This is a genomic window from Variovorax sp. V35 (genome assembly GCF_041154465.1).
Taxonomy (GTDB): domain Bacteria; phylum Pseudomonadota; class Gammaproteobacteria; order Burkholderiales; family Burkholderiaceae_C; genus Variovorax; species Variovorax boronicumulans.
The window spans coordinates 2,828,544-2,943,019 of the sequence record NZ_AP028666.1; the positions used below are offsets into that span (position 1 = coordinate 2,828,544).

General features: G+C 69.2%; 97 protein-coding genes and 1 pseudogene (2 of these 98 cut by a window edge). 67 read left to right on the forward strand and 31 right to left on the reverse strand.

Features of this window, described 5'->3' with window-relative positions; translation table 11 throughout:
• The 4 genes from ACAM42_RS13140 to ACAM42_RS13155 form a co-directional block, all read left to right on the forward strand.
• On the forward strand, positions 1–603 hold the 3' portion of the coding sequence (locus ACAM42_RS13140; protein WP_369632262.1) for an aspartate/glutamate racemase family protein. The gene continues 57 nt to the left of window position 1, outside the view; 603 of the gene's 660 nt are visible here — the last part of the coding sequence; the start codon falls outside the window, past its left edge; its stop codon occupies positions 601–603.
• A gap of 269 nt (positions 604–872) precedes the next feature.
• The gene (locus tag ACAM42_RS13145; protein ID WP_070059483.1) at positions 873–1,625 is read left to right on the forward strand and encodes a hypothetical protein; all 753 of its coding nucleotides are present in this window, start codon (positions 873–875) and stop codon (positions 1,623–1,625) included.
• Positions 1,622–2,626: a hypothetical protein gene (locus tag ACAM42_RS13150; RefSeq protein ID WP_369632263.1), complete on the forward strand. Its 1,005-nt coding sequence runs from the start codon at positions 1,622–1,624 to the stop codon at positions 2,624–2,626. The genes ACAM42_RS13145 and ACAM42_RS13150 overlap by 4 nt, the downstream gene beginning before the upstream one ends.
• A gap of 165 nt (positions 2,627–2,791) precedes the next feature.
• Positions 2,792–4,546 carry a carboxylesterase/lipase family protein gene (locus ACAM42_RS13155; RefSeq protein ID WP_369632264.1) on the forward strand — a complete coding sequence of 585 codons (1,755 nt, stop codon included), beginning with the start codon at positions 2,792–2,794 and terminating at the stop codon, positions 4,544–4,546.
• Positions 4,547–4,564: 18 nt separating this feature from the next.
• Here ACAM42_RS13155 and ACAM42_RS13160 read toward each other — a convergent pair whose 3' ends face one another.
• Positions 4,565–5,197 carry a response regulator transcription factor gene (locus ACAM42_RS13160; protein WP_062476788.1) on the reverse strand — a complete coding sequence of 211 codons (633 nt, stop codon included), beginning with the start codon at positions 5,195–5,197 and terminating at the stop codon, positions 4,565–4,567.
• Complete coding sequence (locus tag ACAM42_RS13165; RefSeq protein ID WP_095947341.1) at positions 5,194–6,258, reverse strand: PAS domain S-box protein; 1,065 nt, start codon at positions 6,256–6,258, stop codon at positions 5,194–5,196. The genes ACAM42_RS13160 and ACAM42_RS13165 overlap by 4 nt, the downstream gene beginning before the upstream one ends.
• A 122-nt stretch (positions 6,259–6,380) precedes the next feature.
• Here ACAM42_RS13165 and ACAM42_RS13170 point away from each other — a divergent pair, with 122 nt between their 5' ends.
• The gene (locus ACAM42_RS13170) at positions 6,381–7,577 is read left to right on the forward strand and encodes an ABC transporter substrate-binding protein (RefSeq protein WP_369632265.1); all 1,197 of its coding nucleotides are present in this window, start codon (positions 6,381–6,383) and stop codon (positions 7,575–7,577) included.
• Positions 7,578–7,599: 22 nt separating this feature from the next.
• Here the strand turns inward: ACAM42_RS13170 and ACAM42_RS13175 are convergent, their stop codons facing one another.
• The 4 genes from ACAM42_RS13175 to ACAM42_RS13190 are packed head-to-tail and all read right to left on the reverse strand — an operon-like array spanning position 7,600 to position 12,671.
• Positions 7,600–8,058 carry a RidA family protein gene (locus tag ACAM42_RS13175; RefSeq protein ID WP_062476784.1) on the reverse strand — a complete coding sequence of 153 codons (459 nt, stop codon included), beginning with the start codon at positions 8,056–8,058 and terminating at the stop codon, positions 7,600–7,602.
• Positions 8,055–9,047, reverse strand: coding sequence for a transglutaminase N-terminal domain-containing protein (locus ACAM42_RS13180; RefSeq protein ID WP_369632266.1), 993 nt, complete (start codon positions 9,045–9,047; stop codon positions 8,055–8,057). The genes ACAM42_RS13175 and ACAM42_RS13180 overlap by 4 nt, the downstream gene beginning before the upstream one ends.
• A 15-nt stretch (positions 9,048–9,062) precedes the next feature.
• Complete coding sequence (locus ACAM42_RS13185) at positions 9,063–9,884, reverse strand: basic amino acid ABC transporter substrate-binding protein (RefSeq protein WP_369632267.1); 822 nt, start codon at positions 9,882–9,884, stop codon at positions 9,063–9,065.
• A 42-nt stretch (positions 9,885–9,926) separates the two neighbouring features.
• On the reverse strand, positions 9,927–12,671 hold the full coding sequence (locus ACAM42_RS13190) for a circularly permuted type 2 ATP-grasp protein (RefSeq protein ID WP_369632268.1): 2,745 nt from the start codon (positions 12,669–12,671) through the stop codon (positions 9,927–9,929).
• 130 nt (positions 12,672–12,801) lie between these two features.
• On the opposite strand from ACAM42_RS13190, the gene ACAM42_RS13195 reads away from it, so the two are divergent.
• Complete coding sequence (locus ACAM42_RS13195; protein ID WP_095947346.1) at positions 12,802–13,401, forward strand: ORF6N domain-containing protein; 600 nt, start codon at positions 12,802–12,804, stop codon at positions 13,399–13,401.
• A gap of 32 nt (positions 13,402–13,433) precedes the next feature.
• Here ACAM42_RS13195 and ACAM42_RS13200 read toward each other — a convergent pair whose 3' ends face one another.
• A complete protein-coding gene (locus ACAM42_RS13200) occupies positions 13,434–16,937 on the reverse strand; it encodes a DUF2126 domain-containing protein (RefSeq protein WP_369632269.1) in 3,504 nt (1,167 codons plus the stop codon).
• Between the two features lie 121 nt (positions 16,938–17,058).
• Between ACAM42_RS13200 and ACAM42_RS13205 the strand changes: the two genes are divergently transcribed.
• The 4 genes from ACAM42_RS13205 (at position 17,059) to ACAM42_RS13220 (ending at position 22,659) form a co-directional block, all read left to right on the forward strand.
• Positions 17,059–19,524, forward strand: coding sequence for a DNA internalization-related competence protein ComEC/Rec2 (locus tag ACAM42_RS13205; protein WP_369632270.1), 2,466 nt, complete (start codon positions 17,059–17,061; stop codon positions 19,522–19,524).
• Between the two features lie 98 nt (positions 19,525–19,622).
• Positions 19,623–21,119, forward strand: coding sequence for a circularly permuted type 2 ATP-grasp protein (locus ACAM42_RS13210; RefSeq protein WP_062476766.1), 1,497 nt, complete (start codon positions 19,623–19,625; stop codon positions 21,117–21,119).
• An 11-nt stretch (positions 21,120–21,130) separates the two neighbouring features.
• Positions 21,131–22,087, forward strand: coding sequence for an alpha-E domain-containing protein (locus ACAM42_RS13215; protein ID WP_369632271.1), 957 nt, complete (start codon positions 21,131–21,133; stop codon positions 22,085–22,087).
• Positions 22,088–22,113: 26 nt separating this feature from the next.
• The gene (locus ACAM42_RS13220; RefSeq protein WP_369632272.1) at positions 22,114–22,659 is read left to right on the forward strand and encodes a prolyl hydroxylase family protein; all 546 of its coding nucleotides are present in this window, start codon (positions 22,114–22,116) and stop codon (positions 22,657–22,659) included.
• A gap of 37 nt (positions 22,660–22,696) precedes the next feature.
• On the opposite strand, the gene ACAM42_RS13225 is transcribed toward ACAM42_RS13220, so the two are convergent.
• On the reverse strand, positions 22,697–24,343 hold the full coding sequence (locus ACAM42_RS13225; RefSeq protein ID WP_369632762.1) for a phosphoethanolamine transferase: 1,647 nt from the start codon (positions 24,341–24,343) through the stop codon (positions 22,697–22,699).
• A 214-nt stretch (positions 24,344–24,557) separates the two neighbouring features.
• Here ACAM42_RS13225 and ACAM42_RS13230 point away from each other — a divergent pair, with 214 nt between their 5' ends.
• Complete coding sequence (locus ACAM42_RS13230; RefSeq protein WP_095744792.1) at positions 24,558–25,022, forward strand: SH3 domain-containing protein; 465 nt, start codon at positions 24,558–24,560, stop codon at positions 25,020–25,022.
• 12 nt (positions 25,023–25,034) lie between these two features.
• Here the strand turns inward: ACAM42_RS13230 and glpK are convergent, their stop codons facing one another.
• Together glpK and ACAM42_RS13240 are read right to left on the reverse strand one after the other, a co-directional pair.
• Positions 25,035–26,531 carry a glycerol kinase GlpK gene (gene glpK, locus ACAM42_RS13235; protein ID WP_369632273.1) on the reverse strand — a complete coding sequence of 499 codons (1,497 nt, stop codon included), beginning with the start codon at positions 26,529–26,531 and terminating at the stop codon, positions 25,035–25,037.
• A gap of 19 nt (positions 26,532–26,550) precedes the next feature.
• A complete protein-coding gene (locus ACAM42_RS13240; RefSeq protein WP_062476748.1) occupies positions 26,551–27,321 on the reverse strand; it encodes a DeoR/GlpR family DNA-binding transcription regulator in 771 nt (256 codons plus the stop codon).
• A gap of 122 nt (positions 27,322–27,443) precedes the next feature.
• Between ACAM42_RS13240 and glpD the strand changes: the two genes are divergently transcribed.
• From glpD to ACAM42_RS13320, 16 genes are all read left to right on the forward strand, one after another.
• On the forward strand, positions 27,444–29,120 hold the full coding sequence (gene glpD, locus ACAM42_RS13245; protein ID WP_369632274.1) for a glycerol-3-phosphate dehydrogenase: 1,677 nt from the start codon (positions 27,444–27,446) through the stop codon (positions 29,118–29,120).
• The gene (locus tag ACAM42_RS13250) at positions 29,120–30,193 is read left to right on the forward strand and encodes an ABC transporter ATP-binding protein (protein WP_369632275.1); all 1,074 of its coding nucleotides are present in this window, start codon (positions 29,120–29,122) and stop codon (positions 30,191–30,193) included. Before glpD ends, ACAM42_RS13250 begins: the two co-directional genes overlap by 1 nt.
• 2 nt (positions 30,194–30,195) lie before the next feature.
• Positions 30,196–31,266 carry an ABC transporter ATP-binding protein gene (locus ACAM42_RS13255; protein ID WP_062476739.1) on the forward strand — a complete coding sequence of 357 codons (1,071 nt, stop codon included), beginning with the start codon at positions 30,196–30,198 and terminating at the stop codon, positions 31,264–31,266.
• Positions 31,263–32,153: a carbohydrate ABC transporter permease gene (locus ACAM42_RS13260; protein ID WP_062476737.1), complete on the forward strand. Its 891-nt coding sequence runs from the start codon at positions 31,263–31,265 to the stop codon at positions 32,151–32,153. The genes ACAM42_RS13255 and ACAM42_RS13260 overlap by 4 nt, the downstream gene beginning before the upstream one ends.
• Positions 32,150–32,962, forward strand: a complete 813-nt coding sequence (locus ACAM42_RS13265) for a carbohydrate ABC transporter permease (protein WP_062476734.1) — start codon at positions 32,150–32,152, stop codon at positions 32,960–32,962. The genes ACAM42_RS13260 and ACAM42_RS13265 overlap by 4 nt, the downstream gene beginning before the upstream one ends.
• 12 nt (positions 32,963–32,974) lie before the next feature.
• The gene (locus tag ACAM42_RS13270; RefSeq protein WP_062476731.1) at positions 32,975–33,283 is read left to right on the forward strand and encodes a DUF2160 domain-containing protein; all 309 of its coding nucleotides are present in this window, start codon (positions 32,975–32,977) and stop codon (positions 33,281–33,283) included.
• 88 nt (positions 33,284–33,371) lie between these two features.
• Positions 33,372–35,102 (forward strand): ABC transporter substrate-binding protein, encoded by a 1,731-nt coding sequence (locus tag ACAM42_RS13275; RefSeq protein ID WP_070059465.1) that lies wholly within the window; start codon positions 33,372–33,374, stop codon positions 35,100–35,102.
• 168 nt (positions 35,103–35,270) lie between these two features.
• Positions 35,271–36,275 carry a dialkylrecorsinol condensing enzyme gene (locus ACAM42_RS13280; protein ID WP_369632276.1) on the forward strand — a complete coding sequence of 335 codons (1,005 nt, stop codon included), beginning with the start codon at positions 35,271–35,273 and terminating at the stop codon, positions 36,273–36,275.
• Positions 36,265–37,401, forward strand: coding sequence for a beta-ketoacyl-ACP synthase III (locus ACAM42_RS13285; protein ID WP_369632277.1), 1,137 nt, complete (start codon positions 36,265–36,267; stop codon positions 37,399–37,401). The genes ACAM42_RS13280 and ACAM42_RS13285 overlap by 11 nt, the downstream gene beginning before the upstream one ends.
• A gap of 2 nt (positions 37,402–37,403) precedes the next feature.
• Positions 37,404–37,799: a hypothetical protein gene (locus tag ACAM42_RS13290; RefSeq protein WP_062476723.1), complete on the forward strand. Its 396-nt coding sequence runs from the start codon at positions 37,404–37,406 to the stop codon at positions 37,797–37,799.
• The gene (locus ACAM42_RS13295; protein WP_369632278.1) at positions 37,796–38,776 is read left to right on the forward strand and encodes a BtrH N-terminal domain-containing protein; all 981 of its coding nucleotides are present in this window, start codon (positions 37,796–37,798) and stop codon (positions 38,774–38,776) included. The genes ACAM42_RS13290 and ACAM42_RS13295 overlap by 4 nt, the downstream gene beginning before the upstream one ends.
• A 91-nt stretch (positions 38,777–38,867) precedes the next feature.
• A complete protein-coding gene (locus ACAM42_RS13300) occupies positions 38,868–39,776 on the forward strand; it encodes an ABC transporter ATP-binding protein (RefSeq protein WP_369632279.1) in 909 nt (302 codons plus the stop codon).
• 9 nt (positions 39,777–39,785) lie between these two features.
• The gene (locus tag ACAM42_RS13305) at positions 39,786–40,943 is read left to right on the forward strand and encodes an ABC transporter permease (RefSeq protein WP_369632280.1); all 1,158 of its coding nucleotides are present in this window, start codon (positions 39,786–39,788) and stop codon (positions 40,941–40,943) included.
• The gene (locus ACAM42_RS13310) at positions 40,940–41,218 is read left to right on the forward strand and encodes an acyl carrier protein (protein WP_139706326.1); all 279 of its coding nucleotides are present in this window, start codon (positions 40,940–40,942) and stop codon (positions 41,216–41,218) included. Before ACAM42_RS13305 ends, ACAM42_RS13310 begins: the two co-directional genes overlap by 4 nt.
• Entirely contained in the window at positions 41,215–42,288 is a 1,074-nt protein-coding gene (locus tag ACAM42_RS13315) for a beta-ketoacyl synthase N-terminal-like domain-containing protein (RefSeq protein ID WP_369632281.1), read from the forward strand. Before ACAM42_RS13310 ends, ACAM42_RS13315 begins: the two co-directional genes overlap by 4 nt.
• Positions 42,285–42,800 (forward strand): hypothetical protein, encoded by a 516-nt coding sequence (locus tag ACAM42_RS13320; protein ID WP_369632282.1) that lies wholly within the window; start codon positions 42,285–42,287, stop codon positions 42,798–42,800. Before ACAM42_RS13315 ends, ACAM42_RS13320 begins: the two co-directional genes overlap by 4 nt.
• Here the strand turns inward: ACAM42_RS13320 and ACAM42_RS13325 are convergent.
• From ACAM42_RS13325 to ACAM42_RS13345, 5 genes are all read right to left on the reverse strand, one after another.
• Positions 42,779–43,399, reverse strand: coding sequence for an N-methyl-D-aspartate receptor NMDAR2C subunit (locus ACAM42_RS13325; protein ID WP_369632283.1), 621 nt, complete (start codon positions 43,397–43,399; stop codon positions 42,779–42,781). The genes ACAM42_RS13320 and ACAM42_RS13325 overlap by 22 nt on opposite strands.
• A gap of 4 nt (positions 43,400–43,403) precedes the next feature.
• The gene (gene mltB / locus ACAM42_RS13330; protein WP_070059562.1) at positions 43,404–44,507 is read right to left on the reverse strand and encodes a lytic murein transglycosylase B; all 1,104 of its coding nucleotides are present in this window, start codon (positions 44,505–44,507) and stop codon (positions 43,404–43,406) included.
• 65 nt (positions 44,508–44,572) lie between these two features.
• Positions 44,573–46,603, reverse strand: coding sequence for a transglutaminaseTgpA domain-containing protein (locus ACAM42_RS13335; protein ID WP_369632284.1), 2,031 nt, complete (start codon positions 46,601–46,603; stop codon positions 44,573–44,575).
• A 13-nt stretch (positions 46,604–46,616) separates the two neighbouring features.
• Positions 46,617–47,597, reverse strand: a complete 981-nt coding sequence (locus tag ACAM42_RS13340) for a DUF58 domain-containing protein (protein WP_369632285.1) — start codon at positions 47,595–47,597, stop codon at positions 46,617–46,619.
• A complete protein-coding gene (locus ACAM42_RS13345; protein WP_159277454.1) occupies positions 47,594–48,514 on the reverse strand; it encodes a MoxR family ATPase in 921 nt (306 codons plus the stop codon). Before ACAM42_RS13345 ends, ACAM42_RS13340 begins: the two co-directional genes overlap by 4 nt.
• An 89-nt stretch (positions 48,515–48,603) precedes the next feature.
• Here ACAM42_RS13345 and ACAM42_RS13350 point away from each other — a divergent pair, with 89 nt between their 5' ends.
• The 12 genes from ACAM42_RS13350 to cydX all read left to right on the forward strand — a co-directional run bounded on the left by ACAM42_RS13350 (position 48,604) and on the right by cydX (position 63,358).
• Positions 48,604–49,557, forward strand: coding sequence for a histone deacetylase family protein (locus tag ACAM42_RS13350; protein WP_062482261.1), 954 nt, complete (start codon positions 48,604–48,606; stop codon positions 49,555–49,557).
• Between the two features lie 39 nt (positions 49,558–49,596).
• A complete protein-coding gene (locus ACAM42_RS13355; RefSeq protein WP_159272338.1) occupies positions 49,597–50,886 on the forward strand; it encodes a mechanosensitive ion channel family protein in 1,290 nt (429 codons plus the stop codon).
• Between the two features lie 137 nt (positions 50,887–51,023).
• The gene (locus ACAM42_RS13360; RefSeq protein ID WP_369631195.1) at positions 51,024–51,773 is read left to right on the forward strand and encodes an electron transfer flavoprotein subunit beta/FixA family protein; all 750 of its coding nucleotides are present in this window, start codon (positions 51,024–51,026) and stop codon (positions 51,771–51,773) included.
• 13 nt (positions 51,774–51,786) lie between these two features.
• Positions 51,787–52,719 (forward strand): electron transfer flavoprotein subunit alpha/FixB family protein, encoded by a 933-nt coding sequence (locus ACAM42_RS13365; RefSeq protein WP_095744806.1) that lies wholly within the window; start codon positions 51,787–51,789, stop codon positions 52,717–52,719.
• Positions 52,720–52,806: 87 nt separating this feature from the next.
• The gene (locus ACAM42_RS13370; RefSeq protein ID WP_062482680.1) at positions 52,807–54,597 is read left to right on the forward strand and encodes an acyl-CoA dehydrogenase; all 1,791 of its coding nucleotides are present in this window, start codon (positions 52,807–52,809) and stop codon (positions 54,595–54,597) included.
• 80 nt (positions 54,598–54,677) lie between these two features.
• Positions 54,678–55,640: a nitronate monooxygenase family protein gene (locus tag ACAM42_RS13375; protein WP_062482679.1), complete on the forward strand. Its 963-nt coding sequence runs from the start codon at positions 54,678–54,680 to the stop codon at positions 55,638–55,640.
• Positions 55,637–56,803 carry an acyltransferase family protein gene (locus ACAM42_RS13380; RefSeq protein ID WP_369632286.1) on the forward strand — a complete coding sequence of 389 codons (1,167 nt, stop codon included), beginning with the start codon at positions 55,637–55,639 and terminating at the stop codon, positions 56,801–56,803. Before ACAM42_RS13375 ends, ACAM42_RS13380 begins: the two co-directional genes overlap by 4 nt.
• A gap of 156 nt (positions 56,804–56,959) precedes the next feature.
• Positions 56,960–58,657, forward strand: a complete 1,698-nt coding sequence (gene cydD / locus ACAM42_RS13385; RefSeq protein ID WP_369632287.1) for a thiol reductant ABC exporter subunit CydD — start codon at positions 56,960–56,962, stop codon at positions 58,655–58,657.
• Positions 58,654–60,366, forward strand: coding sequence for a thiol reductant ABC exporter subunit CydC (cydC, locus tag ACAM42_RS13390; protein ID WP_369632288.1), 1,713 nt, complete (start codon positions 58,654–58,656; stop codon positions 60,364–60,366). The genes cydD and cydC overlap by 4 nt, the downstream gene beginning before the upstream one ends.
• 53 nt (positions 60,367–60,419) lie before the next feature.
• Positions 60,420–62,039 (forward strand): cytochrome ubiquinol oxidase subunit I, encoded by a 1,620-nt coding sequence (locus tag ACAM42_RS13395; protein WP_095744809.1) that lies wholly within the window; start codon positions 60,420–60,422, stop codon positions 62,037–62,039.
• A complete protein-coding gene (cydB, locus tag ACAM42_RS13400) occupies positions 62,036–63,190 on the forward strand; it encodes a cytochrome d ubiquinol oxidase subunit II (RefSeq protein WP_159277448.1) in 1,155 nt (384 codons plus the stop codon). The genes ACAM42_RS13395 and cydB overlap by 4 nt, the downstream gene beginning before the upstream one ends.
• 18 nt (positions 63,191–63,208) lie before the next feature.
• A complete protein-coding gene (gene cydX, locus ACAM42_RS13405; RefSeq protein ID WP_062475789.1) occupies positions 63,209–63,358 on the forward strand; it encodes a cytochrome bd-I oxidase subunit CydX in 150 nt (49 codons plus the stop codon).
• Positions 63,359–63,400: 42 nt separating this feature from the next.
• Here cydX and ACAM42_RS13410 read toward each other — a convergent pair whose 3' ends face one another.
• Positions 63,401–63,991 (reverse strand): GbsR/MarR family transcriptional regulator, encoded by a 591-nt coding sequence (locus ACAM42_RS13410; RefSeq protein WP_139703802.1) that lies wholly within the window; start codon positions 63,989–63,991, stop codon positions 63,401–63,403.
• Positions 63,992–64,177: 186 nt separating this feature from the next.
• On the opposite strand from ACAM42_RS13410, the gene ACAM42_RS13415 reads away from it, so the two are divergent.
• Complete coding sequence (locus ACAM42_RS13415; protein ID WP_369632289.1) at positions 64,178–70,933, forward strand: autotransporter-associated beta strand repeat-containing protein; 6,756 nt, start codon at positions 64,178–64,180, stop codon at positions 70,931–70,933.
• Between the two features lie 10 nt (positions 70,934–70,943).
• Here ACAM42_RS13415 and ACAM42_RS13420 read toward each other — a convergent pair whose 3' ends face one another.
• A complete protein-coding gene (locus tag ACAM42_RS13420; protein WP_369632290.1) occupies positions 70,944–71,978 on the reverse strand; it encodes an AraC family transcriptional regulator in 1,035 nt (344 codons plus the stop codon).
• Between the two features lie 139 nt (positions 71,979–72,117).
• Between ACAM42_RS13420 and ACAM42_RS13425 the strand changes: the two genes are divergently transcribed.
• Genes ACAM42_RS13425 through ACAM42_RS13450 form a run of 6 tightly spaced genes read left to right on the forward strand, consistent with a single transcriptional unit; the run spans position 72,118 to position 77,468 of the window.
• Positions 72,118–73,677, forward strand: a complete 1,560-nt coding sequence (locus ACAM42_RS13425) for a long-chain-fatty-acid--CoA ligase (protein ID WP_369632291.1) — start codon at positions 72,118–72,120, stop codon at positions 73,675–73,677.
• Between the two features lie 50 nt (positions 73,678–73,727).
• The gene (locus tag ACAM42_RS13430) at positions 73,728–74,912 is read left to right on the forward strand and encodes a lipid-transfer protein (RefSeq protein WP_159272320.1); all 1,185 of its coding nucleotides are present in this window, start codon (positions 73,728–73,730) and stop codon (positions 74,910–74,912) included.
• 14 nt (positions 74,913–74,926) lie between these two features.
• Positions 74,927–75,367, forward strand: a complete 441-nt coding sequence (locus ACAM42_RS13435; RefSeq protein ID WP_070059441.1) for a MaoC family dehydratase N-terminal domain-containing protein — start codon at positions 74,927–74,929, stop codon at positions 75,365–75,367.
• Positions 75,368–75,381: 14 nt separating this feature from the next.
• Complete coding sequence (locus ACAM42_RS13440) at positions 75,382–75,798, forward strand: MaoC family dehydratase (protein ID WP_369632292.1); 417 nt, start codon at positions 75,382–75,384, stop codon at positions 75,796–75,798.
• Between the two features lie 37 nt (positions 75,799–75,835).
• Entirely contained in the window at positions 75,836–76,666 is an 831-nt protein-coding gene (locus ACAM42_RS13445; protein ID WP_070059439.1) for an SDR family NAD(P)-dependent oxidoreductase, read from the forward strand.
• Position 76,667: 1 nt separating this feature from the next.
• The gene (locus ACAM42_RS13450; RefSeq protein WP_369632293.1) at positions 76,668–77,468 is read left to right on the forward strand and encodes an enoyl-CoA hydratase/isomerase family protein; all 801 of its coding nucleotides are present in this window, start codon (positions 76,668–76,670) and stop codon (positions 77,466–77,468) included.
• Between the two features lie 24 nt (positions 77,469–77,492).
• Here ACAM42_RS13450 and ACAM42_RS13455 read toward each other — a convergent pair whose 3' ends face one another.
• Positions 77,493–78,410 (reverse strand): DUF2167 domain-containing protein, encoded by a 918-nt coding sequence (locus tag ACAM42_RS13455; RefSeq protein WP_369632294.1) that lies wholly within the window; start codon positions 78,408–78,410, stop codon positions 77,493–77,495.
• Positions 78,411–78,490: 80 nt separating this feature from the next.
• Positions 78,491–78,913, reverse strand: a complete 423-nt coding sequence (locus ACAM42_RS13460; protein ID WP_062475795.1) for a cupin domain-containing protein — start codon at positions 78,911–78,913, stop codon at positions 78,491–78,493.
• 106 nt (positions 78,914–79,019) lie between these two features.
• On the opposite strand from ACAM42_RS13460, the pseudogene ACAM42_RS13465 reads away from it, so the two are divergent.
• From ACAM42_RS13465 to ACAM42_RS13510, 10 genes and pseudogenes are all read left to right on the forward strand, one after another.
• Positions 79,020–79,199, forward strand: a pseudogene (locus ACAM42_RS13465) (ArsR/SmtB family transcription factor); the annotation flags it as partial.
• Positions 79,200–79,348: 149 nt separating this feature from the next.
• Positions 79,349–79,831 carry an SRPBCC domain-containing protein gene (locus ACAM42_RS13470; RefSeq protein WP_369632295.1) on the forward strand — a complete coding sequence of 161 codons (483 nt, stop codon included), beginning with the start codon at positions 79,349–79,351 and terminating at the stop codon, positions 79,829–79,831.
• Positions 79,828–81,102, forward strand: coding sequence for an RNA polymerase sigma factor (locus ACAM42_RS13475; protein WP_369632296.1), 1,275 nt, complete (start codon positions 79,828–79,830; stop codon positions 81,100–81,102). The genes ACAM42_RS13470 and ACAM42_RS13475 overlap by 4 nt, the downstream gene beginning before the upstream one ends.
• 72 nt (positions 81,103–81,174) lie before the next feature.
• Positions 81,175–81,555, forward strand: coding sequence for a YciI family protein (locus ACAM42_RS13480; RefSeq protein ID WP_139703818.1), 381 nt, complete (start codon positions 81,175–81,177; stop codon positions 81,553–81,555).
• Positions 81,552–81,920, forward strand: coding sequence for a YciI family protein (locus tag ACAM42_RS13485; protein ID WP_369632297.1), 369 nt, complete (start codon positions 81,552–81,554; stop codon positions 81,918–81,920). The genes ACAM42_RS13480 and ACAM42_RS13485 overlap by 4 nt, the downstream gene beginning before the upstream one ends.
• Positions 81,917–83,512: an MFS transporter gene (locus tag ACAM42_RS13490; protein WP_369632298.1), complete on the forward strand. Its 1,596-nt coding sequence runs from the start codon at positions 81,917–81,919 to the stop codon at positions 83,510–83,512. The genes ACAM42_RS13485 and ACAM42_RS13490 overlap by 4 nt, the downstream gene beginning before the upstream one ends.
• A gap of 54 nt (positions 83,513–83,566) precedes the next feature.
• The gene (locus ACAM42_RS13495; protein ID WP_369632299.1) at positions 83,567–83,752 is read left to right on the forward strand and encodes a hypothetical protein; all 186 of its coding nucleotides are present in this window, start codon (positions 83,567–83,569) and stop codon (positions 83,750–83,752) included.
• A 33-nt stretch (positions 83,753–83,785) separates the two neighbouring features.
• Entirely contained in the window at positions 83,786–84,898 is a 1,113-nt protein-coding gene (gene aroC / locus ACAM42_RS13500; RefSeq protein ID WP_369632300.1) for a chorismate synthase, read from the forward strand.
• A complete protein-coding gene (locus ACAM42_RS13505) occupies positions 84,898–86,091 on the forward strand; it encodes an MFS transporter (RefSeq protein WP_369632301.1) in 1,194 nt (397 codons plus the stop codon). Before aroC ends, ACAM42_RS13505 begins: the two co-directional genes overlap by 1 nt.
• Positions 86,092–86,196: 105 nt before the next feature.
• Positions 86,197–88,359, forward strand: coding sequence for a LamG-like jellyroll fold domain-containing protein (locus ACAM42_RS13510; RefSeq protein WP_369632302.1), 2,163 nt, complete (start codon positions 86,197–86,199; stop codon positions 88,357–88,359).
• Positions 88,360–88,392: 33 nt separating this feature from the next.
• On the opposite strand, the gene ACAM42_RS13515 is transcribed toward ACAM42_RS13510, so the two are convergent.
• From ACAM42_RS13515 to aspT (ACAM42_RS13525), 3 genes are all read right to left on the reverse strand, one after another.
• Positions 88,393–90,051 (reverse strand): bifunctional aspartate transaminase/aspartate 4-decarboxylase, encoded by a 1,659-nt coding sequence (locus tag ACAM42_RS13515; RefSeq protein WP_369632303.1) that lies wholly within the window; start codon positions 90,049–90,051, stop codon positions 88,393–88,395.
• A 55-nt stretch (positions 90,052–90,106) separates the two neighbouring features.
• Positions 90,107–91,795, reverse strand: coding sequence for an aspartate-alanine antiporter (gene aspT, locus ACAM42_RS13520; protein ID WP_062475727.1), 1,689 nt, complete (start codon positions 91,793–91,795; stop codon positions 90,107–90,109).
• 65 nt (positions 91,796–91,860) lie between these two features.
• Complete coding sequence (gene aspT / locus ACAM42_RS13525) at positions 91,861–93,492, reverse strand: aspartate-alanine antiporter (protein WP_369632763.1); 1,632 nt, start codon at positions 93,490–93,492, stop codon at positions 91,861–91,863.
• Positions 93,493–94,016: 524 nt separating this feature from the next.
• Between aspT (ACAM42_RS13525) and ACAM42_RS13530 the strand changes: the two genes are divergently transcribed.
• Genes ACAM42_RS13530 through ACAM42_RS13545 form a run of 4 tightly spaced genes read left to right on the forward strand, consistent with a single transcriptional unit; the run spans position 94,017 to position 98,032 of the window.
• Positions 94,017–95,030, forward strand: a complete 1,014-nt coding sequence (locus ACAM42_RS13530) for a sugar ABC transporter substrate-binding protein (RefSeq protein ID WP_369632304.1) — start codon at positions 94,017–94,019, stop codon at positions 95,028–95,030.
• A 29-nt stretch (positions 95,031–95,059) separates the two neighbouring features.
• Positions 95,060–96,019 (forward strand): ABC transporter permease, encoded by a 960-nt coding sequence (locus tag ACAM42_RS13535; RefSeq protein WP_369632305.1) that lies wholly within the window; start codon positions 95,060–95,062, stop codon positions 96,017–96,019.
• Positions 96,019–96,816, forward strand: coding sequence for an ATP-binding cassette domain-containing protein (locus tag ACAM42_RS13540; RefSeq protein ID WP_070059425.1), 798 nt, complete (start codon positions 96,019–96,021; stop codon positions 96,814–96,816). Before ACAM42_RS13535 ends, ACAM42_RS13540 begins: the two co-directional genes overlap by 1 nt.
• Positions 96,809–98,032 carry an ROK family protein gene (locus ACAM42_RS13545; protein WP_369632306.1) on the forward strand — a complete coding sequence of 408 codons (1,224 nt, stop codon included), beginning with the start codon at positions 96,809–96,811 and terminating at the stop codon, positions 98,030–98,032. The genes ACAM42_RS13540 and ACAM42_RS13545 overlap by 8 nt, the downstream gene beginning before the upstream one ends.
• A gap of 13 nt (positions 98,033–98,045) precedes the next feature.
• Here the strand turns inward: ACAM42_RS13545 and ACAM42_RS13550 are convergent, their stop codons facing one another.
• Together ACAM42_RS13550 and ACAM42_RS13555 are read right to left on the reverse strand one after the other, a co-directional pair.
• Complete coding sequence (locus tag ACAM42_RS13550; RefSeq protein ID WP_369632307.1) at positions 98,046–98,489, reverse strand: hypothetical protein; 444 nt, start codon at positions 98,487–98,489, stop codon at positions 98,046–98,048.
• Positions 98,474–98,731 (reverse strand): hypothetical protein, encoded by a 258-nt coding sequence (locus ACAM42_RS13555; RefSeq protein ID WP_369632308.1) that lies wholly within the window; start codon positions 98,729–98,731, stop codon positions 98,474–98,476. The genes ACAM42_RS13550 and ACAM42_RS13555 overlap by 16 nt, the downstream gene beginning before the upstream one ends.
• 199 nt (positions 98,732–98,930) lie before the next feature.
• Here ACAM42_RS13555 and ACAM42_RS13560 point away from each other — a divergent pair, with 199 nt between their 5' ends.
• From ACAM42_RS13560 to ACAM42_RS13585, 6 genes are all read left to right on the forward strand, one after another.
• Positions 98,931–99,572 (forward strand): hypothetical protein, encoded by a 642-nt coding sequence (locus ACAM42_RS13560; RefSeq protein WP_369632309.1) that lies wholly within the window; start codon positions 98,931–98,933, stop codon positions 99,570–99,572.
• Between the two features lie 146 nt (positions 99,573–99,718).
• Positions 99,719–100,843 (forward strand): 3-deoxy-7-phosphoheptulonate synthase, encoded by a 1,125-nt coding sequence (locus tag ACAM42_RS13565; protein ID WP_369632310.1) that lies wholly within the window; start codon positions 99,719–99,721, stop codon positions 100,841–100,843.
• Between the two features lie 401 nt (positions 100,844–101,244).
• Entirely contained in the window at positions 101,245–101,769 is a 525-nt protein-coding gene (locus ACAM42_RS13570) for a spore coat U domain-containing protein (RefSeq protein ID WP_369632311.1), read from the forward strand.
• A gap of 20 nt (positions 101,770–101,789) precedes the next feature.
• Complete coding sequence (locus ACAM42_RS13575) at positions 101,790–102,539, forward strand: molecular chaperone (RefSeq protein ID WP_369632312.1); 750 nt, start codon at positions 101,790–101,792, stop codon at positions 102,537–102,539.
• Positions 102,540–102,564: 25 nt separating this feature from the next.
• Positions 102,565–104,898, forward strand: coding sequence for a fimbria/pilus outer membrane usher protein (locus ACAM42_RS13580; protein ID WP_369632313.1), 2,334 nt, complete (start codon positions 102,565–102,567; stop codon positions 104,896–104,898).
• Positions 104,886–105,860, forward strand: a complete 975-nt coding sequence (locus ACAM42_RS13585; protein WP_369632314.1) for a spore coat protein U domain-containing protein — start codon at positions 104,886–104,888, stop codon at positions 105,858–105,860. Before ACAM42_RS13580 ends, ACAM42_RS13585 begins: the two co-directional genes overlap by 13 nt.
• Before the next feature lie 33 nt (positions 105,861–105,893).
• Here the strand turns inward: ACAM42_RS13585 and map are convergent, their stop codons facing one another.
• The 7 genes from map to ACAM42_RS13620 form a co-directional block, all read right to left on the reverse strand.
• Complete coding sequence (gene map, locus ACAM42_RS13590; protein ID WP_369632315.1) at positions 105,894–106,685, reverse strand: type I methionyl aminopeptidase; 792 nt, start codon at positions 106,683–106,685, stop codon at positions 105,894–105,896.
• Complete coding sequence (locus ACAM42_RS13595) at positions 106,685–106,945, reverse strand: ParD-like family protein (RefSeq protein WP_062482851.1); 261 nt, start codon at positions 106,943–106,945, stop codon at positions 106,685–106,687. The genes map and ACAM42_RS13595 overlap by 1 nt, the downstream gene beginning before the upstream one ends.
• 67 nt (positions 106,946–107,012) lie before the next feature.
• Positions 107,013–107,417 carry a DUF6194 family protein gene (locus tag ACAM42_RS13600; protein WP_369632316.1) on the reverse strand — a complete coding sequence of 135 codons (405 nt, stop codon included), beginning with the start codon at positions 107,415–107,417 and terminating at the stop codon, positions 107,013–107,015.
• 15 nt (positions 107,418–107,432) lie between these two features.
• On the reverse strand, positions 107,433–108,452 hold the full coding sequence (locus ACAM42_RS13605) for a Bug family tripartite tricarboxylate transporter substrate binding protein (RefSeq protein ID WP_369632317.1): 1,020 nt from the start codon (positions 108,450–108,452) through the stop codon (positions 107,433–107,435).
• A 22-nt stretch (positions 108,453–108,474) separates the two neighbouring features.
• A complete protein-coding gene (locus ACAM42_RS13610; protein ID WP_369632764.1) occupies positions 108,475–109,860 on the reverse strand; it encodes a sensor histidine kinase N-terminal domain-containing protein in 1,386 nt (461 codons plus the stop codon).
• A 30-nt stretch (positions 109,861–109,890) separates the two neighbouring features.
• On the reverse strand, positions 109,891–110,556 hold the full coding sequence (locus ACAM42_RS13615) for a response regulator (protein ID WP_095947407.1): 666 nt from the start codon (positions 110,554–110,556) through the stop codon (positions 109,891–109,893).
• Between the two features lie 26 nt (positions 110,557–110,582).
• The gene (locus tag ACAM42_RS13620) at positions 110,583–111,590 is read right to left on the reverse strand and encodes a Bug family tripartite tricarboxylate transporter substrate binding protein (protein ID WP_369632318.1); all 1,008 of its coding nucleotides are present in this window, start codon (positions 111,588–111,590) and stop codon (positions 110,583–110,585) included.
• 276 nt (positions 111,591–111,866) lie between these two features.
• Here ACAM42_RS13620 and ACAM42_RS13625 point away from each other — a divergent pair, with 276 nt between their 5' ends.
• Positions 111,867–114,476, forward strand: partial view of an autotransporter outer membrane beta-barrel domain-containing protein gene (locus ACAM42_RS13625; protein ID WP_369632319.1) — the beginning only. 4,371 nt of this gene lie beyond the right edge of the window; the window shows 2,610 of its 6,981 coding nt (coding positions 1–2,610); it begins with the start codon at positions 111,867–111,869; its stop codon lies beyond the right edge, outside the window.

Genomic DNA, 114,476 nt, shown 5'->3' on the forward strand with positions numbered 1-114,476 from the left:
GTCGGCATCGCGTCCGCCGAAGCGCCCGTCGGTTGCCGCGTGACCGGCCGCACGGCGGTGCAGGGCCCGCCGATGATCGTCAACGAAGACGAGCTGAACGCGGCAGCCCTCGAGGTGCTGAAGGTGTGGCGCGCGGCGGCGGGCGAGGGCTGGGACGGCGTGATCGTCAGCGCCTTCGGCGACCCCGGCGTGGCGTTGCTGCGGCGCGAGGCCGGCGTGCCCGTGGTCGGCATCGCCGAAGCCTCGATGCTCGCGGCGGGCGAGGGCGGCCGCCGCTTCGGCATCGCCACCGTCACGCCCGATCTCGTGGCGCCCATCGAGGCGCGCGCCACCGCGCTCGGGCTGCGCGCGCAATTCAGCGGCATCCGCCTCACGCAGGGCGATCCGCGTGCGCTCGCGGCCGATGCGAAGGCGCTCGAAGAGGCATTGGCGCAGGCCGTGCAACGCTGCATCGACGACGATGGCGCGCAGGCCGTGATCATCGGCGGCGGTCCGCTCGGACAAGCCGCGCTCGCGCTCGCGCCGCGCTTCGAGGTGCCGGTGATCGCACCGATCGGCGCTGCGATGCGGCTGCTGTGTTCGAAGCTCGCGGTCACACCGTGAGCCGATCGCCGCGGCGATGAGAGGCAAGGCGTTTTGGCAATGAACGCCTTCTAGAATGAAACGACACACTTGTCCGCAAACATCGGGCAAGCCGCATCGTTCGCTTTCTTTTTTGCATGCCTCACCTTCGACCGCGTTCCGCTTTCCTCGCTTTTCTTCTTCTCTCTTCCCTCGGCGCCGTCGCACAAACCGCGACACCCCAGCTGGTCCTCGTGCCGCATCACGAGCGCGCCCCGGAAACATCCCAGGCCCCCGCACTCGACCTTGCCGTGACGCGCTTCGCGGGCATGGCGTCGGGCTCGTACTACTGGCCCGAAGGCCTGCTGGCCGAGCAGCTGATCTCGGGCCTGGCCTCGCGCCCCGACCGCAAGCAGCAGGCGCTGCCTGACGGCCAACGACTGCTTTCGTCGTATCGCCGGCCCTACGACGGCGGCGAGCGCGCGGCCGTGCTGGTCGACGACCGCAGCGGTGACGTGCTGGCCGCCGCACTGGTGCATCGCAGCTGCGGCAAGGACTCGTCGTCGAGCGGTTGCCTCGACGACCAGCATGCCGTGCTCTCGATCTTCTTGCGTCCCGGCCTCGACCGCACCAAGGCGCAACCGCTGGTCGCATGGAGCCAGCAGGTGCCCGACCGCATGCAGGGCGGTGAGGGCGTGGGCGAGAAGATCGCCACGACCGAGTACGTCACGATGGACGCCGCGCGCACCACGGCGCGTCCCATCGTGCGGCCCAACAAGGCCTTCTCCGCGCAGGTGCCGCTGTACCCCAAGGCGCTGATCTACGGCACCGCGCAGGACGCGCTGAGCGACGCCAAGGCCAAGCGCGTGCTGCGCCTGCAGACCGTCGACACGCCGCAGCAGGTGCTGGCGTTCTACAAGCAGCTGTCGCCGCCGCTGAAGGACATCGAGTCCAGCGACGGCTTCATCGCCGGCAGCCGCAACGGCCTGAGCTTCTCCGTCAGCACGACGGTCCCGCGCGACATGCCCGCGATCACGAACATCGAAGTGGAAATTTCCGAATGAAGAAGAAGTTGATTCCGGCGGCGCTCGCGTCGCTGGTGCTCGCCTGCGCGTTCGCAGCCCATGCACAAGACACGGCCGGCCCCGTCACGACCGAACTGCCGCCGCCCACGCTGCGCCTCAGCGAGCAGACGCGCATCCGCAGCGCCGTGATCGGCCTGGTCGGCTACGCGCGCGGCAGCTACACCGAACCCGACACGCTGATCGCGCAGCAGCTGCTCGAAGGCATGCGCTCGAAGTTCGACGTCACGCGCACCGTGTGGCCCGACGGCCGCCAGGTGATCGCGTCGGTCAGCGGCGGCGGCCATGGTGAAGAGCGCGCGGCGATGCTGATCGACGCCGACGGCCGCGTGCAGGCGGTGGGGCTGGTCAACGGCCACTGCCGCGCGGCTGCCAAGCGCGACGACCCCAAGGTGTGCAACCCCTTGCCGCAGACCGTGCTGTCGGTCTTCCAGCGTGCCGGTGCCAGCCAGGCCGACGCCGTGCCGCTGGTGGCCTGGAGCAAGCAGCTGCCGTCGTTCCTCGCGGCCATGGCCGACAGCGACGATCCGGCGGACGTGGCCGCCGCGCAGAAGATCGCCAGCGTCGAGTACATCACCGGCCAGCCGGGCGTGCCGGGCTGGCGCGCCGAGCAGCTGCCGCCGGGCTTCCCGGCGTCGCTGCATCCGCTGCTGGTGCAGACGGCCGAGGTGAACAGCACCGCGAGCGCCGGCAAGATCGTGCTGCCCAAGGGGCTGGCCGGCCTGCCGATGCGCACGGCCTACCAGAGCGCCCAGCGCCCCGAGGCGCGGCTGCCCGACGCCGAGGTCACGCTGCGCAGCTACGAGCCGATCGCCAAGCTGGTCGACGCCTACCGCGAACTCGCCAAGGGCGCGACACTGGACGAGGAGGGCCGCGAGGTCGTCTTCAACGGCGCCGACGGCGCGGGCCGCTACAGCGTGCGCCTGCGCGACGCGAAGGAAACCGGCGTGTACATCACCGTGGCGAGCTGGAAGCGCAAGTAGCCGCGCCCCGCGTTGCATGGCCCTTTGCGGGCCGGATGTCAATCGGAGGATTCTTGCCGCCCCCCTGCGATGACACCGAGGCGGGCGGGGCAGGGTGCTAACGAGAATCGATGCATGACCGAGGCCGTCAGAGCCCGCCGCATCCACCTCGAGGAGACAACCACCATGCACCGCTCCCGTTCTCTCGCAGGCCTCGTTCGCCTGCTGCTTCGCACCACGGCCCTGTGGGCGCTCGCGATGCTCGCGGCGCCCGCGCTGGCCGCCTACAACCAGAGCCTCACGCGCACGCTGGACGCCGGCCAGATCTACGGCAAGGTCGCGGCCAACAACACGCACGCCTTCCTGGGCATTCCCTTCGCGCAGCCGCCCGTCGGCAACCTGCGCTGGCGCGCCCCGCAGCCGCCGCAGCCGTGGAGCGGCGCGCGCGCCGCGACCACGCTGGCCGGCATGTGCGCGCAGGTCGGCAACCCCTTCGGCGAGCCCGACCCGGCCACCTTCGGCCAGCCCGTGGGCACCGAAGACTGCCTGTACCTGAACGTGTGGCGGCCGAACTCCAGCGCCGAGAACCTGCCGGTGTTCTTCTGGATCCACGGCGGCAGCAACACCAAGGGTTCGGCACGCGAGCCGGCCTACGACGGCGCCTACCTGGCGCAGAAGGCCAACATGGTGGTGGTCACCGTGCAGTACCGCATGGGCATGCTGGGCTGGTTGAACCACCCGGCCATGAAGACCGGCAACGCGCTGGACGACTCGGGCAACTTCACCACGCTGGACCTCGTGCGCGCGCTCGATTGGGTGAAGGCCAACGCGCGCGCCTTCGGCGGCAACCCGGGGCAGGTGACGGTGGCGGGCCAGTCGGCCGGCTGCATCAACACCTGGGGCCTGCTGCAGTCGCCGCTGGCCGACGGCAAGTTCCACCGCGCACTGTGCATGTCGGGCGTGCCCAATGCGTACCCGCCGGTGGTGGGCACGCTGGCGGCCGACTCGCTCATCGACAACCTGCTGGTCGACACCGGCCGCGCCTCGACCACGCTGCAGGCCGCGGCGCAGCGCCTGACGATGAGCCAGTCCGACATCGCCGCGCTGCTGCGCGGTGCGAGCGCGGCGCAGATCATGAAGTTCACGCCCAGCCCCGTGGTGCCGGGCCACTTCACCGACGGCACCGTGATCCGCGCGAGCGGGCTGCCCGGCCTGCTGGCGGGCAACTACAACAAGATGCCGCTGATGATCGGCTCCACGCACGACGAGGGCTCGTACTTCGCCTTCCTGTTCGGCATGGGCCAGCCCTCGCAGCAGGAGCTGTGGAACCTGAGCAACTACGCGGCGCCCGGCAGCGTCACCTTCAACCAGTTGATCAAGCCCGAGTTCCGGCCGATCTACACGCAGACGCATGAAGTGATCAGCTACGCGCTGGACAACGTGATCGACAACGTGATCCGCGTGCTGCGCCTGCAGAACGGCGACATCTACCGCTACAACTACAACTGGGACGACACGCCGCAGCCCTGGAAGGACACCTTCGGTGCGTTCCACGGCATCGACGTGGCGGCGCTGTTCGGCAACTTCGTGACCGACGAGCCGAACTTCATGCGCTTTGCCTGGAGCTCCGCGAACGCAGGCAGCCGCAAGGCGCTGTCGGACAAGTTCATCGGCCACGCGGCGAGCTTTGCCCGCTACGGCGCACCGAGCCGCATGTTCGACGGCCAGACGACCTGGAACAACTGGACCAACTTCGTGTGCCTGCTGTGCAGCAAGCGCATGGTCTTCGACAACCAGCCGCGCATGTCGGCCGACGACTACCTGTTCTTCTGGCCGCGCTATTCGCTGCTGTCGCCGCAGCAGCGCGAGTTCCTGTTCCAGCAGATCGACTTCAACGCGCTGCCCGAGTCCGTCGACCCGCTGCGCGGCGGCACACGCTGAGTTTCCGAAGCGATCGATCTACTGGATGATCCCGTGGCGCACGGCATAGAGCACCAGCTCCGCCGTGCTGGCCACGCCCAGCTTGTCCAGGATGTTGCTGCGGTGCGTGCTCACGGTCTTCACGCTGATGAGCATCTCGTCGCCGATGGCGGTGAGCGACAGGCCCTTGAGCATCATCAGCATGATCTGGTGCTCGCGCACCGTGAGCCGCTGGTGCGCGGGGCGGTCGTCGCGGCCTTCGAGCTGGCCGCTGACCTGCGAGGCGGCGCGCGCGCTCAGGTACTGGCCGCCGGCCGCCACGCAGCGGATCGCGCGCACCAGCTCGGCGGGCTCCGCGTCTTTCGCGATGTAGCCGCGCGCGCCGGCCTGGATGGCGACCAGCGCGTACTGTTCCTCGGCGTACATCGACAGCATGAGCACCGGCAGCGCGGGCTGCAGCGCGCGGATCGAGGCCAGCACCTCCAGGCCGTTGCGGCCTTCCATGTTGATGTCCAGCAGCACCACGTCGAAGCGGCGCTGGCGCACCAGCTCGAGCGCCTCGGCGCCGTTGCCGGCCTCGGCGGTGGTGCGCAGGTCGGTCTCGTCGAGCAGCAGCCGCTGCAGGCCCGAGCGGAAGATCGTGTGGTCGTCGACCATCAGGATGTCGATCATGCCGGGCCGCTCTCCGGCTGCAGCAGCGGCACGCTCAGCGCCAGCCGCGTGCCCGCGCCGGGCGCCGCGTGGATGTGCAGCTCGCCGCCGATCTCGCGCGCGCGTTCGCGCATGCTCAGAAGGCCCAGCGCGCTGCCCTCGGGCGCGTCGGGGTCGAAGCCGCAGCCGTCGTCGTGCAGCGCGAGCCGCAGGCGCTCGCCGTCCACGCGCAGCCGCACGTCCACGCGCTGCGCCTTCGCGTGGCGCAGGACGTTCGTCAGGCCTTCCTGGAAGATGCGGTAGACCGCGGTGGCCTGCTTGGGCGCGAGCCGCAGCGCGGGCGCGTCGGTGTCCAGCGAATGCAGCACGCCCGAGCGGCGCGTGAAGGCCTGCAGCTCATGGGCCAGCGCCACCGACAGATCGAGGTGGTCGAGCGCGCTGGGGCGCAGTGCCTCCGAGATCTGCTTGACCGTGTCGATGGTCTGCTGCGTGAGCGCGATCAGCCCCTGCGTGAGCGCCTGCACCTCGGGGTTGTCGGCGCGGCGCTGGATGCGCGTGGCGTCCATCTTGATCGAGGTCAGCATGCCGCCGAGCACGTCGTGCACGTCGCGCGACAGCGCCAGCCGCTGTTCCTCGAGCTTGTTGGCGGTGTAGGCGGCCAGGGCCTGCAGCTGCTCGCGCGAGCGCTGGCGTTCTTCTTCGTTGCGCACGCGGTCGGTCACGTCCACGCCCACGCCCATCACGGCCGGGCGGCCCCGGTGCTCGATGCGTGAGCCATGGACCTCGACGAAGCGCACGCGCCCGTCGCGGTGCAGGCCGCGCGTGATGAAGTGCATGCTCGGCGGATTGCCCGCCAGCCGGATGCGGATGCGCGAGCGCACGACTTCCACGAAGTCGGGCGGCACGATCTCGGCCAGCGACATGCCGGTCATTTCTTCTGCGGTGTAGCCCACGATGGCGGCCCAGGTCGCGTTGCAGTAGACGAAGCGGTCGTCCTGGATCACGTAGATGCCCGCCACCGCCTGTTCGACGATGGTGTCGAAGGGCATGTCCTGCAGGCTCTCGCGGGCGGGTGCTGTCATGGGGGCGGGCGGTGGCGCGCTGCATGATAGGTCGCGGGCCGCGCCGCACGGCCGCGCCCGAGGGTTTGCGAGCAGCAGGGTTCCCCGTAGCGCCGGCCGGAAATGTCCGATGGCCGCCGCGCATGGTGCGCCGCCAAGATCGGGGCCCGCCTGCTTCAGGCTGCCCCACGGCCGGCGACGCCGGCAAGGACGACACCACGATGGTCTACCGCTGGCTTGCGCTTCTGGGTCTTCTCTTTCTCGGCCTGCCGGGCCGCGCCGACGAGATCGTGGTGGGGCAGTCGCTGCCGCTGAGCGGGCCGCTCGGCGAGGCCGGGCGCAACGTGAAGGACGGCATCGACGCCTACCTGGCGCGCGTGCAGCGCGAGGGCCTGCTCGGGCGCCACAAGCTGGTGTGGCGCGCGCTGGACGACGGCTACTCGGTGGAGCGCCACACGCAGAACATCCGCCAGCTGGTGGTGCAGGACAAGGTCGACGCGCTGGGCCTGTCGGCCGGCACCTCGCACATCGACGCGGCCTACCCGACGATGCGCGAGGCGGGCACGCCGCTGATCGGCGCGATGACCGGTGCCTCGGCGCTGCACGGCGCGCAGCGCGCGCTCATCTACCACCTGCGCGCAAGCTACGCCGACGAGGTGCGCCAGTTGGTCGCGCAGGCCGTGTCGGTGCGGCAGCGGCGCGTGTTCGCGGTCTGGCAGGACGACGGGCTGGGGCGCGACGCCTTTGCCGCGCTCGAGGTCGCGCTGCGCGGCGCGGGCATCGAACTCGTGGGGCAGCAGGGCGTGGCGCTGGCGCAAATGGACGGCGCCGCGCTGGCCGCGAGCGTGCGCGCGGCCAAGCCCGATGCGCTGTTCGCGCTGTGCGTGACGCCGTGTGGGGTGAAGCTGCTGTCGGGGCTGGCGGCAGAGAGTGGTGTTGCGAGGCCGACGCCGTACATGCTCTCGATCGTCAACGGCGAGGTGCTCGCCAAGAGCGTGGGGCCGGCGGCGCGCGGCACGGTGATCTCGCAGGTCATGCCCAACCCGCGGCTGGCAACGTCGCCGCTGGTGCAGCGCTACCAGCAGGATATGCGCAGCCACATGGGCCGCGACGAGTTCAGCTACTTTTCGCTGGAAGGGTACGTGGTGGCGATGGTGACGGTGGAGGCAGCGCGCACGGCGCTGGCCGCTTCACCACGTCGCTCGATGCAGGACGCCATGAAGCTGATGCTGCGGCGTGAGATCGAGGGGATTCCGGTGTCGAGTGGCGACGATCCCGGGGTGCGTCCGCATCCGGTGACGCTTTCAATGATCGGAAACGGAGGGCGGCTCATTCATTGAGGCTGAGCCGCCCCGAAGAAGATCAGCCGATCTCGGCGATCAGCTCGATCTCGACACAGGCGCCCATCGGGATCTGCGCCACGCCGAAGGCGCTGCGTGCATGCGCGCCCTTTTCGGGGCCGAACACTTCGGCGAAGAACTCGCTGGCGCCGTTGGTCACCAGGTGCTGTTCGGTGAAGGTGCCGACCGAGTTCACGAGGCTCATCACCTTGACGATGCGCTTGACCTTGTTCAGGTCGCCCACGGCCGCGTGCAGCGTGCCGAGCAGGTCGATGGCGATGGCGCGTGCGGCCTGCTTGCCTTCGTCGGTGCCGATGTTGGCGCCGAGCTGGCCGACCCAGACCTTGCCGTCCTTCTTGGCGATGTGGCCCGACAGGAACACGAGGTTGCCGGTCTGCACGAAGGGCACGTAGGCGGCGGCAGGTGCGGACACCGGGGGCAGGGAAATGCCGAGGCTGGAAAGCTTGTCGTAAACGCTCATGGAGACTCCTGATCTGAGGATGGTGATGACGATGACGGGGGTGATTGTGTCTGTGTTTGCGCCGCCGACGCCGGCAGCTGCACCACTTCCCCCACGGGTTGCACGGTCACGCCGACATGCAGCGTGTGGCGCGCGCCGCCATGCAGCACGCCGCGCATCGGCGAGACGTCGGAATAGTCGCGCCCGATGGCGAGCGTGACGTAGTCCTCGCCGGGCTGGCGGCCATTGGTGGGGTCGAAGTCGGCCCAGCCACCTGCGCTCTCGGGGCCTTCGCCCTCGCCGGGCAAATACACCGACACCCACGCATGCGAGGCGTCGGCGCCCACCAGGCGCGGCTGGCCCGGCGGTGGCTGCGTGAGCAGGTAGCCGCTCACGTAGCGCGCCGGCAGGCCCATGGCGCGAAAGCACGCGATGAGGATGTGGGCGAAGTCCTGGCACACGCCCTTGCGCTGCGCCAGGGCCTCGACGGCGGGGGTGTTGATCTCGGTGCTGTCGGCGTCGTAGGCGAAGTCGCGGTACATGCGCTCGGTGAGGTCCATCGCCACGTCGAAGGTGGGACGCTCGGGCACGAAGCTGGCGCGCGCGTAGGCGACGAAGTCGTCGTGACGCGGCACGTACGGCGAGGGAAACACGAACTCCGAGGCGGGGTCGAACGGCGCGTCCTTGCGAAAGCGGAAGCGCTCGCGCACGGCCTCCCAGGGCAGCTCGCGCGCCACGGCGGGCGAGAGCACGGGCGCCGACGTTTTCACCACGCTCTCGGCCGTGACGATGAGGTGGTCGTGCGTGGTCTCGAGCGCGAAGAAGGCGCGCGTGTTGCCGTACAGGTCGGGCACCTCGTTGCGCTGCGCGGGCGCCGGGTCGATCGTGAGCTGGTGGCTCACGAGTTCCTGCGAGGCGGTGGCCAGCGGGCGCAGGTGCGCCAGGTGCTGCGCCGTCTCGACCGCCGGCGCGTACGCGTAGCGCGTTTCGTGGGTGACGTGCAGCAGCATCGCGCGGCTCGCTGTTTACTTGGACTCGGCGCCGAAGTGCGAGGCGTAGATCTTGGCGTAGGTGCCGTCGGCCTTGATGTCGGCCAGGCCCTTGTCGATCCTCGCCAGCAGCTCGGCGTTGCCCTTCTTCACGGCGATGCCGTACTGCTCGGTCGAGAAGCCGGCGTCGCTCACGGTCTTGAAGCCGCCGCCCGGGTTGTTGGCCAGGTAATGGGCCACCACGCCGTTGTCGGCCACCACGGCCTGCACGCCGCCGGCCTCGAGTTCCTTGAGCGCCAGCGGCGTCGACTCGAAGCGCTTGATGTCGGTGCTCGACTTGCCCAGCAGCTTGCCCACGACCTCGTCGCCGGTGGTGCCGTTCTGCACGCCGACCTTGAGCTTCTTGATGTCGTCGAACTTCGCAACCGTCGAGTCGCTCTTCACCGCGATGAGCTGGCGGGCCTCGAAGTAGGGCTGCGAGAAGTCCATCGTCTGGCGGCGCTCGGGCGTGATGGTGATGGCCGACACCAGCAGGTCGCGGTCGCCCAGCTCGAGCGTGTTGAAGATGCCTTCCCACGGCGTGTTGACGAACTTCACCTCGATGCCGACCTTCTGCGCGACGGCCTTCACCACATCGATGTCGAAGCCCACGACCTCGCCCTTTTCGTTCTGCGATTCGAAGGGCGTGTAGGCCGCGTCGGTGCCCACGACCAGCACGCGCGGCGCGGCAGCGGGCGGCGGCGCCGAGGCGGCTGCGGGCGTGGCGGGTTCCTGCTTGCCGCAACCGGCGAGCGCGAGGCCGACCAGGAGGCTGGCGGCGGTCAGAGTGAGACGGCGGTTGAGAGCGATGCCGGACATGGAAATGCCTCCTTCGAAATATCGTTGTGTGTATCTGTGGAATCAGGCGCCGACGGAGCGCAGCGATTCCGAGGTGAGCGTGAAGTAGCGCGTGCCGATGGCGTCCGACACGTGGTACGCCGCCGTCTCGCAGGTGGCGAGCAGTTCGACCAGCGCGGGGTAGTCGGCGCCGGGGCCGGCCGCGCACAGGTGTTCGAGCGTCCAGGTGGCCGGGTCGGGCAGCTCGTACGACAGGGCCGTGAGCTTGCCCGGCGCGCTGCCCGCGAGCCGCGCGATGCGCCCGCGCAAGGTCTGCGTGACCCAGGCCAGCGAGCGCGGGTTCTCGGCGTCGAGCACCAGCAGGTCGACCAGCGTGGCGACGTCGCGGCGCTGCTGGTAGCGCGCATGGAAGGTGATGGTGCTGTCGAACAGCGCCACCATCGCCTCGAAGCCGCTCACCTCGTGCACGGCGCCGTTGGCAAAGCCGGCCTCGAGCGCGCTCGACAGGAAACCCAGCCGTTCGATGTGGCGGCCGATCGACAGCAGCCGCCAGGCGTCGTCGCGCGTCATGCGGTCGGTCTGCGCGCCGGTCATGGCGGCCAGCGCGGTGCTGGCGGATTCGAGCGCGCGCAGGGCGGCGCTGGCGGCAAAGCTGCCTTCGCCGGCCTGTTCGGCCGCGCGACGCAGGAAGTCGCTTTCGGCGCGCACGATCTGGTTCCAGTTGTCCTGCGACAGCCGTTCGCGCACGGCCGCCGCGGCCTGCCGGATGCTGCGCAGGCTGTAGCCGACGCTGCCGCCGTGGTCGACGTCGCCCAGCTCGGCGATCAACGCGCGTTCGAACACGCGGCGTGACTGCGGCGCGCTCGGCGCCTCGGCGGGCACGAGTGCATTGCGCACCGCCATGCGGTGCAGCCATTCGAGCAGCGGGCGCGACGACTGGTCTTCGCTGCCCAGCAGGTTGAGTGTGAGCCGCGCCAGGCGCACCGCGTTCTCGGCGCGCTCGGTGTAGCGGCCGAGCCAGAACATGTTCTCGGCCGCGCGGCTGGTGACCGGCGCGCGGTGCCGCGCGAGCGAGGCCGGCGTGGCGTGCGGCTGCAGCAGCGTGGTGCGGTCGACCTCGCCGTGCGTCTGCACCCAGACGTCGGCGCTGCTGCCGCCGCGCTGCATCGAGGCGATCTGCGCATCGGGGCCCGCCAGGCGCGCCAGCCCGCCGGGCAGCACGCGCCACGACTGCGGGCCGTCGCTCACCGCGAACACGCGCAGCATCAGCGCGCGTGGCGCGATGTGGCCGGGGCCGAGGTCGCTGGCCCAGGTCGGCATCTGCGACAGCGGCAGGTAGCCCTGCACCGTGTGGACGTCGCCCTCGCGCACGATGCGGCCGGCCCATTCGTCGATTTCACGGCGGCCGAGTTGGCTGCCGAACACGGCGTCGAAACTGGAGCGCCCCTGGAAGCCGGGGTAGGTCGGCTTGATGGCACTCTCGCCCAGCTGCGGCAGCACGGCCTCGAGCGAGGCGCGTTCACCGCACCACCAGGTCGGCAGTGCCGGCAGCTTGAGTTTTTCACCGATGAGCCGCAGCGCCAGCCCCGGCAGGAAGCCCAGCAGCGCGGGCGATTCGAGGAACGCCGAGCCCGGCATGTTGGCCACCAGCAGGTTACCCGCGCGGATCGCCTGCAGCAGGCCGGGCACGCCGAGCGTGGAGTCGGGGCGCAGCTCCAGCGGGTCGAGGAACTGGTCGTCGAGCCGCTTGATGAGGCCGTGCACCGGGCGCAGGCCCTGCAGCGTCTTCAGGTACAGGCGCTGGTCGCGCACCGTGAGGTCGCTGCCCTCGACCAGCGTCAGGCCCAGGTAGCGCGCCAGGTAGGCGTGCTCGAAGTAGGTCTCGTTGTACGGGCCCGGCGTGAGCAGCGCGATGTGCGGCGGCGAGCCCGAGGGGCACATGCGCTGCAGGCCTTCCATCATGGCGCTGTAGGTGGCGGCCAGCCGCTGCACCTGCAGCGCCTCGAAGGCCTGCGGAAACTGCCGCGTGATCGCGAGCCGGTTCTCCAGCAGGTAGCCCAGGCCCGAAGGCGCCTGCGTGCGCTGCGAGACCACCCACCAGTTGCCGTCGGGGCCGCGCGCGAGGTCGAAGGCGGCGATGTGCAGCCAGGTGTCGCCCGCCGGCTTCACGCCGTGCAGCGCGCGCAGGTAGCCCGGGTGACCGCGCACCAGCGCCGGCGGCAGCAGGCCCTCGGCCAGCAGCTGCTGCGGGCCGTAGGCGTCGGCCATCACGCGGTCGAGCACGCGCACGCGCTGCTGCACGCCGGCCTCGATCTGGGCCCAGCTCTCGGGCGAGACGATCAGCGGGAACAGGTCGAGCGACCACGGCCGTTGCGGGCCGTTGGCGTCGGCGTACACGTTGTAGGTGACGCCGTTGTCGCGGATCTGCCGCTCCAGGCTGACCGCGCGCCGCGGCAGGTCGTTGATGCCACCGGGGCCGAGCTGTTCGAAGAAGGCGTTCCAGGCGGGGGTGAGCGGGGGCTGGTCGCCGGAGGGTGAAGGTTCCTGTGCCTGTGATTGCGAGGAGGACTGTGACTGGGATTGCGATTGCGACGGAGCCGGTCGCTCCTCGGCGGCGTCGTACAGCAGTGGGGCCGCGGCGGGCGCCGGGGCCGCGCCCGCCACCGGCCGCGAGGGCGCCGCGGGCGTCGCCTGTCCCCGCAATTCGTCGAAATGCCCAGGCAGGGCCGCCGGCGCGAGCGAAGACGCCAGCGCTGCCGGATGCTCCGGGGCCTGGGCGTCGAACAGGGATTCGTTCAGGGGTTCCACAGGGGGGAGATTGTCACATCACCGTCACCGGGGCCTCCGCGCACCGTCTCGCGAGGCGAAATGAAGGCGTCGAAGGTCCGTACATGAACAGCGGTAGCCATAATCAAAAAAAACCAATTCATCTCTTCACATGAGCGCGGCATCCCCCAACTCACCGCTGCAACCACATATCGAGAGCCGCATCCTGTCATTGCGAGAGCAGCGCGTGATGCTGGATTCCGATCTGGCGGTGCTCTACGACGTGCAGACCAAGGTGCTGGTGCAGGCGGTCAAGCGCAATGCCGAGCGCTTTCCGGCCGATTTCATGTTCCAGCTTTCGCCTGAGGAGTGGGCGGCTTTGAGGTCACAAACTGTGACCTCAAACACCGGCCGTGGCGGCCGACGCACGGCACCCTACGTGTTCACCGAGCAGGGCGTGGCGATGCTGTCCTCGGTGCTTGGCAGCCCGCGCGCCATTGCGGTCAACATCGAGATCATGCGCACCTTCGTGCGGGTACGGGCGCTGGTCACCACGCACCAGGACCTGGCCAGGCGCTTGAGCGAGCTGGAAGAAAAGACCGAGCTGATCGACATGCGGCAGGAATCGTTCAGCAGCAACACGCGCAACCAGCTGCGTCAGGTCTTCGATGCCATCAAGGCGCTGACGACGCCACCCGATCCGCCCAGGCGGCCCATCGGCTTTGTGACGCCCGATGAGAAGAAGGCTCCGAAGGCGCGCGGCAAGCAATAAGCGCCCCGCACGAACAGAGCCCACCTCGAGCCTCAGCGCCGCAGGTCCAGCGTGAACGGAAACTCCCGGCTGCCCGGCAGCTCGATGGTGGCCGGCGGCGTGCGCAGCAGGCCCGGCGTGTGGCCGGTGCGCGTGAAGCGCGAGTGGCGGCGGCTCTCGGCCTCGTAGGCGTTGACCGGGAAGGTGTCGTAGTTGCGGCCGCCCGGGTGGGCGACGAAGTACTGGCAGCCGCCCAGCGAGCGCTTCATCCAGGTGTCGACGAGGTCGAAGGTCAGCGGTGCGTGGGCCGGGATGCTCGGGTGCAGCGCCGAGGGCGGGTTCCAGGCCTTGTAGCGCACGCCCGCGACGAATTCGCCGGTGACGCCCGTGGGCTGCAGCGGCAGCACCTTGCCGTTGACGGTGACGACGTGGCGGCTTTCGTTCAGTCCGGTCACGCGCACCTCGATGCGCTCCAGCGACGAATCGACATAGCGCACGGTGCCGCCGGCCGAGCCTTCCTCGCCCATCACGTGCCAGGGCTCCAGCGCGTTGCGCAGCGACAGCTCCACGCCCATCGACTGCATCTGGCCCACGAGCGGGAAGCGGAACTCGAAGTGCGGCGCGAACCAGTCGGCATCGAAGGCAAAGCCGGCCTGGCGCATCTCGCTGATGACGTCGTCGAAGTCCATCTTGACGAAGGTCGGCAGCAGGAAGCGGTCGTGCAGCTCGGTGCCCCAGCGGGTCACGGGCGCCTGGTAGGGCGCGTCCCAGAAGCGGGCGACCAGCGCGCGGATCAGCAGCTGCTGCGCGATGCTCATGCGCGCATGCGGCGGCATCTCGAAGGCGCGCAGCTCCAGGAGGCCGAGGCGGCCGGTGCTGGAGTCGGGCGAGTAGAGCTTGTCGATGCAGAACTCGCTGCGGTGCGTGTTGCCCGACACGTCGATCAGGATGTTGCGCAGCGTGCGGTCGACCAGCCACGCGGGCATGTTCTGGCCGTAGATCTCGCGGTTCTTGGCGATCTCCTTCAGCGCAATTTCCAGTTCGTAGACCTGGTCGTTGCGCGCCTCGTCCACGCGCGGCGCCTGGCTCGTCGGGCCGATGAACATGCCCGAGAACAGGTAGCTCAGCGAGGGGTGGTTGTGCCAGTACAGCAGCAGGCTGGCCAGCAGCTCGGGCCGGCGCAGGAAGGGGCTGTCGGCGGGCGTGGCGCCGCCCATCACGAAGTGGTTGCCGCCGCCGGTGCCGGTGTGGCGGCCGTCGGTCATGAACTTCTCGGCCGACAGGCGCGTCTCGAACGCGGCGTTGTAGAGGAACTCGGTGTGGTCGACGAGTTCCTTCCAGTTGTGGGCCGGGTGAATGTTGACCTCGATCACGCCCGGGTCGGGCGTCACGGCCAGCATCTTCAGGCGCGGATCGCGTGGCGGCGGATAGCCTTCCATCACGATGCGCACGCCGAGCTGCTGCGCGGTGGCTTCGACGGCGGCGACGAGGTCGAGGTAGTCCTCCAGGCGTGCCAGCGGCGGCATGAAGACGTAGAGCACGCCTGAGGCGCTGCCCTTTTTCTCGGCCGCCGGGCCGTTGGCGCGGCGCGGGTCGCGCACCTCGACGCACAGCGCGGTGCGCGTGACCCAGTGGGCCGATTCGCCGCGCAGCGGCTGGCGCGTGGCGGGCGTGGCGGCATCGGCAGAAGCAGCTGCTGCATCGCCCTTCGCCGCATCGCCGGGGCTCTGCATGCGCAGCGACGCGGCCATCACGGGCGGCGTGCCGAAGGTGTAGGGCACCTCGCCCAGGTCGGCGCCGGCCACCGGGGTGGCGGTGGCATAGCGCGCGCGGTAGTCGGACGCGCTGGGCAACGCGGCGCGCGGCGCGGTCGGGTCGCGCTCGATGAGGTAGGGGTAGTCGCCCTTGCTCGCCCACGGCTGCGAGTCGAGCGGCAGGCGGTAGCCCATGGGCGAATCGCCCGGGATCAGGAACAGGCGGTCGTCGCGCAGGAACCAGGGGCCGGTCTTCCAGCCGGGGCCGGCGAGCGCGGGCGTGTCGCTGTTGGCGTTGCCGGGTTCGATGGGCAGCATGTAGCCGATCACCGCGTCGAGCTTCTGCGTGAACACGCGGCGCAGGCGCACGCGTTCGAGTTCGTCGTCCAGCTTGGAGTCGAAGGGGTCGACGTTCACCGGCAGGCGGCGTTCGCGCCACAGGTAGTAATAGGTGTCCTCGTAGCCGGGCTGGATGTAGCGCTCGGTGAGGCCCAGCTTGTGCGCCAGCACGGTGGTGAAGCGGCGCGCGTCCTCGCTCGTGTAGTGCGTGGGAAAGCGTTCGTCGGCGAACAGCTCGGGGTCTTGCCACAGCGTCTGGCCGTCGGCGCGCCAGAAGATCGACAGCGCCCAGCGCGGCAGCTGCTCGCCCGGGTACCACTTGCCCTGGCCGAAATGCAGGAAGCCGCCCTGGCCGTACTCGGCGCGCAGCTTGTGCACGAGCTCGGTGGCGTAGCCGCGCTTGGTGGGGCCGAGCGCGTCGGTGTTCCATTCGGGCGCGTCGCGGTCGCTGGTGGCCACGTAGGTGGGCTCGCCGCCCATCGTCAGGCGCACGTCGCCGGCCACGAGGCGCGCATCGACCGCGTCGCCGAGCGCGAGCACCTCGGCCCATTGTTCTTCGGTGTAGGGCTTGGTGACGCGCGGCGATTCGTAGATGCGCGTGACCTTCATCTCGTGGCTGAACTCGACCTCGGACTCGTCGACGCCGCCCTCGATGGGCGCGGCGCTGGAAGGCGTGGGCGTGCAGGCCAGCGGGATGTGGCCTTCGCCGGCGAGCAGGCCCGAGGTGGCGTCCAGGCCGATCCAGCCGGCGCCCGGCAGGAACACCTCGCACCAGGCGTGCAGGTCGGTGAAGTCGACCGTGGTGCCGCTGGGGCCGTCGAGGGCCTTCACGTCGGGCGTGAGCTGGATCAGATAGCCCGACACGAAGCGCGCGGCCAGGCCGCAGTGGCGCAGCAGTTGCACCAGCAGCCAGCCCGAGTCGCGGCAGGAGCCGCTGCCGTTGCTCAGCGTTTCTTCCGGCGTCTGCACGCCGGGCTCCATGCGGATGAGGTAGCTGACGTCCTTCTGCACCTGCTGGTTGATGCCGACCAGGAAGTCGATGGTGCGCTGTTCCTTGCGCTCGATCCTGTCGAGGTAGGCCTGCAGCAGCGGCGTGGGCTTCTCGGTGACGAGGTAGGGCGCCAGCTCTTCGGCCTGCGAGGCCGTGTACTTGAAGGGGAAGTTCTCGGCCTGCGGCTCCAGGAAGAAGTCGAAGGGGTTGTAGACCGCCATCTCGACCACGAGGTCGACCGTGACCTTGAACTCGCGCGTCTTCTCGGGGAACACGAGCCGCGCCTGGTAGTTGGCGAACGGGTCCTGCATCCAGTTGACGAAGTGCTCGGCCGGTTCGACCCGCAGCGAGTACGAGATCACATTGCTGCGGCAATGGGGCGCGGGGCGCAGTCGCACGACTTGCGGGCCCAACTGCACCAGGCGGTCGTATGTGTAGTGGGTGACGTGGTGGAGTGCGGCGTGGATGGACATGCGTAGGGGCGTGCAGTGCAGCGAGGTTGCATCGAAAAGATGTCTCTGGTGAGACGCATACTAGCCCAGTTGCCAAGCAATTAACGCGCCATCGAGCGTGGGTTGGGGGAGGGTTTGCATCATGGATTCCGGGGTGTGGGGAGGGCAGTCGCGGCGTGCGTCCGAGGCTGTCGCGGGTGGGTCGGGGGCCTTCGTTGCGCTGGGCGGTACGCTGCTCGGCGCGGCGGTGCAACTGCGTCAGCCGCTGTTGTGGGCGGCGGGTGTCTACGTCGCGTTGCTGCTGGCGGGGCTCGGCGGTGGATGGCTGTTGTGGCGGTGGCGTGGGCCTCGGCTGTTCGTGCTGATGCTGTCGCTGGCCTGCGGTGCGATGGCCGGCGCGGGGCTCGCCGGATGGCGCGCGACGGCCTATGCAAACGGGGCGCTGGAGCCGCAACTGGAAGGGCGCGACCTGCGGCTCACAGGCGTGGTCTCGCAGATGCCGCAGCCCGGCGAGATCGGAACGCGCTTCCGTTTCGATGTGGAGACGGCGCAGTGGGCCGATGCCTCCGATGAGGCGCCGCCGACGGTGCCGCCGCGCATCGCGCTCGCCTGGTACGGCGAGTACAGCGGGATGTGGGAGCAGCCCGCCGAACGTCGCGCATCCGTCGCGCGCACCGTGGGCGAGGTGCACGCCGGCCAGCGCTGGCAACTGACCGTGCGCCTGCGCGCGCCGCACGGCAACCTCAATCCGCATGGCTTCGACAGCGAGCTGTGGGCGTGGGAGCAGGGCGTGCATGCCCAAGGCCATGTGCGGGCCGGGGCGCGCGACCCCGCGCCGCGCCTGCTGGGTACGACGTGGCGGCACCCGATCGAGCGGGCGCGCGAGGCCGTGCGCGATGCGGTCTTCGCCCGCGTGGACGACCGGCGCCAGGCCGGCGTGATCGCCGCGCTGGTCACCGGCGACCAGGGCGCCATCGACCGCGCCGACTGGGACGTGTTTCGCGCCACCGGCGTCGCGCACCTGATGTCGATCTCGGGCCTGCACATCACCCTGTTCGCGTGGTTCGCGGCGCATGTGGTCGGCGCGCTCTGGCGGCGCAGCAGCCGGCTCATGCTGCGGCTGCCCGCACAACAGGCCGCACTCGCGGGCGGCGTGGGGCTGGCCGCGCTCTACGCGCTCTTCAGCGGCTGGGGTGTGCCCTCGCAGCGCACGGTCTGGATGCTTGCGGCCGTGGCGCTGCTGCGCCTGACCGGCCGGCGCTGGCCGTGGCCGCACGTCTGGCTGCTGACGGCGGCGGTCGTGGTGGCCGCCGATCCGTGGGCGCTGCTGCAGGCCGGCTTCTGGCTCAGCTTCGTGGCGGTGGCGGTGCTGTTCGCCTCCGCCACGGCTGTGCCGGGCGAGGGGCGGGTGGGCGCGCTCACGCGCCTGGGCCGCTTCTTTCGCGAGCAATGGACCATCACGCTGGCGCTCGCGCCGCTGAGCCTGCTGCTGTTCCAGCAGGTGTCGGCGGTCGGGCTGGTGGCCAACGCGCTCGCGATCCCGTGGGTGACGCTGGTGATCACGCCGCTGGCGATGCTCGGCGTGGCGGTGCCGCCGCTGTGGGACGTGGCCGCTGGGGCGGTGAAGCTGTTCGCGCTGTTGCTGCAGGCGCTCGCTGGCCTGCCGTTCGCCACGCTGTCGATGGCCGCGCCGCCGCCATGGCTGGCCGCAGGCGGCGTGATGGGTGGCGTGCTGCTGGCGATGCGCCTGCCGTGGTCGATGCGCGCGCTCGGCCTGCCGCTGCTGTTGCCGGTGCTGCTGTGGCAGCCGACGCGGCCCGCCGTGGGTGAGTTCGACCTGCTCGCCGCCGACATTGGGCAGGGCAACGCGGTGCTCGTGCGCACCGCCACGCACAGCCTGCTGTACGACGCCGGCCCGCGCTACGGGCTCGACAGCGACGCGGGCCACCGCGTGCTCGTGCCCCTGCTGCGCGCGCGGGGCGAACGGCTTGACATGCTCCTGCTGAGCCACCGCGATATCGACCACACCGGCGGCGCCCCCGCCGTGCTCGCCATGCAGCCGCAGGCGGCGCTGCTGAGTTCCATCGAGGCCGGGCATCCGCTGCAGGCGCTGCGCCCCGCGCGCCGCTGCGAGGCCGGGCAGCGCTGGACCTGGGACGGCGTCGACTTCGAGGTGCTGTTTCCCTATGACAGCGACTACCTCGGCTTCACGCGGCCCAATGCCGTGTCGTGCGTGCTGCGCATCGGCAACGGCCGTGCCACGGTTCTATTGGCGGGCGATATCGAACGGCTGCAGGAGGCCGCGCTGGTGTCGCGCTCGCCCGGGCTTGCGGCCGACGTGCTGCTGGTGCCGCACCACGGCAGCAAGACTTCGTCGAGCGAGCTTTTTCTGGATGCCGTGCGCCCGCGCATTGCGCTCGTGCAGGCCGGCTACCGCAGCCGCTTCGGCCACCCCGCGCCCGAGGTGGTGGCGCGCTATGTCGAACGCGGCGTGCGGGTGATCGACAGTCCCCGCTGCGGCGCCGCCCACTGGGCGAGCCCGGCGCCGGCCGAGGTGAAGTGTGAACGCGCGCACGACCTGCGCTACTGGCGCCACCGCATGCCATGACGGTCCGAAATGCGAAATGCCCTCGCATCGGGCCCAAACCTAGGGCTTCTACTGGCCTCGAACTTGCTAAGCTATGGCTCAAGGAGATTGGTCGTTCCATGCACAAATTCGACGAGATGTATGAGCAGCTCCCCTATGCGGGCGCTGCAATCCGACAGCACTACAAGCGCTACGACCAATGGCTTGCGAAGCAACCCGGTGAGGTGATGCGATCGCGGCGTGAAGAGGCGGAAATGATTTTCCGCCGGGTCGGCATCACCTTCGCGGTGTACGGCGCCAAGGACGAGGACGGCTCCGGCACCGAGCGGCTGATCCCGTTCGACCTGCTGCCCCGGATCATTCCCTCCCACGAGTGGGAGAGCATGGAAAAGGGGCTGGTGCAACGCGTCACGGCGCTCAACCGCTTCCTGTACGACGTGTACCACGACCAGGAAATCATCAAGGCCGGCATCATCCCGGCCGAGCAGATCCTGAACAACGCCCAGTTCCGTCCCGAGATGATGGGCGTGAACGTGCCGCACAACGTCTACTCGAACATCTCGGGCATCGACATCGTGCGCGCCCCCGATGCCCAGGGCAACGGCGAGTACTACGTGCTCGAAGACAACCTGCGTGTGCCCAGCGGCGTGAGCTACATGCTCGAGAACCGCAAGATGATGATGCGGCTCTTCCCGGAGCTCTTCAACCAGAACCGCATCGCGCCGGTCGCCCACTACCCCGACCTGCTGCTCGAAACCCTGCGCGCCAGCGCGCCGCCGGCCACGGCCGAGCCCACGGTGGTGGTGCTCACGCCCGGCATGTACAACAGCGCCTACTTCGAGCACGCCTTCCTGGCCCAGCAGATGGGCGTGGAACTGGTCGAGGGGCAAGACCTGTTCGTGAAGGACGACTTCGTCTACATGCGCACCACGCGCGGCCCGGTGCGGGTCGATGTGATCTACCGCCGCGTCGACGACGACTTCCTCGACCCCGAGGTGTTCCGCCCGACCTCCACCCTCGGCTGCGCGGGCCTCATGCGCGCCTACCGCCAGGGCAACGTCGTGATCTGCAATGCCGTGGGCACCGGCGTGGCCGACGACAAGTCGATCTACCCCTACGTGCCGAAGATGGTCGAGTTCTACCTCGGCGAGAAGCCGATCCTGAAGAACGTGCCCACCTACATGTGCCGCAACAAGGACGAGCTGCAGTACACGCTCGACAACATGAAGGACCTGGTCGTCAAGGAGGTGCATGGCGCCGGCGGCTACGGCATGCTCATCGGCCCGGCCGCCACGCAGGCCGAGATCGAAGACTTCAAGAAGGCCGTCATCGCCAAGCCCGACGGCTACATCGCCCAGCCCACGCTGAGCCTGTCGACCTCGCCGACCTTCGTCGACGCCGGCATCGCGCCGCGCCACATCGACCTGCGCCCCTTCGTGCTCTCGGGCAGCGAGGTGCAGATGGTGCCCGGCGGCCTCACGCGCGTGGCGCTCAAGGAGGGGTCGCTGGTGGTCAACTCGTCGCAGGGCGGCGGCACCAAGGACACCTGGATTCTCGAAGCGGACCGCACGGCCAAGCCGAAGGCGGCCACGCAGTCGCAAAGCCAATCGCAGTAGGAGCACCCACGATGCTGTCCCGCACCGCAGACCACCTCTACTGGATGTCGCGCTACACCGAGCGCGCCGAGAACACGGCGCGCATGCTCGACGTCAACTACCAGACCTCGCTGCTGCCGCAGTCGGCCGAGGTTGCCAAGTACGGCTGGCAGGGCGTGCTCTCGATCAGCGAATTGCTGCCCTGGTACAGCAAGAAGTACGACCAGATCACGCCCAACGAGGTCATGGAGTTCATGGTCAAGGACGAGAGCAATCCGTCGTCGATCGTCTCCTGCCTGAAGGCCGCCCGCGAGAATGCGCGTGCCGTGCGCGGCGCGCTCACCACCGAGGCTTGGGAAACGCAGAACACCACCTGGCTCGAAGTGAATCGCATGCTGCGCGCCGGCGATTTCGAGCGCGACCCGGGCCAGTTCTTCGAGTGGGTCAAGTTCCGCTCGCACCTGTCGCGCGGCGTCACGCTGGGCACGATGCTCCAAGATGAGGCGTTCTACTTCTCGCGCCTGGGCACCTTTTTGGAGCGCGCCGACAACACGGCGCGCCTGGTCGACGTGAAGTTCCACGCGCTCAACAGCGAATTCTTCGGTGCCGCCACCGAGGAAGACCAAGAGTACGACTTCTATCACTGGAGCGCGATCCTGCGCAGCGTCTCGGCCTTCGAGGTGTACCGCAAGGTGTACCGCGACGTGATCAAGCCCGAGCGCGTGGCCGAGCTGCTGATTCTTCGCGCCGATATGCCGCGCTCGCTGCACGCGAGCCTGGCCGAGGTGGTCGCCAACCTGGCGAAGGTGCAGAACGAGCAGAGCGCCGAAACGCAGCGCCGCGCCGGCAAGCTGCTGGCCGACCTGCAGTACGCGCGCGTCGACGAGATCCTGGCGACGGGCCTGCACGCCTACCTCACGCAGTTCCTCGACCGGGTGAACGAACTGGGCGGGCGCATCAGTCAGGACTTCCTGGTGCCGGCGCACTGAGCGAACGGATCGCTGCGCCTGTGCCTATGCGGGTGACAGCCTATTCGCCGCGGGCCTTTTCCATCGAGGGCTTTCTTGAGCCCGAAGAATGCGAGCAACTGATCTCCCTGGCCGAGCGCGAAGGTTTCGCCTCGGCCGGCGTTCGCACCGCCGACGGACCGAAGGCCATGCCGACCATCCGCAACAACGAACGCGCGATGCTGCCATCGTCGGAATGGGTCGAGCTGCTGTGGGCTCGGTTGGGGCAGGTCGTGTTGCCCGAGGTCGCTGGACAGGTGCCCAAGGGCCTGCCGAAGGAGCTTCGCTTCTACAAATACTCGCCCGGCCAGCGCTTCAAGATGCACAAGGACGGGCCGTGGCATGAAGACGGGCTGACGAGCCAGCTCACGCTGCTCGTCTACCTGAACGACGGCTTCACGGGAGGCGACACCGACTTTCGCGAGTTCCGCGTCAAGCCAGAAGCCGGAGCGGCCCTGCTGTTCATCCACGACACGTGGCATGAAGGCGCCGCCATCGAATCCGGAACCAAGTACGTGTTGCGCTCCGATGTGATGTACGGCAACGCCGTTTGAGCGCGCTGCATCGCAGGCCGTCGGCAGCTTTGGCGCTTCAGCGCGAAAACGACTCCACCACCACCGGAATCTCCGGCGCCTGCCACCGGTAGCTGTCGCCCAGCACATTGCGCTCGGCCTTCTGTCCGCTCCAGCGGATGCCCAGCAGGTCCATCAGGCTCCAGCCGGCCCAGTCCGCGCGAAAGGGCTGCTGCGTGGCGGCGCCGGTGGGCAGTGGCTCGCGGTTGCGCCAGACGACGGCCGGGATGCGGTAGCCCGAGGCGGTCGCGGGGCTGTGGCCCGCGCGGTCGCTGCCGTGGCCGACTTCCTGACCGTGGTCCGACAGGTACATCCAGGCGCGGTAGTCTTCCGGCTTGCCGGTGCTGCGGGTCTGCTGCAGCAGTTCCGACACCACGAAGTCGTGGTACAGCAGGGCGGCGTCGTACTCCTGGCGGAAGTGGCGCACCCAGGCCGAGCGGCCGTCCTTGACGAGCCCGTTCTCGACCGCGTCGACGCTGTCGTCGAAGGGGTTGGCGTTCTCGGGAAAGCGCAGGCTGTAGTGCGGGTGCGCGCCCATCAGGTGGACCACGATGAGCTTGCGCTCGGTGCTGGTGTCGGCAAAGGCCTCCTGCACGCAGTCGAGGATCTCGCCGTCGAGCGAGGCGCTGGCGCGGCCCGGCGTGCGGTTCACCATGTCGACCACGTCGGCGTAGCGCGCGTGCTGCTGCTCGATGGCGAGGTCGTCGTGGTTGCTGATCCACCAGACCTTGTAGCCGGCGGCGCGCGCCAGGGCCAGCAGGTGGGGCGGGCTGTTGCCGTTCCCGCTGTTCCCGTCGTTTCCATTCGCGGGCTGGCCGAAATGGAACATGTTGCGCAGCGCGGGCAGGGTGCTCGCGTCGACCGACCACGCGTTGCGCAGCACGGCCATGCGGTCGCCCTCCTGCGCCTTGTGTGCCTGCAGGCGCGGCGTGGTCGGGCGGCCGTAGCCGTACAGGCCCATGTTGTCGCGGTTGATGCTGTCGGTGATGACGAGCACGACGGTGGACGGCCCCTCGCGCGTGATCACCGGTGCGATCTGCCGGGCCTGGGCCATCTGCGCATCGCGGGTCTTCTGCTGGTCGGCCCAGGCGGCGCGCTGGTCGTGCAGCGACTGCGACCACTGGGTCCAGAAGACGACCGGGTGCAGCCGGCGCCAGGGCTTGCTCACGTAGGCGACGCAAGCGGCGAGCAGGATGAGGAGCAGCAGCGAGCGCGCCCAGAACGGCCGCCGCGCATGCGGCGCCGTGGCACCGCGTCGCGCGAACAGGCCTGCCAGCAGGCCCGCCGCCACGAGCGCGGCCGACCAGACGACGGCGGAGCGCCAGTGCATGCGCAGGTACTCGGCGCTTTCGCGTGCGTTGGTGTTGGCCGCGGCGCCCAGCACCATGGCGCTGTCGGGCGCGGCCTGGTAGGTGTCGAGCAGGTAGGCGCGGACCACGGCGTCCAGGCCGAAGCCCATCACCCAGAGCCACACGAGCGCCGTGCGCCAGCGCCGCAGGCGCGCGCTGTGCAGCGGCCACAGCAGCCAGAGCACGGGCGGCGCGGCGAGCACCGCGAGCTGGGCGATGCGGCGGCCGTCGTGGCCCAGCGCGATCAGCGCCAGCAGCGTCGCGCCGACCACGCCACAGGCCAGCAGGGCGCTGGAGGGAGGACGCGGGGCGTCGATGGCGGGATGTGTCAAGCGCGGCGCGGGGAGTCGAGGGGCGGCCGAATTCTGCCCCGCACCCTGCGGCCATGCGTCCAGTGTCCCGACCCTCGCGGGGTCTTTGCGCGGCGCCTCAGGGATATCCCCGCGGAACTTATTCGCGCTCAGGGTCCCAGAGGGGCTTCGCCCGGCATTGCCGGACATCCCGTGTCTTCTCGAAAGGAACCCTCGCCCCATGGCCCGATTCAGCCGCCGACTGCCCGCGCTCCTGCTTGCATTCTTCTTCTCGTGGATGGTGCTGCCGTCCGCCTTTGCCGCGCAGCCGCAGATGGTCAGTGTCGCGGTCAAGACCCTGAACATGCGCACTGCCCCCAGCCAGCGCGCCGAGGCGCACTGGACCGTGAGTCGGGGTTATCCGCTGCGCGTGATCGGCCGCAAGGGCGACTGGCTGCGGGTCACCGACTTCGAGAACGACAAGGCCTGGGTCTTCCGTTCGATGACGAGCAAGACGCCGCACCACGTCGTGAAGGCGAAGACCGCGCAGCTGCGCCGCGCGCCCGGCGCGCGCAGCCCGGTCGTGAAGAAGGCCGTGTACGGCGACGTGCTGCGCACCCTCGAGCGCCGCGGCGACTGGGTGAAGGTGCGCCACGAAGGCGGCGCCACCGGCTGGGTGCTGAAGCGCTCCCTCTGGGGCTGGTGAAGCCCAGGGCGCTCAGGTCGCTGTGGCCTGGCGCACCGCGCGCTCCCAGCGCGCCATCGATTCCTCGGCCTGCGCGCGGCCCATGGTCGGCATGAAGCGGCGCTCGATCTTCCACAGCTTCGAGAGCTGGCGCGCGTCGGTGTAGACGCCGGTCGACAGCCCCGCGAGGTAGGCCGCGCCCAGCGCGGTGGTCTCGACCACCTCGGGCCGTACCACGGGAATGCCCAGCAGGTCGGCCTGGAACTGCATCAGCAGGTCGTTCACGCTCGCGCCGCCGTCCACGCGCAGCTCGGCCACGGGCTTGCCGCCCGCGGCCACCGCGTCGCGGCTCATGGCCTGCAGCAGTGCGGCGCTTTGGTACGCGATGCTTTCCAGCGCGGCGCGCGCGATGTGCGCGACCGTGGTGCCGCGCGTGAGTCCGGTGATCGTGCCGCGCGCGTCCGCGTCCCAGTAGGGCGCGCCCAGGCCGGTGAAGGCCGGCACCATCATCACGCCGCCGGCGTCGGGCACGCTCTCGGCCAGCGACTGCACTTCGGCGCTGCCCTTGATGGCCTTGAGGCCGTCGCGCAGCCACTGCACCACGGCACCGCCGACGAACACGCTGCCCTCCATCGCGTACTGCGAGGTCGCGTCGGTCTGCGCGGCGCTGGTCACGAGCAGGCCGTTGTGCGAGGGCTGGAACGCGCCGCCCGTGTGCATCAGCAAAAAGCAGCCGGTGCCGTAGGTGTTCTTGGCCATGCCGGCCTCGAAGCAGGCCTGGCCGAAGAGGGCGCTCTGCTGGTCGCCGGCCACGCCGCCGATGGGCAGCGCGTGGCCCAGCAGCGCGGCGTCGGTGTCGGCAAAGTGCGAGCTCGAGGGCTGCACCTTCGGCATCAGCGCGGCGGGGATGTCGAGCGCCTTCAGCAGGTCGGCGTCCCAGTCGTTCGTGTGCACGTTGAAGAGCATGGTGCGCGAGGCGTTGCTCACGTCGGTCACGTGCACCTTGCCGCCGGTGAGCTGCCACATGAGCCAGCTGTCGACCGTGCCGAAAGCGAGTTCGCCGCGTTCGGCCTGGGCGCGCGCGCCGGGCACGTTGTCGAGCAGCCAGCGCAGCTTGGTGCCCGAGAAATACGCGTCGATCACCAGGCCGGTCTTCTCGCGGATGGTGTCGCTCAGGCCCTGTTCGCGCAGCTGCGCACACAGCGGTTCGGCGCGGCGGTCCTGCCAGACGATGGCGTGGTGCACCGGCTGGCCGGTGGCGCGGTTCCACAACACGGTGGTCTCGCGCTGGTTGGTGATGCCGATGGCGTGGATATCGGCGGGCTGCAGCTTCGCCTTGGCCAGCACCTCGCGCGCGGTGGCCAGCTGGCTGCGCCAGATTTCCATCGGGTCGTGCTCGACCCAGCCCGGCTGCGGGTAGATCTGCGTGAGCTCTTTCTGGGCGATGGCGACGATGCGGCCTTCGCGGTCGAACACGATGCTGCGCGAGCTGGAGGTGCCCTGGTCCAGGGCAAGCAGGTAGGTGGTCATTCGATGAGTCTGATGGGGTTCAGTTGTCGCGCGCGATCTCGAGGCGCACCTGCGCGGCATGCAGCAGGTCGGGGAAGGGCGGCGGCGGCGCGGCGTCGGTGAACAGGCGGTCGATCTGCGAGAGCGTGCCCAGCTGGATCATGGCCGGCCGGTTGAACTTGCTCGCGTCGGCCGCCAGCCACACCTCGCGCGCCTGGGCAATGATGGTCTGCGCGACCTTCACCTCGCGCAGGTCGAAGTCGCGCAGCGAGCCGTCGGCCTCGATGCTGGACACGCCGATGAGCGCGATGTCGACCTTGAACTGGCGGATGAAGTCGATGGTGGCCTCGCCCACCACGGCGCGGTCGCGCGGGCGCACCGAGCCGCCGGCCACGATCACCTCGCAGGCCGTGTTGCCACTCAGGATGGTCGCCACGTTCAGGTTGTTGGTGATCACGCGCAGGCCCGTGTGGCGCATCAGCGCCTTGGCGATGGCCTCGGTGGTGGTGCCGATGTTCAGGATGAGCGAACAGTCGTTGGGCACCAGCTCGGCCACGCGGCGCGCGATGCGCGCTTTTCCGTCGGCATTGAGCGTTTCGCGCTGCTGGTAGCCGATGTTCTCGGTGGTCGAGCTGGGCACGCGCACGCCGCCGTGGAAGCGCGTGAGCAAGCCTGCGTCGGCCAGCCGCTGCACGTCGCGCCGCACGGTCTGCAGCGTGACGCCCAGCATGTCGGCGAGCTGTTCTACGGTGACCGAACCGCGCGCGCGCACGGTGTCGAGGAGGTTGATCTGGCGCGGGTTGGAGTTCACAGAGGCGTCGTGGAAAGCGGAAAGACTGGGGTCGAGGGTACAGGCCGCGTCACTTTAAAACGAAAGAAAACGAAGCTGAGTAAGGGAAAACTCGGAGGAAAATCGCGCCAAAAGGAATCCAAATGAAAAAACGCGAAAATACAATCTCGGCCTTTGCTGACAAAAGTCACGAACCTACGGACCTCCAGCCTGTGACCGATTTCTCCTCTCCAGCGGCCGAGCCCGCCACCGATTGCGATGTGCTGATCGTCGGGGGTGGCATCAACGGCTGCGGCATTGCGCGCGACCTCGCCGGCCGGGGCTGGCGCGTGGTCCTGTGCGAGAAGGACGACCTGGCCTCGCACACCTCGTCGTCTTCCACCAAGCTGATCCACGGCGGGCTGCGCTACCTCGAGTACTACGAGTTCTCGCTGGTGCGCAAGGCGCTGCAGGAGCGCGAGGTGCTGCTCAAGAGTGCGCCGCACATCATGTGGCCGCTGCGCTTCGTGATGCCGCACGACCCCTCGATGCGCCCGGCCTGGATGATCCGCATCGGCCTGTTCATGTACGACCACCTCGCCAGGCGCGAGGTGCTGCCGCCGTCGCGCGGCATCGACCTGCGCCAGCACCCGGCCGGCGCGCCGCTCAAGGCACAGTACAAGCGCGGCTTCGTGTACTCCGACGGCTGGGTCGACGACGCGCGGCTGGTGGTGCTCAACGCCATCGACGCGCGTTCGAAGGGCGCCGAAGTGCTCACGCGCACGCGCTGCATCCATGCGCAGCGCGGCGCCGACGGCTGGGTCGCCACGCTCGAAGGCCCCGATGGCGCGCACCGCACCGTGCGCGCGCGCGCCGTGGTGAACGCGGCCGGCCCCTGGGCCGAGTCCTTCCTGCGCGGCGTGGCCCAGTCGGCGCGCGGCGAGGCGCTGGCCACCAAGAGCCTGCGGCTCGTGAAGGGCAGCCACATCATCGTGCCGCGCCTGTTCGACCACGACCACGCCTATATCTTCCAGAACCCCGACAAGCGGATCATCTTCGCCATTCCCTACCAGGGCGCGTTCACGCTGATCGGCACCACCGACATCGAGATCAGCGGCGACGACCCCGGCGCCGCGCGCATCGCGCAGGAAGAGATCGACTACCTGTGCACCCAGGCCAGCCGCTACTTCGACAAGGCGATCGTGCCGGCCGACGTGGTCTGGACCTACTCGGGCGTGCGCCCGCTGCTGGACGACGCCTCGGGCGACCCCTCGGCCGTCACGCGCGACTACCTGCTCGAGTCGAACACCACCGCCGCGCCGCTGTTGTCGGTGTGGGGCGGCAAGATCACCACCTTCCGCAAGCTGGCCGAGGACGCGGCCGACGAGGTCGGCAAGATGCTCGGCCAGTCGGGCGCGCAGCGCCCGGCCTGGACCGACGGTGCCTTCCTGGCCGGCGGCGACCTGTCGGTCTGGATCGGCGCGCCCAAGCGCCCCGACGACGATTTCGCCCGCTTCGTGGCGGCCGTGCAGGCGAAGTACCCCTGGCTCGACGCCCAGGTCGCGCTGCGGCTGGCGCGCGGCTACGGCGCACGCGTGGCCGAACTGATCGGCGAGGCGCAATCGCTGGCCGACATGGGCGCCGAGGTGGCGCCCGGCCTGTACGAGCGCGAGCTGCGCTTTTTGCAGGCGCGCGAATGGGCCGTGAGCTCGGACGACGTGCTCTGGCGCCGCACCAAGCTCGGCCTGCACTACACGCCCGCCGAGCGCGAGCAGGTGGCGATCTGGCTGCAGGCCAACGCAAAGAACAACAACGACACCGTGGAAGTGGAGGTGAGCTGATGCAGCTGACTCTGGAGCGCGTCACCAAGAAGGTCGGCGCGCAAACCTGGCTCTACGAGCAGAGCATTGCGCCCCAAAGCGGCGCGGTGACCGTGCTGCTCGGCGCCACGCAGGCCGGCAAGACCAGCCTGATGCGCCTCATGGCCGGGCTCGACACGCCCAGCACCGGGCGTGTGCTGGTCGACGGCAAGGACGTCACCGGCACGCCGGTGCGCGAGCGCAATGTCGCGATGGTCTACCAGCAGTTCATCAACTACCCCTCGCTCAAGGTGTTCGACAACATCGCCTCGCCGCTGAAGCTGCGCGGCGAATCGAACATCGATGCGCGCGTGAGGGCGCTGGCCGACAAGCTGCACATCGGCATGTTCCTCGACCGCCTGCCGGCCGAGCTGTCGGGCGGGCAGCAGCAGCGCGTGGCGCTGGCGCGTGCGCTCGCCAAGAACGCACCGCTGATGCTGCTCGACGAGCCGCTGGTCAACCTCGACTACAAATTGCGCGAAGGCCTGCGCGAAGAACTCACGCAGCTCTTCGCCACCGGCGACTCGACCGTCATCTACGCCACCACCGAACCCGGCGAGGCGTTGCTGCTGGGCGGCTACACGGCCGTGATGGACGCCGGCGAGCTGCTGCAATACGGCCCGACCGCCGAGGTGTTCCACGCGCCGCAGTCGCTGCGCGTGGCGCGCGCCTTCAGCGATCCGCCGATGAACCTGCTGGCGGGCACGGCGGCGGCCGGCCGCGTGCAACTGGCGGGCGGCCCGGCGCTGGCGCTGGCCTTGCCTGAAAGCGTGTCGGGCACGGTCACGGTCGGCCTGCGTGCGAGTGCCTTGAACGTGAACGCGGGGGAGGGCGACATCGCCTTGCCCGGCAAGGTGGAGCTGGCCGAAATTTCGGGCTCCGACACTTTCGTGCACGTCGACACGGCGGTGGGCGAACTGGTGGCGCAGCTCACCGGCGTGCACCGCTTCGAGCTGGGCGCTTCGATCACGCTGTACTTCAGCGCGTCGCAAGCCTATGTGTTCGATGCCAGCGAAAAGCTGGCGCTCGCGCCGGCATGGCGCAAAGGAAGCTAGTCATGGCACGCATCGATCTCGACCTGGCCCACGCCTACCGCGCCAACCCCACGCAGGACAGCGACTACGCGCTGCTCCCGCTGAAGATGAGCTTTCGCGACGGCGGCGCGTACGCCTTGCTCGGCCCCTCGGGCTGCGGCAAGACGACCATGCTCAACATCATTTCGGGCCTGCTCGTGCCTTCGCAGGGCAGCGTGAGCTTCGACGGCCGCGACATGACGCGCGCCACACCGCAGGAACGCAACATCGCGCAGGTGTTCCAGTTCCCGGTGATCTACGACACCATGACCGTGGCCGAGAACCTCGCGTTCCCGCTGCGCAACCGCAAGGTGCCCGAAGACCAGATCAAGAAGCGCGTCGGCGAGATCGCCGAAATGCTCGACATGAGCGGCCAGCTCAACCAGCGCGCCGCGGGCCTCGCGGCCGACGCCAAGCAGAAGATCTCGCTGGGCCGCGGCCTGGTGCGCAGCGACGTGTCGGCGGTGCTGTTCGACGAACCGCTCACCGTGATCGACCCGCACCTGAAGTGGCAGCTGCGCCGCAAGCTCAAGCAGATCCACCGCGAGCTCAAGCTCACGCTGATCTACGTGACGCACGACCAGGTCGAGGCGCTGACCTTCGCCGAAGAGGTGGTGGTCATGACGCGCGGCAAGGCCGTGCAGGTGGGCAGCGCCGAGGCGCTGTTCGAGCGGCCGGCCCACACCTTCGTGGGGCATTTCATCGGCTCGCCGGGCATGAACTTCCTGTCGGCCCACAGCGCCAACGGTGCACTCGAAGTGGCGGGCACGCCGCTGGTGCCCACGCGCGAGCTGCCGCCCGGCGCGCTCAAGATCGGCATCCGGCCCGAGTACCTGCGCCTGTCGAATGCGGGTGCCGCCGGCGCCGTGCCGGCGGTGGTGAAGCAGGTGCAGGACGTCGGCACGCACGCGATGCTCAGCGCCGAAGTCGACGGCGGCGTGGTCAAGGTGCGCATGCATTCGGACGAACAGCCGCCCTCGGTGGGCGACACGGTGTGGCTGCGGGTGCTCGACACCCACACCTGCTATTACAAGGACGAGGAACTGGTCGCATGAACCCCACCAACAAGCCGATCAACCAGAAGGCATGGTGGCTGGTGCTGCCGGTGCTGATCTGCGTGGCCTTCTCGGCCATCGTGCCGCTGATGACGGTGGTCAACTACTCGGTGCAGGACATCATCTCGCCCGACCGACGCGTGTTCGTCGGCACCGAATGGTTCGCCGCCGTGATGCGCGACGACGAGCTGCACCAGGCGCTGTGGCGCCAGCTGGGCTTCTCGCTCTCGGTGCTGCTGGTAGAGATTCCGCTGGGCATCGCGCTCGCGCTGTCGATGCCGGCCACGGGCTGGAAGTCGTCGGCGGTGCTGGTGGTGGTGGCGCTGTCGCTGCTCATTCCATGGAACGTGGTGGGCACCATCTGGCAGATCTACGGCCGTGCCGACATCGGCCTGCTGGGCCATGCGCTGCAGGTCATGGGCATCGAATACAACTACACGGGCAGCGCGACCGACGCGTGGCTCACGGTGCTGGTGATGGACGTCTGGCACTGGACGCCGCTGGTGGCCTTGCTCTGCTACGCCGGCCTGCGCTCCATTCCCGACGCCTACTACCAGGCCGCGCGCATCGACGGCGCCAGCAAGTTCGCGGTGTTCCGCTACATCCAGCTGCCCAAGATGCGCGGCGTGCTGATGATCGCGGTGCTGCTGCGCTTCATGGACAGCTTCATGATCTACACCGAGCCCTTCGTACTGACGGGCGGCGGGCCGGGCAATGCGACCACCTTCCTGAGCCAGTACCTCACGCAGAAGGCCGTGGGGCAGTTCGACCTCGGGCCGGCGGCTGCGTTCTCGCTGATCTATTTCCTGATCATCCTGCTGTTCTGCTTCGTGCTCTACAACTGGATGCAGCGCGTGGGCACGCAAGAAGTGGAGAAAGAACAATGAACGAAAAGCGATTCCACAAGCGCAGCATCTTCTTGCTGCTGTACATCCTGTTCGCGCTGTTGCCCATCTACTGGATGGTCAACATGAGCTTCAAGACGAACGAGGAGATCCTGTCGAGCTTCTCGTTTTTCCCGCAGCAGCTCACCTGGGCCAACTACGCGCGCATCTTCACCGACGAGTCGTGGTACTCGGGCTACATCAACAGCCTGATCTACGTGGCGATCAACACGGTGATCTCGCTCACCGTGGCGCTGCCGGCGGCCTACGCGTTCTCGCGCTATTCGTTCCTGGGCGACAAGCACGTGTTCTTCTGGCTGCTGACCAACCGCATGACGCCGCCCGCGGTGTTCCTGCTGCCGTTCTTCCAGCTGTACAGCACCGTCGGCCTCATGGACACGCACCTGGGCGTGGCGCTGGCGCACCTGCTGTTCAACGTGCCGCTGGCGGTGTGGATTCTCGAAGGCTTCATGAGCGGCATTCCGCGCGAGATCGACGAGACGGCCTACATCGACGGCTACTCGTTCCCGCGCTTCTTCCTCACCATCTTCCTGCCGCTCATCAAGGCCGGCGTGGGCGTGGCGGCGTTCTTCTGCTTCATGTTCAGCTGGGTCGAGCTGCTGCTGGCGCGCACGCTCACGAGCGTGAACGCCAAGCCCATCGTCGCGACGATGACGCGCACGGTGAGCGCCTCGGGCATGGACTGGGCGACGCTGGCCGCGGCCGGCGTGCTCACCATCGTGCCGGGCGCGATCGTGATCTGGTTTGTCCGCCACTACATCGCAAAAGGCTTTGCGATGGGCCGCGTCTAAGGAGACCGAGAGATGTTCGACTGGATGGTCTGGACCACCCCGGTGGCCGTTTTCTTCAGCTGCATCGCACTCATGCTGGTCGGCATGACGGTGTGGGAATTCAAGTCGCCCACCACGATGCGCCGTGGCTGGCTGCCCATTGCCACCACGCGCGGCGACCGGCTCTTCATCGGCCTCTTGTCCGCGGCCTACGTCAACCTGATCTTCGTCGGCCTGGCCGGCAAGGTGCAGGAGTGGCTGAGTCTGGAGGCCGAGCCCTCGATCTGGATCGGCTTCGTGCTGTCGATGTTCGTGCTCGCGCTCGTGATGCGCAAAGGCTAGCCCACCGATTTCGTCAACGCGTCCGGCTCTCCGCCTCCCCGGAGCCGCGATGAAAAAACCGGGGAAGCACAACCGAGGAGACACATTCATGAAGATGCGCTACACGGCATTGGCAATGGCGGCGGCGATGGTCGCCGCGCACGGCGCATGGGCCGCAGAGCCCGAAGCCAAGAAATGGATCGACAGCGAGTTCCAGCCGTCGACCCTGAGCAAGGACCAGCAGGCGGCCGAGATGAAGTGGTTCATCGACGCGGCCAAGAAGCTGCAGGCCAAGGGCGTCAAGGAAATCTCGGTGGTGTCGGAGACCATCACCACGCATGAATACGAATCGAAGACGCTGGCCAAGGCCTTCGAGGAAATCACCGGCATCAAGGTCAAGCACGACCTGATCCAGGAAGGCGACGTGGTCGAGAAGCTGCAGACCTCGATGCAGTCGGGCAAGTCGATCTACGACGGCTGGATTTCCGACTCCGACCTCATCGGCACGCACTACCGCTACGGCAAGATGATGAACCTCACCGACTACATGGCCGGTGCGGGCAAGGAGTACACCAACCCCGGGCTCGACCTCAAGGACTTCATCGGCACCAAGTTCACCACCGCGCCCGACGGCAAGCTCTACCAGCTGCCCGACCAGCAGTTCGCCAACCTGTACTGGTTCCGCGCCGACCTGTTCGACCGCAAGGACCTGAAGGACAAGTTCAAGGCCAAGTACGGCTACGACCTGGGCGTGCCGCTGAACTGGAGCGCCTACGAGGACATCGCCGAGTTCTTCAGCGTCGACGTGAAGACCATCGACGGCAAGCCGATCTACGGCCATATGGACTACGGCAAGAAGGACCCGTCGCTGGGCTGGCGCTTCACCGATGCGTGGCTCTCGATGGCCGGCACCGCCGACATCGGCACCCCCAACGGCATGCCGATCGACGAGTGGGGCATTCGCGTGGCCGACGACAAGTGCACGCCCGTGGGCGCGGCCGTGTCGCGCGGCGGTGCGACCAACTCGCCGGCCGCCGTGTACGCGCTCACCAAGTACATCGACTGGATGAAGAAGTACGCGCCCAAGGAAGCCATGGGCATGACCTTCGGCGAAGCCGGCCCGGTGCCCGCGCAGGGCCAGATCGCCCAGCAGATCTTCTGGTACACGGCCTTCACGGCCGACATGACCAAGAAGGGCCTGCCTGTGGTGAACGAGGACGGCACGCCCAAGTGGCGCATGGCGCCCGGCCCGAACGGCCCGTACTGGAAGCAGGGCATGCAGAACGGCTACCAGGACGTGGGTTCGTGGTCGTTCTTCAACGGCCATGACGCCAACAAGACCGCCGCCGCCTGGCTCTACGCCCAGTTCGTGACCTCCAAGAGCGTCTCGCTCAAGAAGACCATCGTGGGCCTGACCCCGATCCGCGAATCGGACATCCAGAGCAAGGCCATGACCGACATGGCGCCCAAGCTGGGCGGCCTGGTCGAGTTCTACCGCAGCCCGGCCCGCGTGGCATGGACGCCCACCGGCACCAACGTGCCCGACTACCCCAAGCTGGCGCAGCTGTGGTGGAAGAACGTGGCCGAGGCCGTCACGGGCGAGAAGACCCCGCAGAAGGCCATGGACAACCTGGCCGACGAGATGGACAACGTGATGGGTCGCCTGCAACGCGCCGGCATGGCCCACTGCGCGCCCAAACTCAACGCCAAGGGCGACCCGAACAAGTGGCTCAGCGACCAGCACGCCCCGTGGAAGAAGCTGGCCAACGAGAAGCCCAAGGGCGAGACCATCGACTACAACAAGCTGCTGAGCGCCTGGAAGGCCGGCAAGGTGCGCTGATCGGCGCGTCGCCAGCAGCAATTGCAAACAAGGGCCGCGCCGCGAGGTGCGGCCCTTTTTCGCTTTCTGGCGCCCTGGTTCGTCGGATTCACGCGACGCCATGACCTATGGCAGATGCACCTTTGAAAAGGTTCGCTTACATTCGACGGCCCCCGCCACGGCCCGCCAGTGAATCCAAGTTCTTCCAGCCCCACCGCCAGCCCTCCTGCCACCCCGAGCGCGCGTGTCAAACGCGTCCTGCTGATCCAGTACTCGCAGACCGGGCAACTCGACCGCGTGGCCGGGCAGATCGCCGCGCCGCTGCGCGCCGATCCGGGCATCGAACTGCGCGTGGAGACGCTGCGGCCGCTGCAGCACTTTCCCTTTCCCTGGCCGTTCCTGACCTTCTTCGACGCGTTCCCCGAGTCGGCCCACCTGAAGCCGGGCCCGCTGGCGCCGCTGACGCTCACGGGCGATGAAGACTTCGACCTCGTCATCCTGCCGTACCAGGTCTGGTTCCTGGCGCCTGCGCAGCCGGTCGTGGCCTTCCTGCAGCACCCCGTGGCGGCGCGGCTGCTCAAGGGAAAACCCGTGGTCACGGTCATTGCTTGCCGCAACATGTGGCTGCTGGCCCACGAAAAGCTCAAGGGCCTGCTCGCCGCCACCGGCGCGCGCCTGATCGATAACGTGGTGCTCACCGACCCCGGCCCCACGCTCGCCACCTTCTTCACCACGCCGGCCTGGCTCATCTGGGGCCGCAAGCGCGGCTTCTGGGGCATGCCCGACGCGGGCCTGAGCGAGGAACAGATCCGCGGCTGTGGCCGCTTCGGCCGGGCCCTGCGCGACGCGCTGCATGAAGGCCGCGAGCAGGGCGATGCGCCCCTGCTGGCCGGGCTGGGCGCGGTGCGCGCCCAGGCGCGGCTGCTCATCAGCGAGAAGGCCGGCACGCGCAGCTTCTACCTCTGGGGCAAGCTGATCATGGCGGCCGGCGGGCCGGGCGCGGCGGTGCGCAAGCCGCTGCTCTTGCTGTACGTGCTGTTTCTGCTGGCACTGATCGTCACCGTCGTGCCGGTGAGCCTGACGCTGCAGGCCTTGCTGCGGCCGTTGTTCCGAGGGTGGCTGACTAAAATGACGGCTCAATTCGAGCGCCCGTCGGGCTCTGCCACGGACCGGCTCCCTCTCTATGACGACTGATGTTTTCCTGACCCGCACCGCCGCCTTCCTGCCTTTTTCTCCGGTCAGCAACGAAGACATCGAAGAAGTGTTGGGCCGCATCGGCGGCAAGGTGTCGCGTGCGCGACGCCTCATCCTGCGCAGCAACGGCATCCAGTCGCGCCACTACGCCATCGACCGCGCCACCGGCCAGCTGGCCATGACCAACGCACAGCTCACCGCCGCGGCCATCCGCGCGCTGGGCGACGACATCGGCCAAGTCGACTGCCTGGCCACCGGCACCTCGCTGCCCGACCAGCTCATGCCCAACCACGCGGTGATGGTGCACGGCGAACTGGGCTGGCCCCGGCTCGAGGTGGTGGCCTGCGCCGGCATCTGCCTGGCCGGCGCGGCGGCGCTCAAGCATGCGTGGCTCTCGGTGCGCGCGGGCGATGCGCGCCGCGCGGTCGCCACGGGCTCCGAGCTGGCCTCGGCCGTGATGCGCGGCATCAACTTCGAAGCCGAGCTCGAGCACAAGCTCGAAGCGCTCGAAGCGCGCCCCGAGATCGCCTTCGAGAAAGACTTCCTGCGCTGGATGCTGTCCGACGGCGCCGGCGCGGTGCTGCTGGAGCGCGAGCCGCGCGGGCCGCTGTCGCTGCGCGTCGAGTGGATCGAGCTGTCGTCGGCGGCGCACGAGCTGCCGGTGTGCATGTACGCCGGCGCCGACAAGAACGAGCAGGGCGGCCTCGACGGCTGGGCCCGCACCTCGCCCGCCGACTGGCAGCGCGACTCGACCTTCGCCGTCAAGCAGGACGTGCGCCTGCTCAACGACAACATCGTGCGCGCCACGCTGGCCGAGCCGCTCGCGGCCATCATCGAGCGCCGCGGGCTGAAGACCGACGACATCGACTGGTTCCTGCCGCACCTGTCGTCGCACTATTTCGTCGAGCCCGTGGCCGCGAGCCTCGCCGCACTGGGCCTGCCGATTCCGCGCGAGCGCTGGTTCAGCAACCTCGCGACCAAGGGCAACACGGGCTCGGCCTCGCCGTACATCATGCTCGACGAGCTGTTCCGCTCGGGTCGCATCAAGCCGGGCCAGAAGCTGATGATGTTCGTGCCCGAAAGCGGCCGCTTTTCGAGCGGCTTCATCTACCTGGAGGCTGTGTAGCCATGGACCTCGATGCCGTGCCACAGGAGGGCAACGCGACCCTCGCCGGCCATTCCAAGCTGATGTATGCCCGCGACGCGCAAGGCCGCGTCGTCACCACCACCTCGAAGGGTTGGGAGGCGGAAGAGATCGTCACCAGCCACGCGGTCGACGTGCTGGTCGAGCAGGCGCAGGAGGCCAAGGCGCGCGTGAAGGCCGGGCTGGCCTCGCCGCTCGAATACTGGATGTACGAGCGCCGCATGGACGTGGCGCTGCTCTCGCAGACCAGCGGCTTCTGGCAGTGGCGCGTGCGCCGCCACCTGCAGCCGCGCCATTTCGCCGCGCTGTCGCCGGCCCAGCTCGCCCGCTACGGCCAGGCGCTGGGGCTGCCCGTTTCCACCCTGCAAGGCCTGCCGTGAACTTCCAACACCAACAGGCGGCGCACTGCGAAAGCGGCGTCATCTCCAGCCTCATGCGCCACCACGGCGCGCCGATGAGCGAGGCGATGGCGCTGGGGTTGTCCTCGGCGCTGTCGTTCGCCTACCTGCCGTTCATCAAGCTGTCGGGCCTGCCGCTCATCTCGTACCGCATGCCGCCCAAGGCCATCATCAAGGGCCTGCTGGCACCGATGGCCGCGCGCTTTCGCTTCGAGACCTTCCGCAGCCCGCAGGCCGGGCAGCAGCGGCTGGACGCGCTGCTGGCCGACGGCCAGCTCGTGGGCCTGCAGACCTCGGTCTACTGGCTGCCGTACTTTCCGCCGAACATGCGCTTTCACTTCAATGCGCACAACCTGCTGGTCTACGGCAAGGACGGCGACGACTACCTGATCAGCGACCCGGTGTTCGAGGAGCCCGTGCGTTGCGCCAGCGAAGACCTGTCGCGCGCCCGCTTCGCCAAGGGCGTGCTGGCACCCAAGGGCCTCATGTACTACCCGCAGGCCATCGAGCGCAAGGCGGTCGACGCCGCCTCGGTGACCCAGGCCATCCGCAAGACTGTGCGCAACATGCTCGCGCCCATTCCCATCGTCGGCGTGCGCGGCATGCGCACGCTGGCCAGGCGCATGCAGAAGCTGTCGCCCAGCGATCCGCGCAGCGTCGACTTCATCGGCCACCTCGTGCGCATGCAGGAAGAAATCGGCACGGGCGGGGCGGGCTTTCGCTTCATCTACGCGGGCTTCCTGCAGGAGGCGGCGCAGCTGCTCGACAAGCCGCAGCTCACGCAGATGTCCGAACGCCTGATCGCCATCGGCGACGGCTGGCGCGCGTTCGCGCTCAAGGCGGCGCGCATGGTGAAAGGGCGCGAGCCGGTCGATCCGGTGGCGCTCGCCGGCAAGCTGCGCGAGCAGGCGCAGCAAGAGGAAACCTTCTTCCGCGACCTCAAGGCCGCTGTTGCTTGAGATGGGAGCCCCCCGGCTTGCCACTGCGTGTGCTTCGCCACCCCCCGAGGGGGAGGCTCGGCCCGCCTTGGGGCGGCCCGGCGGTGGGCCGATGCTGGAGCTTCACCAGCTCGGCTACCGCTACCCGCACGCTGACAAGGCCGCGCTGGCCGACGTGTCGCTCGCCGTGCCGCGCGGTTGCGTGCTGGGCCTGTTGGGACCGAACGGCGCGGGCAAGACCACGCTGATCTCGCATCTGTCGGGCGCGCTCGCGGTGCAGTCGGGCGACATCCGCATCGACGGCCAGCCCCTGCAGCAGGTGCGCGCCAAGGCGCCCACGCGCATCGCCGTGGCGCCGCAGGACCAGGCCTTCTATCCGATGCTCACCGTGGCCGAGAACCTGGCCTGCTTTGCCGCGGCCGGCAAACTTTCGGGTGCGCGCAAGAAGGCGCGCATCGACACCTGCACGCAGTTCGCGCAGCTCGAACAGTTCGCGGGCGTGCGTGCCGAACGGCTCTCGGGCGGCCTCAAGCGCCGACTCAACCTCGCGATCGCCTTGCTGCCCGAACCCGAGCTGATGCTGTTCGACGAGCCGACGGTGGGCGTCGATCCGCAGTCGCGCGCCTTCATCCTCGATGCGATCAAGAGCCTGGCGCAGGCCGGCGCGGCGGTGATCTACGCCTCGCACTACATGGAAGAGATCGAGGCCATCGCCGACCGCGTGGCCATCCTCGACCAGGGCCGCGTGCTGCGCGAAGGCCCGCTCGACGCGCTGCTGTCGCAAAGCGCGATGCTGCTGACGCTGGCCGCCGACGGGCTCGATGCGCAGCGGCTGTCGCGCTTCGGCACGGTGGAGCAGGGCGCGGCGCACTGGCGCATCCACCTGCACGCAGGCACCGGTCCCGGCCCCGTGCTGGCCGCGCTCGAAGCCGAAGGCATCGAGGTGCGCCAGGCCGAGTTCGGCCGGCATGACCTTGAGCAGCTGTTCATGGCGCTCACGCACCGCTCGCTGCGCGACTGACCGAACGCCATGCTTCTAGCGCTCATCAAGAAGGAACTGCTGGCCCTCGTGCGCGACATGCACGGGCTGGCCGTGCTGTTCGTGATGCCGATGGTCTTCATCGTGCTGATGTCGCTCACGCTGAAGGACATCTACCGTCCGCCGCTGGCCGAGCTGAGTTACGCGGTCGATGCGCGCGACAGCGGCACGCCCGCCAGATGGCTGCTGCAGATCTGGCAGCGCAGCCACGGCGCGCCGCAGCCGCTGGGCAGCGACTGGCAGGCGCGGCTGCGCAGCGGCACGCTCAAGTACGTGATCGTGCTGGAGCCGGGCCTGTCGGACGAACTGGAATCGGCCGCGCTCTCCACGCGCGCCCACATCCGCCTGCTGGCCGAGCCCGGCATCGACGCCAACCTGTTCAACGCGCTGCGCGCCGAACTCATCGGGGCCTCGGGCGAACTCAAGGCGCGGCTCGCGCTGGCGGTGCCCGGCACGGCCAGCCCCGCGCCCGACGCGTCCATCCAGGCGATCGTGCAGGCCGAGCGCTTCGCCACCGCCGGCCCGCGGCCCACGTCGGTGCAGCAGAACGTGCCGGCCTGGCTGGTGTTCGGCATGTTCTTCGTAGTCGCCTCGCTGTCCAGCCTGTTCGTGCAGGAGCGCGGCTCGGGCGCGCTCGGCCGGCTGCAGAGCCTGGGCGTGTCGCGTTCGATGCTGCTCGCTTCCAAGGCCTTGCCGTATCTCGGCGTGAACGCGCTGCAGGCGCTGCTGATGCTGGCAGCGGGCATCTGGTTCATGCCGCTGATCGGTGGCGACGCGCTCTCGCTCGCGGGCATCCACTGGGGCGGCCTGCTGCTGTCGCTGGCGGCCGTGAGCCTGGCGGCGGTGAGCCTGTCGCTGGCGGTGGCCTGCCTCGTCAAGAGCCATGCGCAGGCCGCCACGCTGGGGCCGATGGTGAATGTGCTGATGGCGGCGGCGGGCGGCATCATGGTGCCCAAGTTCGTCATGCCGGGCTTCATGCAGCGCATGGTCGAAATCTCTCCCATGAACTGGGGGCTCGAAGCGCTGCTCACCGTGCTGCTGCGCGGCGGCGGCGTGGCCGAGGTGCTGCCGCAGGTCGGCCGGCTGGTGGCGTTCGCGGCCCTCATGTTTTTCGTGGCTGCCTTTCTGTTTCGCAGGCGCGCACCGTGACGAGCACCGTTTCTTCTCCTGAATTCATCGCCCGCCTCAAGGCCCTCGTGCTCGAGGCTGTCGAAAAAGACGCGCCGCCCGGCGGCCTCGGCGACGACGAGCCGCTGTTCGGCCCCGAGGCGCGGCTGGACCTCGACTCGCTCGACGCGCTGCAGGTGTCGATGGCGATCCAGCAGCACTTCGGCCTGCGCATGCCCGACAGCAAGGACACGCGGCGCGCGATGACGTCGATCGCGCACCTGGCGGAACACCTGGTGCAAGCGGGCAAGGCATGAGTCCGGTGTACCTGGCCGGCATGGGCCTGGCCTGCGTGCTCGGCGACGATGTGCCGTCGGCGCTGGCGGCACTGAGGCGCGGCGGCGTGCCGCCCACGCCGGTGACCGTGGCCGAGGGCCTGCAGTGGCCGGTCTACACGCTGGCGGTGCCGCCCGGCGACTGGGCGCAGCGCGTGCAGCACACGGTGCGCCGCGTGGTCGCGCAGACCGGCGAGGGGCTGGACCGGCAGGGGCCGCTGTTCGTGGCCTCGTCGTCGCTCGACATCGGGGCCATGGAACATGCGCAGCACGACGCGCGGCTCAGCGGCGACCTGCAGGATTTCGCCGACATCGCCGCCGCCGCGCTCGACTGGCAGGGCCCGGTCTTCACCGTCTCGACCGCCTGCACCTCGGCGCTCAACGCGATGCTGGCAGCGGCCGACATGGTGCGCGCGGGCGAGGCGCGCGAGGCCTTGGTGATCGGCGCCGAACTCGACAACCGCTTCACCGTGGCCGGCTTCGGCGCGATGCAGCTGCTGGCGCCCGACAGCGCGCGGCCCTTCGGCGCGGGGCGCCAGGGGCTGGTGCTCGGCGAAGCGGTGGCGGCGCTGCGGCTCGGATCGCAACCCGCGCGCTGGGCGCTGCTGGGCGGCGCCAACGTGGTCGACGGCCGCAACCCCTCGGGCACCGAGGCGAGCGCCGTGCGTGCGATGTGCCGCGACACGCTGGCGCGCAGCGGCCTGCAGCCCGCGGACATCGACCTCATCAAGGTGCAGGCGGCCGGCAGCCCGGTCAACGACGCGATCGAGGTCGAGGCGCTGCGGCAGGTGTTCGACCCGCTGCCGCCGCTGGTGTCGCTCAAGTCGGCGATCGGCCACACGCTGGGCGCGGCCGGGGCGGCGGAGCTGGCTCTGCTGGTCGGCTGCATCGAAGGCGGCGCCTGGCCGTCGGTCGGCTACGCGCTGGACGAGACGCTGGGCATCGCGCTGAGCGACGGGCCGCCGGCGCGGCTGCGCCACATCCTGCTCAACGTGGTGGGCTTCGGCGGCGGGCATGCGTCGCTGGTGCTCAAGGATTGCGACGTCGCATGACCACATCGACTTGGCGCACTGTCGCGCACGTCGTGGCGCATCCGCCGCCCGACGACTGGCGCGACGCGCTCGCGACCCGCCTGGGCCGCCGGCCGCGCCGCGTCGGCCTGTGGACCGAACTGGCGATGTACGGCGCGCTGCGCTGCCTCGACGCGGCCGGCGAAGCCGCGCTGCCGGCGGGCGCGCGCCTGCGCGTGACCAGCCGGCGCGGCGCGTGGGAGGCCACGCGCGCGGGGCTGGCGCAGCTCGATGCGGGCCTGCCGATGCCCTTCACCTTCATGCAGGGCCAGCCCGCGCTGATGCTGGCGGAAGTCGGCCGCAGCCTCGACTGGCAGGGCGATGCGAGCTTCATGCTGTGCCGCGATCTCGCGCGGCCGCTGGCGCTGTCGCAGCTGGGCGCGGGGCGCGACGGGCTGCTGTTCGGTGTGGTGGAGGAGACGTTCGGCGACGTGCCGCCGCGCTCCGAATGGTGGCGGCTGGTGCCGACCGATCAGGCGGCGATCGAACGCTGAAGGTTCTCGCGCGCCCGCGCTTCGAGCAGGGCGTGCAGGCGCGGCGTGGCGTAGATCGCCGGGCGAGCTAGAAAGCGCTGGAGGATCGCGCGCCGGCGCGGCAGGCGAATCTCCTCCGGAACGAAACCGTATTCCGCATGCACCTGGCGCTCGTACTCGTCGAAGCGCGCGCGCTCGGCGCCGAGGATCGACAGGTCGATGTCGATCAGCAGCTCGGCGTCGCGGCCCTCGGGCACGGCGTCGTGGCGCGTGGCCATGACAAGTGCGTGGACGCGCTCGGCCGACGCATCGCTCGCACCGGCGGCCTGCAGCGCCTGCCGCGCCCAGGCGGCACTGCGCGCTTCGTTGTCGTGCGCATGCACGTCATAGATCGCATCGTGGAACCACAGCGCCAGCGCGACTTCGCCGGGGTGTTCGGCGAGCGCCTGTTCCCGGTCGAACCACGCGAGGCATTCGCCCAGGTGCTGCATCGTGTGGTAGTGGCGCTGCGGCTCGCCGTAGCGGCGTTGCAGTTCGAGCCGCAATGCGTCGTCGGGCGCGGCCACGCCCAGCGCCTGCCAGGCGGCGGTCCAGTTCGCGTGCAGCGCCTGCGGTGTCATGGGGCTATTGCTCCATCGCGGCCTTGACCTCCTGGCCGAGGTCGAGCACCGACATCGCGTAGTAGCTGCTCCAGTTGTAGCGCGTGATCACGTAGAAGTTACGCGTGCCCGCGACATAGGTCGGCGGCGCGTCGAGGCCGTTCTGCAGCTCGATGAGCGCCAGCAGGCCCTTGTGCTTCAGGCCTTCGCCCTCGGGCACCGCGCCCGCGGCCACGAAGCTGTCGGCGCTGAAGGTCGGCAGGATGTCGGGCGCCAGCAGCAGCGCCTTCTTCAAGCGCGCTTCCTCGAAATGCACCGGATAGATCGACGGCATGCCCGGTGTCCAGCCGAAGCCCTTGAAGTAGCTTGCGACCGAGCCGATCACGTCGACCGGGTTGTTCACGAGGTCGATGCGGCCGTCGCCGTCGAAGTCGACCGCGTACTTGGCGATGCTGCTGGGCATGAACTGCGGCATGCCCATGGCGCCGGCGTAACTGCCCACGGGCGTGAGCGGGTCGTCGGCGGTGCGGCTTTCGGTGCTCAGGAAGCTTTCGAGCTCGCCGCGGAAGAAGGCGACGCGCTCGGCCGCGCGCGGGTGGCCCTGCGGGAAGTCGAAGGACAGCGTGGCCAGTGCATCGATCACGCGGAAGTTGCCCATGTTGCGGCCGTAGATGGTCTCGACGCCGACGATGCCGACGATGATTTCCGGCGGCACGCCGTAGGTGGCCTCGGCGCGCGCGAGTGTCTCGGCATTGGCGCGCCAGAAGCGCACGCCGGCCGCGATGCGCACCGGGTCGATGAAGCGGCTGCGATAGGTCTGCCAGTTCTTCACCGTGCCGACCGGGCCCGGCAGCATCAGGCGCGGCACGTTGGGCAGGAAGCGTGCGGCGCCGATGGTGGCGCGCACCCAGTCGCGGTCGAGGTTGCGGCGCTGGGCGACGTCGTCGGCGAACGCCATGGCGTCGTCGCGCGTGGCGTACGGAGTGCTGCCGCGCACCGGCGTGACGGCGGGGCGGCCATTGGCCTGGGGCTTCTGGGCCAGGGCGCCCGTGGGCCAGGCGACGCAGGCGGCGAGGAGGGCGGTGGCGGCCACTGCGGCGCGCAAGGGCGTGGGGAAGGCGTGTGACATGGGCACGATTGTGCCGCCCGTGCGCATGCGCACTTTCGGGGGACACATGTGGTTGCAGCCGCGCGTCAGGCGCGCGGCGGCGTGGGCGGCCAGGGCAGCCGGCGGAACTCGGCGCGCAGCGCGGCGAGCGAGGCCGATGGGCCGGACGCGGCGGGCGCGTAGCGCTGGGCTTCGAGCTTCAGCAGCCAGTCGCGCACGGCCTGCGCGGCGGGCCCGAAGCGGGCGTCGGCGGCCTGGGCCATCTGGCGCGGCGGCGTTGTCTCGGGCAGCGGCAGGCCGGCCTTGGCCAGGCGCGCGCGGGCCCGGCCCAGCAGGCGCAGCCACGGGTCGTGCCGGCTGCGCTCCCACAGCGTCCAGCCGGCGCCGGCCAGGCTCGCGGCCACCAGCAGGTACAGCAGCACGTAGCCCAGGTCTTCCAGGCTCGGGGCGTTGAAGCCGAGGGTCTTGAGCAGGTCGAGCTGGCGGCTCTGCGTGTAGTTGAGCACCCACTGGTTCCAGCCGTTGTTCACGGCCTCCCAGGCGGCGCGCAGGTTCTGCACCAGCGTCGGGCTCATGACGCCGATGGCGCCGGCCAGCAGGCCGGGCTGCGGCGTGAGGCGCTGGAACTGCCCGATGCGCCCCGGCGCGACCGAGCCGGTCGGGTCGACGCGCACCCAGCCCGCGCCTTCTTGCCACACCTCGGCCCAGGCGTGCGCGTCGCTCTGGCGCACCACCCAGTAGTTGTCGACGTTGTTGAGCTCGCCGCCCTGGTAGCCGGTGACGATGCGCGCCGGGATCTGCAGGTGGCGCATGAGCACCACGAAGGCCGAGGCGATGTGCTCGCAGAAGCCTTCCTTGCGGTCGAACCAGAACTCGTCGGCGGTCTCGTTGCCGTACACGCCGGGCTCCAACGTGTAGGTGTAGCCGCCGGTGCGCAGACGTTGCAGCGCGGCCTGCACGAAGGCCTGTGCATCGGCGCCGGCCAGCGTGGGGTCGGCGCGCATCTGGGCGGCGAGTGCAGCGGTGCGTGGGTTGCTGCCGGGCGGCAGCACCAGGTAGGGCTGGAGCCGGCCACCGGTGCGCGTCAATGGGCCGCTCTGGAACTGCGGGTGGCTCTCGGCGCGGTAGCGCACGAGGTCCATGATCGGCCGGTTCACGAACCACTGCAGGTCGGGTGTGCCGGTGACCTCGTAGCCGGGCACCTCGGGCGCACGTGGCGCGGCGTCGAGCGTGAGCAGCCACGGGCGCTGGCTGGCCTCGAGCGTGACCTCGTAGCGCACCGGGCCGCCGCGCGTGCGCAGGTTCGACACCGACTGCCCGCTGCGCGCCCAGGTCGGCAGCGCCGTCCATTCGCGGCCGTCGAACTGCGCCAGCACGGGGCCGCGGAAGTACAGCTGGCTTTGCGGCGGCGCGCGGTTGTCGTCGAACTTGATGCGCGCCGCGATGCTCCCGTCGAGCGCCAGTTCGGCGATGGTGCCGACCCGCATCGTGTTCGACAGGCCGGTGCGCCCGGCCATGGCGTCGCCGGGCGTGCCCCACAGCGGCGCGAAGCGCGGGAACAGCAGGAACAGCGCGAGCATCACGGGCGCGCCCGCCAGTGCCATCCAGCCGGCCATGCGCGCGGCCTGCATCAGCGGCGGCCGGCCCACCGGCATGTGGGCGTTGACCAGCGCCGTCAGCAGACCCAGCAGCGCCAGCAGCATGGTGAAGGCGGTGAGCAGCGATTGCGAATAGAAGAAGTTCGTGAGCATCGCGAAGAAGCCCAGGAAGAAGACCACGAAGGCGTCGCGTCGCGCGCGCAGCTCCAGCGTCTTGAGCGCCAGCAGGCACACGACCAGCGTGACGCCCGCGTCGCGGCCCAGCAGCGTGCGGTGGGTGGCGTAGGTGCCGGCCAGCGCCAGCGCCAGCAGCGCGAGGCGCCACCACTTGCTGGGCAGCGGGCGCGCCTGCACCGCCAGCGAGGCGCGCCACAGCAGCACCATGGCGGTGATGGCCGAGCACCACCAGGGCAGCTCGTTCACCTGCGGCAGCAGGATGAGGCCGATGACGCAGAGCAGGAACAGCGTGTCCCGTGCGTCCCTCGGCAGCGCGGTGAGTTCGCGTACGACCCGGTTCATGCGGCGACCTCGTTCATGCGCACAGCGCCAGCGCCTCGAGGCAGGCGCGCCGGTGCGCTTCGCCCTGCGACGGTTTCACCGTGCGGCCGGCGACGCGCACGCCGTAGTCCACGCCCAGCCGGTCGGCCATCAGCACCCAGGCGCACAGGCGCGACAGGCGAGCCTCGGTGTCGGGCAGCGCGGCGGCATGCGCGTCGAGCCAGAGTTCTTCGCGCTGCGTGTGCTGCGTGTCGCGGCTCACGAGGTCTTCGGAGCCGTTGGCCTGCGCGCGGGCAGCCTTCTTCCAGACCACGAGCTTGAGCGGATCGCCGCGCCGGTAGGCCCGCACGCCGTCGTACTCGCCGGCGTTCTGCGCCCGCATCGCGGCCGACGCGGCGGCTGGGCCGGACAGGGGTTCGCCCGGCGGCAGCGGCGGCGGATGGGCTTCGGGCGTCGGGTACACGAGCAGCTGCGCGGCCGGGCGCCAGACCGTCCAGACGCGGAAGGTGCCGAGCGGAAAGCGCGTCTCGGCGGTCAGCGGCGGCACCGGGTGCAGGCCGCGCCGCTCGGGCTGGAAGGCGATCTCCACCGTGGCCGTGCCTTCGGCGGGCACGTCGGTCCAGGCCCACTGGCCGCTGCCGCGTACCGCCATGCCGATGCCGTAGCGCACGCTGCGCCGTTCGTTGTGCAGCACCACGCGCAGCACCGCCGCGGCGCCCGCGAACTGCGCCTCGGGCGGCACCATGCGCAGCGCCAGCCCGCGCAGCGTGGCGTGGCACACATGCATGCCCACCGCGACGCTGCCGGCCAGCAGGAAGGTCAGCAGGTAGCCCAGGTTGAGCTGGTAGTTGATCGACGCCACCAGCAGCACCAGCAGCGTGGCCGCCAGCGTCCAGCCGGCGCGCGTGGGCACGATGTAGACGTTGCGCTGGGTGAGTTCGAGCGTGTCCGACGGGGCCCGGCGCGAGAGGAACCAGCCGTCGATGCGCGAGCGCAGGACGCCGACAGGGCTCACGGCAGCGGCACCTCGGCGATCATGGCGCGCACCTGTTCGACGGCGCCGCGACCGGCATCGCCCACGGGCGTGAGGCGGTGCGCGATGGTCTGCGGCAGCACGGCCTGCACGTCGTCGGGCGCCACGTAGTTCCGGTTGGCCAGCAGCGCCTGCGCCTTGGCGGCGCGCAGCACGGCGATGCCCGCGCGCGGCGACAGGCCCTGCAGGAACCAGCGGCCCGAGCGGGTCGCGGCAATCAGGTCCTGCAGGTAGTTCAGCAGCGGCTCGGCCGCATGCACCTGCTGCACGCGCTGCTGCAGGGCGGTGAGTTCGCCGGCGGTCAGCAGGGCGGGCAGGCCGGCGAGCATCTCGCGGCGGTCGGCGCCGGCCAGCAGCTGGCGCTCGGCCGCGCGGTCGGGGTAGCCCAGCGAGATGCGCATCAGGAAGCGGTCGAGCTGCGACTCGGGCAGCGCGAAGGTGCCGAGCTGGTCCTGCGGGTTCTGCGTGGCGATCACGAAGAAGGGCGAGGGCAGGGGGCGGGTCTCGCCCTCGACGGTGACCTGCTTTTCTTCCATCGCCTCGAGCAGCGCGCTCTGGGTCTTGGGGCTGGCGCGGTTGATCTCGTCGGCCAGCAGCACCTGCGCGAAGATCGGCCCGGGGTGGAACACGAAGGCCTGCTGGCCCCGGTCGTAGATCGCCACGCCCGACAGGTCGCCCGGCATCAGGTCGGCCGTGAACTGCACGCGCGAGAACTGCAGGCCGAAGGTGTGCGACAGCGCATGGGCCAGGGTGGTCTTGCCGACCCCCGGCACGTCCTCGATCAGCAGGTGCCCGCCCGCCAGCAGACAGGCCACGCAGTCGCGCACCTGGGCCTCTTTGCCAACAATCACCGTGTTAAGCTGACTCAGCAAAGTGGCTAGCTTCGCAGCAACGTCCATATTTGTATCCATATGCAAACGATACCGTAAGACCTTGCGGCCCCATGCTGCGTGAGGTCTAGGCGCGACGACACGAGACACGGCGAGAGATGGGCAAGACAGGCTACTTCACGCATCGCGACTTCTGGAAGCACGACATGGGCAACGGGCATCCCGAATGCCCCGAGCGGCTGGATGCCATCGAAGACCGGCTGCTGCTGACCGGTGTCGGCGACGCGCTGGCGCGGGGCGAAGTGCCCCTGGCCACGCTGGAACAGATCACCCGGGCCCACAGCCACGCGCATGTCGAACACCTCGAGGAACTGCAGCAGCGCCTCGTGGCCGACGCGCCCGCCGGCGGCCCCGACCATGCGCAGGTCGACCCCGACACCGTGCTGACCCGCTTCACCCTGCTGGCCGCGCGCCGCGCCGCGGGTGCCGCCGTGGCGGCCACCGATGCCGTGATGGCCGGCGAGATCGAGAACGCCTTCTGCCCCGTGCGCCCGCCGGGCCACCATGCCTGCCGCGAGCAGGCCATGGGCTTTTGCTTCTTCAACAACGTGGCCATTGCCGCGCGGCATGCGCTCGAGGTGCACGGCCTGGACCGCGTGGCCATCGTCGATTTCGACGTGCACCACGGCAACGGCACCGAGAACATCCTGTCGAACGACCCGCGCGTGCTGATGGTCGGGTTCTTCCAGCATCCGTTCTATCCGTACAGCGGCACCGAGCACCCGGCCTCGAACATGCTGAACCTGCCGATCCCGGCCTACACCAAGGGCATGGACGTGCGCGAGCTGGTCGAGGCGATCTGGATGCCCCGGCTCGAGGCCTTCAAGCCGCAGATGGTGTTCATCAGCGCCGGTTTCGACGCCCACCGCGAGGACGAGCTGGGCCAGCTCGGCCTCAACGAAAACGACTTCGCCTGGATCACCGGCCGCGTGCGCGATGTCGCCAAGCGCCATGCGCGCGGGCGCATCGTCTCGCTGCTCGAGGGCGGCTACCACCTGGACGCCCTGGCGCGCAGCGTGGAAGCGCACATCCGCGTGCTGGCGGACCTGTAACCCGGTTGGCGCCCGCGAGGCGCCCTGTTTCTTTCATCGATGAATTTCAATTTCGACGACTTCCTCCAGCGCCTGCGACAGGTCGACGCGCACGGCCTGGGCATCGAACTCACCGTGCTCGTGACCTGCGTGGCCGTGGCATGGGCGGTGTGCAAATGGTTCGGGCGCGACCAGCCCAAGGATTCGATCTGGTTCGGCGAGCGCACCTTCGACGGCCTGCTGTTCCCGTTGCTCGCGCTGGTGCTCACCGGCATTGCGCGCCGCGTGGCGCTCGATGTGCTGCCCGTGGTGCTGGTGCTGCGCATCGCCGTGCCGGTGTTCCTGTCGCTGGCGGTCATCCGGCTGTTCGCGCGGGTGCTGCGGGCCGTGTTCCCCACTTCCAGCCTGGTGCGGCTGATCGAGCGCACCATCTCGTGGCTGGCCTGGATCGCCGCCGTGCTGTGGATCGTCGGGCTGCTGCCGCCGGTGCTGGCCGAACTGGACGACATCACGCTGGCCTTCGGCAAGACCCGCGTGAGCCTGCAGACCATCATCCAGGGCGCGTTGTCGGCCGGGCTGGTGCTGATGATCGCGCTGTGGATCTCCAGCACCATCGAGAAGCGCATCCTGCGCGAGGCCGTGAGCGACCTGTCGATGCGCAAGGTGGCGTCGAACGCGGTGCGTGCCTTCCTGCTGCTGATCGGCCTCTTGTTCGCGCTGTCGGCGGTGGGGGTCGACCTCACGGCGCTGTCGGTGCTGGGCGGCGCGCTGGGCGTGGGCCTGGGCTTCGGCCTGCAGAAGCTGGCGGCCAACTACGTGAGCGGTTTCGTGATTCTGCTGGAGCGCTCGATCCGCATCGGCGACAACGTGAAGGTCGACACCTTCGAAGGCCGCATCACCGACATCAAGACGCGCTACACGCTCATCCGCGCGGGCAACGGGCGCGAGGCGATCGTGCCGAACGAGTCGCTCATCACCGGCCGTGTCGAAAACCTGTCGCTGGCCGACCGCAAGTTCAACATCACGACCAACATCGTGGTCGGCTACGAGAGCGACGTGGCGCAGGTGCAGGGCATCCTGTGCGACGCCGCCAAGGCCCAGCCGCGCGTCATGACCGACCCGGCGCCCATCGCCTACCTCGTCACCTTCGCGCCCGACGGCCTGGAGTTCAGCCTGAACTTCTGGGTCGCCGACCCTGACAAGGGCAAGGACAACGTGCGCTCGGCCATCAACATCGCCATCCTCGAAGGGCTGCGGGCCGCCCGCATTGACATTCCCTATCCGCAGCGGGTGCTGCGAGTGGAATCTTTGCCGGCGGGAGTGGCCGCAGCGCCTCCCGCTGTTTTATAATCACGGAAAAGCACGATCGTTCTTTTTTCGAGCCCTCGAGGCCGACAAGAAGAATGGAGAGGCAGCCAAGGCCGGCGTCCTAAAATGGCAGGCTGCTCTCGAAGCCCCCCTTTTTGCAATCCAATGGAGTCAAGTCAATGAAGGTTCTTGTGCCTGTCAAACGGGTCGTCGATTACAACGTGAAGGTGCGCGTCAAGAGCGACGGCACCGGGGTGGACATTGCCAACGTCAAGATGAGCATGAACCCCTTCGACGAGATCGCTGTCGAAGAAGCGGTGCGGCTGAAGGAAAAGGGCATCGTGACCGAAGTCATCGCCGTCTCCTGCGGCGATGCCAAGTGCCAGGAAACCCTGCGCACCGCGATGGCCATCGGCGCCGATCGCGGCATCCTGGTCGAGACCACCGAAGAACTGCAGCCGCTGGCTGTGGCCAAGCTGCTGAAGGCGCTGGTCGACAAGGAACAGCCCCAGTTGATCATCCTGGGCAAGCAAGCCATCGATGACGACGCCAATCAAACGGGCCAGATGCTGGCTGCCTTGGCCGACCTGCCGCAAGCCACCTTCGCCTCGAAGGTCGACCTCGCAGCCGACAAGGTCACCGTCGCACGTGAAGTCGACGGCGGCATGGAAACCCTCACGCTCACGCTGCCCGCGGTCATCACGACCGACCTGCGCCTGAACGAGCCGCGCTACGTCACCTTGCCCAACATCATGAAGGCCAAGAAGAAGCAGCTGGACACCTTCAAGCCCGAAGACCTGGGCGTGGATGTGAAGCCCCGCCTGAAGACCCTGAAGGTCAGCGAGCCCCCGAAGCGTGGCGCAGGCATCAAGGTGCCCGACGTTGCCACCCTGGTGGACAAGCTCAAGAACGAAGCCAAAGTGATCTGAGGAAGAAACGAACATGACCGCACTCGTCATTGCCGAACACGACCACGCCAGCATCAAGCCGGCCACCCTCAACACCGTGACTGCAGCCTTGGCTTGCGGTGGCGACGTCCACATCCTCGTGGCCGGTGCCAACGCCGCCGAAGCCGCCAAGGCCGCCGCGCAGATCGCCGGCGTGTCCAAGGTGATCGCTGCCGACAGCGCATCGCTGGCCGAGAACCTCGCCGAGAACGTCGCCGCACAAGTGCTGGCGATCGCCGGCAACTACAGCCACATCCTGTTCCCCTCGACCGCCAACGGCAAGAACGTCGCACCGCGCGTGGCTGCCAAGCTCGATGTGGCGCAGATCAGCGACATCACGAAGGTCGATAGCCCCGACACCTTCGAGCGCCCGATCTACGCCGGCAACGCCATCGCCACCGTGCAAAGCACCGACGCCACCAAGGTGATCACCGTGCGCACGACCGGCTTCGACGCCGCAGCCGCCACCGGTGGCAGCGCCACCGTTGAAACCGCTGAAGGCGTGGCCGACAGCGGCAAGAGCGCCTTCGTCGGCCGTGAAGTCACCAAGAGCGACCGCCCCGAACTGACCGCCGCCAAGATCATCGTCTCCGGTGGCCGGGCTCTCGGCAGCGCTGAGAAGTTCAACGAAGTGATGACGCCGCTGGCCGACAAGCTCAACGCCGGCCTGGGCGCCAGCCGCGCCGCAGTGGACGCAGGCTACGCCCCGAACGACTGGCAAGTGGGCCAGACCGGCAAGATCGTCGCGCCGCAGCTGTACATCGCCGCGGGCATCTCGGGCGCGATCCAGCACTTGGCCGGCATGAAGGACTCGAAGGTCATCGTCGCGATCAACAAGGATGAAGAAGCCCCGATCTTCTCGGTGGCCGACTACGGCCTCGTGGCCGACCTGTTCACGGCCGTGCCGGAACTCGTGAAGGCGCTCTGATCGCTTCAACGCATTGAGCCAGAAGGCATCGTTCGCGATGCCTTTTTTACATCTGCCGCCCCCCACCGCGGCCCCTGGAGAGAAGACATGAGCTACACCGCCCCCCTCAAGGACATGCTGTTCGACATCGAACACCTGGCCAACATCGGCGAGATCGCCAAGCTGCCCGGCTTCGAAGACGCCGGCCTCGAAACCGCACAGGCCGTGCTCGAAGAGTGCGCGCGCTTCAACCAGGACGTGGTGGCGCCGCTGAACGTCGAAGGCGACCGCAACCCCTCGTCGTTCAAGGACGGCGAAGTCACCACCAGCAAGGGCTTCAAGGACGCCTTCGCGCAGTACGTGTCGGGCGGCTGGCAGGGCCTGCAGCATCCGGCGGACTTCGGCGGCCAGGGCCTGCCCAAGACCATCGGCGCGGCCTGCGGCGAAATGCTCAACTCGGCCAACATGAGCTTCGCGCTGTGCCCGCTCTTGAGCGACGGCGCCATCGAGGCGCTGCTCACGGCCGGCTCCGACGAGCTCAAGGCGGTGTATCTCGAAAAGCTCGTGAGCGGCCAGTGGACCGGCACGATGAACCTCACCGAGCCGCAGGCTGGCAGCGACCTGGCCATGGTGCGCAGCCGCGCCGAGCCGCAGCCCGACGGCACCTACAAGGTGTTCGGCACCAAGATCTTCATCACCTACGGTGAGCACGACATGGCCGAGAACATCGTGCACCTCGTGCTGGCCCGCGTGACCGGCGCGCCCGAGGGCGTGAAGGGCATCAGCCTGTTCGTGGTGCCGAAGTTCATGGTCAACGCCGACGGTTCGCTGGGCGCGCGCAACGACGTGCACTGCGTGAGCATCGAGCACAAGATGGGCATCAAGGCCTCGCCGACCGCCGTGCTGCAGTACGGCGACCACGGCGGCGCCGTCGGTTACCTCGTGGGCCAGGAGAACCGTGGCCTCGAGTACATGTTCATCATGATGAACTCGGCCCGCTACGCCGTGGGCATGCAGGGCATCGCGATCGCCGAGCGTGCCTACCAGCACGCCGTGGCCTACGCCAAGGACCGCGTGCAGAGCCGCCCGGTCGATGGCTCGATCAACGCCAGCGCGCCCATCATTCACCACCCGGATGTGAAGCGCATGCTGATGACGATGCGTGCCTACACCGAAGGCTGCCGCGCGATGGCCTCGGTGGCCGCCGCCGCCTACGACGCCGCGCACCACCATCCCGATGCGGATGCGCGCAAGCAGAACCAGGCCTTCTACGAATTCATGGTGCCGCTCGTGAAGGGCTACAGCACCGAGATGAGCCTCGAAGTGACCTCGCTGGGCGTGCAGGTGCACGGCGGCATGGGCTTCATCGAAGAGACCGGCGCGGCGCAGTACTACCGCGACGCGAAGATCCTCACGATCTACGAAGGCACCACCGCGATCCAGGCCAACGACCTCGTGGGCCGCAAGACCGCACGCGACGGCGGCCAGACCGCCAAGGCGATCGCGGCGCAGATCGAGAAGACCGAAGCCGAACTTGCCAAGAGCGACAGCGCTGCGGCCGCAGCCGTCCTCAAGCGTCTGACCGCTGCGCGCCTCGCGTTCATCGACGTGGTCGACTTCGTCGCCGGCCAGACCAAGGCCTCGCCCAACGCCGTGTTCTCGGGCAGCGTGCCGTACCTGATGCTCGCGGGCAACCTCGTGGCCGGCTGGCAGCTCGCGCGCTCGCTGATCGTGGCGCAGGACCAGGCCTCGCACAACGTCGACGTCGCCTTCATGCAGGCCAAGATCGCCACCGCGCGCTTCTATGCCGAGCACATCCTGAACAAGGTGCCGGGCATCCGCGACAGCATCGTCGAAGGCGCCGAGAGCGTCACGGCGCTGGCGCTCGAAGCGTTCTGACGCACACGCCGCTGTCGCCCATCTGACGGGCGGCAGCGGCCCCTTGCTCTTATAAAACCGAACCCCTTCCCGGAGACGACATGTCCAAGCTGCCTTCTGTTCTCGCGAACCTCCCGCTGCCGATCATCGGCTCGCCGCTGTTCATCATCAGCAACCCCAAGCTCGTGATCGCGCAATGCAAGGCCGGCGTGGTCGGCTCGATGCCGGCGCTCAACGCCCGCCCGGCCGCCCAGCTCGAAGAGTGGCTGATCGAGATCACCGAGGAGCTGGCGGCCTACAACAAGGCCAACCCGGACAAGCCGGCCGCACCCTTCGCCATCAACCAGATCGTGCACAAGAGCAACGACCGCCTGGAACACGACATGGAGATGGTCGTGAAGTACAAGGTGCCGATCGTGATCACCTCGTTGGGCGCGCGCACCGACGTGAACGACGCGGTGCACAGCTACGGCGGCGTGACCTTGCACGACATCATCAACAACAAGTTCGCGCAGAAGGCGATCGAGAAGGGCGCCGACGGCATCATCGCCGTGGCGGCCGGTGCCGGCGGCCATGCGGGCGTGAAGAGCCCGTTCGCGCTGGTGCAGGAAATCCGCCAGTGGTTCGACGGCCCGATCGCGCTGTCGGGCTCCATCGCCTCCGGCGGCGCGGTGCTCGCGGCGCAGGCCATGGGCGCCGACTTCGCCTACATCGGCACCGCCTTCATCGCGACCGAAGAGGCGCGCGCGAGCGAGGAGTACAAGCAGGCCATCGTGGACGGCAACTCGGACGACATCGTCTACTCGAGCCTGTTCACCGGCGTGCACGGTAACTACCTGGCGCCCAGCATCGTCAAGGCCGGCATGGACCCGGCCAACCTGCCCGAAGGCGACGTGACGACCATGAACTTCGGCGGCGGCGAAGGCAGCAAGGCCAAGGCCTGGAAAGACATCTGGGGCTCGGGCCAGGGCATCGGCGCGATCACCGAAGTGGCGAGCGCAGGCGCCTTCATCGAGAAGCTCAAGCGCGAGTACCAGGAAGCACGACAGCGATTGGCACTTTGAACGGTTCGCACGCACCGGCATCGACCTCCGCTGCGAGCGGTGGTGGCGGGCCCGCGCGGCAGGGGCGCATGCCGCTGCTCGACGTGGTCAAGGGCCTGGCCTGTGCGCTGATCGTGGGGCATCACCTGGCGCGCTACGGCCCGATGCCGGCCGGCGCGCAGGTGCTGGCGCCCGATTTCTTCGGCTGGCTGGCGAACGACGGTCGGCTCGCGGTGCAGGTCTTTCTCGTGATCGCCGGCTTCCTGGCCACGGCGAGCCTGGCGCCCGACGGCGTGCTGCGCGTGGACCGGCCGCTCTCGCGGATCTTCCAGCGCTATGGCCGGCTGGTCATGCCGTACCTTGCGGCGCTCACGGTCTGCGTGCTGGTGGCCGAGGTGGCGCGGCCATGGCTGGGTGAAGAGGTGGTGCCGGCAGAGCCGAGCCTCGGTCAGCTGCTGGCGCACGGGCTGCTGCTGCAGGACCTGCTGAACTACGAGTCGTTGTCGACCGGTGTCTGGTATGTGGCCATCGACTTCCAGCTGTTCGCACTCGCGCTCGCACTGGTCGGGCTGCCCGCCGTGCTGCGACAACCCACTTCGGCCGCGCGCTGGGCGCCGGTGGCGCTGGTGTTCATCGTGGCCGTGGCGTCGCTCGCGCTGTTCAACCGGCAGGCGCGGCTGGACGAAACGGCGTTCTATTTCTTCGGCGCCTACGGGCTCGGCATGCTGGCCTTCTGGGTCGGCCGCGCCACGCGCACCAGCACATGGTGCAGCGCCGTTGCGCTGCTGGCGCTGGTGGGGGCGGGCGCGCTTGCCATCGACTGGCGCAGCCGCATCGCCATCGCGCTGGTGACCGCGCTGTTGATCGCGGTGGCGCAGCGCCGGCAGTGGCTGTCGCCCGCCCACTGGCCCGCGGCGGCCGTGCCGTTGCAGCAGTTGGGGCGCATTTCGTACTCGCTGTTCCTGATCCATTTCCCGGTGCTGCTCGCCGTGAACGCGCTGGTGGCGGGCCTGGGGCCGCACGGGCCATGGGTCGACCTGCTGGGCATGGTCGCGACCTTCGGCCTGTCGGTGGGCGCCGCGGTGCTGCTGTACCGCGGGGTCGAAGCCCGGCCGGCGTCGCTGCGCAGCGTCTGCACACTTTTTGCCGCATTGCTCGTCAGCGGCCTCATCGTGTCGTACTGAAGCGCGCCGCACCCGCCGGGGTGCGGCCCTTTTTCTTCCCATTCCTTTGCAAATCTGTTGCCTTCGGGCTTCAGAGCGGGCAGTCTGCGCGAACTGCCCCTGTTGTGTATGATTGTGAATCTTTCAGTAAATACTGAAAATACACAAACTCAAGGAATGACAGAACCATCGCCGCCACGATCGCCGTTGAAGGCTTTCACGTCGCCCGACATCGGCAGCGTGGTGCAAGGCGTCGCGGCGCTCGCGTGGCTGCCGCAGGCGGCGCTGCTGGCGATGGCGGTCCAGGGCTTGGCCAGCCGCGAGGGCATGGCCGCCGTGCTGTGGCCGGCGGTGGGCATCCTCTTGCTCGGCCTGCTGCGCGCGGGCTGCGAAGCCTGGGGCGTGCGCCGCACCTTCGGGCGCGCGCGGGCGCAATTGACGGCCTTGCGCGCGCAGACCGCAGCCGCATTGGCGGCCGGTTCGCCGCTGGACCGCGAACGTGCGCCCTCCGGTCTCGCGGCCAGCGTGCTCGCCGAACAGGCCGAGGCGCTGGTGCCGTACCTCGTGCGCTACCAGCCCGCGCGCTGGCGCGCGACGGTGGTGCCGCTCTTCCTGCTCGCGGCCGTGGCCTGGTTCTCGTGGGCTGCGGCGCTGGTGCTGCTGGTGGCGGCGCCGCTGATTCCGATCTTCATGGCCATCGTCGGCTGGCGCGCCAAGGCGGCCAGCGAGGCGCAGATGGTCGAGATGGGCGGCATGAACGCCTTCCTGCTCGACCGCCTGCGCGGCCTGGCCACGCTGCGCGCGCTCGACGCGGTCGACGCCACGGCCGACCGGCTCGGCGCCTCCGCCCAGTCGCTGCGCCAGCGCACGATGGCGGTGCTGCGCATCGCGTTCCTGTCGTCGGCCGTGCTGGAGCTGTTCTCCGCGCTGGGCGTGGCGCTGGTCGCGGTCTACATCGGTTTCCATCTGCTGGGCTCGCTCGGCTTCGGCGCCTGGGGCCAGCAGCTCAGCCTGGGCGAAGGCCTGTTCGTGCTGTTGCTGGCGCCGGCCTTCTTCGAGCCGCTGCGCGAGCTGTCGGCGGTCTGGCACGACCGCGCGGCGGGCGAGGCGGCACTGCAGGCGCTCGACGACCTGCAAGGCGGCGCGCTGCCGTTGCCCGGCGCGGGTGTCGCGGTCACGCGCGCAGCGACTGGCGCCGCCGGGGCAGGGGCTGCGCCTGCGGTGACGGTCCATGGGCTGCACTTCTCCTGGCCCGGCGAGTCGACGCCGCTCTTCGATGGCTATGAATTGCGCATCGGCGCCGGCGAGCACATCGCGCTGGCCGGCCCCAGCGGATCGGGCAAGACCGCGCTGCTCTCGCTGCTGGCCGGGTTGATGCCGGCCACGCGCGGCGAGATTGCCATCGGCGGCGTGCCGCTCACCGAACACACGGCCGCCGCATTGCGCCAACGCACGGCGTGGATGGGGCAGAAGCCCCACGTCTTCGCCGGATCGGTCGAAGCCAACGTGGCGCTGGGCCGCGCCGACATCGGCGCGCCCGAAGTGGCCGAGGCGATGCGTTTTGCGGCGCTCGACGACGTGGCGCAGGCCCACCCCGGCACCGCGCTGGGCGAGGGCGGCAGCGGCCTGTCGGGCGGCGAGGCCGTGCGGCTGGCGCTGGCGCGCGTCGCGGTGCATCCGCATGCCGACCTGATCCTGGCCGATGAGCCCACGGCCCACCTCGATACCGCCACCGCCGCACGCGTGGCCGACGCACTGGTGACGCTCGCCCGCGGCCGGACGCTGATCGTCTCGACCCACGACCCGGTGCTGGCCGCGCGCATGGACCGCACGGTGAACCTCGGCCCCGAGCCGCTGGTGGAGAAGGCCGCATGAGCCGCCACGCCGCCCATTCCCCGCGCTGGCGCGACCTGCGCCTCGTGCTGCGTCCCTTCCTCGCGACCCAGCCGCGCGCGTTGCTGCTGGGCTGCCTGCTCGCGGCCGTCACCGTGCTCGCGGGCATGGCGCTTCTGGGCCTGTCGGGCTGGTTCATCACCGCGACCGCGCTCGCGGGCCTGCATGCGGCCACGGCCTTCACCTTCGATGTCTTCATGCCCTCGGCCGGCATCCGGCTGCTGGCGCTCGGGCGCACGGGGTCGCGCTACGGCGAGCGGCTGGTCACGCACGACGCCACCTTCGCCGTGCTCGCCGAACTGCGCGTGCGGCTGTTCCGCGGCTGGGCCCGCCCCGAGGCCGCGCGCGACCTGCTGATGCGGCCGGCGCGGCTGCTGTTCCGGCTCACGTCCGACATCGACGCGCTCGAGTCGCTCTACCTGCGCCTGTTCGTGCCCGCCGCTGCGGCGTTGGGCGCGGCGCTGCTGGCGGGCATCGTGCTCGGCTTCATGCATGTGGGGATGGGCGTGGCGATCGCGCTCTGGCTCTGCGCCGTCGGCTGGGGGCTGGCGTTCCTCATCGCGCGGCGTGCGCGGCAGCCGGCGCGGCAGCGCGCCCATGCCGTGGAAGCGCTGCGCGCACGGGCCGTGGACCTGGTCGCAGGCCAGGCCGACCTCGCGATGGCAGGCCGGCTCGACGCCCAGCGCGCCGCGCTCATGAATGCCGACGCGCACCTCGCGCAGGCCGACCTGGCGCTGAACAAGCTCGAAGCCGCGGCCGGTTTCGCCTACGGCAGCGCGGGCACGCTGACGCTGGTCGGCGTGCTGTTGGCTGTCGGCGCGCTGGTGAGCGAAGGCGTCATCGGCGCCCCCGGCGCGGCGCTCGCGTTGCTGATCGCGCTCACTGCCACCGAGCCGTTCGCGGCGCTGCGGCGTGGCGCGCTCGACGCCGGGCGTACCTGGCTTGCCGTGCGTCGGTTGGCACCACGGCTGGACCCTTCAGTGGAGGAGGGCGCGCGCCCCCATCGCACCGCGCAAACGGCGGCCGTGCAGGTCGACCAACTCACCGTCATGCACCCCGGCAGCCTCGTCGAAGTGCTCAGCGGCGTGTCGCTGCACCTGAACGCCGGTGAACGTGTCGCGCTGGTCGGCGCCAGCGGGGCAGGCAAGTCCACGCTGCTCTCCGTGATCGCCGGCGACCTCACGCCGCGCGCCGGCCAGGTGCAGGCGCAGCCGGCCTGCCTGCTGACCCAGCGCACCGAACTCTTCCAGGACAGCCTGCGCGACAACCTTCGCCTTGCTGATCCCCAAGCCAGCGACGAGCGCCTGTGGTCCGTGCTGCACGCCGCCGGCCTCGATGCCGACGTGCGCGCGCTGGCCACCGGCCTCGACACGCGCCTGGGCGAAGGCGGCCTCGGCCTCTCGGGCGGGCAGTCGCGCCGGCTCGCGCTCGCGCGGCTGCTGTTGCGGCCCGTGCCGCTGTGGCTGCTCGACGAACCGACCGAGGCGCTGGACGCCGCCACCGCGCACGACGTGCTGCAGCGCCTGGCGCAGCAGGCCGGCCCGCGCACGCTGCTGATCGCCACGCACCTGCGCCGCGAAGCCGCGCTGGCCGACCGCCTCGTGTGCATGGCACAGGGCCGCATCGTCGCCGACCTGCGCCGTGGCACGGAGGCCTTCGAGGCCGCGCTGCGCGGCCTGCGCCCCGATTGACGAGCTGACCGACCGAGCAACGAACGAACAGAGAACACATAAAGGAAGCCCCCATGGACCTTGACATCGTCGCGCTCTCGCGCCTGCAGTTCGCCGTGACGGCGCTGTACCACTTCCTGTTCGTGCCGCTCACGCTCGGACTGTCGATCATCCTGGCCATCATGGAGACGGTCTACGTGATGACCGGGCGCGTCATCTGGCGCGACATGACCAAGTTCTGGGGCGTGCTGTTCGGCATCAACTTCGCGATGGGCGTGGCCACCGGCATCGTGATGGAGTTCCAGTTCGGCATGAACTGGAGCTACTACAGCCACTACGTCGGCGACATCTTCGGCGCGCCGCTGGCCATCGAAGGGCTCATGGCTTTCTTCATGGAAGCGACCTTCGTGGGCCTGTTCTTCTTCGGCTGGGACAAGCTCTCCAAGGTGGGCCACCTCACGGCCACCTGGGCCGTGGCCATCGGCTCCAACTTCTCGGCGCTGTGGATCCTCATCGCCAACGGCTGGATGCAGAACCCCGTCGGCGCGGCCTTCAACCCGGCGACCATGCGCATGGAAGTGACCGACTTCGCCGCCGTGCTGACCAACCCGGTGGCGCAGGCCAAGTTCGTGCACACCGTGTCGGCCGGCTATGTGTGCGCTGCGGTGTTCGTGCTCGGCGTGTCGGCGTGGTACCTGCTCAAGGGCCGCCACATCGAACTGGCCAAGCGCTCGATGACCGTGGCTGCGTCCTTCGGCCTGGCTGCCGCGCTGTCGGTGGCCGTGCTCGGCGACGAGAGCGGCTACCTCTCGGGCGAACACCAGAAGATGAAGTTGGCCGCCATCGAAGGCATGTGGGAGACGCAGCCCGCGCCCGCCGCCTTCACCGTGATCGGCTTCCCCGACCAGAAGGCGCGCGAGACGCACTACGCGATCCACATCCCGGCGGTGATGGGCCTGATCGGCACGCGCTCGCTCAACACCGTGATGCCCGGCATCGACGAGCTCGTGAAGCGCGCCGAGGCCCGCATCCGCGAGGGCCTGAAGGCCTACGACGCGCTGCAGAAGATCCGCGAGGCCGGCGGCACCGACAAGGTCACGCAGGGCGTGCGCGGCGACTTCGAGGACAACGGCATCAACATGGGCTACGCGCTGCTGCTCAAGCGCTACGTGGACGACCCGCGCCAGGCCACCGACGAGCAGATCGCCAAGGCTGCGTGGGACACCGTGCCGCAGGTGGCACCGCTGTTCTGGCTGTTCCGCGTGATGGTGGGCATCGGCATGCTGCTGATCCTGCTGACCGGCACCTTCTTCGTGCTGTCGGCGCGCCGTGCGCTCGACCGCCACCGCTGGCTGCTGAAGGTCGCGGTGTGGGCGATTCCGCTGCCGTGGATCGCGATCGAATCCGGCTGGCTGGTGGCGGAGTTCGGCCGCCAGCCCTGGGTGATCGAGGGCGTGCTGCCGACCGCGGTGGCCGTGTCGAACCTGGGCGTGACGACACTGCTGATCACGCTCGCGGGTTTCATCGCGATCTACACCACGCTGCTCATCATCGAGATGAAGCTGATGCTCAAGGCCATCCGCAAGGGGCCCGAGGTCGAGCATGCGCCCACCGAGGGCGATGCGCGCTCGCACATTCCACCGGCGCGTGCCGCCACGTCTTCCTCTTCTGCCTCGACCGGGAGCGCCGCATGATCCTCCACACACTCCTCGACTACGACACCCTGCGCTTCATCTGGTGGCTGCTGATCGGCGTGCTGCTGGTCGGCTTCGCGGTGACCGACGGTTTCGACCTGGGCGCCGGCATGCTGCTGCCCTTTGCGGCGCGCAACGACATCGAACGGCGCGTGGTCATCAACAGCGTGGGCCCGGTGTGGGAGGGCAACCAGGTGTGGCTCATCCTGGGCGGCGGCGCCGTCTTTGCGGCCTGGCCGCAGCTGTACGCCGTGTCGTTCTCGGGCTTCTACCTGGCGATGTTCGTGATCTTGTCGGCGCTGATCTTGCGGCCGGTGGCCTTCAAGTTCCGCAGCAAGCGCGAGTCGCCGCAGTGGCGCGCGCGCTGGGATGGCGTGCTGTTCTTCAGCGGCTTCGTGCCCGCGCTGATCTGCGGCGTGGCCGTGGGCAACGTGCTGCAGGGCGTGCCGTTCCGCTTCGGCGCCGACATGCACATCTTCTACGACGGCAGCTTCTTCGGCCTGCTGAACCCCTTCGCCATCCTCTGCGGGCTGGTGTCGGTGGCGATGCTGGTGATGCACGGCGCGGCCTGGCTGCTGCTCAAGACCGCCGGGCCGGTGGCCGAGCGCGCGCGCAGCTACGGCATGGTCGCGGCCGTGCTCACGCTCGTGTTCTACGCGCTGGCCGGCGTGTGGCTGGCGATGGGCATCGGGGGCTTTCGCATCAGCAGCGTGGTCGATGCGGTGGGCCCGTCGAACCCGATGCTCAAGACCGTCGAGCTGCATGCCGGTGCCTGGATGGGCAACTACGCGGCGCACCCCTGGACCATCGCCGCGCCGGCGGCGGGCTTCGTCGGCACGCTGGGCGCACTGCTCGGGCTGGTGCTGCGCCGGCCGGGATTCGCGTTGCTGGCCGCGGCGCTGGGCATCGCCGGCATCATCCTGAGCGTGGGCGCGTCGATGTTCCCGTTCATCCTGCCCTCGTCGATCGACCCGCGCGCCAGCCTCACGGTGTGGGATTCGTCGTCGAGCCACCTGACGCTGTTCATCATGCTGGTGGTCACCGCGATCTTCATCCCGATCATCGTGGCCTACACCACCTGGGTCTACCACGTGCTGTGGGGCAAGGTCGACGAACAAGCCATCCGCGACGAGAGCGGACACGCCTACTGAAACGGGAAGGAAAAAGACATGTGGTACTTCGCCTGGATCCTCGGCCTGCCGCTGGCCGCCGCCTTCGCCGTGCTCAACGCCATGTGGTACGAGCTGATGGACGACGAGGCCATCCGCAAGGAAAAGCTCGGCACGCCGGAAACCCCGCAGGGGCAGGAACGGCTGTGAGGGCGTAGCGCCCCGTCCGTTCCCTCAGCCTCGCGGCGCGACTCAGGTTTCGCCCGCGGGGCCCTTGCTCTTCTTCGACGCACCGCCCGTGAGGCGGTCCTTGAGCGTCAGCACCTTCGTCACCGTCGCGCCCATGCCCATGAGCTGCATGGCGGTCTCGGGCGCCAGGCGCTGCACGTCGTCGAACCACTTCATCAGCCGGTCGATCAGGTCGTGCATCTCGCGCATGCGGGCCTGCGCGTGGCGCTCGGCGTCGCTGGTGGGCGATTCGAGCAGCGCGTTGCGCAGCATCGAGAGCGTGGGCTCGATCTCGCGGCGCCGGCGCTCCTCGGCCAGCACGCGGAAGATTTCCCACACGTCCTTCGGCGCCTCGAAATACTCGCGGCGGTCGCCCGCGTGGTGGCGCAGGTGCACGAGGCGCCAGGCTTGCAGCTCCTTCAGGCCCATGCTCACGTTGGAGCGCGAGAACTCCAGCATCTCGGCGATCTCGTCGGCATTGAGCGCGCGCTCCGACAGGAAGATCAACGCGTAGATCTGCCCGACGGTGCGGTTGATGCCCCACTTGCTGCCCATCTCGCCGAAGTGGGCGACGAACTGGCGGTTGAGGGGAGGGAGGTCGGGTGCGGAAGCCATGCGGCGGATTGTCGCGCCGGATTGCTGGACGTACGGAAGTTTCCGAAAACCCAGCAAGGCGGCGGGGTGCATGAATAACTAGTTTCGGTGATGGGTGAGAAACAAATTATTTACAAAAATAAACGTTTCCTGACGGTTTGCCCATTTCTGGTGCATCCGGCCTCCCATTTCAAGGTTTTTCTCCCCATGAACAAAGCACATCGCAGCCTCTGGAACTCGTCGTTGGGGGCCTGGGTGGCTGTTTCCGAGAACACCCACGCCCGCGGCAAGAAGAGCCGCCGGGCGGTGGCGCGGGCGGCGGGCGTGGCGTCTCTGCTGATGCTGGCCGCGGCGTCGTTCGCGGGGGGCGATGGGGGCGGAGGGGGTTTCCTTGTCAACGGCAGCTATGGCGCAGGCTACGCGGCGGGCAGCAGCACGACCGGTGAAGGCGGTCATGGGGGGCAGGGCGATCAGTCCGCCGCGGGTGCCGCCGGGGGCGCCCTCGGTGCCAACGGAACGAACGGGGCTGCGGCGTCGAGCGGCAACAACCCGGACAGGCTCGACGGCAGTGGCGGCGGCGGCGGCGGTTCCGCCCGGACCGGCGCCGCGCCTGTCACCACCTTGATCAAGGCCGGTAGCGGCGGCAACGGGGGGACTGGCGGCTACGCCGGCTCAATAGACCCTGGCGGTGCAGGCGGCGGCGGTGGTGGCAGTGTGCTCGCCACCCAATCGTTCGAAGTCAAGACGACGGGGGCGCTCCTCGGCGGCGATGGCGGCAACGGCGGCGATGCGTTCACAGGCACTTCGTCCCTGAAGGGGACTGGCGGCGGCGGCGGCGCGGGCGTGCTGGTGGTGCCTGTGGGCGGCGTGACGATCACCAACGCCGGCTCGATCGCGGGCGGCAACGGCGGCAAGGGCTTGGCCGCCCGAGGGACCCATCCGATTGCGAACGTGACGGTCTATGGCGGTGCCGGCGGCAACGGTGAAGGCGGCGCGCAGGGCGGAACGCAACTGGGTGCGTATGCGCAGGGCGGCGCGGGCATCGTCGGCAGCAATCTCACCATCGTCAACAGCGGCATCATTTCCGGTGGACTCGCAGGCGACGGGGTGACCCGCGCCAATTCGCTCCAGCTGGGCGGCAGCAACAACTCGCTCACGCTCCAGGCAGGCTCCGTGCTCAACGGCGGCGTGGTCGCCCAGGGCACGGGCAACACGCTGCGCCTAGAGGGGACGAACATCGAGGACGACGCGTTCCAGGGCTTCTCGCGCATCCACGCCGCCAGCGGCAGCAACTGGAGGCTGGCCGGCACATTCCTGCCCGCGGGCAATCTCGCGATCACCGTCGACGGCAGCGGCGCGACGCCCGCGCAGTTGGCGATGAACGGCTTCATCTCCGGCGTCGGCAGCCTCACGGTCGACGGCGGCGGCACGCTGGCGCTGGGCGGTCCCAACGCGTACGCCGGCGGAACCACGATCAAGACAGGTACCACGGTGCAGATCGGCACGGCCGGTGCGCTCGGCGCCGGTACGGTCACGCTCGACGGCGGCAAGCTGGCCGTCACCTCGAGCCTGCGCCTGACCAATCGCCTGAGCTTCGCCGGCGGTGAGCGCAGTACAGTGGCCGCCGCCAGTGGCCAGGTCTTCGGCATCGGCGGCGACCTGCACCTGGACGGCGGGGCGACAGCCGTCTTTGGCAGCGTCACTGAAAACGGCACCATCCGCGTGGGCGGCGGCGCCGGCGGCAGCCTCTCTTCGGATGCCGCGATCGTCGTGGCCGGCGGCACGCTGCAGGCGGCAGACGTCATTTTCCTTGGTTTCTTCTTGTCCAACGTGGCTTCCACCACGGTGGACACCGGCGCCACGCTCGACCTGAACGGCTCTAATGTCACCCTCCGCAACCTGCAGGGCGCCGGAACGCTGAACACCCGGACCGGTAACGGCCCGACCCAGACCACGACGGTAGAGTCCGGCGCGTTCTCCGGTGCGATCACCGGCACGGGCCAACTCGTGAAGACGACGGCGGGCACGCTGACCCTGACGGGCGCCAGCACCTACACCGGCGGCACGACCATCAGCGCGGGGACGCTGCAGATCGGCGACGGCGGCAGCCTCATCGGCAACGTGGTCAACAACGGCACGTTGGCTTTCGACCGCACCGACAGCAGCACCTTCTCCGGCGCCATCAGCGGCTCGGGCGACGTGACGAAATGGGGCACCGGCGCGGTCACGCTCGCGGGCAACAACACCTACCAGGGCGGCACCACCGTTCGCGGCGGCACGCTGCGCTCCGGCGCCGCATCGGCCCTGTCGCAGAACACGGCGTACACCGTGCTTGGCGGCGTGCTGGACCTGGGCAGCTTCAACCTGCGTGCATCGAGCCTGTCGGGCACCGCAGGCACCGTTCAGCTGGGCAGCGCCACCCTGACTGTCGGGTCGGCCAACGCCAGTACCACGTTTGCAGGCAGCATCGACGGCACGGGCTCGCTGGTCAAGGAGGGCTCGGGCACCTTGACGCTCTCGGGCTCGAACACCTACACCGGCGGCACGACGGTCAGCGCGGGCACCTTGCAGATCGGCAGCGGCGGCAACAACGGCAGCATCACCGGCGACGTCACCAACCACGCGGCGCTGGTCTTCAACCGCGCCAACGGCATCGCTTTCGCGGGCCACATCAGCGGCGTCGGCGGCGTGACGAAGACCGGCACGGGTACGCTGGTCTACACCGGCAGCGCCACGCACGCCGGTGGCACCACCATCGACGGCGGCACCCTGCAGATCGGCAATGGCGGCACCGTCGGCAGCATCACCGGCAACGTCAGCAACAACGCGGCACTGGTCTTCAACCGATCGAACGATGCGGCCTTCGCGGGCAACATCACCGGCAGCGGCAACGTGACGAAGACCGGCGCGGGCACGCTGGTCTACACCGGCAATGCCTCGCATACCGGCGGCACGACCATCGACAGCGGCACCCTGGAGATCCGCGACAGCGGCAGCATCCTCGGCAGCATTGCCAACAATGCCGCGCTGGTGTTCAACCGCAGCGCCGACACCACCTTCGCCGGCAACATCAGCGGCACCGGCAGCCTCCTGCAGAAGGGCGCGCGCAAGCTGACGCTGACCGGCGACAACACCTTCACCGGCACCACCACCGTCGTGGTCGGCAACATCCTGCAGATCGGCGCGGGTGGCACCACCGGCAGCATCACGGGGAACATCAGCAACGACGGCGACCTGGTCTTCGACCGCGCGGGCGAGCTGAGCTACGCAGGCGTCATCAGCGGCTCCGGCACCCTGTCCAAGAACGGCACGGGTGTGCTGGAACTGACGGGCGCCAGCACCTACACCGGCGCGACCGAGGTCAACGCCGGCACGCTGCGCGTGAACAGCACCACCGGCAGCGCCACGGGCACGAGCACGGTGCAGGTCAAGAACGGCGCCACGCTCAGCGGCGGCGGCAGCATCGCGGGCCAGGTCACCATCGCCAACGGCGCGACGCTCGCACCGGGCAGCAACCTCGGCACGCTGACCACCGGCATGCTGCGCTTCGACCCGGGCGCCTTCCTGAGCTACGAGCTGGGCCAGGCGGGCACGGTCGGCGGTCCGCTCAACGACCTCGTCAAGGTCAACGGCGGCCTCGTGCTCGACGGCACGCTCAACGTGGCGCAATCGGCCGGCGGCACCTTCGGGCCCGGCCTGTACCGCCTGATCAGCTACACCGGCTCGCTGGTCGACAACGGCCTGAACATCGGCACCACGCCCGCGGGAACGGCCACGGGCGACCTGTACGTGCAGTCGTCGGTGCTCGGCGAGATCAACCTGATCAACAGCAAGGGCGTGTCGCTCGGCTTCTGGGACGGCGCGGGCGGCGACGCCACCCAGTACAACGACGGCAAGATCGGCGGCGGCTCCGGCACCTGGCGCATCGGCAACTCCAAGCTCAACGACCCGTCCGACAGCTGGACCGGCGCCAACGGCAAGACCAACACCGGCTGGCAGCAAAACCAGTTCGCGCTGTTCGGCGGCGCGGCCGGCACGGTCCGGGTGGACAACACGGGCGGCGCCATCAGCATCGACGGCGCGCAGTTCTCCACCAGTGGCTATCTCGTCACCGGCGACGCGCTGACGCTCGGCAACGCCAACACCGTCATCAAGGTCGGCGACGGCACGGCCTCGGGAGCGCAGATGCAGGCCACCATCGCGTCGGTGCTGAGCGGCGCGGGCGGCCTCACGAAGGACGACCTGGGCACGCTGGTCCTCCAGGGCGCCAACACCTACACCGGCGGAACGCTCGTGCGCGCCGGCACGTTGCAGGGCGACACGACCAGTCTGCGAGGCCCCATCGTCAACAACGCCCAGGTGGCCTTCGACCAGGTGGCCAGCGGCAGCTTCACGGGCACGATGAGCGGCGCGGGCAGCCTGCGCAAGATCGGCGGCGGCGAGCTGCTGCTCACGGCGGCCAACAGCTACAAGGGCGGCACGCAGGTCGACGGCGGCAGCTTGAATGTGGGCGTGACAGGCGCGGTCGGAACCGGCCCGGTGTCGGTGAGCGGCGGTGCTGGTTTGATCTTCAGCGGCAGTGCGCAAGCGGAAAGCCTGCAGATCACGGCGGGCAATGTTCCGCAGGCCAGCGGCGGCTTCGTCCAGTTCCAGGACAACGCCTCGGCCGGCAGCGCGATGCTCGTCGCGGGCGCCACCGGCTCGATCGAATTCCGCGGCAACGCGACCGCCGCCAACGCCACCATCGAGAACCGCGGTGGCGAAGTCACCGTCTCGTCCGATGCCACCGCAGGCAAGGCCCACATCACCAACTTCGCCGGCGGCTGGACCTACCTCTGGGACAACGGATCGGCCGGACAGGCGACGATCGTCAATGAGAGCAACGGCACGTTGGACATGCAGCACGACGCGACGGCCGCTCAGGCGCGCGTGGTGAACAAGGCGGGCGGCACGGTTCGCATCGCCCGGCTCGCTGGTGCTGGAACGAGCATCGGCGCATTGGAAGGGGCGGGCCGCGTGCTGCTTGGCGCCAAGGCGTTGACAACGGGCGCCCTGAATACCGACACGGAAATCTCGGGCGTGATCTCCGGCGTCGGTGGCTCGCTCGTCAAGGTCGGCACGGGCGCGCTCACCTTGTCGGGCGAGAACACCCACACCGGCGGAACGGCCTTGCGCCAAGGCCGCCTGAACGTGGGCCACAGCCAGGCGCTGGGCACCGGCACACTGTCGATGGACGACGACACCACGCTGGGCTTCAGCGCGAACGGCCTCACGATCGCCAACACCATCAAGCTGACGGGCAACAACGACCCGGTCATCGACACCGGTGCGTTCAGCGGCACGCTGAGCGGTGCGATCAGCGGCGGCGGCTTCATCACCAAGCAGGGCACCGGCACGCTGACGTTGTCGGGCGCCAACACCTACACCGGTGCGACGAACGTGGCGCAGGGCACGTTGAAGGCCGGCGCGGTGAACACGCTGAGCGCGGCTTCGGCACACAGCGTGGCCACAGGTGCCACGCTCGACCTGGCGGGCTTCAACCAGACCGTCGCGTCATTGGCCAACAGCGGCACTGTGTCGCTGGCCGGCGTGACCGCAGGCACCACGCTGACAGTCAAGGGCGCCTACGTCGGCACGAACGGCGTGCTCAAGCTGAGCACGACGCTCAACGGCACCGGTCCCTCGGACCGCCTCGTGCTCGATGGCCCCACCGCAATCGCCAGCGGCAAGACCCAGGTGCAGATCGGCAACCTCGGCGGCCTGGGCGCACTCACGAGTGGCAACGGCATCGAGGTCATCACCGCACAGAACGGCGCGACCACCACCGCGCAGACCACCAAGGACGCCTTCTCGCTGGCCGGCGGCCACGTCGACGCAGGCGCCTACGAGTACCGCCTGCATGCCGCCGATGCGAAGGGCGCGGGCGAGAGCTGGTACCTGCGCTCCACCACCGACGCGGTGGCGCCGGGTCAACCGGTGGGCCTGCCCGTCGTCACTTACCGACAGGAGGCTGCGCTCTACGCGGCACTGCCGAGCCAGCTGCGCCAGGGCAACCTCGCGATGCTCGGCGATGTGCGCAAGCGGGTGGGCGACGACGACGTGAAGGGCGCCGCAAGCACACCGACCGGCTCCGACCGCCGCGCCTGGGCCCGCGTGCTCTCCACCGACATCGACATCCAGCAGGGCGGCACCGTCTCGCCCACCAGCAAGGGCCGCCTCACCGGCTTCCAGGCCGGCACCGACCTGCTCGCCACGCCGAACTGGCGCGCTGGCCTGTACGTCGGCCAGCTCGACGGCGATGCCCGCGTGAGCGGCTTTGCCAGCGGCATCCGCAACCTCGCGGTGGGCCGCAACGACCTGCGCAGCCAGTACGTCGGCGTGTACGGCACCTACACCGCCGACAGCGGCTTCTACGCCGATGCCGTGGTGCAGTCGGGCCGTCACCGCTACACGGTCGAGCCGATGCTCGGCGCGGGCGTGGGCGGCAAGGGGAACAGCCTGCTGGGCTCGATCGAAGTGGGTCAGTCCTTCGCGATCGGCGGCAGCGGCTGGCGCGTCGAGCCGCAGCTGCAGCTGATCCATCACCACATGGACCTGGGCAACTCGGCCATCGTTGGTGCCATCGCGCAGCCCCAAGCCGACAGCGGCTGGATCGCCCGCGCAGGCGTGCGGGTCAAGGGCCAGATCGACACCGGCCTGGGCGTGCTGCAGCCCTACGGCCGCGTCAACGTCTACAAGACCTCGAGCGGCACCGACATCGCACGCTTCGTGAACGGCGCGACCACGACCGACATCGCGGCGCCGACCGGCGGCACCAGCACCGAACTCGCGGGTGGCTTCACGCTGGCCCTGAGCCAGGCGACCAGCCTGTACGGCGAAGTCGGCAAGCTGTGGTCGTCGGGCGGCGATGCCAAGGTGAAGAGCTCGATCAACGGCTCGCTCGGCGTGCGGGTCAAGTGGTAGGCGGGTAGCTTCAGGCTTCAGGGTCTGGCCCGGGCCGCCGGCGGTACGACCCCGGCGCCCCGCCGGTCCAGGTCTTGAAGGCGCGCTGGAATGCCGCGCTGTCCGAAAAGCCCAGCTCCTCGGCCAGTGCCGCCAGCGGCACGGTGCTGGTGTTCAGGCGCACGATGGCCACGTCGCGCCGCAGCTGGTCCTTGAGCGACTGGAACGAGGTGCCCTCGGTGGCCAGGTGGCGCTGCAGCGTGCTCACCGACATGTGCAGGCTGCGCGCGGCCGTGGCCAGATCGGCCCAGGCCGGGCGGTGCTGTTGGAGCACGGTGCGCACGCGCGCGCTCACGGCCAGCTCGCCCAGCGGCGGCAGGATCACGTGGGCCGGCGCGGCCGCCAGGAAGTCGCGCATGGCCCGCGCGTCGCGGTGGATCGGCGTGGCCAGCGCGCTGGCGTCGAACCACACGGCCGACAGCGGCTGGCCGAACTGCAGCGGGGCGGGAAACACCTTGGTGTAGCCGGCTGCGTAGGGCGGCTGCGCAAAGCCGAAGTCGAAGCGGCGCGCCGTCAGCCGCCCGCCGTGCAGCCAGGCGAAGAGCCGCCAGTACACGCGCAGCATCAGCTCGTGCAAAAAGTTCAGCGGCGTGCGCGGCAGCTGCTGCACCCGCAGGCCGAAGCCCGCAAGTGGCCCTTCGCGCAGCAGCACCATCTCGAGGTCGTCCTGCAGCAGGCTGAAGGCGCGGGCCACGCGCCGCAGCGCCACCTCGAGCGTGGGCGCGCCCAGCGTGGCGCGCGTCATGAGCGCGAAGCTGCCCCGGCGCAGGCGGCGCGACAGGAAGCACAGGGCCTCGTCGTCCAGCCGTTCCATCAGCAGCGCGAACAGCGCCACGTACTGCTCGGCCGTGACGCGCGCGCCCGGCGCGTCGAGCAGGGTGGGGGCGATGCCGGCGTCCTGCAGCGCGGTGTCGATGCAGATGGGCGCGTTGTCGCCGCGCGCGCGCACGCCCGAGAGCATGCCCTGGACGAACACGATCGGAATGGTGACGGGCGGTTGCAGCATGCGTGAGCGGATCAGACCCGGTGGCGGCGCGGGTGTCGATTGAGGTTTTCTGCCATGCGGGCGATGCGATGCGCAATCGCCGCGGCACGGCGCGGTTTCTACCATGCGCCTACACAAGAACCGAACGGAGACAACCGCCATGTACCAGACCCAGTCGCTGCACCGCAGCGTGCAGCAGCACCCCGACCGGATCGCCGTGCGCGCTTCCGGCCGTACCCTGAGCTTTCGTGCGTATGCCGAGCGCGTCGCGCGCCTGGCGGGCGCCCTGCAGGGGCTCGGCATGCAGCAGGGCGACCGCGTCGCCATGCTGGCGCTCAACTCCGCGCGCTACCTCGAATACCAGATGGCCGTGCCCTGGGGCGGCGGCGTGCTCAACCCCTGCAACATCCGCTGGTCGGCGGCCGAAATTCTGTACTCGCTGGACGACTCGGGCTCCACGCTGCTGCTGGTGGACGACACCTTCCGCGCGGTGGTCGAGCAGATGCGCGGGCAGGCGACCAGCCTGCGCGAGGTGATCTACTGCGGCGACGGCCCGACGCCGCCCGGCATGCTCGGCTACGAGGCGCTGCTGGAGGCCGCTTCGCCCGTGCCCGACGCCGGCCGCTGCGACGACGATCTGGCCGGCATCTTCTACACCGGCGGCACCACGGGCTTTCCCAAGGGCGTGATGCTGAGCCACACCAACATGGGCAGCTCGGGGCTGGCCCTGCATGCCGAGGGCCTGGCCTCGCCCGAGGGCTGCTACCTGCATGCCGCGCCGATGTTCCATCTGGCCGACATGGGCCTGGCCGCGCCGCACTGGCTCGAGGGCAACACGCACGCGATCATTCCGGCCTTCAGCCCTGAAGCGGTGCTGAACGCCATCGAGCAAGACCGCGTCACGCACGCGCTGCTGGTGCCCACCATGATCCAGATGCTGGTCGACCATCCGGCGATGCGCGAGCCGCACGACCTCAGCAGCCTGAAGTGCATCACCTACGGCGCCTCGCCGATCTCGGAGGCGGTGCTGACCCGCGCGATGGCGGCTTTCCCGGGCGTGGACTTCGTGCAGGCCTACGGCATGACCGAGCTGTCGCCGCTGGCCACCGTCAACCCGGCGCGCAACCACACGGCCGAAGGCCAGCGGCGGGGCAAGCTGCGCTCGGCCGGCCGTGCCAGCTACTGCACCGAGGTGCGCATCGTCGACGGCGAGGGCCTCGAGGTGCCCCGCGGCACGGTGGGCGAAGTCGCGGTGCGCGGGCCCAACGTGATGCAGGGCTACTGGAACCAGCCCGCGCAGACGGCCGCGGCCGTGCGCGGCGGCTGGATGCACACGGGCGACGGCGCCTGGATGGACGACGACGGCTACATCTTCGTGGTCGACCGCCTGAAGGACATGATCATCAGCGGCGGCGAGAACATCTATTCGGCCGAGGTCGAGAACGCCATCAACCAGCACCCGGCCGTGGCGGCCTGCGCGGTCATCGGCATCCCCAGCGAGGAGTGGGGCGAGGCCGTGCATGCGGTGCTCGTGCTCAAGCCGGGCCAGCAGCTGGCGGACGAGGCGCTCATTGCGCATTGCAAGGCGCTGATTGCGAACTACAAATGCCCGCGCAGCGTGGCGGTGGTCGAGGCGCTGCCGCTGTCGGGTGCGGGCAAGGTGCTCAAGACCCGCCTGCGCGAACCGTTTTGGCAAGGGCGCCAACGAAGCGTAGCCTGAGCCCTGTGCCTCTTTCTCTTTCACTCGTTCATTCATTTCAGGAGCCCCTCATGAGCCAGGATGTCCACGTCGTCGGTGTCGGCATGATCCCCTTCACCAAGCCGGGCGCGAACCAGCCCTACCCGCAGATGGCTGCGCATGCGACCAACGCCGCATTGAAGGACGCCGGCATCGGCTACGAGCTGGTGCAGCAGGCCTACGTCGGCTACGTGTACGGCGATTCGACCGCCGGCCAGCGCGCGCTGTACGAAGTGGGCATGACCGGCATCCCGGTCGTCAACGTCAACAACAACTGCTCCACCGGCTCGACCGCGCTGTTCCTCGCGCGCCAGGCCGTGGCCAGCGGCGCGGCCGACTGCGTGCTGGCGCTGGGCTTCGAGCACATGAGCCCCGGCGCGCTGGGCGCGGTGTTCAACGACCGCCCGAGTCCGTTCGATCACTTCGAGTCGATCACCGACGAGCTGGTTGGCAACGAGCAGGTGCCGCTGGCGCTGCGCTACTTCGGCGGCGCGGGCCTGGCGCACATGCAGCAGTACGGCACGCAGATGTCGACCTTCGCGAAGATCCGCGCCAAGGCCAGCCGCCATGCGTCGAACAACCCGGTGGCGCTGTTCCGCACCGTCGTCACCGAAGACGAGGTGATGGCCGCGCCCGTGATGTGGCCGGGCGTGATGACGCGGCTCATGGCCTGCCCGCCGACCTGTGGCGCCGCAGCCGCCATCGTCTGCTCGCCGCGCTTCGCCGAGCGCCACGGGCTGGACCGCAGCGTGCGCATCAAGGCCCAGGCCATGACCACCGACCGCGCCATCACCTTCGAGGCACGTGACATGCGCGAGGTGGTCGGCTTCAGCATGGCGCAGGAGGCCGCGCAGAAGGTGTATGACGCGGCCGGTGTCGGCCCGCAGGACATCGACGTGGTCGAGCTGCACGACTGCTTTGCGCACAACGAACTCATCAGCTACGAAGCGCTGGGCCTGTGCCCCGTCGGCGGTGCGGAGAAGTTCGTGGTCGATGGCGACAACACCTACGGCGGCAAGGTCGTCACGAATCCGTCGGGCGGCCTGCTGTCGAAGGGCCACCCGCTCGGCGCGACGGGGCTCGCGCAATGCACGGAGCTGGTCCAGCAGCTGCGCGGCACGGCCGAGAAGCGCCAGGTGGAAGGCGCGCGGATGGCGCTGCAGCACAACCTCGGGTTGGGCGGCGCCTGCGTGGTCACGCTGTACGAACGCGTCTGAGGGCAGGGCCACCCATGATCGACAAGAAATGGATCGGCCACGAACTGCCCGCCTCGGTGCTGCCCATCGAGCGCAGCCGGCTGCAGTTCTTCGCCAAGGCCATCGGCGAGACCGACCCGGTCTACACCGATGCCGCCGCCGCGCGCGATGCAGGCTACCCCGACCTGCCCGCACCGCCCACCTTCCTGTTCGCCGCCGAGCTGGACTCGGGTGCCTCGGACCAGCTGCTGACCGACCTGCAGATTCCGTTGTCGAAGCTGCTGCACGGCGAACAGAGCTTCAGCTACCACCGCCCCGCCTGCGTGGGCGACACGGTGACGGTGCGTTCCACCATCAGCGACATCTACGACAAGAAGAACGGCGCGCTCGAATTCGTCGTGAAGACCTCGCGCGCCACCAACCAGCGCGACGAACTCGTGGCCGAGCTGCGCACGGTGATCGTCTGCCGCCACTGAAGAAAGAACGAGCGATGACCCTCCGCTACGACACCGTCCAGGTCGGCGACGAACTTCCCGCGCTGCAACTCCCGCCGGTGAATCGCACCACGCTCGCGCTCTTCGCGGGCGCTTCCGGCGACCACAACCCGATCCACATCGACACCGACTTCGCGCGCAAGGCCGGCATGCCCGACGTGTTCGCGCAGGGCATGCTGGGCATGGCCTGGCTCGGCCGGCTGCTCACGCAGTGGGTGCCGCAGGCGCAGCTGCGCCGCTTCGACGTGCGCTTCCAGGGCATCACGCACCTGGGCCATGCCGTGCGCTGCACCGGCCGCGTGGTCGAGAAGCTGGAACACAACGGCGAGCGCTGCGTGCGCGTGGAAGTGCTCAGCGCCAACCAGCACGGCCAGACGCGCCTCGCGGGCGAGGCGCTCGTGGCGCTGCGCTGACCCCTTGAACGAACGAATGAAAGAAGAGAGAAGAGACATGACACCCAAACTCGAAGGCAAGGTCGCCCTCATCACCGGCTCGGGCCGCGGCATCGGCCGCGCGATCGCCCTGAAGCTCGCCAGCGAAGGCGCGCGCGTCGTCGTCAACGACCTCGACGCCGCACCGGCCGAGGAGACCGTGCAGGCCATCCGCGCCGCGGGCGGCCAGGCCGTGGCCTGCGTCGGCAGCGTGTCGGCGCCGGACTTCGCCGAGCGCTTCGTGGGCACGGCGGTGAACGAGTTCAAGGGCCTGGACATCATCGTCAACAACGCCGGCTACACCTGGGACAGCGTGGTGCAGAAGATGACCGACGAGCAGTGGTACGCCATGATCGACGTGCACCTGACGGCGCCGTTTCGCATCCTGCGCGCCGCACAGCCCGTGATCCGTGCGCTGGCGAAAACCGAGGGCGAAGCGGGCCGGCGCGTGGTGCGCAAGGTGGTCAACATCTCGTCGGTGGCCGGGCTCTTCGGCAATGCGGGGCAGGCCAACTATTCGACCGCCAAGGCCGGCATCGTCGGCATGACGCAGACGCTGGCCAAGGAGTGGGGCCGCATGAACGTCACGGTGAACTGCGTGGCCTTCGGCTTCATCCAGACGCGGCTCACGGCCAGCACGGCCGAGGCCACCACGGCGAACATCGAAGGGCGCGAGATCAAGGTCGGCGTCAACCCCGGCCTGCTGGCGATGATGGAACAGTCGATCCCGCTGGGCCGCGGCGGCACGCCCGAAGAGGCGGCCGGCGCGGTGTACCTGCTGTGCGCGCCCGAGTCGGACTACGTGAGCGGCCAGACGCTCATGTGCACCGGCGGGCTGACGGGGATCTGAGATGGCCGGCACGCAATTCGAAGAAGAAGGCATTGCCTGGGGCGTGCAGGACGGCGTCGGGCGCATCGTGCTGAAGCGGCCCGAACGCGCCAACTCGGTGTCGCTCGCAAGCAGCCACGCGCTGGCGCGGGCCATCGACGAAGTGCTCGAAGCGGCACCGCGCGCCATCCTGCTGACAGGCGAGGGCCGCGTGTTCTGCGCGGGCGGCGACATCGACAGTTTCGTGGCGGCGGGCGAGAAGCTGCCCGAACTGGTCGACGCCATCCTCGACCGGCTGCATCCCGCGCTGCTGCGGCTGGCGCAAAACCCGGCGCCGCTGGTGGTAGCGGTGAACGGCACGGTCGGCGGTGCCGGCGTGGGGCTGGCGCTGTGCGGCGACTTCGTGCTCGCCACCGAGTCGATGAAGCTGCGCACGGGCTATGCGGCCATCGGGCTGTCGCCGGACGCGGGGAGCTCGTATTTCCTGTCGCGGCGCATCGGGCCGGTGCGCGCGCAGCAATGGCTGATGCTGAGCGACCCGATCGATGGCGCGCGCTGCCTGGCGGCGGGTGCGGTCGATGCGCTGTACCCGGACGCCGAACTGGCGGCGGCCGCCGAAGCGCTGGTGACGCGGCTGGCGAACGGTGCCACCGCATCGTTCGCAGGCATCAAGGCGCTGTGCGGCGGTGCCACCGCGCGCCCGATCGAGGAACACTTCGAGATGGAGCACCGCCTGCTGCGCCGACGCGCGGGCAGCGCGGATGGGCGCGAAGGCGTGAAGGCCTTCACCGAGAAGCGTGCGCCGCGCTTCTCGGGCCGCTGAGCGCGGCGGGCTGCTGATACAGGCTCAGCTCTTCTTCTTGAAGAGCTTCGTGAGGCCCCACAGCGCCGCGCCGCCCGCCACCACGGCGACCTTCGCGAACTTGGCCAGGAAGGCGAGGGCGACCGCGAACAGGCCCAGCTTCTTCGCGGCCGCGCCGGCCACCAGCGCGGCCAGGCCGTAGGCGGCGACCTTGTCGGTGGACGCATTGAAGTCCGCGTACTTCTTGCCGTCGTCGTACTGCAGCGCGCCGAGCAGTTGGGTGGCGTCGGGCTTGTACTTCTCGAGGTCGTTCGCGTTGGTGATGAGGTTCAGGCTCAGGTAGCCCTCGCGGCCCAGCGCGTAGGTGTTGTAGTTGACGCCGGGGTTGCCGCCGTCGCTGCCCTTCTTCTTCGACAGGGCCGACCACACCAGCCGGTGCGTCGCGGCGTCGTACTGCGGCTTCTGCGCCCAGCCCGTGACCTCGATGCCCGGGATGCCGCGCTTGGCGCGTTCCTCGTTCGCGGCCTCGGTGCCTTCCTTCAGGCTCGTGAGCAGTTCGTCGGCGTTCCAGTCCTTGGCGTCGTCGTCCTTGATGTAACCCTCTTTCACGAACTTCACGACCGCCATCCAGTCGCCGTCGTCGGCGGGGAAGATCGCGCCGATGAAGGTGTCGTCGGTGCGGTTGCCCATGCTGCGCATGAGCTGCGCGGCGGCGGGCGTCGGCACCCAGACGTAGCCGGCGGGCAGCTTCAGGTGGGCCTGGTCGCGCAGCGTGATGTCGGCGGGGCCGGCTTTCTGCACGGCCTTGGCGGCCTTGAAGGCGGCTTCCTGCTCGGCTTCGAGCGAGCTCGCGGTCGAGGCTGTGGAAGCGGTGGTGGGGGATGCGGCGTTGCTGAGGTGGGTGGCCGTCAGGGCGCACGCGAACAGCAAGCCGGCCGTCAGGCGGGCAGTATGAATACGCAAGTTCTCTCTCCTCGGTTGTTGTCGTTTCTGGTGAGACGCGAGGAGTTTATCGGCGCGCGAAGCCGCGCTGGCCGTGGGTTTCAGGGCCAGGGCGTGGGCGGCGGAATTTCGCACACCGGCTCGACGTCGATGCTCTTGAAGTCGGCCGGCGAGACGATTTCCAGGTACTCCATGTCGGGCGAGTAGTCGAAGAGAAAGTGGCGGATGCCCGGGCGCTGGTGCACCACGTCGCCGGCCTCGACGCGTGTCTCCTTGTCCTCGTACATGAAGCGCGCCCAGCCCTTGAGCATGATGACGATCTGGAAGTCCGCCTCGTGGCGGTGCCAGCCGGTGCCCGCTTCCGGTGCCATGTTGGCCTTGACCAGGTGCGCGATCACCTTGCCGTGCGTGGCGGCCGCAATGCCGAGGTCGCGGTACAGGAAGAAGTCTCGCAATCCGCCCGAGACGTACTCGGTGTCACCGGGCTTGACGTGGGAGAACTGGGTGGCGGTTCGGTCCAGCATGGGCGCTCCTTCGCGGGGGATGATGCTGCGATGCAGCATGCATAAACCGTTCCTGCGCACGGCCCATTGCTTGACGGCTCACGGGCCGCTCCAGATACTCAACCGCATGGTTCACTCAGATGCCCTGGACGCCGTGTTTGCGGCCCTGTCCGACCCGACCCGCCGCAGCGTGCTCGAAGCGTTGGGTGAGGGCGGCCTCAGCGTGACCGAGCTTGCCGAACCGCACGGCATGTCGCTGACCGGCTTCATGAAGCACCTGCGCGTGCTCGAAGGCGCCGGCCTCATCTCGCGCACGAAGGCGGGCCGCGTCGTGCGCTGCGAGCTGTCGCCGGGCCCGATGCAGGAGGCCGCCGTGTGGCTCTCGCGCTACGAGAAGTTCTGGACCGGCCGCCTCGATGCCCTGGCGCGCTTTCTCTACCACCAGGAGGACACCGAATGGCGAAACCTTCCCCCGGCCCCACCGCCGGCCCCGGCACCGATCGCCCCTCGCTCACGCTCCGCCGGCACTTCCGCGTCAGCCCCGCCAAAGTCTGGCGCGCGTGGACCGACCCGCAAGCGTTGAAGCACTGGTTCGGCCCCGAGGAGATCGTCGACGTGCCGCTGGCCGAGGTCGACCTGCGCGTGGGCGGGCGCTTTCGCGTGACCATGTTGGCGGCCGACGGCGAGACGCACGACGTGAGCGGCACGTACCTGGAGGTCGTGCCCGAGCGCCGGCTGGTCTTCAGTTGGGCCTGGCGCAGCACACCCGAGCGCGAGTCGCGCGTCACCGTGCAGCTCGAGCCCGACGCGGGCGGCTGCGAGCTCGTGCTCATGCACCAGCAGTTCTTCGACGAAGCGGCGCGCGACGGCCACAACCATGGCTGGACCGGCTCCCTCGTCAAGCTCGAGAGTTGGTTGCTCGCCGGCGACACCGGGTGACGGCACAACCGACGGCCATCGCCGACACGCTCGACGCGATCTACCGCACCGAGTCGCGCCGCATCTTCGCCACGCTGGTGCGGCTGCTGGGCGATTTCGACCTGGCCGAAGAAGCCTTGCACGACGCCTTTCGCGCCGCGCTCGAACAATGGCCGCGCGAAGGCGTGCCGGCCAATCCGCGCGCCTGGCTGGTGTCGGCGGGTCGCTTCAAATCGATCGACGGCCTGCGCCGGCAGGCGCGCTTCACCGCGTGGGACGAGGCCACCGCCCACACCGACACGCTGGCCGACCCCGCGCCCGCCTGGCACGAGGCCGACCCCGATGTCGACGCGCTCGAGGACGACCGCCTGCGCCTGGTCTTCACCTGCTGCCATCCCGCGCTCGCGCCCGACGCCCAGGTGGCGCTCACGCTGCGCGAGGTCTGCGGGCTGGCGACCGAGGAGATCGCGCGCGCCTTCCTCGTGCCCGCGCCCACCATCGCGCAGCGCATCGTGCGGGCCAAGACGCGCATCCGCGACGCCGGCATTCCCTACCAGGTGCCGGGCCTGGCCGAGCTGCCCGAACGGCTCGACGCCGTGCTGCGCGTGGTGTACCTCGTGTTCAACGAAGGCTACGCGGCTTCGTCGGGCCAGAGCGTGACGCGCGCCGACCTCTCGGCCGAGGCGATCCGGCTCGGGCGCTTGGTGGCCGAACTGCTGCCCGACCCCGAGGCGCTGGGCCTGCTCGCGCTGATGCTGCTGCACGACGCGCGCCGTGCCGCGCGCACCTCGGCGCGGGGCGAACTCGTGCTGCTCGACGCGCAGGACCGCAGCCTGTGGCACCGCGGGCAGATCGGGGAGGGCGCGGCGCTGGTCGAGCGCGCGCTGCTGTCGCGCCGCTTCGGTCCGTACACCTTGCAGGCCGCCATTGCCGCAGTGCATGCCGAAGCGCCCGAGGCCGTCGACACGGACTGGCCGCAGATCGTCGGCTTGTACGACGTGCTGCTGCGGCTCGACCCCTCGCCCGTGGCCGAGCTCAACCGCGCGGCGGCCGTGGCGATGCGCGACGGGCCGGCTGCGGGGCTCGCGCTCATCGACGCGCTGCTCGCGCGCGGCGAGCTGGCCCGCTACCACCTGGCGCACGGCGCGCGCGCCGAACTGTGCCGGCGCCTGGGCCGCACCGATGACGCGCGTGAGGCTTATCTGCAGGCGCTGTCGCTGGTCCGCCAGCAGCCCGAGCGGCAATTCCTGGAGCGGCAGCTGGCCTCACTGCCGGACACGAAAAATTTTTGACAGCCCTTGTCGATTCCGGCCGTCGCCGTTCGACCAGTGATGTCCTCACTCACATCTGCAAGGAGATTCCGCATGAAATACCTCTGCCTCGTTCATTGCGACGAAGCGGTGCTTCGCGCGCTGCCGCCCGACGAGCGCCGTGCGCTCAATGCCGACTCGATGGCCTACGACCGCCTGCTCGAAGCCGCCGGCCACTTCATCGCCGCCGAGGCGCTGAGCCCGGTGCGCGCCGCCAAGGTGGTGCAGGTGCGCCAGGGCCAACGCTCGCACGTCGACGGCCCCTATGCCGAAGCCCGCGAGCAGCTGTGCGGCTTCATCCTGGTCGAGGCGCGCGACCTGAACGCCGCGATCCAGCTGGCGGGCCGCATTCCGATGGCGCGCTACGGCGCCATCGAGGTGCGTCCCATCGACGTCATGGAAATGATCGAAAACCCCGAGGGGAATGCCGCATGAGATACCTTTGCCTGATCTACGGAACCGACGCGCAGACGAGCCACTTCTCGGCGCAGGACATGGACCACTACATCAACGAACACATCGACTACGACGCCCATCTGCAGGCGCTCGGCAAGCTCGTCGTGGCCGAGGCGCTGCAGCCGGCCGGCACGGCGGTCACGGTGCGCATGCGCAACGGCAAGCTCTCGGTCACCGACGGGCCGTTCGCCGAAACCAGCGAGCAGCTGGGCGGCTTCTACCTGGTCGAGGCCGACAGCGAAGAAGAAGCGCTGCAGCTTGCGGCCGGCATTCCCTCGGCGCGCTTGAGCAGCATCGAGGTGCGCAAGGCCTGGTCGGCAAGCGACAGCGGAGCCGGCCCATGAGCGGCGCACTCGACCGGGCGGCGCCCGCCCGCGCCACGGCGCGCGAATGGACCGGGCTGGCGGTCATCGCGCTGCCGTGCATGCTCTATTCGATGGACCTCACGGTGCTGAACCTGGCGATCCCGTCGATCAGCGAAGACCTCAAGCCCACCGCCTCGCAGCTGCTGTGGATCGTCGACATCTACGGCTTCTTCGTGGCCGGCCTGCTGGTCACCATGGGCACGCTGGGCGACCGCATCGGGCGGCGCCGGCTGCTGCTGATCGGCGCGGTGGCGTTCGGCGTGGCCTCGGTGCTCGCGGCCTTCTCGACCAGCGCCAACATGCTGATCGCCACGCGCGCGCTGCTGGGCGTGGCGGGGGCGACGCTGGCGCCGTCGACGCTCTCGCTGATCCGCAACATGTTCCTCGACCCGGCGCAGCGCACCGTGGCCATCGGCGTGTGGATCTCCAGCTACTCGGCCGGCGCCGTCATCGGTCCGGTGCTGGGCGGCGTGCTGCTGCAGTTCTTTCCGTGGGGTTCGGTGTTCCTCATCGGCGTGCCGGTGATGGTGCTGCTGCTGGCGCTCGGCCCCTGGCTGCTGCCCGAGTACCGCGACCCCGACGCGGGCGCGCTCGACCTGGCCAGCGTGGCGCTCTCGCTGGGCGCGGTGCTGGCGGCCATCTACGGCATCAAGCAGGTGGCCGAGCACGGGCCCGACGCGGTGTCGCTGCTGGCCATCGCGGTCGGCGCGCTGCTGGGCTGGCTGTTCGCGCGCCGGCAGGGGCGGCTGGCCAACCCGATGATCGACCTGCGCCTGTTCAAGCTGCCGGCCTTCAGCGTCTCGCTGGGGGCCTACATGCTGGCCTGCTTCGTGATGTTCGGGCTCTTTCTGTACAACGCCCAGTACCTGCAGCTGGTGCTCGGCCTGCCGCCGCTGGCGGCGGGCCTGTGGAGCATGCCGGGCGCCGGCGCCTTCATCGTCGGCTCGATGATCGTGCCCGCGCTCACGCGGCGTCTGTGCCCGGCCTACGTGATGGGCGGCGGTCTGGGCGTGGCGGCGCTGGGCTTCGGCATGCTGGTGCTGCTGCCGGCGCAGGGCGGGCTGGCATGGATGGTGACGAGCGCGGTCATCTCTTCGCTCGGCCTGGCGCCGGTGTTCACCCTGGCCACCGACCTGGTCGTGGGCAGCGCACCGCCCGAGCGCGCGGGCGTGGCCTCGGCCATCTCGGAGACCAGCTCCGAGTTCGGCGGGGCGCTGGGCATCGCCATCCTCGGCAGCGTCGGCGCGGCGATCTACCGCGCGACCATGGCCGATGCCGTACCCGCCGGCCTGGCCGGTGCGGCGGCGGTCGAAGCCGCCCGCAGCACGCTGGGCGGGGCGGTCGCGCTGGCCGGGGAACTGCCCGGTACCACCGGCGCCGCGCTGCTCGACGCAGGGCGCGAGGCGCTGCTGCGCGCCCTGCGGCTGGTGGCCGGCCTGTGCGCCGTGGTGCTGCTGTTCGTCGGCGTGCTGGTGGCCGTGCGCCTGCGCAGCGTGGGCACGGCCCCGGCGCACGGCGCGCAGGAAGAGGGCGCCGTACCCCCGGGCGGCGCCGCATTGCCGGAGCGTTGACGAGCCTCCATACTGGGGCTTCCACGACGCATCCCACGACCGAACGGAGGCCCCATGAGCAACGAACTGCGCAAGAAGCTGCATGACCTGGCGGAACTGTCCGACAGCACCTCCGACCCGCAGACCAAGGCCATCGTCGAGGCGATCCGGCTGCAGACGGCGGTGCTGAACGAGCGGCTGTTCAGCATCGAGCTGCAGCTCGGCGCGCTCACCAAGCGCATGGAAAACACCACCGACTGAGTCGGCTGCTGCTTTGTGGGGATAATCCCCGGCATGAGCGGCAACACCTTCGGAACTCTCTTCGCGGTCACCAATTTCGGCGAGTCGCACGGCCCGGCCATCGGCTGCGTGATCGACGGCTGCCCCCCGGGCATGGCCCTGAGCGAGGCCGACATCCAGGGCGACCTCGACCGCCGGCGCCCCGGCACCAGCCGCCACGTCACCCAGCGCAACGAGCCCGACGCGGTGCAGATCCTGTCCGGCGTGTACGAGGGCAAGACCACCGGCACGCCCATTGCGCTGCTGATCCAGAACACCGACCAGCGCAGCAAGGACTACGGGCAGATCGCCCAGCAGTTCCGCCCCGGCCACGCCGACTTCACCTACTGGAAGAAATACGGCATCCGCGATCCGCGTGGCGGCGGGCGCTCCTCGGCACGCCTCACCGCACCCATGGTGGCCGCCGGCGCCGTCGCCAAGAAATGGCTGGCCGAAAAATACGGGATGGTGTTCCGCGGCTGCATGACGCAGATCGGCGAGATCGCCATTCCCTTCGAGAGCTGGGACCACGTCCCGAACAACCCCTTCTTCGCCCCCATCGCCGACGTGAGCGCGCTGGAGGACTACATGGACCGCCTGCGCAAGGCCGGCGATTCGTGCGGCGCGCGCATCCGCGTCACCGCCACCAACGTGCCCGTGGGCCTGGGCGAGCCGCTGTTCGACAAGCTCGACGCCGAGATCGCCTACGCCATGATGGGCATCAACGCCGTGAAGGCCGTGGAAATCGGCGCCGGCTTCGACAGCGTCACGCAGCGCGGCACCACGCACGGCGACTCGATCACGCCGACGGGTTTCCTCAGCAACAACGCGGGCGGCATCCTGGGCGGTATCAGCTCGGGGCAGGACCTCGAGGTGAGCATCGCGATCAAGCCCACCAGCTCGATCATCAGCCCGCGCCAGTCCATCGACATCCACAACAACCCCGTCGAAGTCATCACCAAGGGCCGCCACGACCCCTGCGTGGGCATCCGCGCCACGCCCATCGCCGAAGCCATGCTCGCGCTGGTGGTGATGGAACACGTGCTGCGCAATCGCGCGCAGTGCGGCGACGTGAACCCGCCCGTCGAGAAGACCGAAGCTGCGTCGCCGCAGTCGTCCTTCCTGTAGTGTCGACGCCGCCACCTGTGGCCGCGGGGCGCGGCCACCTGTTGGCATTCGCTGGCCTGTCGGCCAGTTACTTCGCGCACATCGGTTTCTTCAATCCGTACCTGCCGCTGTGGCTCAAGGACCTGGGCCTGCCGATCTTCACGATCAGCCTGCTCGCCTCGGTGCAATCGATCACGCGCGTCTTCGCGCCCTATGCCTGGGGCGCGCTCAGCGACCACACCGGCCAGCGCGTGAAGCTGCTGCGCTTCAGCGCCGCGGTGGCGCTGGCCAGCTCCTTCGGCCTGTGGTGGCACGGCGGCGCCTGGTGGCTCGCGCTGGTGCTGCTCGTGATGTTCACGCACACCAGCTCGATGATGTCGCTCACCGAAGCGGCCATGGCGCAGATCGTCGCGGGCGACTGGGGGCGCTACGGACGCATCCGCCTGTGCGGCTCGGCCGGCTTCCTGGTCACCGTGTTCGTCGCGGGCGAGTGGTTCGAGCGCTTCGGCATGAAGCACTTTCCGTACTGGGCCGCCGGCACGCTGGCCGTGGTGCTGCTCGCGACGATGAAGCTGCCCGACCTGCGCGAGCCGCCGGCCGCGCACGACGCCGTGAAGGAGCCCATCGGCCCCGTGCTGCGCATCCCTGCCGTGCGATGGTTCTTCGCGTCGCTGTTCTTCCAGGTGATGTCGCACTTCTCGGTGTACGCGTTCTTCTCGCTGTACCTCGATTCGATCGGCTACGGCAAGAGCACCATCGGCCTCTTGTGGGCGCTGTCGGTGGTGGCCGAGATCGTCTGGTTCTTCCTGCAGGGCCGGCTCATCGGCCTGTTGCCGATGCCGCGATGGATGCTGGTGTGCGGCATCGCCGGCGTGGCGCGGCTCGGCCTCACGGCCGGGCTCGGCGGCTTCGTCGCGGCGCTGGTCATCGCGCAGTGGCTGCATGCGCTGAGCTTCGCGGCGCACCACACGGCCTGCATCGCCGTGGTGTCGCGCCGCTTCCCCGGCCACCTGCGCGGACGCGGGCAGGCGCTGTTCACGGTGATCGGCTACGGCTTCGGCGGCGTGCTGGGCGTGCTGCTCGGCGGGGCGGTGGCGCAGGAGCTGGGGTATCGCACGATGTTCGCGCTGGCGGCGCTGCTGGCGGTGGCGGGGACGCTGTGCGCGTGGCGGATGGTGGTGCTCGAACCGTCGGGGCGCGCGGCCAAGGCCTGAGCCGGGTTCAGGGGAGGGCGCTTCGGGGGTGAAGTGTCATGGGCCGTACATGACCGAGTCACGGCCGCGACCTACGCTGGGTGCTTCCCAACGTTTTCTCTTGTCATGTCCGATTCCGTCGATCCGCGCGGCGCACGCGCGCTTCCGCTTTCCCCGTCTTCTTCCCCCTCCGCTCCCGACACCGAACGCGTCCCGCAACGCCGGCAGATGCTCAAGCTCGGCGCCTCCCTGCTCACCGTCGGCGGCAGCAGCGCCCTCATCGCCGCCTGCGGTGGCGGTGGTGGTGGCGGCTCAGGCTTCGGCCCGCTGCCCGCTCCCGCACCGGCGCCCAACCCGCCCGCGCCAGAACCCGTCGTGAGCAAGCGTTCGAGCTTCGCGCTGGCCGTGATGCCCGACACCCAGTTCTACGCGCGCTACGCCACCGCTGCCGAGAGTGACCAGTACGACAAGCGCTTCGGCAGTGCGCCCTTCGCGGCGCAGACGAAGTGGATCGCTGCCAACGCCAAGGCACTGCATATTCCCTTCACCATCCACCTCGGCGACGTGGTCGACCAGGTCGGCAAGCCCGACCAATGGAAGGTGGCCGATGCCGCCATGAAGGTGCTCGAAGACGCGAAGCTGCCCTACAGCGTGCTGGCCGGCAACCACGACGTGCTGAACGACGTCGACTACGGCGTCGACCCCGTCAATGGCACCGACGCCGCACGCAACCTGGCCGCCGAGCCCTACCTGCAGTGGTTCGGCACCGAGCGCGCAAAGAAGCAGGCCACCTTCGGCGCTCGCGACACCAGCGGCTTCCACGAGTACCACGTGTTCGAGGCGCAGGGCCAGAAGTTCATGGTGCTGTCGCTGTCGTGGCGCGTGTCCGACGCGGGCATCGCGTGGGCGCGGCAGGTGATCGCGAAGAACCCGACGCTGCCCGTGATTTTGGTCAACCACCAGCTGCTCAACATCGCGCCCGACGGCACCAGCCCGCTGGAAACCGACTACGGCAAGATGTTGTGGGAGAAGCTGATCCGCGACAACGACCAGATCTTCATGACGCTCAACGGCCACCACCACGGCGCCGCGCACCTCACGAAGACCAACGACTTCGGCCACAAGGTCGAGGAGATGGTGGTCGACTACCAGATGGCCTACCAGGGCGGCAACGGCCTGATGCGCCTGTACGAGTTCGACCTGACGAACAAGCAGATCAAGGTGCTGTCGTTCTCGCCCTGGGTGCCGCAAAAGCCCGCTGCCACGCTGAACGCCTTCGACCAGGCCGTGCTCACCACGCCCAACGAGGCCTTCACCATCGAGATGGATTTCGCGCAGCGCTTCGCCGGCTTCAACAAGGGCTTTGCCGCGGGCGAGGCCACGGTCGAGCAGTCGCTGGTCGAGCAGGCGAAGGCGCTGATCCTGGCCAACTACAAGGACGCCGAGGCCACCGTGCAGCGGCCCGCCGCCGATGCGGAGGATTACCCCAAGGTCGCGAACACGCTGGCGCACTGGCGCTTCGTCGGCGGTGCGGTGAACCAGCCGGTGCTGCCGGGCACCGTGATCGCCGACGTGACGGGGACCAATCCGCTGCGTCGCGATGCCCTGAACCAGAGCGTCATCCGCAATGCCACCGACGGCGACATCATCTGGACGGACGACCGCCACCGCCTCTCGGCCGCGCCGGGCTCGGTGCGCTTCCTCAGCACCAACAAGAATCCACCGCCTCGGATGAGCTATTTCCTCACCGACCCGGCAGCGCCGATCAACGCGCACACGCTGGACCAGGGCTACACCGTCGAAGCCTTCGTGAAGATCGACAAGGCCTGGACCAGCAAGGACCACGCGTGGATGAACATCATGACGCGCGACGGTCGCAGCGAGGACCTGCCTGGTTTCCTGGGCGATGTCGAGGCACCACCGATGCTGTTCGCCATCTCGAGCCTGCGCGAAGTGCAATGGGAGGTCGTGCCGAGTCCGGCGGGAACGCCCCGGGCCAAGACCAACTGGTCGGGCGAGGTCATTGCCGACCGCTGGGTGCACATCGCGATCGTCAACGACCCGGTGTCGCACGACACCACGATGTACGTCGAAGGCGCGCCGGTGCTGCGCAACGTCGCGGCGGCGCAGGGCCTGGCTTCGGTCGGGGCCACCTCGCAATGGGTGGTGGGCGGCGGCTCGTGGGACGGTGCGCGCGCCGACGGCTTCTTCGGCCACATCGGCGAGGTGCGCGTGGTGGCTGCGGCCCTGGCGCCGTCGCAGTGGCTGACGGCGCGCAGGGCGGGCTGACCGCCCTGCGAGGCCGGTAGCCCGGGAGAAGGGCTACTTCTTCTTCCCGGCCTTGCCCGTCTTCACGGGCTTGACCACGGCGGTCTTCGCCGTGCCCGCCTTGCCGCCCCCCACCTCCTTCTCGAACATCGCAAAGTACTCCGAAGCCATCTTGCGCAGCGAGCGCCCGATGTTCGCGTAGTCGTACTCGTTGAGGTTGGCCAGCGACACGCGCCCCGAGGGGTGCTTGCCGCCGAAGCCGCGACCGGGCAGCAGCACGATGCTGGTTTCGGCGGCGATGCGGAACAGCGCCTCGTTGGGCTGCAGCTTCGTGAGAATCCACTTGCCGAAGCGCTCGCCATGCATCTGCGTGGCGATGTCCTGCAGGTCGAGCAGGTGGTAGTAGCTCACCGAGTTCGGGTCGGGCTGCAGCGGCAGGCCCAGCTCGCGGTACAGCGCCTCCTTGCGCCGCGAGACGATGTGCTTCATCGACTTCTTGTAGGTCTCGCCCTCGTCCATGAGGCAGAACAGCGAGAACATCACCATCTGCGCCTGCACCGGGGTCGACAGGCCGGCCGTGTGGTTCAGCGCGACGGTGCGGCTGTCGGCCACGAGGCGGTCGATGAACTTCAGCTTGCGTGGCTCGGTGGTGATGGAGCTGTAGCGCGCGTCGAGCTCCTTGCGCTTGGCCTCGGGCAGGGCGGCGATCTTGCGGTCGAGGATGTTGTCCTCGTGCGTGGCGACCACGCCCATGCGCCAGCCGGTGGCGCCGAAGTACTTCGAGAACGAATACACCAGGATGGTGTTCTGCGGGCAGATCGCGAACAGCGACAGGAAGTTGTCGGCGAAGGTGCCGTACACGTCGTCCGTGAGGATGATGAGGTCGGGCCGCTGCTTCACGATGTCGGCGATGTAGCCCAGCACCTCGTCGCTGATCTTCACCGAGGGCGGGTTGCTCGGGTTGCACAGGAAGAAGGCCTTGACCTTCGGGTCGAGCAGCTTCTGCAGCTCCTTCTTGGTGAACTGCCAGTTGTTCTCGGGCGGCGCATCGATCAGCGCCTCGATGAGCTGGTAGTCGTTCAGGTGCGGGATCTCGATGTAGGGCGTGAAGATCGGCATGCCCAGCGCGATGGTGTCGCCCGGCGACAGCAGGTGGTTCTCGCGCAGGCTGTTGAACAGGTAGGTCATGGCGGCGGTGCCGCCTTCCACCGCGTACATGTCGAACTTGCCCACGAAGGGGTGGGTGCCGATCATTTCCTTGTGGATGTACTGGCCCACGACGATCTCGGTCAGGCGCAGCATGCGGTCGGGCACCGGGTAGTTGCAGCCCAGGATGGCCTCGCACATCTCGTAGATGAAGTCGCCGGCCGACAGGCCCAGCTGGTCGCGCACGTAAGACACGGCGGCCTCGATGAAGCGCACGCCGGGCTCGCCCTCGTGCGACTTGGCGAAGAGCTCGAAGCGCGCCTCGATGCCCTCGCGCTGCGGAAAGCCGCCCACGTCCGCCATGTAGATGTACGAGCGCTCGGCCTCGGTCATCGCGAACAGGCCGAACTGGAAGAAGCCGTGGCGCGGGGTGGTGGCCAGGAAGTTCGGGTTGCCGCGGCCGGCGTTGAGCATGAGGCGGTCACTCTGTCGTGCGACCTGGATCAGCGCATCCTTCAGTTCGAACGGGCTCAGGCCGCCCAGCTTTTTCACGTCGCCGAAATCCATGGAGTACTCCTTGGTTGATAAAAAGAAAGAAGAAAAAAAAGGGAAGGCGCGGTGCTCAGACCAGCGCCACGATCAGCGGCCCCAGCAGCGTGAGGAACACGTTGGCCAGCGCGTAGGTGATGGCGAAGGGCACGGTGGGAATGGCGTTCTCGGCCTTGCCCAGCACTTCGCCGAAGGCCGGGTTGGCGCTGCGCGAGCCGCTCAGCGCACCCGCGAAGACGGCCGTGTTGTCGTAGCGCAGCACGTAGCGCCCGAACAGCATCGTGAGGATCATCGGCACGAGCGTGACGACCACGCCGACGCCGAAGATGGTCAGGCCCAGTTCCTTGATGGTCTGCACGGCCTGCAGGCCCGACGTCAGGCCGACCACGACCACGAAGCCCGCCAGGCCCAGGTCTTTCAGCAGCTGCACCGCACTGGGCGGCAGCGCGCCGAAGGTCTGCTTCTTCGCGCGGTACCAGCCGAACAGCAGGCCCGACAGCAGCGCGCCGCCGCCGGCGCCGAGCGTCAGCGGGATGGCGCCGATCTTCACGCTCAGCAGGCCGACCAGCAGGCCCACCACCAGGCCCGCGCCCAGGTACACGAAGTCGGTCTTGGCGCTGGGCACGATCACGTCGCCGACGAGGGAGGCGACGCGCTTCACGTCCTGCTCGGCGCCGAAGATCGACACCAGGTCGCCCACCTGCACCACGGTGTCGGGCTTCATCGGCAGCACCTGGCCCATGCGGCTGAGCTGCACCACGAAGATGCCGTGGCGCACGCCGCCGGCGGTGGCCTGGCGGATCTGGTCGACGGTCTTGCCGCCGAAGTCCTTGTTGGTGAGCACGATCTCGCGCTTGTTCAGCGTCAGCTCCATGCCGTCGACCGCGTCGACCTCCTTGCCCAGCAGCGGCGCGCTCGCCACCACGGCATCGCGCCGACCCACGGTGAGCACGTAGTCGCCCTGGCGCAGCACGAGCGTGGGGCTGACCTCGACGAACTTGCCGTCGCGCTTCACGCGCTCGATGGTGATGGTGGTGGCCGGGTTGGCGTTCTCGATGTCGGCCACCGTGCGCTGCGGGTCGCTCGTGAGCTGGTAGATGCGCCCGACCAGCGAGGGCGCGGCTTCTTCCTGGTCGGGGCCGAGCACCTTCACGCCGGCCTGCATCGCGGTCTCGGCCGCGATCGCGTCGTCGCGGATGCTGCGGCCCATGAGCTTGGGCAGGATGTTGACGCACACGATGATCGCGCCGAACGAGCCGAACACGTAGGTCACGGCATAGCCGATGGCCACGTTGCCCTGCAGTCGCGCGGTTTCGGCCGCGGCGAGGCCGAGCTTGCCGATGGCGTCGCCCGCGGTGCCGATGATGGCGCTCTGCGTGAGGCCGCCGGCCGCCACGCCCGCCGCCAGGCCCTTGTCGAGCCCGAACAGCTTGGCCATGACCACCACGGTCGCGAGGCCCGTGGCCGCCATCACGGCGGCCAGGATGATTTCCTTGATCGACTGCTTGCCCAGCGAGCTGAAGAACTGCGGCCCGCTCTCGAAGCCCACGGCGTAGATGAACAGCGCGAACAGCACGGCCTTCACGCCGCCGTCGATCTGCACGCCGACCTGGCTGACGATCACCGCCACCAGCAGCGAGCCGGCGACGCCGCCGAGCTGGAACTTGCCGAACTTGATCTTGCCGATCCAGTAGCCGACAGCCAGTGAGAGGAAGAGCGCCATTTCGGGCGACTTCTTGAAGAGTTCATGCAGCCATTCCATAGGGGAAGTCCTTTCAGGGCATCAATGAGAAGAAGAGGGGGGAGGGCGTGGGGCGGCGGGTCGTTCTATTTCGCGTGCTGCACCAAACCGGCCAGGGCCACGATCAGCGGGCCCATCAGCGGCAGCACGACGTTCGAGATGGCGTAGGTGATCGTGTAGCCCAGCAGCGGCGTGGTGTTGCCCGCGGCGTTCTGCACGGCGCTGAGCGCGGGCGTGCTGCACTGCTGGCCGGCGATGGCCCCGAGCAACACGGGCGCCTCGAGCTTGAGCAGGCGGTGGCCGACGAACAGCGAGATGCTGGCCGGCACCACCGCGACGGCGATGCCCACCAGCGGCAGCGCAACGCCGAACTTCTGGACCAGCGCCAGCGCCTGCGGCCCCGAGGCCAGGCCCACGCAGGCGATGAAGGTGGCCAGGCCCAGGTCCTTCATGAGCGCCAGCGCGTCGGCCGGCACGCTCAGGCGGTGCGGGTGCTTCGACTGGTACCAGCCGAAGGCCAGCCCCGTGAGCAGCGCGCCGCCGCCGGTGCCGAGCGAAAACGGAATGCCGCCGAGCTTCGCGCTGAAGCTGCCGATGAACACGCCCAGCAAAATGCCCGCGGCGGCGAAGCTGATGTTGCTGCGCGTGGAGGCGATCACGCGGTCGCCGACCTGTGCGATGGCGCTCGCCACCTCGGGCGCGGGGCCGTAGAGCTGGAGCACGTCGCCGCGCTGCAGCGTGAGGTCGTTCACGAGCGGCATGGCGTGGCCGTCGCGCGCCACGCCGATCACCTGCACAGCGGACGGCAACTCGTTTTCCAGCATGCGCAGTCCGCGACCGAACCACTCGCGGCGGTTGGCGACGACCTCGGTGGTCTCGACCACGGTGTCGAAGGCGGTGGTGTCGGCGAACTCGCGGCCCAGCAGCTCGCCCACGTTGACGAGCGCGCTGCGCCGGCCGATGGCCAGCACCTGGTCGCCCACGCGCAGGTGCAGTCCAGGCTCGACCGCGAGGCTCTGGCCGTCGCGCACCACGCGCTCGATGCTGGCCTGCCGCCCGAGGATCGACGTGAGCTCGCCGACCGAGCGGCCACGACCCACGGTGACGCGGAACACGCGCCCGACCATCTCGGGCGTGGCGCTGGCGGCCTCCGGGTCGTCGGCGCCGCCGCCCATGGTCTTCCAGAGCTTGTCGGCTTCGGCGCGCAGGTTCACGCGCAGCAGCAGCGGAAACACCTGGCTCGTGACCACCACGATGGCGATCAGCCCGAAGACGTAGGTGATGGAGTAGGCCGTGACCACGTTGGCCTGCAACTGCGCGATCTCGGCGGCGGGGAGCGAGAGCTTCGAGATCGCGTCGGTCGCCGTGCCCACCACCGCCGATTCGGTGGCCGCGCCCGCCATCAGCCCGGCGGCCGTGCCGCGGTCGAGCGACAGCAGCACGGTGGCGCCGAGCACCAGCGCGAGCACTACCACCACCTCGACCAGGCACAGCAGGCCCAGCCGCAGGCCCTTGGCGTCGAGGTTGGCGAAGAACTGCGGGCCGCCCGCGTAGCCGAGCGCAAAGATGAAGAGCATGAAGAACACGTTCTTCACGCTGTCGTCGAGCCGGATGCCCAGTTGGCCGACCACCAGCGCGGCAATCAGCGTGCCGCAGATGCCGCCCAGCTGGATCGGCCCGAAGCGGATCTGGCCCACCGCGTAGCCAATGCACAGCACCAGAAACAATGCGATTTCCGGACTGTTTCTGAGTATTTCCACAAGGTGGCCGAACATCTGCCGCGATCCCTCCGGGTTATTTGTTCATTCGAGCGGGTCGGCGGATCGCAACGAAAAAAGGAGCACTGCATCCATTGGCATCAACGGCTGGCGAGTGGTGGGGCTCCAGCGAAAACTTTATTTTTCGTTTTGCGAATTGCCGATTCTTTGCATCTTCGATGACGATAAATCAACATCCATGACAATTGTCAAAATCAGAAAAGAATTGAGCGAGCGGCAATAGAAACGAGGCCGTTTGAATTACAAATTACGCGCTGCACGGAATCCTCCGTCGCAGTCAGCTCTGACCGCACGAACCTGTCCGGCCTCGGGTTTTCGATAACTCAAATTGCTTGATTTAGTCGGTCGACTGCTCGATAGTCCCCCTCGTCCGAATGCCTTCCCGCTCGTTGGCGGGTGGTCATCCGGTTCCATAGCAAGTACGGCAGGCGCTGTGCGCCCGCCCCCCTGAAGGAGACAACCTCATGTTCATCAGCCCGCGCTTCGTTCCCGCCCTGGCCGTCCTGGCCCTTGCCGCATCGGCCACGTCCACGGCCCTGGCCGCCGACCCGCCCGTCATCGGCCTGGTCACCAAGACCGAGACCAACCCCTTCTTCGTGAAGATGAAAGAGGGCGCGCAGGAGGAGGCCAAGAAGCTCGGCGCCAAGCTGCTGTCGGGGGCAGGAAAGGCCGACGGCGACAACGCGGGCCAGATCACCGCGATGGAAAACATGATCGCCGCCGGCGCCAAGACCATCCTCATCACGCCCAGCGACGCCAAGGCCATCGTGCCGGCCATCAAGAAGGCACGCGACAAGGGCATCATGGTGATCGCACTCGACAGCCCGGCCGATCCGCCGGACGCCACCGACGCGCTCTTCGCCACCAATAACTACACGGCCGGCGTGCTCATCGGCGAATACGCCAAGGCCGCGATGGCCGGCAAGACGCCCAAGATCGTCGCGCTCGACCTGCTGCCGGGCCATCCGGTGGGTGCGCAGCGTCACAACGGCTTCATGAAGGGCTTCGGTCTGGCTGCGAACGATGCCAAGTCGAACGAGCTGTCCAAGTCGCCCGAGATCGTCTGCATGGCCGACAGCTTCGGCGACCAGGCCAAGGCGCAGACCGTGATGGAGAACTGCCTGCAGAAGGCGCCCGACGTGAACCTGGTCTACACCATCAACGAGCCCGCCGCGGCCGGTGCCTACAACGCGCTCAAGCGCGCGGGCAAGGAAAAGGGCGTGATGATCGTCTCGGTCGACGGCGGCTGCCAGGGCATCAAGGACACGGCCGCCGGCATCATCGCCGCGACCTCGCAGCAGTACCCGCTGAAGATGGCCGCCATGGGCGTGGCCGCGGGCGTCGAATTCGCCAAGACCGGCAAGAAGGCTTCGGGCTACGTCGACACCGGCGTGACGCTCATCGCCGGCAAGAGCGTGGCCGGCGTCGACAGCAAGGACACCAAGACCGGCACCGAGCTGTGCTGGGGCAAGAAGTAAACGGCCCCGGTCTATAGGGAGGCACACCGATGGCGAAATCTCCGACGCACCACATCCCGTGGGGCGCCCTCGGGCCGTGGCTGGCCCTGCTCGGCGCCTGCATCTTCTTTGCGACGCAGTCCGAGCGTTTTCTCACGGGCGGCAACCTGTCGCTGATCCTGCAGCAGGTGATGGTGGTGGGCGTGATCGCCATCGGCCAGACGCTGATCATCCTCACGGCCGGCATCGACCTGTCGTGCGGCATGGTGATGGCACTGGGCGGGATCATCATGACGAAGTTCGCCACCGAGCTCGGCCTGCCGGTGCCGGTGGCCATCCTGTGCGGCATCGGCGTGACGACGCTGTTCGGCCTGCTCAACGGCCTGCTGGTCACGCGCATCAAGCTGCCGCCCTTCATCGTGACGCTGGGCACGCTGAACATCGCGTTCGCGATCACGCAGCTGTATTCGTCCTCGCAGACCATCACCGACCTGCCCGCCGGCCTCACGGGCCTGGGCACCACCTTCACCATCGGCAGCGCCGAGGTGGCGTGGGGTTCGGTGCTCATGCTGGCGCTTTATGCGCTCGCGTGGTTCGTGCTGCGCGAGACGGCGGCCGGCCGGCATGTCTACGCGATCGGCAACAACGCCGAGGCCACGCGGCTGGTGGGCATTCCCACGCAGCGCGTGCTGCTCGCGGTGTACGTGGCGGCGGGCGTGTTCTACGGCATCGCCTCGCTGCTGTCGGTGGCGCGCACCGGCGTGGGCGACCCGAACGCGGGCCAGACCGAGAACCTCGATGCCATCACCGCCGTGGTGCTCGGCGGCACCAGCCTCTTCGGTGGGCGCGGCATCGTGCTGGGTTCGCTCATCGGCGTGCTGATCGTGGGCGTGTTCCGCAACGGGCTCACGCTGATGGGCGTGTCGTCGATCTACCAGGTGCTGGTGACGGGCGTGCTCGTGATCCTGGCGGTGGCGGCCGATCAGCTCTCGCGCAAGGGAGCCCGCTGATGAACACCGTGGCCAACCCCAAGATCGTGATGCAGGCCAAGGGCCTGGTGAAGCGCTACGGCCAGGTCACCGCGCTCGACGGCGTCGACTTCGAATTGCGCGAAGGCGAGATTCTCGCGGTGATCGGCGACAACGGCGCGGGCAAGTCGTCGCTCATCAAGGCACTGTCGGGCGCCATCGTGCCCGACGAAGGCCAGATCCTGCTCGACGGCGCGCCGGTGCATTTCCGCAACCCGCTGGACGCGCGCCGCGCCGGCATCGAGACGGTCTACCAGGACCTCGCCGTCGCGCCCGCGATGACCATCTACGAGAACCTCTTTCTCGGCCGCGAGCTGCGCCGCCCCGGCTTCCTGGGCAACGTGCTGCGCATGCTCGACAAGAAAAAGATGCTGCTCGAAAGCACGGCGCGCATGGCCGACCTGAAGGTCGGCATCCAGTCGATGACGCAGGCCGTCGAAACGCTCTCGGGCGGCCAGCGCCAGTGCGTGGCCGTGGCGCGCAGCGCGGCCTTCGCGCGGCACGTGGTCATCATGGACGAGCCCACCGCCGCGCTCGGCGTGAAAGAGGGCAACATGGTGCTCGAGCTGATCCGCCGCGTGCGCGAGCGCGGCCTGCCCGTGGTGCTCATCAGCCACAACATGCCGCACGTGTTCGAGGTGGCCGACCGCATCCACGTGGCCCGCCTGGGCAAGCGCGCGGCCGTGCTCAATCCGAAGAAGATCAGCATGAGCGACACCGTGGCCGTGATGACCGGCGCCATGACCGCCGACCAGTTGCCTGCGGAAGCCCATGCTTGATACCGATGCCCTCGAGCGCCCGTCGGCCTTGCTGCGTCCGCGTGGCTCCAACCAGGTGGGCATGCGCCAGTTCAACGAGCGCGTGGTGCTGCAGGCGCTGCGCGTGCACACCAGCCTGCCCAAGGCCGACCTCGCGCGGCTCACGGGCCTGAGCGCACAGACCATCGGCCTCATCACCGCGCGGCTCGAGGACGACGGCCTCATCGTCAAGCAAAGCCGCGTGCGCGGGCGCATCGGCCAGCCCTCGGTGCCGCTGGCACTGAACCCCGACGGCGCCTTTGCCATCGGCGTCAAGCTCGGGCGGCGCGGCGCCGAGTGGCTGCTGATCGACTTTGCGGCACGCGTGCGCGAGCACCACGCGATCCGCTACGAATTTCCGGACGCCGAGGCGCTGCTGCCCGTGATCGCCGAGCACATCCACCGCCTGCGCGACGGGCTCGGGCTGCTGGCCGCGCGCAATGTGGGCGCAGGGTTGGCGGCGCCGTTCCAGCTTGGCGGCTGGCATCGCACGCTGGGGCTGTCGAAGGCGCAGTCGGACGAATGGAACCAGATGGACCTGCTGGCCGAGGTGCGCGCGCGCACTGACGTGCCCGTGGGCTTCGCGCGCGACACCGTGGCGGCCTGCGTGGCCGAGCTGGTGACGGGGCGCGGGCACGACCTCAAGAGCTTTCTCTACATCTTCGTTGACACCTTCGTGGGCGGCGGGCTGGTCATCAACTCGCACCTGCACACGGGCGCGCACGGAAACGCGGGCGCGCTCGCGTCGATCCCGATGCGCACCGAGAAGCCCTCCGAAGGCCTGTCGACGCAGGTGGTGGCCGAGGCGTCGCTGTGGGAGCTCGAGCAACGCCTGCGCGCCGAAGGCCTCGACGCCACGGCGGCCTACGACGACCGCGCGCTCGAGGCGCCGTTCGCCGCGGCCACGCAGGCCTGGCTCGGCAGCGCGTCACGCGCGCTGGCGCATGCCATCGTCAGCAGCACCGCGGTGCTCGACCTGGCCGACGTGGTGATGGACGGCTCGATGTCACGCGCGCTGCTCGACGCGCTGCTGGTGCAGACCCGCGCGGCGCTCGCGCAATGCAACTGGGAAGGCCTGTGGGCGCCGCAACTGCACGGCGGGCGGGCGGGGGCGCAGGCCTGCGCGCTCGGCGGCGCGATGCTGCCGCTGCACGCCAACTTTGCGCCGGACCACGATGTGTTCTTGAAGGCGGGGTGAGCCGCTCAAGAGCTCAGGGATTCGCGGAGGCGTGCAGGTCGCGCGGCAATCGCAGCGTGGTCGCGCGTGCGCCTGCGGGGCACGGCCCGTCGGAGTAGGTCGCATCGCCCTCGGGCATGACGCACTTGTGCACCTCGACGACGGCAGGAACGGACTTGGCGGCGGGGCCGATCACCGGGGGCTCGAAGTGCGTGTTCGTCAGCGTGGCAGGTTCCTTGGATGCGCGGGTCACCGCATCCGGCAACGTTTCGCGGGCGGTCGATCTGTCGGGCTCGGCCTCGACCGGAACGACTGCCGTGGTCAAGAGCGCAGCACGCGCCGCACTCTCGTGCACCAGGTCTTTCAAGGTCACATAGAAGAGCGACATCGCCACCAGCGCCACGCCCAGGCACGGGGCCCAGTACCGCCGGGGGTCGCCTGCAGGCGGGCGGACCCGCGGGGTCAACGCCGCGGCCATGCCAGGCCTCCGTTCTGCAACACGCCGGCCAGCTTCGCGATGCCGCCGGTGCCGCTCGCCGCCCGGCCGATCAGCGCGCCGCCGGCGGCGCCCGCGATGACTCGCATCAGGAACGACCGGCTGCGGCCCGCGGCCAGCAACAGCAGCACGCCGGCGCCGAGCACGACGAGGTGTTCGCCGGGGTAGTCGGCGCGCGCCGCATCCACCTGCTTGATCTTGTCGATCGTCTGTTTCAGGTCCATGGCTGAAGCTCCTTGTCGTGTTCAGCCGTTCTTACCGGTGAGCGCCGGGCTCTGCTGTAGGCCGGCGCCATGCGCGGTGACGGAATCCGTCGCGAAAACGCCGTGGAGAAAGCCGCATCGCACGGGAAGCGGGGCGCTCTCGATAATGCAACCCGCTTGTAGAGAACCCCACAGACGTAGAGAAGTTGAGAACCGCGAAATGAGTGCAGCAGATTTTCTTTTCGCCCCCGAGGTGCAAAAGCTCTTGATGGTCGCCTACGCGGCGCCCCACCAACCCCTGTCTTCCAGCGAGCTGGCCCATCGCTCGAAGCTCGACCCCGCCGATGCGGAGCGCACCCTGGCGCACCTCGTCGGCAGCGGCATCCTGAAGAAGCAAAAGCCGAAGGCCGAGGAGGCCGAGACCTTCGCGATCGACCGCGCGTTCATCTTCCACGACGAACTGCGCAACATCGCGCTCAAGTCGTTCGCCGCGGCCGAGCCGGTTCGCGCGATGCTGCGCAGCAAGTTCAAGGCCTCGGTCGTGCGCGCCTTCGTGCTCGCGGAGGACGAAGACGGCACCCTGGAGCTGCTCGTCGTGCACGGCCAGTCGATGCCCGACGAAGCCACCCTGGCGGCCGCCTGCCGGAAGCTCTCGAAGAACATCCACCGTCACCTGAAGGTGCACGTCATCTCGAACGCGAAGTTCAACGGCCTCACGCCGCGCGATGCACTGATGCCGAAACCCGCGGCGCTCGAGATCATCAAGCCCGGGGATACGAAGGCGCCGCTGCCCGCCGAGAAGGTCGGCCTCTTGCAGAGCGCGAGGAAGAAGTTGGCGACGCTGTCGCGTTCGTCGGCGTGATCGCCTGGCTTGGGTCCCCTGAGGCCAGCTGCGGATGCCGGCCGCGACGGACCCCGACGTGTTCCTGAAGGCGGCCTGAGCCGGGGAGGAGGGCGCGCTGGGGGACAATCGAAGCAACCCCCTCGACATCACAGCATTCCACGACCATGCCTCGCCTCGACGACCCCCGCCACGACGCCGAAGTCGGCTCCCGCGACAGCACCCTTGACACCACCCGCATCGACGACGTGCGCATCGGCGCCGTGCGTCCCCTCATGACCCCCGCGCTGCTGCAGGAGCGCGTGCCCGTGCGCGACAACACGCTCGCGCTGGTCGAAGGCAGCCGCGCGGCCATCGCCGACGTGCTGCACGGCCGCGACGACCGGCTGGTCGTGGTGGTCGGCCCGTGCTCCATCCACGACCACGACCAGGCCATCGAGTACGCACAGCGCCTGAAGAGGGTGGCCGATTCGCTGCAGGACGACCTGCTCATCGTGATGCGCGCCTACTTCGAGAAGCCGCGCACCACCGTCGGCTGGAAGGGCTATATCAACGACCCGCACCTGGACGGCAGCTTTGCCATCAACGAAGGCCTGGAGCGAGCGCGGCGCCTGCTGCTGGAGCTGACCACGCTGGGCCTGCCGACCGGCACCGAGTTCCTCGACCTCTTGAGCCCGCAGTTCATCGCCGACCTGATCGCCTGGGGCGCCATCGGCGCGCGCACCACCGAGAGCCAGAGCCATCGCCAGCTGGCCTCGGGCCTGAGCTGCCCGGTCGGTTTCAAGAACGGCACCGACGGCAGCGTGAAGGTGGCGGCCGACGCCATCCTCGCGGCGCGTGCGCCGCATGCCTTCATGGGCATGACCAAGATGGGCATGGCCGCGATCTTCGAGACGCGCGGCAACGACGACTGCCACGTGATCCTGCGCGGCGGCAAGGCGCCCAACTATTCGGCGGCGGATGTCGCTTCGAGCTGCGAGGCGCTGCTGGCCAACGGCCTGCGCCCCCAGGTGATGATCGACGTCTCGCACGGCAACAGCAGCAAGCAGCACCAGCGCCAGATCGTGGTGGCCGAAGACGTGGCCGCGCAGATCGCGGGCGGCGAGCGGCGCATCACCGGGATCATGATCGAGAGCCACCTCGAGGAAGGCCGGCAGGACCTGAAGCCTGGTGTGCCGCTGAAGCACGGCGTGTCGATCACCGATGCGTGCATCGGCTTTGCGCAGACGGTGCCGGTGCTCGAGGGGCTGGCGTCGGCGGTGAAGGCGCGGCGCCGGTTGGCCAGGGCCTGAGGCTGACGGGGGGGCAGGGCGACTCCCTGCCGTCTGCGCCCGGGCGGGTCCGGGCAACGCTTTGAGCCGGCCCGCATCGACTTCCTGAGGCTGCCCAGCCTCGGGCGCCACCAAGCCCTGCGCTTGTTGCGACCACTTCCCCACCCGCTATCGACCGCACCAAGGCCTCCACTTCGCGGAGGCAGGGGGCGCTTTGACTGTGGTGGAAATGTAAACAATGCAAACAGTTTTCCAATTGTTACGAGAACTAGATCACGAAATTTGAGCCGAGGCGCCGTGAATCCGAGGGCAAACGGGCCGGTTGTGGGGCATCCTTGCGCCACTTTGTAGTCAAAACGTATGCAAAATGATTACAAAATACCGACCTGTCAGGTCTTATTGATTACATTTGGAGTGCTTTCATGCTCAAGCTCGCAGTCGCCGCAGCGGCCACCGCCACCCTCGTTTTCGCATCCGGCTCGGCCCTGGCTGACACCGCCGGTGCCAGCTTCCAGGTCAAGATGACCATCGTGCGCAGCTGCTCGGTGACCGCCGGCAACGCCTCCGACATCAGCCTGGGCACCTCCGTGCAGCCCACCGCCACCAACCAGACGGGCAACAACACCATCTCGGTCACCTGCTCCAAGACCACGCCGTACACCGTCGGCCTGCTGCCTTCGTCCACGAACGGCGGCACCACCGACGGCACGGGCGCCATGTCGTCCGTCGCCAACTCGGCCACCAACACCGACAAGGTGCCCTACGCGCTGTACTCCAACGCGGGCAACACCGCCGTGTGGGGCAACACCGTCGGCACCGGCGCCAATGTGGTCGGCGGCACGGGCACCGGTGCGGCGATCACGCACACGGTCTACGCCAAGAACACCAACGCCAACTTCACCCCGGACAGCTACGCCGACACCGTCACGGTGACGGTCACGTACTGAGCCCGTACCCGTACTGAATCGTGAGACGTGCACTTGCCATCCTCGGACTGTGGGGCGCATGCCTGCTTGGCGGCGGTGCGGTCCAGGCGGCCGGCCTGCAGGTCTCGCCCGTCACCCTGACGCTGGCGCCGACACGGCAGGGCGACGGGCTCTGGCTGAGCAACACGGGAACGGCGCCGCTGGATGCGCAGATCCGCGTCTTCCGATGGACGCAGGTGGACGGACAGGACCGCATGGAGCCGGCGGATGGACTGGTCGTCAGCCCGCCCATGCTGCAGCTGCCCACCGACGGACGGCAATTGGTGCGCGTGATCCGCAACGGCCCGCCGCCCGCGGGCCCGGCGGAAGAGGCCTACCGCGTGCTGGTGGATGAGCTGCCCGTGCCCCAGGCGGCGGGCGCGGCGGCGGATGGCAAGAAGAGCAACCTGAACTTCGTGATGCGGCACTCGCTGCCCATCTTCGTGTCCCCGGCGGGCGCGGAGCCAGCCCCCGCGCAGTTGCGCTGGAACCTGCGGCGCGAGGACGGCAAGGCCGTGCTGGAAGTCAGCAACAGCGGCGGGGTGCATGCCCAGCTGGCGGACCTCGTGTTCACCGGCGCGGATGGCCGCGCCGTCGCCGCCTATACCGGCTTGCTGGGCTACGTGCTGCCCGGCGCCACCATGCGCTGGCCGCTGAAGACGTCGCCCGCTGCCCTGGTCGGCGCGGGTCGCTGGCAGGTCATGATCGATGGCAGAACGACGGACGCCAACCTCGCGCCGCTGGCGCGCTGAGCGGGCGGGGTTCGCTGCGAGGGCCTTGCTGGCTCCGTTTGCGCTGGCCCTGACCACGCTCCCCGCCCACGCAGCGCCCGCCGCGCAGTCCGTGCCGGGGGCCATGACGCTGTACCTGGAGGTCAGCCTCAACGGCATGGCGCGCGGGCTGCACCCGTTTCGCCTGCAGGCCGGGGCCTTGTCGGCCTCCCGCGCGGTGCTGCGCGAACTGAGTTTCTCCCTGCCCGACAACGGCGCCGAATGGCTGCCCCTGCGCGACCTGCCCGGGCTCGTGGCCGACTACGACGCCGCGCGCCAGCAACTGAGCCTGACCGCGCCGCTGGCGATGCTGCAGCTGCCCACGGCCACGGTGGGGCAGGCGGCAGTCACCGCGCAGCCCCTGAGCACGTCCACCGGCCTGCTGCTGAACTACGACCTCTATGGCACCCAGGGCAGGGGCGGCAGCGCCAGCCTGAGCGCCTTCGGCGAGCTGCGCGCCTTCCGCGGCGCCAGCGTGCTCAGCACCACCTGGCTGATGCAGCGCACGCACGACACCCAGGGCTGGAAGGACCAGTCCGTGCGCATGGACAGCACCTGGAGCATGGCCTTCCCCGACAGGATGCTCACCCTGCGCGTGGGCGACACGCTCACCGGCGCCGTGCCCTGGTCGCGCGCCACGCGCATCGGCGGTATCCAGCTGTCGCGCGACTTCGGCCTGCAGCCCTACCGGCAGACCGCACCGCTGCCCAGCTTCATCGGCTCGGCCACGATGCCTTCGGACGTGGAGCTGTTCATCGACGGCATCCGCCAGTACAGCGGCCAGGTGCCGGCGGGGCCTTTCCAGCTCAACGCGCTGCCGCGCATCAACAGCACGGGCACGGCGCAGGTGGTGGTGACCGACGCGCTGGGCCGCGCCGCCACGCTGAGCTTCTCACTCTTCGACAGCAGCCGCCTGCTGGCGCCCGGGCTGACCGACTGGACGGTGGACCTGGGCGTGGTGCGCCGCAACTACGGCCTGCGCTCCTTCGACTACGGCAAGCAGCCGGTGCTGACCGGCACCTGGCGCCGGGGGCTCAGCGACAGCTTCACGGTGGAGGCGCATGGCGAAGTGACGCGCGGCCTGGCGCTGGCCGGCGCGGGCGGCGTGTGGCAGTTGGGCGCCGCGGGCACGCTGTCGGCGGCGCTGGCGGGCAGCCGGCATGACGCCGACACCCCCGGCGGCAGTCGCAGCGGCACGCAGACCAGCCTGGGCTACCTGTGGCGGCAGGAGCGCCTGTCGGTGGGTCTGAACGGCACGCGCACCCAGGGCGACTACCGCGACGTGGCCACGGCCTACGGCGCGGCCCCGGCCAAGGGCAGCGCCAGCGCGAGCGTGGGCTACGACATGGGCGGCCTGGGCAACGTTAGCGTCAGCTACCTCTACCTGCGCCCGGTCGGTCAGAACGCGTCGCGCTACGCCAGCGTGAACTGGTTCCGTTCGATCGGGCGCACGACCTCGGTTTCGGTGGGCATGAACCAGAACCTGGACAAGCGCAGTGACCGCGGCATCTTCGTCGGCCTGAGCTGGTCTTGGGACGCGCAGACCAGCGTGAGCGCCGGCGTGCAGCGCAGCGGCGACCAGGGCACGGTGGGCACCGTCAGCGCGCAGCACTCCCCCCTCGGTGACGGCGGCTGGGGCTGGCGCGCCACCGCGCGCACGGGCGGCGGCACGACCGGTGGCCAAGCCGAAATCAACTACCTCGGCCCCTACGGCCGCGTGCAGGCCGGCGTGAGCGAGATGGGCGGCGGCCGCGCCAGCCGCTACGCCTATGCCGGCGCCAGCGGTGCGCTGGTGTTGATGGGCGGCGGGGTGCTGGCCGCGCGGCGCATCGACGACGCCTTTGCGGTGGTGGACACCGACGGCGTGGCCGGCGTGCCCGTGAAGCTCGAGAATCGACCGGTGGGGCAGACCAATGCGAGCGGGCTGCTGCTGGTCGTTCCGGTGAACGCCTACCAGAACAACAAGCTGGCGATCGACCCGATGGACCTGCCCGCCGACGTGCGCATCGAGCGCGCCGAGAGCCTCATCACCCCGGCCGGCCGGTCGGGCGCACGGGCGCATTTCGGCATCACGCCCGTGCGGGCCGCCCACGTGGCACTGACGGACGCGCAGGGCCAGCCCTTGCCGCTGGGCAGCCGTGTGCAGGTGAACGGCCAGGAGGGCGGGCAGGGCGGCGGTGCGGTGGTGGGCTACGACGGCTGGGTGTACCTGGACACGCTCGACGTGCGCAACACGCTGGCCGTGCGCACGCCCGACGGCGCGGTGTGCCGGGCGCAGTTCGACTGGCGGCGTCCCGAAGGCGGTGGTTTGCAGAAAGAGCGGTTGACATGTGGACGTTGAGATTCGTGAAACTGGCGCTGGCGCTCTCGTGGCTGCTGGGCATGGGCGCGGCGCATGCCGACCCGAGCTGCTGGGTCGCCAGCCAGCCGAGCTTCGCCTTCGGCACCGTCACGGCGTCGGCGGCGACGGACACCACCGCCACGGTCGGCTTCGCGTGCCAGAACGACACCGGCCAGACCATGTACTTGAGCTACTGCGTGTACGTCTCCCAGGGCAACGAGATCGCCGGCTACGCCCCGCGCTACATGACCAACTGGAACGGTTCGCAGATGGCCTACAACATCTATGCCGACGCGGCCCGCAGCGGCATCGTCGGCCCGCCGCCGGGCGGCGGCACCTACGCCAGCGCGGGTGGCACCTTCGTGCTGCCGGCCAGCGGCGGCAATGTCGCGTTGAACATCCCGCTGTATGGCCGCGTGCCGTCCGGGCAATCGCTGGCGGCGGGCAGCTACCAGGCCAACATCTACAACTCCGAGGTCGTCTGGGGCATGAAGAGCGGCAACGCGCCCGACAGCTGCATCGCGAGTTCGGCCAAGTACGTCGGCAGGACGAACTTCTACACGCAGGTCACGGCCCTCTATTCCAACGCCTGCACCGTCAGCGTGGCGGCCACCGACCTGGACTTCGGCAGTGCCAGCTCGCTGAGCGCCGCGGTCAACGGCACGGCCGCCATCACCATGGCCTGCCCGCCCAGCACCGCCTGGAAGGTGGGGCTGAGCAATGGCGTGAACGTGGCAGGGACGCAGCGGCGCATGGCGGGCGGCACCGGTGACTACATCCAGTACGAGCTCTACCGCGATGCCGCGCGCTCGCTGCGCTGGGGCAACACCGTCGGCACGGACACGGTCGACGGCAGCGGCAACCCCGGCAGCAGCATTCCGGTCTATGGGCGGGTGCCGGCCCAGACCAATGTGACGCCGGGCAGCTACAGCGACACGATCACGGTCACCGTGACCTACTGAAGAATCGCCATCGCCCCGGGGCCGGGCCGCGCATCAGATCGGCGCGTACGTGCCCGTGCCGCCCGGCCAGGCCGTCAGCACCTCGTAGCCGTCGGCCGTGACCGCGACCATGTGCTCCCACTGCGCCGACAGCGAGCGGTCCTTGGTCACGACGGTCCAGCCGTCGGCCAGCTGCTTCGTTTCGGCGCGGCCCGCATTGAGCATCGGCTCGATGGTGAAGACCATGCCCGGCTCGAGCACGAGGCCCGCCCCGCGCCGCCCGAAGTGCAGCACCTGCGGTTCGTCGTGGTAGATGCGGCCGATGCCGTGCCCGCAGTATTCGCGCACCACGCTGAAGTGCTCGCGCTGCGCGACCGACTGGATCGCGTGGCCCACGTCGCCCAGCGTCGCGCCGGGCTTCACCTGGCGGATGCCGGCGCACAGCGCTTCGTAGGTCGTCTCCACCAGCCGGCGCGCGAGCACGCTGGGCGCACCGACGAAGAACATGCGGCTGGTGTCGCCGAACCAGCCGTCCTTGTTGACGGCGACGTCGATGTTGACGATGTCGCCCGCCTTCAGGATCTTGTCGGGCGAGGGAATGCCGTGGCACACCACCTGGTTCACGGAGGTGAGGATGGTCTTCGGATAGCCCAGGTAGCCCACGTTGGCGGGAATGGCGCCTTGCACCTTCACGATGTGCGCGTGGCAGAGGCGGTCGAGCGCTTCGGTGCTCACGCCGGGCACGACGTGGGGCTCGATCATGGCCAAGACCTGCGCGGCCAGCTGGGCGGCGCGCCGCGCCATCACCAGTTCGTCGGCCGAGCGGAGGGGAACGTCGTGTGCCATCAGTGCTGCTTGCCGTTGGCGGGGGCGCGGGGCTTGCCGGGTGGGGCCGCAGTGACTGTCGCGGCAATGTCCAGCCCGCCCGAGAGCTCGGCCTGGATCAGCAGCTGGCAGACCTCCCGGTAGTCGAGGTCGGGATGCATCTCGGTCAGCATGCCGACCCGCATCCAGTGCTCTGCCTGCGCATTGATCGACCGGCTGAGGGCGTTGCCCGCCACGCGCAGGTTCTCGTGCATCAGGTCTGAAATCTTGACGATGCCCATGGGCCACCTCTGTATGAAACGTATATGGATTGTATGCGTTTCATGTGGTCGGGTGTTTGAGGCCGGTCTACGCGCTCTTGTCTCGCGCGATCAGCAGGTTGCGCGCCTCCGCCAGCAGCGGCTTCACGGTCTCGAAGGTCGCGGCGCTCGGGTTGATCACGCTGACCCAGTGCATCTTGGCGTACACCGGGTGCGGCATCAGCCGGTCGAGCGCGGTGTAGTCGATGTCGACTGGCGGCTGCTCGCCGAACAGCGCGCGAAAGGTCTCCTTGCCCACGCCGACGTTCAGGCGGAACACGCCGGGCCGGTTCAGCTTCGAGGCGCTGTCGAACTCGTTGTCCTTCGTCACGATCGTGGCGAAGGGGAACTTGTTGTCCGCGCCGTGGAAGAAGAAGGTGTTGTCGTCGGCCACTTCGAAATGGCCGCCGCCGAGCATGTCGATGAGGTGTTGGGTGATGTCGTCTTCGGTCATGGAGATTGGATGAGGTCAAGGCTTCCAGCGCCGCAGGCCGAGCTCGTCGGCGAGCGCCTGGTAGGCCTTGATGCGCGCCTGCACGTAGTCGTCGAGCGCGGCGCCGGTGAGGGCGAAAGGATAAAGGCCGTGCCGTTCGCGCAGGGCCGCGTAGCCTGGCGCGGCCGTGGCCTCGGCGAAGGCGGCGGTCCAGGCGCGCACGGCGGCGTCGGGCACGTTGGCGCTCAGGTAGACGCCGCGCACGGTCGGCCAGACGATGTCCGCGCCTTGCTCGCGCGCGGTGGGTACGCCGGTGAGCGCGCCGCCCAGCCGCGCTTCGGACAGCACCGCGAGCAGGCGCAGCGGCGCGCCGCCGGCGATGGCCTGCAGCGCCTCGGCGGCGTCGCCGGGGAACGCGTCGACGTGCTTGCCCTGCAGCGCGCCCAGCGCATCGCCGCCGCCTTCGAAGGACACGAAGCGCATCGCCTTCGGTGCGCCGCCCGCCGCGCGCACCAGCAGCGCGGCCTTCACCCAGTCCTGGCTGCCGACCGTGCCGCCAGCGCCGAAGACCACGCGCGACGGGTCCTGGCGCAGCGCGGCGATCAGGTCCTGCAGGCGGCGGTAGGGCGAGTCGCGGTGCACGGCGACCACGCCGTAGTCGGTGCCCAGCGTGGCGATCCAGCGCACGGCCGAGGGCGGGTGCGGCCCGAAGCGGCCCTGCGCGAGGTTGAGCAGCGAACCACTCGAAAACGCGACCAGGGTGCCCGGCCCGCCGAGCTGGCCGCTCGCGATGCGGTCGAAGGCCACCGCGCCGATGCCGCCCGGCAGGTAGCGCTGCGCGAGCGGCGTGCGCGCGGGGCGCACGGCCTGCAGCGCATCGCGCGCCAGCGCGCAGGTCAGCGCGAAGCCGCCGCCGGCCTTGGCGGGAATCACGCATTCCGCCGGGCCTTCGGGCGCATCGCCCGTCGCCGCCGTCGCCTGCAGCGCGGCAGGCGCGAGCCACGCGGACAGCGCGCGCAGCGCATGGCGACGGGTGAAGGCGAGAGGGCGTGGCATCGAAGGGACGGAGGGCGGCGGTTCACCCCGCGGGACGGGGCCACCAGATGATGGCATGCAGGCCCGGCCCCGCGCCGCGCGCTTCGAGCCGCAAATCGCCACGGTGCCGTTGCGCGATCGAACGCACGATCGCCAGGCCGAGCCCGAAGCCGCCCTGGTCCGCGCGCGTGCCACGCCGGAAGCGCTGGCCCAAGGTGGCGCGCTCGTCCTCGCTCAGGCCGGGGCCGTCGTCCTCCACGTTGAGGCTCCAGCCCGCGGCGTCGCCGGCCGCGAAGAGCGTGATGGTGCCGGCCGCCGGCGTGTAGGCGATGGCATTGGCCACGAGGTTGCTCAGCGCCTCGCGCAGCAGGCCGCGGTCGCCCACCGCCTGCAGGTCGGGCGAGGGCGCATGAATGCCCAGGTCGATGCGCTTGGCGCGTGCCAGCGGCAGCAGGTCGACCGCCACCTCGCGCAGCAACTCGGCGGTGTCGAATTCGGCGGGCGCCACGGCCACGGTGTCGCTGCGGCCCAGCGCCAGCAGCTGCTGCGCGCTGCGCGTGGCGCGGCCGATCTCGGCACCCAGCGCATCGAGCGCGGCGCGCACCTGCGCCGGGTCGTCCTCGCGGCGTGCGTAGTCGGCCTGCATCTGCAGCGTGGTCAGGTGCGTGCGCAGCTGGTGCGAGGCGTCGTCCAGAAACTGCCGTTGTTGTGCGACCAGTTCCTGCGTGCGCGCCATCTGCTGGTTCACGGCGGCGACCAACGGGCGCACCTCGGCGGGCAGGTCGGTCTCGGCGATGCGCGTCAGGTCGTCGGGCGTGCGTGCCTGCACCTCGCGCGCCAGCCGCGACAGCGGGCGCAGCGCCGCCGCCAGCGCCAGCGCGGTGCCGCACAGCAGCATCGCGAGGATCAGCCCGTCGCGCAGTGCGGCGCTGCGCACGAAGCGGCTCGTGAACTCCTGGCGCGAGCGCGTGCTCTCGCCGACCTGGATCAGCACGCTGCGCCCGGTGCTGCCGGCCGGCGCGCGGTCCAGGTCGCGCCGGTAGGCCGCGAGCCGCACGGCCTCGCCGAAGTAGGTGGCGTCGTAGAAGGCCGGTACGCCCATCGCCGGCTCGACGGGCGGCGCGGGCAGGTCGGCGCTGCCCAGCTCGACCAGCCCGTCGGAGGTCGCGACGCGAAAGAACACCTGCCCGCTGGCCGTGAGCTCGAAGAACTCGAACATCGTGTACGGCAGCTCGACCGACAGCCCGCCCGAGGCCGTGGAGATGTTCGCGTCGATCGACTTGAGCGCGCCGAGCAGCGAACGGTCGTAGGCAGCGTTGGCAGCGGCCAGCGCGTCGTGCCGCGTCATCCACAGCTCGATGCCCGTCACCAGCAGCAGGGCGGGGAACAGCAGCAGCGCGAGCCGCTGCCACAGGCTGGTGCGGCGCATGCGGTCGGTGAAGCGGCGCAGCGCGCTCACTCAGTCCGCTTCCAGCACGTAGCCCAGGCCGCGCAGCGTGACGATGCGCACGCCGCTGCCGTCGAGCCGCTTGCGCAGCCGATAGACCAGCACCTCGATGGCTTCGAGGTGCACCTCGTCGTCGTCGGAGAACACGCGGTCGAGGATCTGCTGCTTCGACAGCGGCTCGCCGCTGCGCTGCACCAGCGCGCGCAGCACCGCCTGTTCGCGCGGTGACAGGGCGAGCGCCTCACTGTTCAGCGTGAACTGCCGGCGCGCGCCGTCGTACACCAGCGGCCCGCAGGCCAGGCGCGGATGCTCCACGCCGCGCGCGCGGCGCACCAGCGCGTGCAGTCGCGCTTCGAGCTCGGCCAGCGCGAAGGGCTTGGCGAGGAAGTCGTCCGCGCCCGCGTTGAGGGAGGCGACGCGCTCGTCCAGCGAATCGCGCGCCGTGAGGATCAGCGCCGGCAGCCGCTGGTCGCGTTCGCGCAGCCGCTGCAGCACCGTGTGGCCGTCCATGCCGGGCAAGCCCAGGTCGAGCACCAGCGCGTCGTGGTCGCGCTGCTGCAGCGCCCGGTCGGCCAGCCGGCCGTCGTCCACCCACTCGACCTGGATGCCCGCATGCTCCAGCGCCTTGCAGAGCCAGGTGCCCAGGGTGTGTTCGTCTTCGGCCAGCAGGATGCGCATGGCGCCGATGCTAGGGCCTGCCTGCCTCAATCAGGCTTGATGTTTGCCCGGGCGATGACCTTTTGCCAGCGGTTCTGTTCTGCGGTGATGAACTGCGCGAACTGCTCCGGCGTGCCGCCCACGGCCTCGGCCGCATCGGCCGTGAGGCGCTGCATCGAGTCGGGTGACTTCACGGCCTTCATGGTCTCGGCCGACAGCTTGGCCATCTGCGCGGGCGTGATGCTGGCCGGCGCGAGCATGCCGTACCACTGCGTCATCTCGAAACCGGGGAAGCCTTGCTCGGCCACGGTCGGCACGTCGGGCAGCTGCGCCAGGCGCTTGGCCGAGCCGGTCGCGATGCAGCGCACCTTGCCGGCCTTGATGAACGGAATGATCGCCGCCGCGCCGATGGCCGAGGCATCGAGCCGGCCCGAGAGCAGGTCGGTCACCATCGGGCCGGTGCCGCGGTAGGGCACGTGCAGCATGAAGACCTCGGCCGTCATCTTCAGGTACTCGAAGGCCAGGTGGCCGGCGCTGCCGTTGCCGGCCGAGCCGTAGCTGAGCTTGCCGGGCTTGCTCTTGGCATAGGCGATGAATTCCTTGAGGTTCTTCGCCGGCACGTCGGGGTGCACCACGTACAGGCTGGGCACCTTGGCCAGCAGGCTCACGGGCTTGAAGTCCTTGTTCGCGTCGTAGGGCAGCTTGGCGAAGATGTAGGGGTTCACGGCCAGCGTGCCGATGTGGCCGAGGATCAGCGTGTGCTGGTCGGTGGCGCGTGCCACCTCGCTCATGGCGATGTTGCCGGCCGCGCCGGGCTTGTTGTCCACGAACACGCTCTGGCCCAGCGTGCGCGACAGCTCGGCGGCGGTGGAACGCGCCACGATCTCCGAGCTGCCGCCCGGTGCGAAGGGCACGACGAAACGGATCGACTTGCTGGGCCAGGTATCTTGCGCGCAGGCCATCGAAGGCAGCAGGCCGCCGAGGGTGAGGGCGCCGCCGGCTTGCAGCCAGTGGCGGCGGCTCAGGGGAACGTCGGTGGGGAAGCGGTCGGACATGGCTTGTCTCCAGTGTTTTTTGGATGGAAGCCCGCATCCTGCCGGGCGGATGCTGTCGGAATGCTGTCAGTGCCTCTCTGGATGGAGCCCGGTGGCCGAACGGGATGGCGTCGCGCTGCCGGCGCGAACTCGCACTCAATGGCGCGGGCTTCGGAATGTTGTGGCTTCAAGACACTTCCTCGCCTTCCATTCGGTCCCTCACTGATTTCTCGCGTTCACGGGACCTCGAGTTCATCGGCTAGATAACATCGGTTTACAAAATTGGAGGAGAGACTTGTGAACCACATCTACCGCGTGATCTTCGACCGTCGTCTGGGCCGGTTTCGCGTTGCATCGGAACTGGCGAAGGGCTGCGGCAAGGGCAGCGGCACGGCGACAGTGGCGGGCGCTGCGCTCGCGTTTTTGGCGACCAGCTTCTTTCCGGCGCAGGCGGTGTGCACGGTTGCATTCAACGACGTGACCTGCGACGGTGCCGCCCCCCTGCTGGCGCCGGACTATGCGAACGGCGCCAGCAACCTGAACGTCACGGTGAACGCCGGGGCGACCGTCGGCGTGCTGCCGGGTGGAAGCGGCAGCGCAATGACGCTGACGGGTTCCGACATCAAGCTCACGAACAACGGCCAGATCGATCCGCTGCTGTTCGGCAACGGCACCGCGAACCTGTCCACGGGCGTCGTGATGGGCAACGGCGGGGCCAGTACGGCCACCGTCATCAACAACGGGACGATCAGTGGCACCAGGGATGCGTCCGTCGGCCTGGCCGGCCTGGCGCTCGCGCTGCAGAACGGCGGCGGCGGCATCACGACGATCACCAACAACGGAACGATGACCACCGGGGCTATCGCCAAAGCGACACTGGCCGAGGCCGATGCAGCGGTGGTCGCCGTCTATGGTGGCGGCCAGATCAACATGGTGAACACCGGCACGATCACCGGCCGCATCGCGTTCGAGAGCCCGACTTCCAGCGGCAACAGTTTCACCAACGCGGGCACGATCAACGGCAGCGTTTCGCTCGGCACCGGGGCGCGCAACGATACCTTCATCGCGGCCACCGGCTCGTCCATCAACGGCGGACCGAGCTTGGTGCCGGCCACTGCGGTGGCGGCGCCGTCGGGCGGCACGCTGAACTTCGCGGCCGCCGGCACGGTCGATGCGGGCGTTGGTGGCACCGACACGTTGGTGCTGCGCAACGCCGGCGGTGGTGCTGGCTCGGGCGAGATCAAGGCCGCGCAGTACCTGAACTTCGAGAACCTCCAGGTCAACAGCGGCACCTGGACCCTGAACGGCCCGGTGGTCAGCGGCAGCGCCCTGCTCAACGGCGGCGTCGCGATCTTCGATGATGCAGGCGCCTTCGGCACCGGCACGCTGATGGGCAACGGCGGCGCGATCCAGGCCGCGGCGAACGGCCTCACGCTGGCCCAGAACGTGAACCTTGTCGGCAGCCTGACCGTGCAGGGCAACAACAACTTCACGTTGGGCGGCACCGTCAGCGGCATCGGTGGCCTCATCAAGAACGGCGCCGGCACGCTCACGCTGAGGGGCAACAACAACTTCTTCGGCGGCACGACGATCAAGGGCGGCATCCTGCAGATATCGGGCGACGCCAACCTCGGCGCGTTCGGCACGGGCCTGGCGCTGGATGGTGGCACCCTGCGCATCGCCGCGGGTTCCGCGCCGTCCTTCAGCATGCGCAACGTCGCGCTCGGCTCCGGCGGTGGCACGATCGATCTGGGCGACAACTTCTTCGGCGTGGCCGGCGCCATCACCGGCAACGGTTCGCTCACCGTCACTGGCAAGGGCGGCTCCCTGAGCCTCATGGGGGCCAACAACTACAGCGGCGGCACGGTGCTGCAGGACCGCGTGAGCATCTTCACCACCGTGAGCGGCGTGTTCGGAAGCGGCGCGGTGCAGCAGCAGGGCGTCGGCTCGCAGTTGATCTTCAGCGACAAGGCGAGCGCCGGCGGCAACGCGTACACGGTGGGCCGCGCCGCAGGCGGGGACAGCGGCAACACGCTGTCGTTCGCCCAGGGCGCCACGGCCGCTTCCTCGAAGATCACGCTCAATGGTGCGACCTGGCAGATGGGCGGCGCGAACGCGTTGCAGTTTGGCGGCAATTCAAGTGCCGATGCATCGACCATCACCAACGCGGGCGGGGCGATCAACTTCTTCGAGAGCGCCAGCGCCGGGACGGCGACGATCACCAACGGAAGCAACAGCCTGTTGGCCTTCGGCCAGACGTCCACGGCCGGCAGTGCGCAGATCGTCAACACGGCCGGCGGGCTGGTGCGCTTCGTCGATGCCGCGACGGGCACGAGTGCCTCGGTCGCCAACGCCACAGGCGCCACGCTCGACGTGTCGGGCGCGACGGGCAAGCCCCCGCTTGAACTCGGTGCGGTTTCGGGTGGCGGCGCCGTCGTCCTGGGCGCCACGCAGCTCGCGCTCGGCGGCCTGGGCCGCAACGACACGATCTCGGGCACCGTCAGCGACAAGGGCAGCATCTTCTCGCAGCCAGGTTCGGGCACAGGCGGCTCGATCGTCAAGGTGGGCGCAGGCACGCTCACGTTGAGCGGCGCCAATACCTATACCGGCGGCACCACCATCGCAGCCGGCACGCTGAACGTGAACAACGTGAGCGGCAGTGCGACCGGCAGCGGCGCGGTGCGAGTGTTCGGCGGCGGGACGCTGGCGGGCAACGGCAGCATCGCGGGCGCGGTCACCATCTCCAAGGCCGGCGTGCTGTCGGCCGGCAATGGTGGTGCCGGCACGCTGACGCTCGGCAGCTTGAGCCTCTTCGAGGGCGCGGTGCTCAACTACGACCTCGGCCAGGCCGGCACTGACGGCGGTTCGCTCAACGACCTGGTCAAGGTCAACGGCAACCTGCTGCTG

Coding starts and splice junctions, on each gene's coding strand:
- ACAM42_RS13290 (WP_062476723.1), top strand. CDS start 37,404: ATGGACCTCGATGCCGTGCCACAGGAGGGCAACGCGACCCTCGCCGGC.
- ACAM42_RS13585 (WP_369632314.1), top strand. CDS start 104,886: ATGTGGACGTTGAGATTCGTGAAACTGGCGCTGGCGCTCTCGTGGCTG.
- ACAM42_RS13355 (WP_159272338.1), top strand. CDS start 49,597: ATGAATTTCAATTTCGACGACTTCCTCCAGCGCCTGCGACAGGTCGAC.
- ACAM42_RS13480 (WP_139703818.1), top strand. CDS start 81,175: ATGAAATACCTCTGCCTCGTTCATTGCGACGAAGCGGTGCTTCGCGCG.
- ACAM42_RS13270 (WP_062476731.1), top strand. CDS start 32,975: ATGTTCGACTGGATGGTCTGGACCACCCCGGTGGCCGTTTTCTTCAGC.
- ACAM42_RS13545 (WP_369632306.1), top strand. CDS start 96,809: ATGCTTGATACCGATGCCCTCGAGCGCCCGTCGGCCTTGCTGCGTCCG.
- ACAM42_RS13470 (WP_369632295.1), top strand. CDS start 79,349: ATGGCGAAACCTTCCCCCGGCCCCACCGCCGGCCCCGGCACCGATCGC.
- ACAM42_RS13185 (WP_369632267.1), bottom strand. CDS start 9,884: ATGTCCGGCATCGCTCTCAACCGCCGTCTCACTCTGACCGCCGCCAGC.
- ACAM42_RS13440 (WP_369632292.1), top strand. CDS start 75,382: ATGACCCTCCGCTACGACACCGTCCAGGTCGGCGACGAACTTCCCGCG.
- ACAM42_RS13315 (WP_369632281.1), top strand. CDS start 41,215: ATGAGTCCGGTGTACCTGGCCGGCATGGGCCTGGCCTGCGTGCTCGGC.
- ACAM42_RS13220 (WP_369632272.1), top strand. CDS start 22,114: ATGCGGGTGACAGCCTATTCGCCGCGGGCCTTTTCCATCGAGGGCTTT.
- ACAM42_RS13365 (WP_095744806.1), top strand. CDS start 51,787: ATGACCGCACTCGTCATTGCCGAACACGACCACGCCAGCATCAAGCCG.
- map (WP_369632315.1), bottom strand. CDS start 106,685: ATGGCACACGACGTTCCCCTCCGCTCGGCCGACGAACTGGTGATGGCG.
- ACAM42_RS13445 (WP_070059439.1), top strand. CDS start 75,836: ATGACACCCAAACTCGAAGGCAAGGTCGCCCTCATCACCGGCTCGGGC.
- cydC (WP_369632288.1), top strand. CDS start 58,654: ATGAGCCGCCACGCCGCCCATTCCCCGCGCTGGCGCGACCTGCGCCTC.
- ACAM42_RS13265 (WP_062476734.1), top strand. CDS start 32,150: ATGAACGAAAAGCGATTCCACAAGCGCAGCATCTTCTTGCTGCTGTAC.
- ACAM42_RS13485 (WP_369632297.1), top strand. CDS start 81,552: ATGAGATACCTTTGCCTGATCTACGGAACCGACGCGCAGACGAGCCAC.
- mltB (WP_070059562.1), bottom strand. CDS start 44,507: ATGTCACACGCCTTCCCCACGCCCTTGCGCGCCGCAGTGGCCGCCACC.
- ACAM42_RS13515 (WP_369632303.1), bottom strand. CDS start 90,051: ATGGATTTCGGCGACGTGAAAAAGCTGGGCGGCCTGAGCCCGTTCGAA.
- ACAM42_RS13165 (WP_095947341.1), bottom strand. CDS start 6,258: ATGACAGCACCCGCCCGCGAGAGCCTGCAGGACATGCCCTTCGACACC.
- ACAM42_RS13195 (WP_095947346.1), top strand. CDS start 12,802: ATGAGCGCGGCATCCCCCAACTCACCGCTGCAACCACATATCGAGAGC.
- ACAM42_RS13605 (WP_369632317.1), bottom strand. CDS start 108,452: ATGCCACGCCCTCTCGCCTTCACCCGTCGCCATGCGCTGCGCGCGCTG.
- ACAM42_RS13205 (WP_369632270.1), top strand. CDS start 17,059: ATGGATTCCGGGGTGTGGGGAGGGCAGTCGCGGCGTGCGTCCGAGGCT.
- ACAM42_RS13425 (WP_369632291.1), top strand. CDS start 72,118: ATGTACCAGACCCAGTCGCTGCACCGCAGCGTGCAGCAGCACCCCGAC.
- ACAM42_RS13460 (WP_062475795.1), bottom strand. CDS start 78,913: ATGCTGGACCGAACCGCCACCCAGTTCTCCCACGTCAAGCCCGGTGAC.
- ACAM42_RS13210 (WP_062476766.1), top strand. CDS start 19,623: ATGCACAAATTCGACGAGATGTATGAGCAGCTCCCCTATGCGGGCGCT.
- ACAM42_RS13360 (WP_369631195.1), top strand. CDS start 51,024: ATGAAGGTTCTTGTGCCTGTCAAACGGGTCGTCGATTACAACGTGAAG.
- ACAM42_RS13150 (WP_369632263.1), top strand. CDS start 1,622: ATGAAGAAGAAGTTGATTCCGGCGGCGCTCGCGTCGCTGGTGCTCGCC.
- ACAM42_RS13510 (WP_369632302.1), top strand. CDS start 86,197: ATGTCCGATTCCGTCGATCCGCGCGGCGCACGCGCGCTTCCGCTTTCC.
- ACAM42_RS13175 (WP_062476784.1), bottom strand. CDS start 8,058: ATGAGCGTTTACGACAAGCTTTCCAGCCTCGGCATTTCCCTGCCCCCG.
- cydD (WP_369632287.1), top strand. CDS start 56,960: ATGACAGAACCATCGCCGCCACGATCGCCGTTGAAGGCTTTCACGTCG.
- ACAM42_RS13170 (WP_369632265.1), top strand. CDS start 6,381: ATGGTGCGCCGCCAAGATCGGGGCCCGCCTGCTTCAGGCTGCCCCACG.
- ACAM42_RS13555 (WP_369632308.1), bottom strand. CDS start 98,731: ATGGACCTGAAACAGACGATCGACAAGATCAAGCAGGTGGATGCGGCG.
- ACAM42_RS13345 (WP_159277454.1), bottom strand. CDS start 48,514: ATGGACGTTGCTGCGAAGCTAGCCACTTTGCTGAGTCAGCTTAACACG.
- ACAM42_RS13415 (WP_369632289.1), top strand. CDS start 64,178: ATGAACAAAGCACATCGCAGCCTCTGGAACTCGTCGTTGGGGGCCTGG.
- ACAM42_RS13180 (WP_369632266.1), bottom strand. CDS start 9,047: ATGCTGCTGCACGTCACCCACGAAACGCGCTACGCGTACGCGCCGGCG.
- ACAM42_RS13550 (WP_369632307.1), bottom strand. CDS start 98,489: ATGGCCGCGGCGTTGACCCCGCGGGTCCGCCCGCCTGCAGGCGACCCC.
- ACAM42_RS13275 (WP_070059465.1), top strand. CDS start 33,372: ATGAAGATGCGCTACACGGCATTGGCAATGGCGGCGGCGATGGTCGCC.
- ACAM42_RS13535 (WP_369632305.1), top strand. CDS start 95,060: ATGGCGAAATCTCCGACGCACCACATCCCGTGGGGCGCCCTCGGGCCG.
- ACAM42_RS13375 (WP_062482679.1), top strand. CDS start 54,678: ATGTCCAAGCTGCCTTCTGTTCTCGCGAACCTCCCGCTGCCGATCATC.
- cydX (WP_062475789.1), top strand. CDS start 63,209: ATGTGGTACTTCGCCTGGATCCTCGGCCTGCCGCTGGCCGCCGCCTTC.
- ACAM42_RS13435 (WP_070059441.1), top strand. CDS start 74,927: ATGATCGACAAGAAATGGATCGGCCACGAACTGCCCGCCTCGGTGCTG.
- glpD (WP_369632274.1), top strand. CDS start 27,444: ATGAAAAAACGCGAAAATACAATCTCGGCCTTTGCTGACAAAAGTCAC.
- ACAM42_RS13300 (WP_369632279.1), top strand. CDS start 38,868: ATGCTGGAGCTTCACCAGCTCGGCTACCGCTACCCGCACGCTGACAAG.
- ACAM42_RS13160 (WP_062476788.1), bottom strand. CDS start 5,197: ATGATCGACATCCTGATGGTCGACGACCACACGATCTTCCGCTCGGGC.
- ACAM42_RS13610 (WP_369632764.1), bottom strand. CDS start 109,860: ATGCGCCGCACCAGCCTGTGGCAGCGGCTCGCGCTGCTGCTGTTCCCC.
- ACAM42_RS13285 (WP_369632277.1), top strand. CDS start 36,265: ATGACGACTGATGTTTTCCTGACCCGCACCGCCGCCTTCCTGCCTTTT.
- ACAM42_RS13250 (WP_369632275.1), top strand. CDS start 29,120: ATGCAGCTGACTCTGGAGCGCGTCACCAAGAAGGTCGGCGCGCAAACC.
- ACAM42_RS13370 (WP_062482680.1), top strand. CDS start 52,807: ATGAGCTACACCGCCCCCCTCAAGGACATGCTGTTCGACATCGAACAC.
- ACAM42_RS13560 (WP_369632309.1), top strand. CDS start 98,931: ATGAGTGCAGCAGATTTTCTTTTCGCCCCCGAGGTGCAAAAGCTCTTG.
- ACAM42_RS13335 (WP_369632284.1), bottom strand. CDS start 46,603: ATGAACCGGGTCGTACGCGAACTCACCGCGCTGCCGAGGGACGCACGG.
- aroC (WP_369632300.1), top strand. CDS start 83,786: ATGAGCGGCAACACCTTCGGAACTCTCTTCGCGGTCACCAATTTCGGC.
- ACAM42_RS13255 (WP_062476739.1), top strand. CDS start 30,196: ATGGCACGCATCGATCTCGACCTGGCCCACGCCTACCGCGCCAACCCC.
- ACAM42_RS13350 (WP_062482261.1), top strand. CDS start 48,604: ATGGGCAAGACAGGCTACTTCACGCATCGCGACTTCTGGAAGCACGAC.
- glpK (WP_369632273.1), bottom strand. CDS start 26,531: ATGACCACCTACCTGCTTGCCCTGGACCAGGGCACCTCCAGCTCGCGC.
- ACAM42_RS13430 (WP_159272320.1), top strand. CDS start 73,728: ATGAGCCAGGATGTCCACGTCGTCGGTGTCGGCATGATCCCCTTCACC.
- ACAM42_RS13495 (WP_369632299.1), top strand. CDS start 83,567: ATGAGCAACGAACTGCGCAAGAAGCTGCATGACCTGGCGGAACTGTCC.
- ACAM42_RS13155 (WP_369632264.1), top strand. CDS start 2,792: ATGCACCGCTCCCGTTCTCTCGCAGGCCTCGTTCGCCTGCTGCTTCGC.
- ACAM42_RS13565 (WP_369632310.1), top strand. CDS start 99,719: ATGCCTCGCCTCGACGACCCCCGCCACGACGCCGAAGTCGGCTCCCGC.
- ACAM42_RS13420 (WP_369632290.1), bottom strand. CDS start 71,978: ATGCTGCAACCGCCCGTCACCATTCCGATCGTGTTCGTCCAGGGCATG.
- ACAM42_RS13395 (WP_095744809.1), top strand. CDS start 60,420: ATGGACCTTGACATCGTCGCGCTCTCGCGCCTGCAGTTCGCCGTGACG.
- ACAM42_RS13260 (WP_062476737.1), top strand. CDS start 31,263: ATGAACCCCACCAACAAGCCGATCAACCAGAAGGCATGGTGGCTGGTG.
- ACAM42_RS13620 (WP_369632318.1), bottom strand. CDS start 111,590: ATGTCCGACCGCTTCCCCACCGACGTTCCCCTGAGCCGCCGCCACTGG.
- ACAM42_RS13305 (WP_369632280.1), top strand. CDS start 39,786: ATGCTTCTAGCGCTCATCAAGAAGGAACTGCTGGCCCTCGTGCGCGAC.
- aspT (WP_062475727.1), bottom strand. CDS start 91,795: ATGGAATGGCTGCATGAACTCTTCAAGAAGTCGCCCGAAATGGCGCTC.
- ACAM42_RS13325 (WP_369632283.1), bottom strand. CDS start 43,399: ATGACACCGCAGGCGCTGCACGCGAACTGGACCGCCGCCTGGCAGGCG.
- ACAM42_RS13600 (WP_369632316.1), bottom strand. CDS start 107,417: ATGACCGAAGACGACATCACCCAACACCTCATCGACATGCTCGGCGGC.
- ACAM42_RS13450 (WP_369632293.1), top strand. CDS start 76,668: ATGGCCGGCACGCAATTCGAAGAAGAAGGCATTGCCTGGGGCGTGCAG.
- ACAM42_RS13230 (WP_095744792.1), top strand. CDS start 24,558: ATGGCCCGATTCAGCCGCCGACTGCCCGCGCTCCTGCTTGCATTCTTC.
- ACAM42_RS13570 (WP_369632311.1), top strand. CDS start 101,245: ATGCTCAAGCTCGCAGTCGCCGCAGCGGCCACCGCCACCCTCGTTTTC.
- ACAM42_RS13540 (WP_070059425.1), top strand. CDS start 96,019: ATGAACACCGTGGCCAACCCCAAGATCGTGATGCAGGCCAAGGGCCTG.
- ACAM42_RS13530 (WP_369632304.1), top strand. CDS start 94,017: ATGTTCATCAGCCCGCGCTTCGTTCCCGCCCTGGCCGTCCTGGCCCTT.
- ACAM42_RS13410 (WP_139703802.1), bottom strand. CDS start 63,991: ATGGCTTCCGCACCCGACCTCCCTCCCCTCAACCGCCAGTTCGTCGCC.
- ACAM42_RS13615 (WP_095947407.1), bottom strand. CDS start 110,556: ATGCGCATCCTGCTGGCCGAAGACGAACACACCCTGGGCACCTGGCTC.
- ACAM42_RS13490 (WP_369632298.1), top strand. CDS start 81,917: ATGAGCGGCGCACTCGACCGGGCGGCGCCCGCCCGCGCCACGGCGCGC.
- ACAM42_RS13595 (WP_062482851.1), bottom strand. CDS start 106,945: ATGGGCATCGTCAAGATTTCAGACCTGATGCACGAGAACCTGCGCGTG.
- cydB (WP_159277448.1), top strand. CDS start 62,036: ATGATCCTCCACACACTCCTCGACTACGACACCCTGCGCTTCATCTGG.
- ACAM42_RS13200 (WP_369632269.1), bottom strand. CDS start 16,937: ATGTCCATCCACGCCGCACTCCACCACGTCACCCACTACACATACGAC.
- ACAM42_RS13320 (WP_369632282.1), top strand. CDS start 42,285: ATGACCACATCGACTTGGCGCACTGTCGCGCACGTCGTGGCGCATCCG.
- ACAM42_RS13215 (WP_369632271.1), top strand. CDS start 21,131: ATGCTGTCCCGCACCGCAGACCACCTCTACTGGATGTCGCGCTACACC.